Here is a 113,963-nt window from a genome sequence, read left to right as displayed (position 1 = left end):
GTAGGTGGCCACGTTGATGCGCTCGATGCCGTACTGGCGGTGCAGCGGGGCGAGTGCGACCAGCATCTGCATGGTCGAGCAGTTTGGGTTGGCGACGATGCCGCGCGGGCGGTTCTTCAGCGCCTCCGGGTTCACTTCGGAGACGACCAGCGGCACGTCATCGTCGTAACGGAAGGCCGAGGAGTTATCGATCACCACCGCACCAGCGGCGGCGAACTTCGGACCGAACTCCTTGGAGACGCTGCCACCGGCGGAGAACAGCGCGATGTCCACGCCGTTCGGATCGAAGGTGCTCAGGTCCTGGACCTTGATCTTCTCGCCCTGGTACTCGATCTCGCCACCGGCCGAACGCGAGGACGCGAGCAGGCTCAGCGTGGCGATCGGGAAGTTGCGCTCGGCCAGGATGGCCAGCATGGTTTCGCCGACAGCACCGGTGGCACCGACGACGGCGACGTGGAAAAGACGATCTGGATTGCTCATGAGAACCTCTGTTGGGTGTACCGACCCGTGGCCGATACGAAACGTGCGTTGGGGATGTGTACCGACCAACGATCGGTACCTGCCGTGCCTTGGAGATATGTGCCGACCCTCGGTCGGTACCTACCGGTTCGGGAACCTCGCCTGTTGGCCAGCGCGGCTCCCTATCGTTTTGCGTCGTCGATTTTTTTGCCGCCCACGGTCGCGCCGCCGGTTTTCACGGCAGCGACAGCGTCGGCGTTGATCGCGCTCGGCGGGTGGCCGGCATCCGGGCCCTGCCCCAATGCGGCGGTGAGGTTGTCCACGGCCAGCTGCACCATCGCCCGGCGCGTGGCCTGGCTGGCACTGCCGATGTGCGGGGTCAGCACGATGTTGCGCAGGGCCAGCAACTCCGGGCGCACCGTCGGCTCACCTTCGAATACGTCCAGTCCGGCGGCGGCCAGACGGCCGTTGGCCAGTGCATCGGCGAGCGCCAGCTCATCCACGATGCCACCGCGGGCGATGTTGACCAGCGTGGCGGTCGGCTTCATCTTCGCCAGTGCATCCGCATCGATGATGTGGTGCGAGGCGGCGTTGTACGGCAGCACGAGCACGAGGTGATCGGCCTGCGCCAGCAGCGCATCCAGGTCCACATACTGCGCGCCGACCTCGGCCTCGGTGGCCTCGGGCAGCCGCGAACGGTTGTGGTACAGCACGCGCATGCCGAAGCCGTGCGCGCCGCGGCGGGCGATGCCCTGGCCGATGCGGCCCATGCCGAGGATGCCCAGCGTGCTGCCGTGGATGTCCGCACCGAGCATGGTCTGGAACGACCATTGCCCCCACTGGCCGTCACGCAGCCAGCGCTCGGATTCGGTGATGCGGCGCGCGGCAGCCATCAGCAGTGCAAAGCCGAGGTCGGCGGTGGTTTCGGTCAGCACATCCGGGGTGTTGCTGGCCAGGATGCCGGCGGCACTGAGCGCGTCGATATCCAGGTTGTTGTAGCCCACACCGACGTTGGCGATCGCGCGCAACTGCGGCGCGTTGGCGATCTCGGCCGCACCAATGCGTTCGTTGAGGGTGATCAGCGCGCCGTCGACGTGGGCCAGTTGTTCGGCCAGTGTCTGCGGCGTATAGCGGGTGACGTCGCCGGTCATGGTCAAGTCGAAATGCTGCCCGAGCTGTTCGACGACATCGTCGAACAGCGGCTGGCTGACCCAGACCTTGGGGCGCCGATCAGCCATCGATCGTGCCCGGGATGCGCGGGGTGATCTCTCCGACATCGCCGCACTGGGCGCGGTGGCGCAGCGCCTGGTCCATCAGCACCAGGGCCATCATCGCCTCGGCGATCGGGGTGGCGCGGATACCCACGCACGGATCGTGACGGCCGGTGGTGATCACCTCGACCGAGGCGCCGCTGGCGTCCACCGTGGCACCGGGCAGGCGCAGGCTGGAGGTCGGCTTGAGCACGATCGAGGCGGTGACCTGCTGGCCGGTGGAGATGCCACCGAGGATGCCGCCGGCATGGTTGCTGGCAAAGCCCTGCGGGGTCAGCAGGTCACGGTGTTCGGTGCCCTTCTGCGCGGCGCTGGCAAAGCCGTCGCCGATCTCCACGCCCTTCACCGCATTGATGCTCATCAGCGCGGCCGCCAGATCGCCATCGAGCTTGCCGTAAATCGGCTCGCCCCAGCCCGGCGGTACGCCGTCAGCCACCACGTTGACCCGCGCACCGACCGAATCACCGGACTTGCGCAGCGCATCCATGTAGCTCTCCAGCGCGGGCACCTGATCGGCGACCGGCCAGAAGAACGGATTGTCTTCGACCGCCGACCAGTCGAATCCGGTCGGGGTGATCTCGCCCAACTGCGAGAGATAGCCACGCACGGTGACGCCATGCCGCTGCAGCAGCCACTTCTTGGCGATGACGCCGGCGGCGACGCGCATGGTGGTTTCGCGCGCAGAGGAACGACCACCACCGCGCGGGTCGCGGATGCCGTACTTCTGCCAGTAGCTGTAGTCGGCATGGCCCGGACGGAACTGCTGGGCGATGTTGGTGTAATCCTTGCTGCGCTGGTCCGTGTTGCGGATCAGCAGCCCGATCGGGGTGCCGGTGGTACGGCCTTCGTACACCCCGGACAGGATCTCGATCTCATCGGCTTCACGCCGCGCGGAGGTGTGCCGGCTTTTGCCGGTGGCCCGCCGCTGCAGGTCGTGGGCGAATTCGTCGGCGCTGATCTCCAGCCCCGGCGGACAGCCGTCCACCACGCAGCCGATCGCCGGACCGTGCGATTCGCCGAAGGTGGTGACGGTCAGCAGTTTGCCGAAGCTGTTGGAACTCACGGCCGCTGCGCTGCCAGTTCGGTGATGCGGGCGCTGTGCGCGATCAGTTCGCGGCACTCCACGGCGAAGATGCCCATCTGGCCGACCTTGAACTCGACCCAGCGGAAATCCACTTCCGGCAGCAGCTTGTACAGGTGCTGCTCGGACTCACCCACTTCACAGATCAGCAGGCCATCCTCGCTCAGGTGCAGCGGGGCATCGCGCAGGATCTTCAGCACCAGGTCCAGGCCGTCGTCGCCGGCACGCAGGCCCATCTCCGGCTCGTAGGAGTATTCCTGCGGCAGGGCATCGGTCTCGTCGTTGGTGACGTACGGGGGATTGGTGACGATCAGATCGTAATGACGCCCGGTCAGGCCGTTGAACAGGTCGGACTTGAGCAGGGTGACGTTGGACGTCTGCAGGCGTTCCTTGTTTTCTTCGGCCAGCGACAAGGCCTCGTCGCTGAGGTCGACGCCGTCCACTTCCCAGTTAGGGTAGTAGTGGCCCATGGCGATGGCGATGCAGCCCGAGCCGGTGCACAGGTCGAGGGCGCGATGGACATCGCGGCCGGCCAGCCACGGCTCGAAGCCGCACTCGATCAGCTCGGCGATCGGCGAGCGCGGCACCAGGGCGCGCGTGTCGCTCTTGAAGCTCAGGCCGGCGAACCAGGCCTCACCGGTGAGGTAGGCGGCCGGGATGCGCTCGTCGATGCGGCGCTGGAACAGCTCCAGCACGCGGACCTTTTCGTCTTGGAGCAGACGGGCCTGGCCGTAGGCGGGGCCGAGGTCATGCGGGAGGTGCAGGCTGTGCAGGACAAGCTGGGTGGCTTCGTCCAGGGCGTTGTCGTAGCTGTGCCCGAAGGTGAGCCCTGCGGCGTTGAAACGGCTGGTGCCGTAGCGGATCAGGTCGATGATCGTGTGGAGTTCGGCGGCCGTTTCGGCGGTCATGGCGGGGCAACAGGCAATGTGGCCCCCGATTATAGGCGCTGGGGCGGGCCGGGGCATCCGTTGCAGTCGAAACGAGCCGGAGTCAAGGCCAAGGCCACGGCCACGGCCACGGCCAGGATCAAGGCAGAAGCCAATACGGCGGTTGCCAGTCCGTGGGCTGGCGTGGGGGGGGGGGGGGGGGGGGGGCGGCGCCCACCCCCCTACCCCCTCTCGGGGGGGGCTCCCCCCGCGCCTCCCTGGCGGCCTCCCGGCCCCCCCCCCCCCCCCCCCCCACGCCGTTGACAGTGGGTTGGTTCTTTGGGGAACAGCCAAGCCGGGGTGCGCACGCATTACGCATCGAAGGCGGTTTTTGTGGGGCCGAGCCATGCTTGGCATTTCGCCAACAGCGACCAGTGTCCTGCCACCCAGCTGAGGTTTCGACGCCGGGCTGCGCGACTTGCTCTGCTTTCCCATACGCGCCGGCCCACTGTCGAGGTGGCGGCATGGGTGGGTTTCCGGGACCGTTGAGCAGCATGGATGCTGCTCACGAGACTCCAGGGATGGATTCACGGCGGGTCCCGGGAACCCACCCGTGCCGACGCCCCTCCCGACAATCCGGCGTGGCTGCCTCTATCATGGTGGCCACTTCCGGGACGGGGCCCTTATGTTCAATCGCAATGTCGGCATCATCCTGCTGATCGCCTTGGCCGCCGGGCTGGGGCTGGTCGTGGCGCAGAAGGTCTTCGCGCCCAAGCCGGGCGGTGACCGCCCTGCCACCGAGTCGATCACCTTCTATCCGCAGCCGCGCCCGCTGCCCGATTTCAATCTGAGCCAGTCCGATGGCACCCGGCTGATCCCGGGCGAGTTGAAGGGCCATTGGACCTTGGTGTTCCTGGGCTTCACTTTCTGTCCGGATGTGTGCCCGACCACCCTGGCCGATCTGGCCCAGGCCCAGAAACAGTGGGGCACCCTTCCCGAGACGCTGCGCCCACGGCTGGTCTTCATTTCGGTCGATCCCGAGCGCGATACGCCCGCACGGCTGGGCGAGTACGTGCATGCGTTCCACAAGGACACCCTGGCCGCGACGGCCGATGTGCCCTCGCTGGAGCGTTTCGCCACCTCGCTGGGCTTCGTGTTCCAGAAGGTGCCGGGCAAGCACTTCGATGAAAATCCCGAGGATTACACCCTCGAACACTCGGCCAGCCTGGCCGTGCTGGATCCGGAAGGCCGACTGGCCGGCCTGATCCGACCTCCTTTCCAAGCGCAGGCGATCGCCCGCGACCTGCAACTGCTGACCGAGAAATCCGCCCCATGAGTTTGATGACCACGCTGAGCTACGCCCTGCCCCACCGCCTGTTGTCGTCGATGGCGCGCCGACTGGCGTATTCCAGCAACCCGCGGGTCTCGCGCTGGCTGATCGATACGGTGACCGCGAAGTTCGGCGTGAATCTGGCCGAAGCCGCCAATCCGGACCCGCGCAGCTACCCGACTTTCAATCAGTTCTTCACCCGTGCGTTGAAGCCGGGCGCGCGCGTGGCCGATGCGGACCCGCGCACGCTGGTGATGCCGGCCGATGGCCGGATCAGTCAGCTGGGCAAGATCGAGGACGGCCGCATCTTCCAGGCCAAGGGCCAATCCTTCACCGCCGCCGAGCTGCTGGGCGATGCCAAGGATGCCGAGGTCTTCCACCATGGCCTGTTCGCCACGGTGTATCTGTCGCCGAAGGATTACCACCGCGTGCATATGCCGTGGACCGGCACCCTGCGCGAGACCGTGCATGTGCCCGGGCGGTTGTTCAGCGTCGGCCCGGCCGCGGTGAACACGGTGCCGGGGCTGTTCGCCCGCAACGAGCGCCTGGTGTGTCACTTCGATACCGACTTCGGCCCGATGGTCTCGGTGATGGTTGGCGCGCTGCTGGTCTCCGGCGTGGAGACGGTGTGGGGCGGCGAGGAGATTCCGGCCTACGGCGATACGATCACGCGCAAGGATTACCGCGGCAAGGGCATCACCCTTGAGCGCTTCGCGGAGATGGCGCGCTTCAATTACGGCTCGACCGTGATCGTGCTGCTGCCGCCGGGTGTGGCCGAATTCGCGCCGCATCTGGATGCCGAGCATGCGGTGCAGCTGGGGCAGGCACTGGCGACGTTGAAGTAACGGTAGTGCCGGCCGCTGATCCGCACCAATGAAAACGCCCCGGTTTCCCGGGGCGTTTTTCGTTGTGTCCGGTTCGATCGGATCGCGCCGATCAGATCTCGACCGGGCCGACGTCCATGCCGTCGTAGTCTTCCACGCCGTTCGCTTCGGCCAGGGCCTGCAGCTCGTGGTTGCGGGCATCCAGCGAGGCTTCGGTGTGCACCTCGGCGCGCTCCACGTGCAGCACGTGGTAGGGGGCTTCGCCTTCTTCCAGATCTGGTTCGAACACTTCCACCAGGGTGTACCCCAGTTCGACCAGCTTCTCGCCCAGGCCGTGCAGCGGCTCCGGGGTGGTGTTGACGAAGAAGTAGCCCCACAGCATCGGGCCGTTGAGGTCCCAATCGGTGTTTTCACGGATGTTGGCGAACATCTCGTTGATTGCGGTCATATCCATCTTGCTGTCCTGTATGCGTGTTGCGGTGAGCGCCGGCACGTGGCCGACGCTGCGATGGATGTGCTGGGCCGGGCGGCCGCAGGCGTGATGCCGGCGAGCCTACCCGGTTATGGCTTACTTGTCGCAGCCCTGCAGTTTGATGCTCTGGCCCTGCCTGAGCGAATAGGCCGGGGCCTTGAGGCCGTTGGCCCGCGCCAACGTGGGCACGTCGCACTGGAACCTGGCGGCGATCTTGCCCAGGGTCTCGCCCTTGCCGACCTTGTAGCTGCGCGCCGGCCTGGCCTTGGGCTTGGCGGCCGGGACCGCCACCGGGGCGGCCGGGGTCACCGCTGGCATCGCCTGGGCTTGGGCGACCGGCACCACGCTGCCGACCGCCACGTTGCCGGTGTAGCTCACCGCCGTGGGGCGAACGATTGCCGCGTTGAGATCGGCGGTGATCAGGGTGCGGGCCAGATCGGCGCGCGGGCCGCTGACGCAGAAACGGTTGTAGAGGCCAGCGATGCGGGTGGTCGCGTTGATGATGGTGCCGGCCGGAATCCAGCCGTCGGCCTCATACCGTGGGTTGAGGTTGCGCAGCGCGCGCATGTAGCCGTCACGGGTGCCGGTGCTGCCCAGGCAGATGGTCAGCTCGTAGATCGTGGTCGACTTGGCCAGGCGGATGGTCGCCGGCTGCGCGCTGATCTTGGGGAATTCCACGCCGTACTGCTGCGGGTGCAGATAGATCCACGCCGCGGCGATCACCATCGGCACGTAGTCCTTGGTCTCGCCCGGGAACTGGTTGTAGACGCTGTCGGTCCAGAAGCCCTGCCCCGGGTACTGGCGGAACACGCGGATGGCGCGACCTTCGCCGCCGTTGTAACCGGCCAGCGACAGCTCGACGCTGTTGTTGAGCTCGCGCATGCGTTCGTTGAGGTAGGTCGCGCTGGCCTCGGCCGCGCTGCGGGCATCGAAGCGGGTATCAAAGCCGGTACCGTCCGGGCCCAGCCCGAAACGGCGGCCGGTGGCCGGCATGAACTGCATCAGCCCGGCGGCACCGGCGCGCGAGGAGGCGTGGACACGCCCGTTGGATTCCTTGGCCATGATCCCGAACAGCAGCGCCTCGGGCAGGCCGCGCTTTTCCCACTCCGGCCACATCACCGCACGCAGGTTCTGGTAGTTCTCGTAACTGGTGAGCAGCGCCGGACGCATATCGGTCAGCCAGCGGCGGATGCCCGCCTGCACGGCCGGGTTGTACTCGACCATGGTGTCGAAGGCATGCCGCTTGTCGTTGAGCAGCGCTGCGGCGCGGGCGGCTTCAGGCACATCGGCAGCCAGCGGCCCGACATGGTCCGGATCCGCCTCCAGCAGGGTGCCGTCGGCGATGGCGGTGCCGTCTTCGCTGTCCTGCTGGCTGTCAGCGTTGCTCTTGAGCAGGCGCTTGTAGGTCGGCAGCAGATTGCTGACCTGGCAGCCCTTCTGGGCCACGCAGGCACTGATCACATCCTCCATGTCCTCCAGCGCGGCGTCGGCCTCATTGGTGCCCTTGGGGTCGGCGTTGTTCACGAGCACCAGCGCGGCGTTGTAGCGCTTCTCGGCGGCTGTCATGCGCTGGTCGAGCGCTTCCACCTTGGCCTTGTCGCGGGCGGAGACGCGCTGGGCATGGGCCTCGGGGACGATCGACAGCATCGCGGCAACGGCCAACAGCGGCCAACCACGGACAAGCAAGACAGGAACGGGCATTTTTGGCACTGTGTGCGAACGATGGGGCAGAGTAGCCGCGCCGCTTGCATCGGGGCAACCCGTCTGCCGGCCAGCCCATGCCGACGTTTAGAATCCCGCCTATTCACACTGCGAGTTGACCATGGATCCGATTCTGCTCGGCAAAGGCATCACCGACGACATCCCCGTGACCCTGTTGCCGCGGTTGGGCAACCGCCACGGCCTGGTGGCCGGCGCGACCGGCACCGGCAAGACTGTCACCTTGATGACATTGGCCGAGGGCTTCTCGCGGATCGGCGTGCCGGTATTCCTGGCCGATGTGAAGGGTGACGTGTCCGGCCTGGCCGTGGCCGGCGCCGGGAGCGAGGCGCTGCTGCAGCGCGCGACCGATCTCGGCGTGGCCGATTACGCGCCCGCTGCCAGCCCGACCGTTTTCTGGGACCTGTACGGCAAGCTCGGCCACCCGGTACGCACCACGGTGAGCGAGATGGGCCCGACACTGCTGGCCCGCATCCTGGAACTCAACGACACCCAGGCCGGCGTGCTGGACATCGTGTTCAAGCTGGCCGACGACCGCGGCCTGCTGCTGCTCGATCTGGATGATCTGCGTGCACTGCTCGGCCTGGTCGCCGAGGAGCGCAAGGACATCTCCACCGAATACGGGCTGGTCAGCGCGCAGACGGTGGCGGCGATCCAGCGCTCGCTGCTGCGCCTGTCGCAGGACGGCGGCGAAGCCTTCTTCGGCGAACCTGCGCTGGAGCTGGCCGACATCATGCGTGTCAACCACGATGGCCGTGGCGTGATCGGCATCCTCGCAGCCGACCAGCTGGTGCTCAAGCCACGGCTGTATTCGACGTTCCTGCTGTGGCTGCTTTCGGAGCTGTTCGAAACGCTGCCGGAAGTCGGCGATCTGGAAAAGCCCAAGCTGGTCTTCATCTTCGACGAGGCGCACCTGCTGTTCGATGACGCACCGCCGGCACTGGTGCAGCGCATCGAGCAGGTGGTCCGGCTGATCCGTTCCAAGGGCGTGGGCGTGTACTTCTGCTCGCAGTTCCCGGATGACGTGCCGGCCAACATCCTCGGCCAGCTCGGCAACCGCGTGCAGCACGCGCTTCGCGCCTTCACCCCGCGCGACCAGAAAGCGGTGAAGGTCGCCGCCGAAACCTTCGTGCCCAATCCGAAGCTGGATGTGGCCGCCACCCTGGCCAAGCTGGGTACCGGTGAAGCGCTGGTGTCCACGCTGCAGGACAAGGGCATCCCCTCGCCCGTGCAGCAGACCCTGATCGCACCGCCGCGCTGCCGGATGGGTGCCATTACCGAGGCCGAACGTGCGCAGGTGCGCGCCGGCAGCCCGGTGGGCACCCGCTACGACACCGCGATCAACCGCGAATCGGCAGCCGAACTGTTGGCGCAGCGCGCGCAGAAGACCGTAGAGCAGACCGATGCACCGAAAGCCCGTACCCGCCAGCAGGACGAGGCGCAGGAAGGCGGCTTCGGCCAGAGCATCAAGGATGCGATCTTCGGCACCAAGCGCCGCCAGGGCATGATTGAAACCATGGCCAAGCAGACCACGCGTACCGTCGGCACCAAGCTGGGCAACCAGATCGTGCGTGGCCTGCTCGGCGGTATTTTCGGCGGAAAGCGCTGATACTTCGTGTCGCGCCGTGTGGCGCGGCACCTTTTGACGAGCACAAGCAGACCAGATGTCGCGTTGGCGTCCCCCCGCGGAAAAAAGCACGGCCCTGATCACCGCACAGGGCCACCAGCGGCTGAAGACCGAACTGGACGAGCTGTGGCGGCACAAGCGCCCGGAGGTGGTGAAAGCGTTGGCGGCCGCCGCCGCGGAAGGCGACCGCTCCGAGAATGCCGAGTACACCTACCGTAAGAAGCAGCTGGGCGAGATCGACCGGCGCGTGCGCTATCTGACCAAGCGGCTGGAAGCACTGCGCATTGTCGATACCGCGCCGACCGATCCGAATGCCGTGTTCTTCGGCGCGACGGTCGAGTTGGAGAACGTCGATTCGGGCGACATCCATGTGTATCGCATCGTCGGCCCGGACGAGACCGATGCCGGTGCCGGCTGGATCAGCATCGACTCGCCGTTGGCGCGTGCGCTGCTGAAGAAACGCGTCGACGATGAGTTCGAGGTGGAGCTGCCCAGTGGCCGGCACGGGTTTGCGATCCTGTCCGTGGCGTACCTCGGCTGACAGGGTGCATCCACGCATGGCGTGGATCTACACGTGACGCCGGAAACCAGCGGGGGTGGCGCAGCCGCCGCATCAGCCCAGCGCTGCGGGATACACACGGCCCTCGCGCAACGGGCGGAAGTAGTCGGCCCGAGCATACAGGGCCGCGTCCTGCTGCACGTGCCACCCAGGTATCCCGGCCAGCGGCAGCGGCCGCAGTTCCAGGGGATCATTGAGCAGCGCACCATCCGTGATTGCCTGCGCGACTGCCGCCATTGCACTGGCATCGTCATCGCCCTTCACCACCACGCACTTGCCGACCAGCAGACGCTCCGGCACCAAGGCCTGTTCCAGCAACGCATGCCCGATCACCGCTGAGACGGCGATGTCGCCGTGCTGCCACTGCCCTGCCCCGTCCACGAACAGTGCGCTCCAATCGTGCCGGTCCCACGCATGCAGCAGCGTCGTTTCGCGCACACGCACGATCACGCCGCTCTCGTCGAATTGAGTCAACGCGGCCTGTGCGCGGTTGCGCTGACCCGACGCCATTGCCGCGATGTGCCGGCACTGTTGCCGGTTGAGCGCGCGCTTGATGGCGGGGTAGCGTGCCCAGATCAAGGCATTGAACAGGTCGTGCCAGTTGTCCGCACGGGTGGCGATCTGGCCGCGCTCGGCGATGCGGGTTTCATACTGCAGGCCGTCGGCCAGCAGCGTCTCGTTCTGCTCGGCAAGCTGTTTGTCCGGCAGCGCCAGGCGTGCATCGAGCGCTGCGATGGTGGGCCAGTCCGGCGCCACCATCAGGTCCTGCACGTCGCTCAGCCCGGCGTAGATCAGTTGTGCGAAACAGGCCGCATCCACCGCGTCACGCGGCGGGGCGATGAAACGGCGACGACCGCCGATATCGGCAGCCGTCGCCACTGCGATCACAGCACCTGCAGATCGAACGGCTTGCGCGCTTCTGCCGCGATGATCGCGTCACCGAACAGGTCGTGATCGTCGCTCTCGGTGATCTCGACATCCACGAACTGACCGACACGCAGCTTGGCTTCGTCGGCATTCTGGATATGCACCAGGCCATCGATCTCCGGCGCATCGGCCTTCGAACGGGCCACCGCGATACCGTCTTCGATGGCATCGACCAGGCACTGCTGCACGGTGCCGATCTTGGCTTCCAGACGCGCGGCGGAAATCTCCGCCTGGCGCTCCATGAAGCGGGCCAGACGCTCCTGCTTCACTTCTTCGGGCACTGCACCGGGCAGATCGTTGGCGGTGGCGCCAGTGACAGGTGAGTAGGCGAACGCACCGACGCGATCCAGCTGCGCCTCGTCCAGGAAGCTCAGCAGTTCCTCGAACTCGGCATCGGTCTCGCCCGGGAAGCCGACGATGAAGGTCGAGCGCACGGTGATGTCCGGGCAGAGCTGACGCCAGCGCTGCACGCGCTCCAGGGTCTTGTCGACCGCGCCCGGGCGCTTCATCAGCTTGAGGATGCGCGGGCTGGCGTGCTGGAACGGGATGTCCAGGTACGGCAGGATCCGGTTCTCGGCCATCAGCGGCACGATCTCGTCCACATGCGGATACGGGTAGACGTAATGCATGCGGGTCCAGGCATCGAGTTCGGACAGGCCTTCGCACAACGCCTTCAACCGGGTCTGGTAGGCCTTGTCGCGCCACATGCGCTCGGCGTACTTCACATCCACGCCATAGGCCGAGGTGTCCTGGGAAACCACCAGCAGTTCCTTGACGCCACCGCGCACCAGGCGCTCGGCTTCGCGCAGCACCTCATCGACCGGGCGCGAGACCAGCTTGCCGCGCATCGAGGGGATGATGCAGAAGCTGCACTTGTGGTTGCAGCCTTCGGAAATCTTCAGATACGCGTAGTGGCGCGGGGTCAGCTTGATGCCGTAGTCGGGCACCAGATCCACGAACGGATCGTGCTTGGGCGGCAGCGCAGCGTGGACGGCCTCCATCACGCTCATGTAGTCCTGCGGGCCGGAGACCGCCAACACGTTCGGGTAGGCCTCGCGGATCTGCTCCGGGCGCTTGCCCAGGCAGCCGGTGACGATCACCTTGCCGTTGGCGTTCATCGCCTCGCCGATCGCATCCAGCGACTCGGTCACGGCCGAATCGATGAAGCCGCAGGTGTTGACCACCACCACGTCGGCCGAATCGTAGGAGGGAACGATGTCGTAGCCCTCGGACCGCAGCTGGGTGAGGATGCGCTCGGAATCGACAAGGGCCTTCGGGCAGCCAAGGCTGACGAAGCCGACTTTGGGGTTCAGCTGGGACATGGATCGCAAGGACTCTGGGGGCCTGGGCCCATGCCGGAATGGCGTGGGGACCTGGGGCCGGAAACGGCGGCAAGTATACCGGCGTTCAGCCCGCGCCCCTGAACCGGATCGGGCTGATCCCGCCAGATCCGGCATGCCCGCTGACATCGCGCTAACCCGCGCGGGGCCGATAATGAATACCTGAACCAACGGGAGTCTCGCACCATGGGTGAGTGGATCACACTTGATACGCATTACGGACCGGTCCGCGCCTGGCAGGCAACGCCGGAAGGCAAGCCGCGCGGGGGGCTGGTGGTGATCCAGGAGATCTTCGGCGCCAACGCGCACATCCGCGCGGTGGCCGACGATTACGCCGCCAAGGGCTATGCGGTGCTGGCCCCGTCGTTCTTCGATCTGGCCGAATCGACCCCGGACAGCACCGAACCGCCGGAACTGCCTTACGACAGCGATGGCGTGGCCGCCGGCCTGGCCATGGTCGACGAGCTGGGGGTCGAAAAGGCGCTGGAGATCGTGCGGGCCGCCGCCTCGAGATTGGCCCCGGCCGGCAAGGTCGGCACCGTCGGCTACTGCTGGGGCGGCAGCATCGCCCTGCTTTCTGCCCTGCGCCTGGGCCTGCCCTCGGTAAGCTATTACGGCGCCCGCAACGTGAAATACCTGGACGAGACGCCCAAGGCGCCGGTGATGTTCCACTTCGGCGCGCAGGACAAGAGCATCCCGCCGGAGGCGATCAAGGCCCACCGCGAGAAGCTCCCGCAGATGGGCACCTTCGTCTACCCGGCCGATCACGCCTTCAACCGCAGCGTCGGACATGCGTATGATCCAGACAGCGCCCACTTGGCGCTGGAACGCACCCTGGACTTCTTTGCGGAGCATCTTGGATGAGCGAGTTCGAACTGGATTCACGCCTGGCCACCGACAGCGTACTGGTCGCAGAAGGGCCGTTATCGCAAGTGCGATTGATGAACGATGAAAGGTATCCCTGGCTGATCCTGGTCCCGCGCCTGAGTGGCGTGACCGAGTGGATCGAGCTGGACGGTGACCAGCAGGACAAGCTGCGCACCGAATTGAACCGGGCATGCAAGGCGCTCAAAGGCACCGATGGGGTCGAAAAGATCAACATCGGCTCGCTGGGCAACATCGTGCGCCAGCTGCATTTCCATGTGATCGGGCGCCATGTCGGCGATCCGGCATGGCCGGGCCCGGTCTGGGGCCAGGGGCAGGCGCACCGTTTTGATCCGGAGGTGTTGGCCGAGCGTGTCGCACACTGGAAGGAACGGCTAGGATATTCGCCCCAGCCCTAGCGGACCCTGCCCCTGATGCGTTCCAACCTTGTCGCTGCCATCGTCCTGATCCTCGTCGGCCTGTTCCTGCTGGCCAGCAACCTGGGCTGGACCAACATGAACATGGGGAAGCTGATACTCACCTGGTGGCCGGTCGTGCTGGTGGCCGTTGGCATCGGGCTGCTGTTCGGCCGCGGCAAGTAGTGCCGGCCGCTGGCCGGCAACAGGTGAAAAAAAAGCGCGGAGCGATCCGCGCTTTTTTCTTTTGTGCTGCGTGCTGCCGGCCAGCGGCCTGCACTACCGGTAGGCAGGCGCAGGCCCCGCGCCGGAGGTCGGCTCAGGTCCGCGGCAGGGTGACGCCGGTCTGGCCCTGGTACTTGCCGCCGCGATCCTTGTACGAGGTCTCGCAGATATCGTCCTTGTCGGCCTGGAAGAACAGCATCTGCGCCACCCCTTCGTTGGCGTAGATGCGCGCCGGCAGCGGCGTGGTGTTGCTGAATTCCAGGGTGACGTGGCCTTCCCACTCCGGCTCCAGCGGGGTCACGTTGACGATGATGCCGCAGCGCGCATAGGTGCTCTTGCCCAGGCACACCACCAGGGTGTCGCGCGGGATACGGAAGTACTCCACGGTGCGCGCCAGCGCGAAGCTGTTGGGCGGGATGATGCACTCATCACCGACGATATCCACGAAGCTGCCCGGATCGAAGTGCTTGGGGTCCACGATGGTGGAGTTGATGTTGGTGAACACCTTGAACTCGCGCGAGCAACGCACGTCGTAGCCGTAGCTGGAGGTGCCATAGCTGACGATGCGCTGGCCGTTGGCCTGCTTGACCTGACCGGCTTCGAACGGCTCGATCATGCCGTGCTGCTCGGCCATCTGACGGATCCAGCGGTCACTCTTGATGCTCATGTAAGGGGGTCCTGGGCTGCGCCGGTTCGGGCCCGCCATTATGCCGCAGCCCCCCTGCCCCGGCACGCGCAGGCGGGGCCGCTGCGGCGACCGCCCCGGCTCAGAGCAGCGAGGACAGGATGGGAATGCTGGCGCGCGGGCGCTTGCCCACTTCCTCGATCAGGCGCTCTGCAGCGCGCAGATAGGCTTGCGCCGCCAGGGATTCCGGCGCGGCAGCGGTGATCGGCGTTCCAGCATCGCCCTGCTCGCGGATGCCGATTTCCAGCGGAAGCGACCCCAGCAGCGGCACGCCGTACTGTGCGGCCATGCGCTCGCCGCCGCCTTCGCCGAACAGATGCTCGACATGGCCGCAGTTGCTGCAGGTGTGCACGGCCATGTTCTCTACGATGCCCAGCACCGGCACCTCGACCTTCTCGAACATCTTCAGCGCCTTCTTCGCATCCAGCGTGGCGATATCCTGCGGCGTGGTGACGATCACCGCACCGGCCAGCGGAATTTTCTGTGTCAGGGTCAGCTGGATGTCCCCGGTGCCCGGCGGCAGATCGATCAACAGGTAGTCCAGATCGTCCCACAGGGTGTCGTTGAAGAACTGCGTCATCGCCGAGGTCGCCATCGGACCGCGCCAGATCATCGGCGTCTCGTCCTCGATCAGGTAACCGATCGACATGGTCTCCACCCCGAACGCACGCATAGGCTCGATCGACTTGTTGTCCGGGCTCTCCGGACGCCCACTCAGGCCGAGCATGGCCGGCACGCTGGGGCCATAGATATCAGCGTCCAACAGGCCCACGCGTGCGCCGAGCTTGGCCAGCGCGACCGCAAGGTTGACCGCCGTGGTGGACTTGCCGACGCCGCCTTTGCCCGAGCCCACCGCGATCACGTTGCGGACGCGCGGATGCGGTGACAACCCCTTCTGCACTTGGCTGGCGTGGGGACGACGGGGCTGGCTGGTACTCACTGCGGGGGCTCCAGAGAGGGGTGCTGGGAACAGATCACTATACAAGCTACGGACACCCCGTCCTTCAGCACATGCAGCCAGGGCGCCAGAAAGGACAGATGGGTGCCGGATCTCACGCATTTCTGAACAAAGCGGCTATTCATACTCCGCTCAGACGAACAAACTCCGCAAAGCGAACGCTGGGTAAGTGGCTGTAATCAATGAGATGTTGCGCGACAACATGTCTCATTTTCTATGAATGTGTGACGGCAACATGTGAAAATCGTTAACGTTGTGTTACGTTCGAGTGAGAGCAGGGAATGCTCATGAACGTCACCGTAACGGACTCAGGGAAGAGGGACATGCACATTATTCAGTGGGGATCCAATAGATGAATCAACGTTTTGCGCCTTCGCGCCATCCGCTCACCTGCGCCTTGATGGCTGGCCTGATGGCCGTCGGCGCCGCTCCTGTCATGGCACAGGAAGCAGGCAGCGCTCCGACCGAGCTGGATAAAGTCACCGTTACCGGCTCGCGCATCGCGCGTACCGGCTTCGTCACGCCGTCGCCGGTCACCGCGATCACTGCCGAAGAAATCCGCACGACGGGCGCGCTGAACATCGGCGACCTGATGACCAAGATGCCGCAGTTGACCCCGACGTACACGCTCGGCAACTCGACCCGCTTCATCGGCACCGCAGGCCTGGGCCTGCTCGACCTGCGCGGCATGGGTGCCTCGCGCACCCTGGTGCTGGTCAATGGCCGCCGTCACGTCGGCGCAAGCCCGGGCTCGACCTCGGTTGACGTCAACACCATCCCGGTCGAGTGGATCGAACGCGTTGAAGTCATCACCGGTGGCGCCTCCGCCGTCTACGGTGCCGACGCCGTGGCCGGCGTGGTCAACTTCATCATGAAGAAGAAGTTCGACGGCTTCGAGCTGCGCGGCCAGACCGGCATGGCAGACGAGGGCAGCTTCGGCCGCTCGTTCGTCAGCTTCTCCGGCGGCAGCGATTTCGCCGACGGCCGCGGCAGCGCCGCAATCGCCATGGAATACAGCACCCAGGACCGCTTCGGTCGTGGTGACCGCGCCATCGGCCGCGAGTACCAGACCTCGATTCCGAACCCGAACTACGACCGGACCAAGCCGTCCAGCGAAAGCAACCCGCAGACCATCCTGAGCGGCCCGGGCGGCAACCATGCCCTGTCCTATGGCGGTACGTTCACGCTGGGTGCCTTCAACGGCACCAACCGCTACCTGTTCAACCCTGACGGCACGTTCCGCAAGAACCGCTACGACGGCGTCATCGTCAGCGCCAACACGTGTACGGATTGCGACTTCGCTGACCTGAATGCCGTGGCTGACCTGGAGCCGGCGTTCGACCGCTTCAGCTTCAACACCGTGGTCAACTTCGATCTGAACGACAATCATCGTCTGTTCTTCGAAGGCAAGTACAGCAAGACCGAGTCGGAGTTCTTCGGCCAGCCGACCTTCGATCAGGTCGGCACCGCCCGCGCCCTGCGCATCCGTCGTGACAATGCCTACGTGACCCCGGAGCTGGGCGCGCTGATGGATGCCAACGGCCTGACCACGCTGCAGCTGTCGCGCTTCAACGTCGATGCCGGCCGCCGTGGCGAGCAGGTGGAACGTGCGACTGCCCGCGCCGTGATCGGCCTGGAAGGCATGTTCGGTGACGACTGGAGCTACGAGGCCTCGGCCAATTACGGTCAGACCAACATCGACCGTATCAACGTCAACAACCGCATCGAAGAGCGCTGGCAGGCAGGTCTGGATGCCGTGATCGATCCGGCCACCGGCCGCGTCGCTTGCCGCACCACTGTCAACCCGGCGGCGATCAACCCGTACACCGGCCGCCAGTACTCGGCAGCCCTGGTCGGCGGCTGCGTGCCGTTCAACGTGATGGGCAATGGTCAGATCAGCCCGGAAGCGGCGGCATGGTTCAACACCAACTCGCTGAATCAGTCCAAGCTGACGCAGCAGGTGCTGAGCGCGTCGGTCGCCAATGGCTCGCTGTTCTCGCTGCCAGCGGGTGATGTGGGTATCGCTGCCGGCCTGGAATATCGCAAGGAGCAGAGCCAGGAAAACACCGATCCGATGTCGGCTGCCGGCCTGACCTTCCTGAACGCAATTCCGAACCGGGGCGGCGAGTACGACGTCAAGGAAGTGTTCGTGGAAACCACCGTGCCGCTGCTGGCCGACCTGCCGGGCATCAACCGCCTGAGCATGGATCTCGCCGGTCGCTTCTCGGACTACAGCACCATCGGCTCGACCAAAACCTGGAACGTGGGCCTGGATTGGGAAATCCTGTCCTCGCTGCGCTTCCGCGGCACCCTGGCCAAGGCGGTTCGCGCACCGAGCATCGGTGAGCTGTACAACCCGCAGTCCGAGAACTTCGCGACGGTCAACGATCCCTGCAACACGCTGACCACCAACAGCAACCGCCCCAGCACCGCAAAGGACCCGACCCTGCGCGCGGCAAACTGCGCCGCCCTGGGCATTCCGGCGAACTGGATCGACACCTATACGGCAACCCGCCCTGGCGTCAGCGGTGGCAACCCGGACCTGAAGCCGGAGCGCTCCAAGTCGGTGTCGATGGGCTTTGTGTGGCAGCCGGAATTCATCGAAGGCTTCGGCATGTCGGTGGACTACTGGCGCATCACGCTGGAAGACGCGATCGGCTCGGTCACCGCCCAGACCAACGCAACCCGTTGTGTTGACTCCCCCGGCGGCGTCCAGAACAACTCGTTCTGCGACATGATCACCCGCGCCGATGGCAATGCCGGAACCCCGTACAGCATCATCCGCTGGGTGGCATTGGCCGAAAACCTCGCCAAGTCGCGTCGTGTCGGCGTCGATCTGGAGATGGACTACCGCTTCAACCTGCTCGGTGGCCAGACCACCATGCGTCTGGTCGGCACCCGTCTGATCCAGTCGCGTGAGTGGGCCTTCCAGGCCTTCCCGGATGAGTACAGCGAGTACGTGACCTCGTTCACCGATCCGCGCTGGCGCGGTCAGTTCAACACGACCTGGAAGCGTGATGGCTTCCGCGCGTCGTGGGACATGAGCTACGTGGATGGCAACCTGCGCGTCACCCCGGACAGCTACAACTCCAACCCGGGTTCGCAGAGCCCGATCCGCAACCCGTCGTACACCTACCACAACTTCCAGTTCGGCTACACGATTCCGGACACCGGTCTGGACGTTTACGTGGGCTTGAACAACGCGTTCGACAAGGATCCGCCGGTCAACTACTTCGGCGCCGACCTGGGCACCGCGTACTACGACTCGATCGGTCGTTACATGTACATGGGCGTTACCTACAAGTTCTGATCCATCCAGAACGGCAACACCAACAAGCCCGGCTCACGCCGGGCTTGTTTCGTTTCAGGCCCCCGACAGACCCTGCCCGCCCCTGGCCCGACGCAGGTCGCAAAGATCCCTCAACCGGGTGGCAAGACCCCGAAAACAGAAATCGCTTTCACATGTAAGTATTCAGCTTCAGCTCATCGCCCGACCTGTTACACATCGATACAAAAACATACATTATTGATTTAAAAGTGTTTTTTCAGTCGTTACGCGCCTCATTTCTGATCGTCATGTGACTGATCCGTGTAAGCATTGTTAAGGCTGTGTTACGTTCGATGATGAAGCACGGAAAGCTTCACTTATGAATGTAAACGTTCCCACGGACGGCCCCCACCCACGTCGACACTGCACTCGGGGATGCCCATGTCTCGCTATCGCTCCACCCTGTCTCGCCACCCGCTGACCGCTGCCGTTCTGACCGGCATGCTGCTGACCAGCGCCGCCACTGCCTTCGCCCAGGACAGCAGCACCACCAACCTGGACAAGGTCACCGTTACCGGTTCGCTGATCCCGCAGACCGAGATCGAAACCCATACGCCGGTGGTGACCATCACCGCCGAGGACATCCAGACCCGCGGTTTCACCAGCGTGGCCGATGTCCTGCAGCAGTCCTCGCTGACCACCGGTGGCCTGCAGGGCGGCCAGACTTCCGCCTCGTTCACCCAGGGTGCTGAAGCAGCCGGCATGTTCGGCCTGAGCCCGAGCTACACCAAGTACCTGATCAACGGCCGGCCGATGCTGTCCTACCCCGCCCTGTACAACGGCGGCGACACGTTCAACAACATCAGCGGCATTCCGATCGACATCGTCGAGCGCATCGAAATCCTGCCGGGTGGCCAGTCCTCCCTGTACGGCTCGGACGCGATCGCCGGCGTGGTCAACATCATCCTGAAAGAGCGGATGGACGGCAGCGTGCTGAACGTGCGCGGGGGCACCTACACCGAGGGCGGCGGCAGCACGTTCCGCATCAGTGGGGCTACCGGTTTCAACAGTGCCGATGACCGCCTCAACGTACTGGTCAATGCACAGTTCGAATCCAGCAACCCGATCTGGGGCTACCAGCGCGACGTCACCAGGACCACCAACGGCAACGGCTACACCGCCCAGGTGCCAACCAATGATTTCCTGGTGGTCAATCCGGCGGCAGGCAATGCCTACCTGATGATGGACCCGAACCTGTGCGCCAACGTCGCCGGTCAGTTCGGCGGCACCACCGTGCTTGGCACGCGTGCGGCCGGCCAGTCCTGCGGCTCGATCTACAGCCCGGGTTACAAGACCGTCAAGAACGGCAAGGACAGCGCGCAGATCTACAGCTCCTTCACCTTCGACGCCAACGACAGCCTGCAGTTGTTCGGCGATGTGCTCTACAGCTATGAGGACGTGAAGTACGCCACCGGCTCCAACTACACCTGGTGGGGCACCGCCTCCGGCTACGGTCGATTCTGGGATCAGACCAGCGGCCAGTGGATGAACCTGCAGCGCGCGTTCGCGCCGGAAGACATCGGCGCCAACGGCTACAAGGACATTCTCAATACCGACCGCAACAAGGCCTACCAGGTCACCCTCGGTGGCCGCGGCACGCTGGGCAATTGGGATTACAGCGCCAGCTTCACGCGCGGCGAGTACAAGCTGACCGAGCGCAACTTCGTGCGCTGGGCCGATCCGATCAACAACTACTTCGAAGAGCACGTACTGGGCCCGCAGTTGGGCACGCGTAACGGCTATGCCGTGTTCTCGCCGAACTGGGACGCCTTCTACGCACCGATCCCGGCCGGCGATTTCGCTACCTTCACCGGTTACACCGAGAGCCAGAGCCGTACCTGGCAGAACCTGGGCCGCTTCCAGATCACCAATGGCACGCTGTTCTCACTGCCCGGCGGTGATGCTGGTTTCGCCGTGGTTGCTGAAGCCGGCAGCGAAGGCTGGGATTACACCCCGGACGAACGTCTGATGGATGGCAGCGTATGGGGCACCACCGCCGTGGCCGGTGCCGGCCATCGCAGCAATTACGCGGTGACCTCCGAGCTGCGCCTGCCGCTGCTCGACTCGCTGACGGTCACCGGCTCGGGCCGTTATGACGCCTTCAAGATTGGCAGCAGCACCGTGGACAAGGCGACCTACAGCGTCGGCGTCGAGTTCCGCCCGATCGAAAGCCTGTTGTTCCGTGGCAAGTACGGCACCGCATTCCGTGCGCCGAGCCTGTCCGATGCTTTCCAGGGCCTGAGCGGTTACTACGCCAACGGCGCCACCGACTACTACCGCTGCGGTCAGCTGGGCTACGCGCCGACCGACACCACCGGCTGTGCATATGACAGCGTCTCGGTGTTCGGCCAACGTGCCGGCAACCCGGACCTGGAGCCGATCACCGCCGATGTGTGGAATGCGGGTGTGGTCTGGGCACCGCTGAACAACCTGTCCTTCTCGGTCGACTACTACAACTGGAAGATCAAGAACGAAGTCGACACGCTGAGTTCGGATCAGCTGCTGCTGGCCGAGTACTACTGCCGCAACGGCCAGGTCAACAACACCTCGGCCAGCTGCGACAACGTCAACGAGTGGATCACCCGTGATGCCTCCGGCGTTCTGGACGAGATCTACACGCCGAAGATGAACGTGGCCAGCCAGAACCTGCAGGCCATCACCGCCAGCGCCAAGTACGTGCAGGAGCTGGGTCGTTTCGGTGCGCTGCAGTTCTCCACCAACTACACCAACATGATCAAGCGCGAGCTGCAGCCGCAGCCCGGTGATGAGTATCTGGATCTGCTGCGCGATCCGTACAACATGTGGATCTACGATTCCTACGCCAAGGTGCGTGCGGATGGCTCGGTGGGCTGGGCGTTGGACAAGTGGACCACCACGCTGTACTTCAACTATGTCGGCAAAACCCCGAACTACCTGGCCTACGCCGGCAACGGCTATGACTACGTGCATTCCTCGGGCGCCAAGGCGGGCAAGTGGGGCTCCTACACCACCTACAACCTGAGCGTGAACTACCGTGCTGCTGAGAACATGACCTTCTCGGTCATGGTCAACAACGTGTTCAACAAAATGCCCGACAACCAGGCAAGCAACTTCCCGGGCACCTCGGGTACGCCTTACAACAATTACTTCTACAACATCTACGGCCGCGCCGTGTATGTGCAGGCCAAGTATGAGTTTGGCGCGAAGTAATACAGCGCGATGAGGTGATAACGAAGCCCTGCCGAAAGGCGGGGCTTTTTTTGCGCATCACACATCACGATCGAAACGCTCCCGTCGGCGTAAATCCCAGTTGTTAACAACGAACGTGATCATTTTGCAGCGCCCGCGCACAGAGCGACACGATGCGACATTTTCCACACGTCTGTTTTTTCAATACATTTTCAGAAAGTCAGATTTTTCCTACACCGCAGATATGAAAAAGCGGGTCCCTTTACGTGAAGCGTGTGTTACGTTCGCCGCGCACCGGTTCGGACTGAACGCAGACTGAAACTTCCAGGGATGGGCCGCCGAGGCCTGGGACCGGATCAGCGTAGAACGCCATCAAGACGTCCCACGGAAGGGAAAGCCACGACATCACCACTACACGGGGTTGCACATGTCTCGCCAAGGCAATTCGATTTCGCGTCATCCGCTCGCTACTGCTGTCCTCACCGGCCTGCTGTTCACCAGCGCCAGCGTGTTCGCGCAGGACAACACCGCCACCAATCTCGATCGTGTCACCGTCACCGGATCGCTGATCCCCCAGACCGAGATCGAGAACCACACGCCGGTCTTGACCGTCACCGCCGAGGACATCCAGACCCGCGGTTTCACCAGCATTTCCGAAGTCCTGCAGCAGTCCTCGCTCACCACCGGCGGCCTGCAGGGCGGACAGACCGCCGCCTCGTTCACCCAGGGCGCTGAAGCGGCAGGCATGTTCGGTCTGGATCCGGGCTACACCAAGTACCTGATCAACGGCCGCCCGATGCTGCAGTACCCGGCGCTCTACAACGGCAGCGACGCGTTTAACAACCTCAGCGGCATTCCGATCGACATCGTCGAGCGCATTGAGATCCTACCCGGCGGCCAGTCCTCGCTGTACGGATCGGATGCCATCGCCGGTGTGGTCAACATCATCCTCAAGGAACGCATGGAAGGCGGCGTGCTCAACGTGCGCGGCGGCGCCACCACCGAAGGCGGCGGCAACAACATCCGCGTCAGCGGAGCCAAGGGCTTCAACAGCGCAGATGACCGTTTCAATGCACTGGTCAACGTCCAGTACGAAAAGAGCAATCCAATCTGGGGTTACCAGCGCGACCTGACCCGAACCAACAACCGGGTCGGTTACAGCGCGCAGGTGCCGGCCAATGATTTCCTGGTCTATCTGCCGGCAGACAACAACGCATTCGTGATGATGGATCCGACGCGCTGCGCCAGTGTCGCCGGCCAGTTCGGCGGTACCACCGTGCTCGGCACCCGCGCGGCGGGCGAATCCTGCGGCTCGGCCTACGGCGCTGGCTACCGCACGCTGAAGAACGACAAGGAAAGCAGCCAGTTCTACAGCTCGATGACGTTTGATGTGAACGACAACTTCACCCTGTTCGCCGATGCGCTGTACAGCCTGGAAGAGGTTAAATACACGCCGGGTTCGGGCTACACGTTCTGGGGCAGTGACCTGACGTTCGGCGCGTTCTACGACCAGGACACCGATCAGTACATGAACCTGCAGCGCGCCTTCGCACCGGAGGATATCGGGCCGAACGGCTACAAGGACATCCTCAACACCGATCGTAACAAGGCCTACCAGGTCACCCTGGGCGGACGTGGCAAGTTCGGCAACTGGGACTACAGCGCCAGCTTCAGCCGCGGCGAGTACAAGCTGACCGAGCGTGGTTTCGTGCGCTGGGCCGATGACATCGACAGTTACTTCGAAAACCGCGTGCTCGGCCCGGTGCTGGGCACCACCGACGACGGTTACAACATCTACAGCCCGAACTGGGGCGCGTTCTACTCGCAGCTGCCCGCCGGTGATTTCCAGACCTTCACCGGTTACACCTACAACCAGAGCAAGACCTGGCAGAATCTGGGCCGCTTCCAGATCACCAACGGCTCCCTGTTCACGTTGCCCGGTGGCGATGCGGGTTTCGCCATCGTCGCCGAGGCAGGCAGCGAAGGCTGGGACTATCGCCCGGATGAGCGCCTGATGGATGGCAGCGTGTGGGGCACCACCTCGGTGGCCGGCAATGGCCATCGCAGCAATTACGCCATCACCTCCGAGCTGCGTTTGCCGCTGATCGATTCGCTGACCGTCACCGGTTCCGGCCGATATGACGCTTATAAGATCGCCGACAACACCGTGGACAAGGCCACCTACAGCGTCGGTGTCGAGTTCCGTCCAATCGAAAGCCTGCTGTTCCGGGGCAAGTACGGCACGGCGTTCCGTGCCCCGACGCTGCCTGATGCCTTCCAGGGCGAGAGCGGCTACTACGCCAACGGTGCGGTCGATTACTACCGTTGCGGCCAGCTCGGCTACGCGCCTGCCGATACCCTCGCCTGCCCGTATGGCAACGAGTCGGTGTTCGGCGTGCAGGCCGGCAACACCGAACTGGAGCCGATCACTGCCGATGTGTGGAATGCCGGCGTGGTCTGGGCACCGATCAACAACCTGTCCGTCTCGGTGGACTACTACAACTGGAAGATCGACAACGAAGTCGACACCCTGAGCTCGGACCAGCTGCTGCGGGCGGAGTACTACTGCCGCAACGGCCAGGACAACCCGACATCGGCCAGCTGCGACAACGTCGCCGATTGGATCACCCGCGACGCCGCCGGCAACATCGAGCAGATCTTCACACCGAAGCTCAACGTCGCCCGCCAGAACCTGCAGGCACTGACGGCCAGCTTCAAGTACGTGCAGGACATCGGCCGTTTCGGCTCGCTGCAGTTCGCCAGCAACTACACCAACATCCTCAAGCGCGAACTGCAGCCGCAGCCGGGCGATGGTTACCTGGACCTGCTGCGTGACCCGTACGCAATGTGGTACTACGACGCCTACGCCAAAGTCCGTACCGATGGCTCGGTGGGCTGGGCCAAGGACCGCTGGACCACCACGTTGTACTTCAACTACATCGGCAAGACGCCCAACTACATGTCTTACCTGGGCGAGAGCTTCGACTACGTGCATTCGTCCGGTTACAAGGCGGGCAAGTGGGGCTCGTACACCACCTACAACCTGAGCGTGAACTACCGGGCGCTGGACAACCTGACCCTCTCGTTGATGGTCAACAACGTGTTCAACAAGATGCCCGACGGTCAGGCCCACAGCTACGCCGGCAATGTCGCCTCGCCCTATAACAGCAGCATCTACAACCCTTACGGTCGCGCGGTGTACGTGCAGGCCAAGTACGATTTCGGCACCAAGACCAACTAAGCCGCACCAGGGATGACACCCCGGGCCCCGCCGCAAGGCGGGGCTTTTCCTTGGCCGTCATCGGGCCAGCCCCATCGCCAGGGTTGACCGGATCAGGCCTCTTGCCATCAGCCATGACCTTCGACACCCTTGCAGGCCGGGCCAGCGGCGTATCGTCTGGCCCACAGGCCCTTCCGGGCCATTCCTGCATGACTTTCCGGCCTGGAGGCCAATCACGTGATCGCTCGTACACCCAAACTGGTACTGCTGACCCTGGCCGTTTCGGCCGCGCTGGTCGGCTGCGGCAAGAACGAAACCCCGGCCACGGACAGCGCAGCCTCCACCGCCGCGCCGGCGGCGCCGGCCGCCACCGAGTACAAGCTCGACGAGAGCAAGCTGCCGGCCTACAACGCCTTCCACCCGTCCGATCTGGACACCAGCATGGACGCCTGCAATGCGTTCGGCGACTACGTCAACAGCAAGTGGCTGGCCGCCAATGAAATCCCGGCCGACCGCACCAGCTGGGGCGCCTTCACCATCCTGGACGAGCGCTCGGTCGCCGTGCAGCACCAGCTCGCCGAGCAGGTCGCGGCGGTCAAGAACCCCGTGGGCATCGAGAAGATCGTCGGCGACTTCTGGGCCACCGGCATGGACGAGGCCAAGATCAATGCCCAGGGCATCGAGCCGATCAAGGCCGACCTGACCGCCATCGACGGCCTGCAGGACAAGGACGCGATCGCCAACTACCTGCGCACCAGCGCGGCCAAGGGCGAGAACGTGCTGTTCGGCTTCGGTCCGGAAGCGGACTTCAAGAATTCCAGCATGAACCTGGCCTACGCCAGCCAGGGCGGCCTGGGCCTGCCGGATACCACCTATTACACCGACGCCAAGAACGCCGACAAGCTCAAGGCCTACCAGGCCCACGTGGCCAAGGTGCTGGAACTGGCCGGCGTGGCCACGGCCGATGCTGAAAAGCAGGCCGCCGATGTGGTCAAGTTCGAAACCCGCCTGGCCAAGGCCTCCAAGTCCAGCGTCGAGCTCTCGCGCGACGTCTCGCTGTTCTACAACCCGGTCACCGTGGCCGATGCGGACAAGCTGACCCCGAACTTCAGCTGGACCGAGTTCTTCAAGGCCCAGGGCATCGCCGCCCCGGAGAAGTTCTCGCTGGCCATGCCGAGCTTCCACCAGGAAGTGAGCAAGGCGCTGGGCGACACCGATCCGTCGGTGTGGCGCGCCTACCTGCGCTTCCACACCGTGGACGGCGCCTCGCCGTACCTGGCCGATGCCTTCGTCAACGAGAACTACAACTTCTACGGCAAAACCCTGAACGGTCAGAAGGAGCAGAAGCCGCGTTGGAAGCGCGTGCTGGGCACCATCGAAAACGATGCCGGCGATGCGTTCGGCCAGCTGTACGTCAAGGTCGCCTTCTCGCCGGAAGCCAAGGCCAAGATGGAAGAATTGGTCAAGAACCTGGCCGCCTCGCTCAAGGAGCGCATCCAGGGCCTGACCTGGATGAGCGACGAGACCAAGGCCAAGGCGATCGCCAAGTGGGAAACCTTCACTCCGAAGATCGGCTACCCGGACAAGTGGCGTGACTGGAGCGGCCTGACCACCGGTCGTGACAGCTACCTGGGCAACGTGCGCGCGGCGAACGAATTCAACTACAAGTTCGCGCTGTCCAAGATCGGCCAGCCGGTGGACAAGACCGAGTGGGGCATGACCCCGCAGACGGTCAATGCCTACTACAACCCGCTGCAAAACGAGATCGTGTTCCCGGCTGCCATCCTGCAGCCGCCGTTCTTCGATCCGAAGGCCGATGACGCGCTGAACTACGGCGGCATCGGTGCGGTGATCGGCCACGAAATGACGCACGGTTACGATGACCAGGGCAGCCGCTTCGGGCCGACCGGCAACTTCGAGAACTGGTGGACCGAGGCGGACACCAAGAACTTCAGCGGCCTGACCGGCAAGCTGATCAAGCAGTTCGACGGCTACCGGGTGGACGGCCAGCCGGTCAACGGCAAGCTGACCCTGGGCGAGAACATCGCCGACCTGGGTGGCCTGGCCACCGCCTACGACGCCCTGCAGAAGGCTTCGGCCGGCAAGGAAGACCCGAAGGTCGACGGCTTCACCCGCGACCAGCGCTTCTTCTTCAACTGGGCCACCGTGTGGCGCACCAAGTACACCCCGGAGAACATGAAGGTCCGTCTGGCGACCGACCCGCATGCCCCGGCGCAGTTCCGTGCGATGGGTGCCCCGTCGAACCTGCCGACCTTCGCCGCTGCGTTCCAGTGCAAGGCCGGTTCGCCGATGGTGCGCGCCGGCGACCAGCAGGTTGTGATCTGGTAAGCCATCGCGCCCACGCGTGAGGTGATGCATGCAAAGGCCCGGGATCTCCCGGGCCTTTGCTTTTGGGGCGCATGCTGCCCATCACGCTCTTTTCGCTTTGCTTGGTACACTCGCGCGATCCCAATTCCGCTGGATTCGCTTTACATGTCCAACCTCCGTCCGCTTGCCATCGCCCTGGGCATCAGCCTGCTCACCCTGGTCGCTGCTCCCGATGCGCACGCCGCGCCGAAGAAGAAGGCCGCCGCCCGCGCGCCGGCGGTCAGCGCCCAGTGCAGCGACTTCTACGAAGCCACCAACGCCACCTGGTTGAAGGCCAATCCGGTGCCGCAGACCGGCGCCACCACCGCGCTGGGCCAGCTGGCCGACCGCACCCGCCAGCAGCAGCGCGCACTGCTGGATGGCGCGATGACCGCGCCGCAGGGCAACGTGCAGAAGCTGCTGGGCGACTTCTGGGCCAGTGGCCTGGACGAGGCCGCGGTGGAAGCCGACGGCTCCAACCCGATCGCCCCGCTGCTGACCCGCATCAATGCGATCAAGAAGGCCAAGGACGTGCCGGCCTCGATCGCTGCGCTGCACCAGGTCGGCATCCCGGTGGCGTTCAACTTCGCCCCGGACGTGGACCTGAAGGCGCTGGACCGCCACATCGGCTACTTCATGCAGGGCGGCATGGGCCTGCCGGACCCGGCGTTCTACACCCGGACCGATGCCGACACCGTCGCGCTGATGGGTCGCTACCGCAACTACGTCAAGCAGGTGCTGGCGCTGACCGGCACTCCGGCCGACAAGCTCGATGCGGAGTCGCAGTCGGTGATCGCCCTGGAAACCGAACTGGCGCGCAGTGCGCAGTCGCTGGCCGGGATCAACAACCCGTTCAACAACTACGCGCCGATCTCCACCAAGGAGCTCAACAGCCGTTACCGCAACCTGCAGCTGGAGGCCTTCCTGAAGGCGCAGGGCGTCAACGACGACCTGGTCTCGCTGTCCGATCCGGCACTGTTCAAGCAGCTCGATGGCATGGTCACCCGCCTCAAGCCGGAACAGTGGAAGATCTATCTGCGCTGGCGCGTGGGTGATGCGATGGCCCCGTACCTGTCCAAGGCCTACCGCGATGCCGAATTCGAATTCCGCGGCCGTGTGATCCGTGGCCAGACCCTGCCGCCGGCGCGCTGGGAACAGGTGCTGGATGCGATCAACGTCGCTGCCGGCCCGATGGTCGGCCGTGAGTACGCGGCCAAGCACCTGTCGGCCGATGACCGTCGCAAGGCGGCGCTGGTGGTGGACAAGATCCGCGAAGTGCAGATCGATGCGGTCAAGCGCAGCACCTGGATGAGCGATGAAGCCAAGACCGAAGCGCAGGCCAAGCTGGCCGCGCTGAAGATCGAGATCGGCACCCCGTTGCGCGATCTGGACTACACCGTGCAGCCGATGGGCCGCGGCAGCTTCGGCGGCAACATGCTGATCGCCTCCACCTGGCGCCACCGCGAAGAAATGAAGCGCATCGGCAAGGGCAACGCCGACCGCCGCTGGGACGTGCTGCCGCAGCAGCCGGCACTGGCGTATGACATCGCGCAGAACCGCCTGATCGTCACCGCCGCCGTGCTGCAGAGCCCGGTGTTCAACGCCAAGGGCGATACCGCCGAGCTGTTTGGCAGCTACGGTGCGCTGGTCGCCCATGAGCTGACCCGCGCGATCGATGCCAAGGGCGCGCTGGTCGATGCCAAGGGCGAACTGCGCAGCTGGTGGACCCCGGCCGACAAGACCGCCTGGACGCTGTTCGGCAACCGCGTGGCCGCCCAGTACAGCGGCTACGACTACCCGGGCGTGAAGGGTGCCAAGGTCAACGGCGAACTCACCCGCGAAGAGAACCTGGCCGACCTGGCTGGCCTGGAACTGGCGTGGGAGGCTTACAAGGCGGTCGAACCGGCCGCCAAGCCGGCCGCGCAGCAGGGCTTCTTCCGCGGCTGGGCGAGCCTGTGGCCGCAGCAGCTGTCGCCGAACGTCGCCGCCCAGCGCCTGACCTCGGACATCCTTGCCCCGGGCCGCTGGCGCACCAACGGCCCGCTGTCCAACCTGCCGGCCTTCGGTGCCACCTTCACCTGCAAGCCCGGCCAGCCGATGCAGCGCGTGGACAACGACCAGATCAAGGTCTGGCGCTGAGTCCCGCAAGGCAGCAACGAAAAGGGCGCCCATTGGGCGCCCTTTTCATTTAACGGGGACGGAGGTGGTTATTAACTACCTCCGTCCCTGTTATTTGCCTCACTTGATACTGCGCAGATGATTGGGTCGCTTCGGCGGGCCCGGCGGGCGACGGTTGTTGAACGGTGGTTGGCCACGCCAGTAGCGGATCAGCAGCCAGCCGAACAACATGCCGCCCAGATGCGCGAAGTGGGCCACGCCCGGCTGCCAGCCGGTGGCGCCCAGCATCAGCTCCATCGCACCGAACACGATCACGAAGGTACGGGCCTTCATCGGGATCGGCGGGAACAGCAGCATCACCCGCTGGTTCGGGAACAGCATGCCGTAGGCCAGGAGCAGACCGAACACGCCACCCGACGCACCCAGCACTGTGGCCGGATCGGCCAGCATCATGCCGACCAGCAGCTGGCACAGCCCGGCACCGGCGACGCACACCAGGTAATAGATGAGGAAACGTTTTTCGCCCCAGGTCTGCTCCAACGGCGCGCCGAACATGAAGAGCGCGAGCATGTTGAAGAACAGATGGCCGAAGCTGCCATGCAGGAAGCCATAGGTCAGCAGCTGCCACGGCTGGAAGTTGCCGCCCGGCGAGAACGGATCGAAGCCGCCGCCCAACGGCTGCAGCATGAAGGGCTCGAAGGTGCCGTTGCCGAGCAGGAACGGCTGCTGCAGCAGGAACAGCACGGCGTTGGCGATCAACAACGCTTTGGTGACGGTAGGCAGTCGCGGAAACATGGGGGCATCCTTTGGAACTGCGCCCATCATAGCCGCAGCGCCAGGCCGCCATCTGCGCGGCGGCGCCCGCGTTCAACCGGCAGGCAGCGTCAGCCCGGTCCCCACAGGGCGGCATCCAGATCGTTGGCGCCGGTTACCGGCATGCCCTTCACCCGCCCCCGTTCGATCACCACGCCCTCGGCGCGCAGCCGCTGGCTCTGTTCCTTCCACCCTGCCGAGCCTTCGGGCATTGCAATGCGCCCGTCCGAACGCAGCACGCGGTGCCACGGCAGGTCCGGGTCGTCATTCATGCCGAGCACGCGCGCGGTCAGCCGCGCCCTGCCCGGCAGCCCGGCCTTGGCGGCGACCTGGCCGTAGCCCATCACCTGCCCGCGCGGAATCGCATGAATCACCGCCAGGATCCGCGCACGTGCCTGCGCGGCCGGGTCATCGCCCACGGCGGCCGCGTTCACGCGCGGACCCGGCTGACCAGCAGCACGCCGAGCAGGACCAGGGCCGTGCCGAGGATCTGCCACGGCCCCATGGGTTCGTCGAGCAGCCATAGACTCATCACGATGGTGGAGACCGGACCGAGCATACCCACCTGGGCAGCCAGCGACGAGCCGATCCGCTTCACCGCCAGCATGATCGCCATGACCGGCAGCACCGTGCAGACCGTCGCGTTGATCAGCGACAGCCAATACACCGGCGGGGGTGCATGGCCCAGCGCGGACATCGGGTGCAGCACCGCGAAATGCAGCACGCACAACACGCAGGCCACGCAGCTGGCATAGGCGGTCAGGCGGATCGCACCGATCCGCGCCACCACCTGGCCACTGCCGAACAGATACAGCGCGTAGCTCAGCGCGCTGGCGAACACCAATGCGCTGCCCAGCACGATGCGCCCCCCTTCCAGCTGGAGGTCATGGCCGAAGGCCAGCAGTACGCCCAGATAACTGAGCACCAGCGCCGCCACCTGCCAGCGACCGGGGCGCTTTTTCAGCAGGACCAGGCTGATCAGCAGCACCAGCGTCGGGTTCAAATACAGGATCAGCCGTTCCAGGGTGACGCTGATGTACTGCAGGCCCTGGAAGTCCAGCAGGCTGGACAGGTAGTAGCCGGTGAAGCCCAGCCACACCACCCGCCCGCGGTCACCCCATGACAATGCCGGCGCGCGCCGCGCCGACCATACCGCCAGCAACGCGAACAGCGGTAACGCCATCAGCATCCGCAGCGCCAGCAGCGTGGTGGCATCCACCCCATGCCGATACGCGAGTTTGACGATGACCGCCTTGCCCGAGGCCGCGATCGCGCCAATCGCGGCCAGTGCGATGCCGCCGGCGGCGATGCGGCTGGAGGACGTGGGCAGCGAGGAGGCGGGAAAAGACATCAGGACGGCGGACAGCCGCGCAGGGCGGCTGGGCAGCAGGTGGGGCGGCCATTGTCGCATGCGTGGCGGCACTACCGGATCCCTTCTGCGGCTTCGGCGGCTGCACGCCGCTGATGCGCTTTCAGCGCATCAGTACAACTTCTTCTGCGGAGGTTGGATGGATCGCCACCGTGTCGTCGAACTGGGCCTTGGTCACGCCCATCTTCACTGCCAGTGCAAACCCCTGCAGGATTTCATCGGCAGACTCGCCCAGCAGGTGGACACCGACCACACGCTCCTCCTCGCCCACGCAGACCAGCTTGAACAGGCTGCGCTGGGTGCCATCGGCCAAGGCCTGCAGCATCGGGCGGAAGTTGCTGCGGTACACGCGGACGTCGCCGTACTTCGCGCAGGCCTCTTCTTCGCTCAAGCCCACCGCACCAAGCGCCGGGTGTGAAAACACCACGCTGGCCACGTTTTCATAGTCCATCTTCGCCTGCGGCTGGCCACCGAACAGGCGGTCCATCAGCTTGCGCGCCGCGGCGATCGCCACCGGGGTCAGGCCAACCTTGCCGGCAATGTCGCCCACTGCGTGCACGCTGGGTACCGCGGTGGTCTGCCACTGGTCGACCTCGACCTCGCCCTTGTCACCGATCACCACGCCGAGCGCTTCCAACCCCAGATCGGCACTGTTGCCGCGTCGCCCGGTGGCAAAAAACACCGCATCGAAATGACCATCAGCCGGGCCATCATGACCGAACGCAACCACGGCATCGCCCTCACGCTGCAGCTCGCGCAGACGATAGCCAAAATGGACCTGCACACCCTGGTGGCGCAGATTCTCGGCGAGCTGTTCAGTGAGTTCTGCATCGAAGCGCTCCAGCAGCCGTTCACCGCGCACCAGCAACGTCACGCGGCTGCCCAGCGCCTGCAGCAGCCCGGCCAGCTCCACCGCGATATAGCCACCGCCGACGATGGCCACGCGCTCCGGTGCGCCGCACAGGTTGAAGAAATCATCGGAGACCAGGCCCAGTTCGGCCCCGGGAATCTCCGGCCGTTGCGGATACGCACCGGTCGCGATCAGGATGTGAGCGGCACTGATGCGCACGCCATCGCTGCACTCCACGGTGTGCGCATCCACCAGCCGGCCACGGCGCGGTACACGCACCACCTTGTTCTCATTGAGCCGCTTGAGATAACTGGCATGGATGTTGGCGATGTAGGCCTGCCGATGCACCACCAGTTCTTTCCAGTCCAGCGAAGGGCGCACCGGCACATCGAAGCCCATTGCGGCGGCCAGGCCGATACGGCCGGAAAGATCGGCCGCCAGCCACATCGCCTTCTTCGGCACGCAGCCGACATTGACGCAGGTGCCGCCCAGTTCGCCCGGCTCCAGCATCGCCACGCGCTGGCCGTGCTGCGCCGCGCGGAAGGCCGCGGCGAGCCCGCCGGAACCACCGCCCAGCACGATCAGGTCATAGTCGTATTGCGTCGTCATTGGTATCGCTCAACTCGGTAAAGGCCAGCATGCCATGGCCGGCCGCGATCCAGACGTGAGGGTGGCGCGTGGCGCCCACGGATTCAGGCCCGACGCAGCGGCGGCCACTGCAGATAGGTCATTGCACGCCAGAACCATTCCAGTGGCCCGAAGCGGAAGCAGCGGAGCCATACATGGCTGATCGCCACCTGCAGCGTGAACAGCGCCAGCGCGAACGGAATCTGCCACAGCCGCGGCATCGCCTCGAACACGCCAAGTCCGTATCCGTAGAACACCCACGTGCAGACCAGCGACTGGCCGATGTAATGGGTCAGCGCCATCCGCCCCATCGGTGCCAGCACCTGCAGGCGCGCGCGCCAGTGCACGATCCACGCCAGGTAGCCCAGGCACATCAGCAGCCCGGCCAGGGCGCTGATCGCATACGCCACACCGCCGCGCAGATCCAACGTGCCGGGCGCCTGATAGGGGTGCCAGATCGCACTGCCCAGCATCAGCAGCAAACCGACCGGCAACGCGATCCAGCGCAGCCGTGCATACAGCCGCGCAAAACGGTCCGGCTCGGCCAAGGCGCCGCTGCGCGCGAACCAACTGCCGATCAGGAACATGCCCAGCACTTCCGGACCGATCACGAAGATGCCCGACAACATCGCGCCGAGATCCCGCACGCGCTGTCCCACCGCCTGTACCCAGCTGCCATGCGCGTAGGCCTGCCGCTGCAGTTCGATTGTCCGCTGGGCCTGGGCGATGGCCTCGCGCAGGGGTTCCTGCGCATGCTCCATGCTGGCCATCCAGCTCATCAACGCGCCCAGCAGCAGCACCAGGGCTGCCGCGCCCAGGTAACTGATCGCGCCCATCGCCGGCAGCCAGCTGCGCGGCGCCTCGCGGCAGGCAAGCAACAGCATCGAGATCAAGGCGTAGATCACCAGGATGTCGCCGGACCACACCAGCAGCGCGTGGCACAGGCCGATCAGCAGCAGCGCGGCGCTGCGGCGCAGATAGAATGGCGCGAATGCGCGACCGGCCGCTTCGGCGCGCTGCGCCATGACCGAGAACCCCGCGCCGAACAGCAGCGAGAACAGGGTGAAAAACTTGCCCTGGACCAGCACGTAGATGGCCGCGTCGGCCCAGTAATCAGCGCCCTGCCAATGCGGATCGATGCCGGTGAAGGACAGGTCCAGCGGACCGCTGAACGCCTCCATGTTCATCAGCAGGATGCCCAGCAATGCGAAGCCGCGCAGGATGTCGATGACGGCGATGCGCTCGTGGGCGCCCACCGGCTGCAAAGGAGAAGAAGCTGCGTTCACAGGCAATCCGCTGACCAGGGCCGCCATTATGCCGTGCGCACGGGGGCCTGCCGCAGAAACGAAAACGGCCCGCCGAAGCGGGCCGTTGAATCAACGAAGGCTTGCAGCACTCAGTGCTGGTGGCCGCCGTCGCCGTGCACGTGGCCGTGCTCGATCTCTTCCTTGCTGGCTTCACGGACGTCGACGATCTCGACGTTGAAGTGCAGGTCCTTGCCGGCCATCGGGTGATTCAGGTCGACGTCGACCACGCTCATGCCGACCTTCTCGACGGTCACCGCGCGCGGGCCGAAATTGGTCTGCAGCACGACCTGCTGGCCCGGGACCAGCTTGGTGGTGCCGAAGTGCTTCTTGGGCACGCGCTGGGTCAGGCCTTCGCGACGCTCGCCGTAGGCATCGGTCGCCTTCACGTCCACCTCGAAGGTGGCGCCGGCTTCCTTGTCCATCATGGCGTTTTCCAGGCCCGGGATGATGTTGCCGTGGCCGATCAGGATCGCCAGCGGATCACGGTCCCTGGAGCTCTCGATCGGCTCCTGGCCCTGCTCGGCGACGGTGTAATGGAAACGGACGACGCGGTCTTTTTCGATCTTCATGCGCAACTCTGGTCTGGAGACTGCCGAGGGCAGACGGGTGAGGCGGGTTGTGGCCTGCCGGATACGCCGCCATCATGACGGCCTTCTAAGGTCGCGCATTATCCGGACAACATGCACATGACGCCAGTTTCGCGCCTGACCCACCTGCCCGGCCACCTGGCCCTGCTGGCGATCATCGCCCTGCTGAGCGCCTGTGGCGGCGGCAAGACCACCCGTCCGGCCCCGCCGCCCGCCTCCACCCAGGTCTGGCCCAGCGTGACCCCGAACGACCCGCAGGCCGCCAACGCGGTGCTGATGCGTGCGATCGGCCTGGTCGGCACGCCTTACCGCTACGGTGGCAACACGCCCGAATCCGGTTTCGACTGCAGCGGCCTGGTCGCCTACGTCTATCGCGAGATGCTGGATCTTCGCCTGCCACGCACCTCGCGCGATCTGGCCGCCGTGCAGGGACCGAAGATCGATCCCAAGCGGCTGGCGCCCGGCGATCTGGTCTTTTTCGGCAACAAGGGCAATGTCTTCCATGTGGGCATCTATGTGGGCGAAGGCCGCTTCGTGCACGCCCCCAGCACCGGCGGCACGGTCCGGCTGGACTCGCTGGGCGGACCGTACTGGAAAGACCACTACACCGGGGCGAAACGCGTCCTTAACTAAGCTGAACAGGGGTAAGAGCCAAATTTGTGATGCACATCACACAGTTGTAAACGAAAAATTAACGGAATTTGTACCTAATCACCGCGCTTACACGGCATCATCACCCATCGTTTTTATTCAGTGACCGCCGCGTGACGACAGACGACCTGAGTTGCAAAGGCCAGACCGCCGCCCTTCGGCGTCGCGCCCGACCCGCCTTCATCGCCGCAGCGCTCTGCCTGGCCAGCCTTCCGGCATGGGCCCAGTCCGCACCGACGACGAGCCCCGAGGTCGCTGCAACCCCTGTCACTGTCGCCTCCGAGTCACCCGCGCCGGCCAAGCCCAAGGCTGATGCGCCGGCCCGCAGCAAGGCCGATGCCGCTGCCAGCGCCACCCTCGCCGCCCTGCTTCCGCACCTGGCGGCCAATGACACCATTCCCCTCATGGACCGCTCGGCGATGTTTGCCGGCGATCTGAGCCGCCTGCTCGCCAATTACGATGCCAGCACCGGCGCCATTACCGTGGCCGGCGACGCCGCCGAGAACGGCAAGGTCCAGTCCCTGCTGCGCCGTGCGATGACCCTGCTGGGCACCCCGTACCGCTGGGGCGGCACCTCGCCGGACAGCGGTTTCGACTGCAGCGGCCTGGTCGGCTATGTGTTCCGGACCGCGCTGGGCGTCGAACTGCCGCGCGTGTCGCGCGAGATGGCCCATGACGGCGCCGCCGAGCTGATCAATGATCGCAACGCCCTGGCCGCTGGCGATCTGGTGTTCTTCGGCCGCAAGGGCCGGGTCGACCATGTCGGCATCTACGTCGGTGAAGGTCGCTTCCTGCATGCCCCGAGCACCGGCAAGGATGTCCGCGTGGACAGCCTGGTCAGCGGGTACTGGGGCGGCAAGTTCATGCAGGCCCGCCGCGTCGATCTCTGACGCGCCTGCTGGAACCCACAGATGGAAGGCCGCTGCCCTGCAGCGGCCTTTTTCTTTGGGCCGCCCGGCGATGGCCGCTGCCCGGCCCAATCCGCGTTCCTTTCTCTGTCACCGCCGTTTTCCCGGCGGGCGACGCGCCCAGCGCACACGCGCCGTGGCGGGGGAGGACCCGGACGTGGGGCGGCACGTCCGTGGCAACCGATCAGCAGCAGACACCGCCCGCGATTCTCGTCGACAAGGTGACGCATGGCGGCTGTCCCCGATTTTCCTGCCCGGTGTGTGATCTGGTTTGGGCAACCCCTCGCGCTTGAGCGGGCGACACTGGCTGCGGCCGGCTGGCAGGTCCGAGGCGTGGCCCCGGAACAATGCGCGGGCATCGGCATGCGCGGCAGCGATCAGGTTGTGGGCCTGCTGGACCTGCGCACCGTGGTCCCGGCCAACCTGGCCCATCTGCAGCAGTTGCTGGTGGACCATCGTCATATGAGCCTGCTGGCCTTGCTGCCGGCCGCCCCACTTCGCCCCTCGCCGGTGCTCGATGCACTGCTCACCGCGTGCGTGGACACCTATACCGCTCCGATCGACCTGCCGCGCGTCGTCCAGCGACTGCAGCAGCTCGCCGGCGCCGAACCCCTGCCCGCCAGCCACGGCCCGCAGTCCCTGATCGGCGACAGCGCCGTCCTGCAGGTGACCCGTGCGGCGATCCGCAAGTACGCGCCGGTGGATCTGCCGGTGTTGATCACCGGCGAAACCGGCACCGGCAAAGAGCTCGCTGCCCAGGCGCTGCATGCACTGTCTGCACGTCATGCGCGTCCGTTCCTGGCGGTGAACTGCGGCGCGATCCCGGCAGCGCTGGTCCAGTCCGAGCTGTTCGGCCATGAGCGCGGCGCCTTCACCGGTGCGGCCACCCGTCGGCTGGGCCTGTTCGAATCGGCCAGTGGCGGCACCGTCTTCCTGGACGAGATCGGCGATCTGCCGCTCGATGCACAGACCAATCTGCTGCGCGTGCTGCAGGAAGGCACGGTGGAACGGGTCGGCAGCAACCGGCCGCTGGAGGTCGATGTGCGCGTGCTCGCCGCCACCCACGTGGATCTGGAGAAAGCGGTCGAGCAGGGTCACTTCCGTCGCGACCTCTTCTATCGCCTCAACGTACTGCGGCTGCCACTGCCGCCGCTGCGCGAGCGCGGCAGCGACATCGCGCTGCTGGCGCACCACTTCCTCACCAGCTTCCGCCACCGCCATGTCACCCGAGCGCGCGGTTTCACCGCCGATGCGGTCCAGGCGCTGGAACGCTTCGGCTGGCCTGGCAATGTGCGCGAACTGCTCAACCGGGTGCAGCGTGCGGCGATCGTCAGCGATGCCGAGCTGATCACCGCGGCGGATCTGGAGCTGACCCAACCGCTGCAGGCGACGGTCGATCGTGGCCTGCAGGGTGCAAAGCAGGTGGCCGAACGCGAGACGCTGCTACATGCGCTGCGCCAGGCCGATTTCAACATCACCGCCTGCGCGCGCCACATGCAGGTTTCGCGTGTGACTGTCTATCGGCTCTGCCGCAAGCACCAACTGGCACTGCCCGACCTGCGCTGACCCGGCGACCGTCGTGCAGGACCAGGGGAATGGGCGACCGTACAGCGTGCTTACAAGCTGTACGGCACCTTGAAGGCCAGGGTGAAGTCCGGGGCGTCCGGCGTCAGGCCGATGCCCAGCAGGCTGACCAGCGTGGTCTTCTGGTTCAGCGCGTAGGTGATCCCCAGGTTGAGCGTGGCGGCGTTGGCATCACTGCCGATCACCTTGAGCCACTGGCCGTTCTTGTACCGCGTGGACGCGCGCGCGCTCAGCTTGTCGCTGAAGGAGATGCTCAGGCTGGTGCGCTCGTTGAACGCGAACGCCACGCCGGCACCGAAGTAATACGAGCCGCCGAGCTTCACGTCCCCCGGGTTGGTGGTGTCCGGGTTGGCGTCGATGTCATCGAAGCTGCGCGGGAAGGAATGGATGTAGCCGATGTTGGCGAACAGGATCGCCGGATCGGCCGTCTTTACCGCCGACAGGCCGACATTGGCCTGCCAGACGCCATTGCCGGTGGGCTGCTGTTCGGGCACGGCGAAACGGATGAAGTCATCGTCATCGCGTTCGAGCACCTTCCAGTCCAGCCCATACGGCGCACGCCCGGTCGGCGCGGTCGCGCCCACGGTCAGCACGGTTTCGGGCAGCCGCCCACGCTCGGCAAACAGCCGGTAGTTGGCGCTCACGCCAACGTCGCCGATGCCATTGCCGGTCGTTTCCTCCTGCGCGATGGCCGCGGCAGAACCGCCGGCACCGCCCTTCTGGAACACGGTCTTGCGAGCCAGATAGGGCACATCCAGGTTCAAGGTCAGGCGCGGGCTGACACCCCAGCGCGCGGCCAGGTTGTAGGTCAGCGTGTCCGACTCGACATTCTCGATGGCGATGTTGCCCAGGAAGATCGCGTCCAGCGCCAGGAAGCCGTTGAGGCTGAGCTGCTTGCGGTCATAGCGCGCGTAGGACAGGCTGTTTTCGATCGTAAAGCGGCGGCTGAACAGCGCGGCCTGCTGCTGTTTGACGTCATCCACGCTGCGCCGCGATTCCTGTTTGGCCTGCTGCGCTTCGGCCGCCGAGCTGGCGTAACCGTCAGCGCTGGCCGGCGCTGCAGGCGTGCCAGCCGGCAAGGCCTGTTGAGGGGGAGGCGCGGCACCGGCGACCGGCGCGGTCTTGCCGGTCAGCCTTGCCTGCATCGCCTGCACCTGCATGTCCAGCTCGCGCAGGCGTCGCACTTCCTGCGCATAGTTGGCCTTGAGGCTTTCCAGCTGCGCCATCAGTGCCCTGACATCGGCCTCGTCATTGGGCGCAGGCTGTTGCGCCTGTGCCTGGGCGGACGCAGCCGCCATCAGTGCCAGCGCCGCCAGCGCCAGCGGTGTTGCGCGGATCATCGTGTGCATTGCCTTGGCCCACTGTTGTGTTGACGCTCCCCCTGCCGGGCCGATGGATCACTGGCCCGGCCCCATGCCTACGCCGCGTACCAGCGTCATCGCCTGCGCCACGTTCTGGTTGAGCGGAACGTTGTTGGCCAGCGATTGCCTCACGAGGTCGATCTGCAGCCGGTTGGTGACCGACTGTCCATCACTGCCCAGCGCGATGCTCTGGCCGACGCTGCCATTGCGGATCCATTGCTGAACCGCACCGACACCCTCGATCTGCAACTGCACCTTGGCCGTGTTGCCTTCCAGCTGGGCGAGCGCACTGACACCGCCCTGCTGCACGCTGGCCAGGTTCACGCCCTCGCCGGTGGGCGTGGGTGCCACGCCATCGCGCACGGTCAGCTGGGTAGCGTTGCTGGCGAGGTTGCCGTCGCCGGCCACCTGGATGCTCTGGCTGAGGCCGGCCACGTTCTGCAGGCCACTGGAGTCCACACTGCGCCCCGGTGTCACCGGCAGCGGCGCGTCGGCGGCGGTCACGCTCACGCTCGGCGCGAAGCTGATCTTCGGTGTGCTGCCACCGTGGCTGAAGTCCATGCCCAGCTTCAGCGCGCTCTGTGCGGACTGCCCGCCGGCGGTCTGCCATTGCGAGACCATGGTGACGCCGAACCACGCCACGGTGTTGCCACCGACGGTGTAACGCCCCCGCATGAGATTCAATTCCGGATCGGGGATTTCGCTCAATCCCTTGCCGGGCCGGCTGTCGTCGGCATGTGCCGGCGCGATGCCCAGCAACGCAAGCAATACGATGCCGGGCGTCCAGGTTGCGATGTTCATGGTGCCTCCTTAAAACAGATCGGCATGGGTGAATCCGAAATCGACCAGTTCTGCATCGGTGATCGGTCCCTGCCTGGCGTACAGCGAACGGGCACTCGGCCGTTCACCGGGCTGCAGCAACGCCGTGTTGCGATCGAAGTCACTGCCGATCACGACAAACACGGCGCGCGACGGCCACGCTTGGAGAAATTCGCTGACGGGAATGCTGCGGTTGCCCAGAATCGGGTCGGCCACATCCACCAGATCGCCACGGACCTGTTTGAGGACCACGAAGTGGCGGAAGCCCCGCACATCCATCAGCACCAGCCCGGGCACGCGCAGTGAGCGCAGGCGCTCTTCGTTGACGCGGTAGCCGCGTCCGCGCATGCCCATCGATTCGACGTAACGCTTGATGTCCAGCAGCGAAAAACCACGCTGGTGGACCAGTTGTGGATCCGAGACCCCCATCATCCCTTCGATCACCGTGCTCTCATCCGCCTCCAGGTGGTAGGCGTAACGCAGGATCGTGGCAAGGGCAGCTGCGCCACAGCTGTAATCGGTGTGTTGCCGTACCACGTTGCGGAAGCGCCGTTCCTGCATGCTTTCCACGCGCTGGGTGAGCACCGCCCCGTTGGGCAGTACGCCACTGAAGCCGACATCGCCGGCGCGTACGATGCCCATCGGCATCATCAGCATCGACAGTGTCCACACCAGCATCCACGTGCGTATACGACTTGACATGTAGTACTCCGGCTCAGGAAGGAGCCCCTGCCCCAAGGGGGAGAAGGGACAGGGGCTCCCGGGGAGCCCGGTCATTGGCGGATGACCGGGTTTGTTGCGCTCAACGCGTACTGCTTGCGAAAACGGACAGACTTACTGTTCCGGACCGCCGCCGCCACCGCCGGTGGAGGGCTGCGCAACCGCCAGGGCCAGACTGTTGGCCTGCAGGTTGCCGGTACCGGAGGCCACGTTCACCCCGATGTTGCCGGAGGCGCCGGAGAACGCACTGCCGGACAATGCCGCGGTGTTGGTGGCGTCCACGTTCACCCAGCGGGTGGTGGACACGGTGCCGCTCAGGCTCGCGTAGAGGTCGGCGATGCCCAGTTCCACGAACTGGCTGGTGCCGCGCTCTTCGGTGTCGAACGCAATGCCGCCCACGCCCGGACGATTCGGGTTGGCCGTGGCATTCTGGATATCGCTATCCATGTCGATATGGCCCGTTGCGCTGCCGCTCGGGTGATCCAGCGCACCATTCCAGGTATCGAGGTAGTAGTTGTCTTTCTGGTAGGCACTACCCGAACCGCTGTAACGGCCTGCACCCACGGCCAACGTGCCACCGGCAACGCGGCCACTCAGGCTCACGTCCACGGTGTCGGTCATCGACTGCAGGTAGCCGGCGTTGCTGACCGTGTTGCCGGAGGACACCTGGTTGGAGCTGATGCTCGAGGTCGCATAGGCGCTGGTGGCGACCGAGGCGGCGAGCGCGTTCTTCTGCTCGTTGTTGTTGCCCGAGGCGACGTTGGCGCCGATGTTGCCGGACGCACCGCTGAAGGCATTGCCACCCAGGCCCGCGGCGTTGGTCACGCCCGAGTTGATGGTGGTGTTGCCACCGCCGTACTGGTTGACGAAGACTTCCGCATCGGCCATGCCGAAGCTGAAGGACGCATCGGCCGCGGACAGCGACGCGGCGTTGTCCTGTGCGTTGTTGTCACCGGCGGCGACGTTGAAGCCCAGGTTGCCGGAGGCATCGGCACCGACGTCGTCGGCGATCGAGGCGCTGTTGGTCACCAGGGTGTTGCCGGCCAGATTGTTGGTGACGGACTGGCGGTTGTCGATGACGGCGATGGCGGCCGAATCGATGTCGATCGAGCCGGTGATTTCCGGATCACCCGAGAAGCTGATGTCCGAGCTCAGGCGCAGGTCTTTTTCGATGTTCACGTCAACGCCGTGATTGTTCTTTTCCTGGCGTTCGTCGGCCTGGATGTTGCTGGTCTTGTTGACGTTCTCGGTGACGTTGCGGTTGCTGGTCACGTTGCGGTTGCTGGTGACGTTGGTGTTGCTCGTCACGTTGTCGTTGATGGTGGTGTTGGTGGTGCTGTTGTTGTTGCGGGTGTTGTTCCAGGTCCGGTTCCAGGTGCGCGAATCGGTATCGGTGTTGGTGGTGGTATTGGTTTCGGTGTTGGTATCGGTATTGGTGTTGGTGCGCGTTTCAGCCACGTTGTGCAGGTGGTTGATGTTGGCGCTCTGGTTCTGGTTGTCGCGGTCATTGCCCCAGCCATTGGCGCCGGCGGAGGCGGATGCAGCGGCAACGGCGATGGCCAGTACGGTCCGTTTCATGTTGGTGTTCATGGTGCCCTCTCTCTCATCACAGACAATCGGGTGGATGTGACTACTCACGGGGTGGACTGCACCGAAATGCTCAGCTGGTTTGCGGTGGCGTTGCCGGATCCCGCGATCTGATTGAGTTGCAGGACGCCGTCGAATCCCTGCAGCGCGGAGGCTTCGACCGCCACCCTGCGAGTTCCGGCCGACCGACCGCTGTTGACGGCCCCCTGCCCCCCTGCTGACGCGAGTGCGCCCGACGCGGCCAAAGCCTCGTCGTTCGTTTCGCGTATGCCCTGTTGCGCCAGCGTGGCGGTCACGACGTTGAGCGTCGCGTTGCCGTTGCCGCTGGCCTGGTTGATCGATGCCACGCCTCGCGCGCCGTTCAGTGCCTGGCCGCCGAGCGTGGCGCTGGCGTCCATGGCGGTATCGCTGAGGCTGAGGTTGTTGGACTGCTGCTGGCGCGCATCCACAGTGATGTGGGCGTTGCGGCCGTTGGCGATGCCCATCAGGTTGGCTTGCTGGTTGAGATCACCGGCAGCCATGTTGACGGTGATGGCACCGTCGGCGCCGGCCAGGGTGCGGCCGTCGATGCGGCTCTGATTGAGGTACGAGAGCATCGCCGCATAGTCGTTGCTCTGCTGGGCGTGCGCGCCCAGTGGTGCGAGCAGCAGACTGGTGAGCACCATGTTGCGCAGGGCGATGTTCATTTGCCGGGCCCACCTGCAGGCTGCCCGAGCGGGAACTGCGCGAGTGCGCCGCGCACCTGGTCGCCGATGCCGCGGGTGGCGTTGCCAACCGCGCCCATGGGGCCCCCGATGGTGTTGCTGAGCTGCCCGCTGGAGAGCATGCCGCTGTCGGTGACCTTGCCGAGGGTGCCGTTGACGGTATGGCCGGTGACACGCTCGATGGTGGTGGCGCTGCGCGGGATGCCGGCACCGGTGTTGGAGCCGAGCGAGGCGTAGTCGTCGTCGCTGAGTTCATCCATGCCGGTCGAGGTGCCGAGCGCCTGGCCGACTTCGCGTTTTGGCGACGGATCGGCGATCAGCGCCACGCCGGGCGGTGCCGGGCGGTAAGCGGGCCGCGCGGAGACGTCGCGCAGCAGCACCATCTCGCCGGGCTGCGCCTTGACGCCCTGGCGTGCGCCGGAGGCGTGGGCGGCGACCGGCACGAGGAGTGCGGCGGCGAGCAGCCAGAGTGTGGTGTGTCGTGTGCGGTGTGCGGCAACGCTGTCCATGGCGACCTCCGATTACATGCGGAGGGGTGGAGCAGCATTCGTGCCAAGTTCCGGATGCCCGTGTTTGCTGGGCTTTCGTGCGGCTGGGGTTAATCGCACGCAACATTGCTGTTACAGCGACGTTAGCGGTTGGGTGGATGAATAGGTTGGGCGGTGGATGGGGTTGCGCTGAGAGGCAGGCGTGGTGCGGGTGTATCACAGGTGTTACACCGGGTGATACACGCGGTTACGGTGCGGGTTCAGGGTGGTTTGCTGACGAGCGTAGCGCTTCACTATTTACTGGCGGAGGCGGCGGGTTCGCCGAGCGATGGGCCACGCCACGCTTGCCGGCGAATGTCCCCCGGCGCCGGCCTGCGGCCGTCCCCTCCTCCTTGATTTCGCCCACAAGCGCAGCGCGGCCCATCGTGTCCAGCCACTGGCGCCTCACGGCAAGCACCGGTTTGCAGTACACCTACCACCGCGCACGAGCCCCGAAGCGGCCGGCAGGCTCCTGGGCAAAATCAAGGAGGAGGCCGTCGCCGCCAGGCGTCGGCCGGGGGACATTTGCCGAGGGGCCTGCCGGTCGCTTCGGGGCGTAACGCTCGCGACGACCCCAAGCGGAAAAAAAAGACCGGCTTTCGCCGGTCTCTTTGTTCCGATCTGGTGCCTGCATCAGGACGTTCGTTCTTCGCCTTCATCCACGCCGAGGTTGGTGGATGGGTTGTCGTACACCTCTCGATCGAGCAGGCCGGTTTCCTTGGCGACGATCACCGGGACCAGCATCTGGCCGGTGACGTTGGTCATGGTGCGCATCATGTCCAGGATGCGATCGATGGCGTAGAGGTAGCCGATGGTTTCCAGCGGGAGATTGGCGGCACTGAGCACGACGGTGGCCATGACCACGGCGGTGCCGGGAACGCCGGCGGTGCCGAAGCTGCCCAGGACCGAGGCGATCAGGACGACGATGTATTGCTCGGGAGTGAGCGGAACGCCTGTGTACTGGGCGATGAAGACGGCGCACAGGGCGGGATAGATCGCGCCGCAGCCGTCCATCTTGATGCTGGCGCCGAGTGGCACAGCGAAGGAGGCATAGTCCTTGTTGACGCCGAGATTGTGGGTGATCGAGCGCATCGCCGCGGGCATGGCCGCGAAGCTGGAAGAGCTGACGAAGGCGACCTGCATGCCGGGGGCGGCGCCGCGGAAGAATTTCAACGGGTTCAGGCCGTGCATGAGCAGCAGGCTGCCGTAGACCACGACGATGTGCACGGCGCAGGCGATGTACAGGGCGAGGACGAAGTTGCCGAGCGGCAGCAGCTTTTCGAAGCCGTAGCTGCCGACCAGGCCGGCGATCAGGCCGAAGGTGCCCAGCGGGGTGATCTCCAGCACGAAGCGGGTCACCTGGATCATGATCTCGCTCATCTGGCCGGTCAGCTTGCGTGCTTCGCTCACCTTGTCGCCCAGCTTGACCATGGCAAAACCGAGCAGACCGGCGAAGAAGATCACCGGCAGGATCGAGCCGCGCCCGGCGGCCAGGACGGTTTCACCGGCGCTGTTGATGCGGGTACCGATGCCGGTCAACGCGTAGAACACGTTGGAGGGCACGACATCCATCAGCACCTTGATCACGCTGGGCACTTCGCGCGGGGTGTAGCCGTGGTCCATGCTGAGGCTGAGCGCGCCGGTGCCGGGTTGCATGATCGTGCCGACCGACAGGCCCACGCAGACCGCCAGGGCGGCGGTGATGATGAACCACAGGAAGGTGCGCCCGCCCAGAGCCGCCACGGACTTCTGCCCGTGCAGCGAGGAGATGGCGTTGATCACGGCGAAGAACACCAGCGGCACCGCGATCATCTTGATCAGGGTGACGTAGAGATCGCCCAGCGGGCCGAACCAGGTTTCAGCGGCGGGCCCGAGCAGCCAGCCGGCCAGGGCACCCAGCACGAAGCCGCCCAGGACCCGTTGCCAGAAGGGGATCCGCAGCCAGGCAGAGACCAGCTTCATGCGCGTTCCAGAGATGATTTGACAGCTAGGCACCTTAGCCCAAGCGGGGCGCTGGCACGAGACGTACACAGAAAATCAGCGTGTCATCGGCGTGCCTTGCAGCGTTCTGCATAATGAACGCCCGTTTCACATGTGAGATTTGCCCGTCCATGTCCCGTTTCACGCCTCTGGTGGCCGCCGTCACCACCCTGCTGCTCGGCGCCTGCGCCAGTACCGCTCCCTCCTCCAGCGCCGCTGCCGGCGCGGTCCAGGTCGATGTGCCGGCCATTGCCCATCCCGCCGGGGAAACCCCGCAGTGGTGGTACCGCAGCGGCGCGGCGCGTGCAGCCAGCACCGGGGCGATGGACGGCAAGGCCAAGAACGTCATCCTGTTCCTGGGCGATGGCATGAGCCTGACCACGGTGGCGGCGGCGCGCATCTTCGAGGGCCAGCGCAATGGCCGCCCGGGCGAGGAAAACCTGCTGTCCTGGGAGCGCTTCCCGGCCACGGCGTTCAGCAAGACCTACAACACCGATTCGCAGACGCCGGATTCGGCCGGCACGATGACGGCGATCACCACCGGCGTGAAGACCCACATGGGCGCGATCGGTGTGAGCGCGGGCACCCGCAATGACTGCGCCGACAGCCTGAACAAGGGGCTGCTGACCTGGCTGCAACTGGCCGACAGCGCCGGCATGGCCACCGGCGTGGTCTCCACCGCGCGCCTGACCCATGCCACCCCGGCGGCCACCTACGCGCACTCCCCGGAGCGCAACTGGGAAAACGATACCGACGTGCCGGAAGAGGCGAAGGCCGCCGGCTGCCGCGATATCGCCCAGCAGCTGTTGTCGACCTCGCGCTTCGGGCGCGGCCCGCTGGTCGCCCTCGGCGGTGGTCGTGGTGAGTTCACCACGGTCGAAGAACGCGATCCGGAATACGACGACAAGGTCGGCCAACGCCTGGACGGGCGCAGCCTGGTGACTGAGTGGCAGCAGGCGCACCCGCAGGGTGCCTACGTGTGGAATGCCAAACAGTTGCAGGCCGCGTCGAAGGCACCGGCGATCCTGGGCCTGTTCGAACCGGACCACATGCGTTACGAGGCCGAGCGCAAGGACGATCCGGCCGGTGAGCCGAGCCTGGCCGAGCTGACCCAGGCGGCAATCGCCAACCTGTCGCGCCACCAGGAAGGCTATGTGCTGATGGTGGAAGGCGCACGCATCGATCACGCCAACCACAGCGGCAACGCCTACCGCGCACTGACCGATACGGTCGCGATGTCCGATGCCGTGCGCGCTGCGGTCGAGGCAACCTCCGACCAGGACACCCTGATCATCGTCACCGCCGATCATTCGCACACGCTGAACTTCGTCGGTTACCCGGCGCGTGGCAATCCGATCCTGGGCAAGGTCAAGGACAAGGGCGGCGAAGACGGTGCCGGCAAGCTGGACCTGGCCCGCGATGGCCTGGGCCTGCCCTACACCACCCTGACCTACGCCAACGGCCCGGGCTACACCGGTGCCACCAACCAGCAGCCGGTCGGCCCGAAGCGGTACCCGCACAACCCGAGCAGCTTCGACCCGACCACCGGCCGGCCGGACCTCACCGCGGTGGATACCGAGCATCCCGATTACATGCAGGAAGCGCTGGTGCCGGCCAAGAGCGAATCGCATGGCGGCGAAGACGTCGGCATCTGGGCACGTGGCCCGGGCAGCAAGGCCGTGCGCGGCACGATGGAACAGAACGCGATCTATCACATGATCGTGCAGGCTACGCCGCGCCTGCGTCAGCGCCTGTGCGATGCCGGCACCTGCGATGCGAAGGGCGTGCCGGTCGAGCTGCCCAAGCCGACCGCGTTCGAGCGCCAGGCCGGCGATAGCAAGTAATGCGTGTGCTGCTTCGCCACGCAACCAACAGGGGCCGCCTCGCGCGGTCCCTGTTGCTGGTGGCCGGTCTGCTCATCTCCGGCATGGCCTGGGGCGCGGGTAGCGAGTGCACCGCCTTCACCGAGGAAGACGGCCTGCAGCCCTTGGCCGGGTGCCAGTGGCTCGACGGGCGTCTTGCGCTCGAGCCCAAGGCGCTGTCATCGCTGCGCTATGACCAGGACGGACTGGCGGCGGTCCATGCCGGTGGCGGATTCCACTACGTCCGCGCCGACGGCCGGCAGCTCCCGGTGATCACGTTCGACAACGGCCCGGACTACGTCGTGGACGGGTTGGTGCGCGGCCGCGTCGGGCAACGCATTGGCTATTTCGATACGCAACTGCGCCAGGCGTTCCCGGCCACGTTCGATTTCGGCTGGGCCTTCGAAGACGGCGTGGCCCGCGTCTGCGAGGGCTGCCGCCCGGGTACGCCGGACGATCATGGCCACATCGCGATGGTCGGCGGCACCTGGTATCGCATTGATCGGCAGGGGCGCCCGGCGATGGATGCCGACACGCCGTGATCCCCGCGCGTGGCATCCTCGCCACGCAGCACTGATACTGCCGGCCTGCCTGAGATCGCACTGCCCATGACGTCCCTGCTGCCGCCACCGCCCTCTGTGGTCCACCCTGTGCTGGTGGGCTTCAGCGGTGGGCTCGATTCCACCGTGCTGCTGCATTGGCTGGCCACCTCAGCCGCCCAGCGCACCGCTGGCCTGCGCGCCGTGCATATCCACCATGGCCTGCAGGAGCAGGCCGATGCGTGGACCGTGCACTGCACGCAGCTCTGCGCACGCTGGAATATTCCGCTGCGGGTGATCCGCGTGCAGGTGCCCCGTCACCAGGGGCAGGGGCTGGAAGCTGCCGCGCGGCATGCCCGTCGTGAGGCGTTCGCCTCGCAGCTGCTGCCTGGTGAACAGTTGGCACTGGCACATCACCGCGATGACCAGGCCGAGACCTTCCTGCTGCGGGCGCTGCGTGGCTCCGGCGTGGATGGGCTGGCCTCCATGCAGGTCACCAGTGCATTCGGCGCCGGCACCGTGTGGCGGCCGTTGCTGGAGGTTCCGCGCAGCACCCTGCGTGCGCATGCCCAGGCCGAAGGCTTGGAATGGATCGAAGACCCCAGCAACGCGAGCGATGACGCCGACCGTAATTTCCTGCGCCTGCACGTGCTGCCGCAACTGCGTCAGCGCTGGCCACAGGCCGACGCTGCATTCGCACGCAGTGCAGCGTTGTCTGCGCAGTCCCAGCATCTGCTTGACAGTGCCGACCGCGACGCGCTGGAACGCTGCAGTATCGGCCCGGGCGTGATCGACTGCGCGCGCCTTGTGCGTCAACCGGTCGAGCGGCGTGCGCGGTTACTGCGGCATTGGGTGCGTGGCAGTGGCCTGCCGCCGCTGCCCGCAGCCGGCGTGGAAGCGGTTGAACGCGAACTGCTCCCGGCCGCGCACCATGCCGACGCGCAGTTTGCCTGGCAGGGCGCCCGCATCCGCCGCTGGCGCGGGCAGCTGCACCTGCTCTCGGCCAGCCTGGCGCTGCCGGCCGATTGGAGCGTGCACTGGGATGGCCGTGCGCCGATGGCCCTGCCCGATGGCGGCGAGCTGCGGCTGCTCGGCACCACCGACGGTTTCGATACGCCCGTGCAGATCCGCGCGCGGCGCGGCGGCGAGCGCATCCAGCTGCCGGGGCGCACGCATTCCCATGCACTCAAGGATCTGCTGCAGCAGCAGGGCCTGCCGCCGTGGCAGCGCCGCCAGCTTCCGCTGCTGTTCGATGAAGACACGCTGCTGGCCGCGGGCGACCGCGTGATCGGTGCGGCCCTGCAGCCGTGGCTGCAGGCCCATGATGCGCAGTTGCAGTGGACCCCGGGCGCGGCGTGAATTGACCCCGCCGGGCCAGCGGCCCACACTTGTCGCATGGCAAAAAAGTCCCCCAATGAAACCTCCCCCGTCGCCCACTTCGAGCAATCGCTGGAAGAGCTGGAGCAGCTGGTGGAGAAGATGGAAACCGGCGAAATGAGCCTGGAGCAATCGCTCAGCGCTTACGAACGTGGCGTCGGTCTGTATCGCCAGTGCCAGCAGGCGCTGGAACAGGCCGAGCTGCGCGTGCGCCTGCTCAGCGATCCGGCCCAGCCCGACGCCGCCGAACCTTTCGACCCGCCCAGCCATGACGGTTGAGGCCACGTTCGCGCGTTGGCGCGACCGGATCGAACACCAGCTCGACGCCAGCCTGCCCTCACCCGCCGACGCGCCGCGTGGCCTGCACCAGGCAATGCGCTATGCCGTGCTCGGGGGTGGCAAGCGCATGCGACCGCTGCTGGTGTATGCCAGCGGCCGGATCTTCGGTGCCGAGGAACACGCCCTGGATGCCCCTGCGATGGCGGTGGAACTGATCCATGCGTATTCGCTGGTGCACGACGATCTGCCGGCGATGGACGATGACGCCTTGCGGCGCGGCCGCCCGACCACGCATATCGCCTTCGATGAAGCTACCGCGATCCTCGCCGGGGATGCCCTGCAGACCCGTGCGTTCGGCCTGCTGGCCGATGCGGCGCTGCCGGCGCAGCTGCGCGTGGACTGCCTGCAGACCCTGGCGCACGCCTCCGGTGCGGCCGGCATGTGCGGCGGCCAGGCATTGGATATCGACGCCACTGGCCATCAGCAGCCGTTGCAGGCTCTTGAACGCATGCATGCGCTCAAGACCGGCGCGCTGATCCGCGCTGCGGTGCGCATGGGCGCGCTGTGTGGGCACGCGCCGGCCGCCGATCTGGCGACGCTGGATACGGTTGCCTCCGCGCTGGGCCTGGCTTTCCAGGTGCGCGATGACATCCTCGATGTCGAGGCCAGTTCCGAACAGCTCGGCAAGACCGCCGGCAAGGACGAGGCGCAGGCCAAGTCGACCTTCCCGGCGCTGCTGGGCATGGACGGCGCCAAGGCGCATCTGCGTACGTTAAGCGAGCAGCTGTTCGATGGTATGGCCGGGTATGGCGAGACGGCCGATGCCCTGCGTGCGCTGGCCAAGCTGGCCGTTGAGCGGGATCACTGAGCGATAGTGCAGTCAGCCACGCATGGCGTGGCTCTACAGCGCCAGGACACAAAAAAACGCCCGGGAATCCCGGGCGTTCTGCGTTCCAGCACTGCGGATCGATTACTTGATCAGGCGCAGGGCGAACGGGTAACGGTAGGCTTCGCCATTGTTGGCCTTGACCGCTGCAATGATGCAGAAGATCACGTTGAGCAGGCCGACGATCGGGGCCAGCAGGCCGCCGATGATGACGATGGTCAGCACGATGCAGATCAGCATCGCGATGGTGATGGTGATCTGGAAGTTCAGCGCTTCCTTGGCCTGGTCGGTGACGAAGCTCTTGCTGCTGTCGTCCTTGTTGATCAGCCAGATGATCAGCGGGCCGAGGAACCAGGTGAAGATGCCCAGCAGGTGGGCCACCAGGGCCATGGTGCGCTGTTCGGCCGGGGCCGGTGCGCTCACCGGCGGCGGCGGGGTGGTTACGTTGTCGAAATCGCTCACGTGAAACTCCTTGTTCGAGGTAATGGGTATTGCACGCGGCAGGCTCCCCGCCTGCCAGGGCAGCCCCCATAGAATACGTCAATCGTTACCAGCTACGGTCATTCGTCCTACAACGATCGAACCGGTGTGCACGTGCGAGCGCGTATCGATGTCCGTGCCCACTGCTTCGATGCTGGCGAACATGTCCTTGAGGTTGCCGGCGATGGTGATGCCATCCACCGGGTAGCTGATCTCGCCGTTCTCCACACGGAAGCCGCCGGCGCCGCGCGAGTAATCACCGGTCACGCTGTTGACGCCCTGCCCCATCAGTTCGGTGACCAGCAGGCCATTGCCCATCTGCCGGGCAATGGAGACCAGATCGCCCGCGTTGGCAGTGACCTTGAGGTTGTGCACGCCACCGGCGTTGGCGGTGGTCGGCAGGCCGAGCTTGCGCGCCGAGTAACTGCCCAGGATGTAACGCTCCAGCACGCCATCGCCGATCAGCGCCGAATTGCGCGTGGCCACGCCATCGCCATCGAAGGCGGCCGAACGCAGCCCGCGGCGCAGCAGCGGCAGCTCGTCGATGCCGAACCAGTCCGGGAACAGGCGCGTGCCGACGCTGTCCAGCAGGAAGCTGGCGCGGCGGTACAGGGCACCGCCCGACACCGCGCCAAGCAGATGGCCGATCAGCGAACGGGCCACTTCGGGGGCGTACAGCACCGGCATCTGCGCGGTGGTCATCGAGCGCGGCTCCAGGCGGGCGACGGTGCGCTCGGCGGCGCGGCGCCCGATCGAGGCGGCGTCGTCCAGATCCTCGCGGGCCAGCGCGCTGCTGTACCAGCCGTCGCGCTGCATGCCATCGCCCTGCCCGGCGATCAGCGCACAGCCGATCGAGTGATGGCTGCTGCGCTCGCGGCCGATGAAGCCGTGCGAGTTGGCATATACCGACAGGCTCTGCGCGGTCGCGGCCGAGGCACCGTCGGAATTGCTGATGCGGGAGTCGGCCTCACGACCCGCTGCTTCGCAGGCCAGGGCCAGATCCAGCGCCGCATCGGCGCTGAGCTCCCAGGGGTGCCAGCCGTCCAGATCCGGAAACTCACGGGCCATCAGGGCCGCCTCGGCCAGCCCGGCCGCCTCGTCGTCCTCGGTGTGGCGGGCGATCGCGCAGGCCTGGGCCACGGTCGACTCCAGGCTGCTCTCGCGCAGGTCGGCGGTGCTGGCGCTGCCCTTGCGCTGGCCGAAGTAGACGGTCACGGCGATGCCGCGATCCCGGGTGGACTCGACCGTTTCGACCTCGCCCAGGCGCACGTTCACATCCAGGCCGCGCTCATCGCTGCAGCTGACCTCGGCCTGGGTGGCGCCCAGGGCTTTGGCGCGCTCCAGCAGACGCTGGGAGATGTCGGCCAGCTGCTCCAGGCGCTGCAGGCTGTCGTCGGCCGGGGAGACTTCAGGGGAGATCACGTTCAATGCTTTATCCTGTACAGGTGAGTGCCCGGCGCGACGCCGGCACAGTTTACGGATGTGGAAATAAGACGATGCGCGGACGCGACGAAGAAACCGGTGAATTCCTTGATATCAGCCGTAGCCAGAACCGCCGGGCTGCGCTGGACGTGCTGGCCCTCGGCGAGAAGCTGGTGTCGCTGACCCCGGCCCAGCTGGCGCGCCTGCCGGTGCCTGAAGACCTGCTGCCGCACATCGCCGAGGCCAAGCGCATCACCGCGCATATCGCCCACAAGCGCCAGCTGGCGTTCCTGGCCAAGCACATGCGCCGCGAAGACGACGCCGTGCTGGATGCGATCCGCAACGCGCTCGATGCAAACAGCGAGACCTCGCGCCGTGAAGTGGCAACGATGCACCGCGTGGAAGACTGGCGCGAGCGCCTGCTCAAGGACGGCGACAAGGCGCTGGGCGCGCTGCTGGACGAGTACCCGCATGCCGACCGCCAGGAACTGCGTACGCTGGTGCGCAATGCCCAGGCCGAGAAGGCCAAGAACAAGCCGCCGCGCGCCTACCGCGAGATCTTCCAGGTGCTGCGCACCCTGCTGCTGCCGGCCGCGCTCGGCCTGGAAGGCGTGAATGCCGCATCCGAGGACGCGCTGGACGACGCGGTCGACACGGACAGCGACAGCGACGAGAACGCCGAGGACTGAGTCCCGGCGCTCACACCGCGGCGCCAGCACTCCGTTGGCGGCCGCGTGATCAGGCAGCGCAGGCAAATGCATCCCGGCTCAGGCCTGGGTGCCGCCCACGGTGATGCCATCGATCAGCAGCGACGGCTGACCCACGCCGACCGGCACACTCTGGCCATCCTTGCCGCAGATGCCCACGCCCTCGTCCAGGGCCAGATCGTTGCCGATCATGCGCACCTTCTGCATGGTTTCCGGCCCGTTGCCGATCAGGGTGGCGCCCTTCACCGGCGCAGTGATCCTGCCGTCTTCGATCAGGTAGGCCTCGGTAGCCGAGAACACGTACTTGCCGCTGGTGATGTCGACCTGACCACCACCGAAGTTGACGGCGTACAGGCCGCGCTTCACCGAGCGGATCATCTCTTCCGGATCGTGCTGGCCGGCGCGCATGTAGGTGTTGGTCATGCGCGGCATGGTCATGTGCGCGAACGACTCGCGGCGGCCGTTGCCGGTCGGGGCCACGCCCATCAGGCGCGCATTGAGCGAATCCTGCATGTAGCCGACCAGGATGCCGTCCTCGATCAGCGTGGTGCACTGGGTCGGATGGCCTTCGTCATCGATGTTCAACGAGCCGCGGCGTCCGTCCAGGGTGCCGTCATCGACGATGGTCACGCCCGGTGCGGCGACGCGCTCGCCGATGCGGCCAGCGTAGACGCTGGTGCCCTTGCGGTTGAAGTCGCCTTCCAGGCCGTGACCGACCGCTTCGTGCAGCAGCACGCCGGGCCAGCCCGGGCCGAGCACCACGGTCATCACCCCGGCCGGGGCCGGGATCGCCTCCAGGTTCACCAGCGCCTGGCGCAGGGCCTCGCGGGCGAAGCCTTCCGGGCGCCCATCGGCGAACAGGTCTTCATAGCTGTAACGGCCGCCGCCACCGGAGTAGCCGGACTCACGACGCCCGTGCTGCTCGACGATCACCTGCACGTTCAAGCGCACCAGCGGGCGGATATCCGCGGCGAGCACGCCATCGCTGCGCGCGATCAGGACCGTATCCACACCGCCGGACAGGCTGACCATCACCTGCTGCACGCGCGGGTCGGCGGCGCGCAGGTAGCGGTCCAGCCGCTTGAGCATCTCCACCTTGGCCTCGTTGCCCATGCCGTCGATGGGGTCCAGCGCCGGGTACAGCGCGCGGCCACTGCCACGCACCAGCGAGCGGGCCGACTGCGCCCCACCCTCGCGGGAGATGGCGCGGGCCGAGTTGGCCGCGGCCAGCAGTGCGTCGCTGTGGATGTCATCGGAGTAGGCGAAGCCGGTCTTCTCACCGGCGATGGCGCGCACGCCCACGCCCTGCTCGATCGAATGCGCACCGTCCTTGACGATGCCGTCCTCCACGCTCCAGCTCTCGCGGCGCGCGTGCTGGAAATACAGATCCCCGAAATCGATGCCCGGCCCCAACAGGGTGCCGAAGGTACGTTCCAGACCGTTCGCATCCAGCCCGGCGGGCAGCAGCAGACGGTCGGTGGCCAGCGAAAGTGCGTTGTTGTTCATGCTCTTTGATCTGTGGGCGCCGGGCGCAATCGCAACCCGGGCGCAGGAAAGGGGTCAGCGCGCCGGCGGTGCGGCCGGGGCCTGCCGGGGCGCTGCGTCACGGTCGATCACGTCGACCTTGGGTTCGGCCCAGGGGCCGGTCACGCGGTAAGTCTTGGCGCCGATCTCGCCCAGCGGCTTGGACAGCACCGCATTGGCGGCCGCGCCGACCGCTGCCCCGACCGGGCCGCCGGCCACCGCACCGACCACGGTCAGCAGGTTGCCCGCGCGCGGGTTGACGTCGATGGTCTGATCGAAACGCTGCTGGCGCAGATCGGTCTGGCCGCGAATGGTGATGTTCGCTGCCGGGCCTTCAATGAGCACCTTGTCGGTGGTGGCCATGCCATTGCCGAACGCCACGCTGCCCTCCACCTGGTTGAAGGCAAAGCCCTTGGAGAAGAAATCGCGGAAATCGAACATCAGCCGGCGCGGCAGCTGGGTCACGCTGAGCAGCCCGAGCACGCGGCCGGCACCGGGCTCAAGCTCCAGCAGCTGACCATTGCGGGCCTGCACATCGAGCTGGCCCTGCAGGGCACCGAGCTGGAAATCGGACGGCCCACCCTGCCAACCGGCCGACATCGTCAGCTGACCCTGGCCGCCACGCAGCTGGCCGCCGTAATCGAGGTTCTGCATCAGCCCGCCCAGGTCCTCGCTCTTGACCTGCACGTTGAACTGGCTGCGCGCCGCCTCGCCCATGCCCATCCAGCGGCCATTGACGTCGATCTCCTGCTTGGGCGCGCGGAACTGCAGCTGATCCACACTCAGGCCGTTGGCCATCGGCCGCGTACGCAGGACGGCCTGGCCCAGCTTGGCCTTGCCGAACTGCAGGTCCGCGATATCCAGCGCCAACGGCGGCACCTTGGCCGGGTTGGTGTCGTTGGCACTGGCCTGGACCCGCGCTGGCAGGGCTACGTCCGGCGGCAGCAGGATCGGGGCGCCATCGCTGGGCGGCTTCACCGGCGTCGGCAGCGATTGCCAGTGCACGCGGCTGAGCTTGCCGACGATGGTGCCGCCTTCGGCGTTGGGCACGCTCAGGCTGCCTGCCAGCGAGGGGCCATCCATGCGCACGTCCACGCTGTTGCCGGTCGGCCGCAGCTGCAGCCGGGTCTGCGGGAACATGCCACCGGCCAGCAGCAACTGGCCGACCTGCACGTCCACATGCCGCAGCGGCATCGGATCCTTGTCATCGCCGCCCTCCGGCGAGCGGGCCAGCGCGATCCATTCCAGCGCATCCAGCGAGCCGCTGCGACCGTTCACCACCAGCCCGCTGGCCGGCGGATCGCGATCCACGTGGTCGCTGCCGAGAGTGACCTGCACGCCGGTCTGGTTGTCATGCGTGCGCGCGGCCAAGGCCAGGCGCTGGCCGAAGGCGACATCGACGCGGCCGCTGCCCATCGGGAGCTGCGCCGTCACATCCGTCGCCAGCGGTGTCGCCGCCGGCTTGTCTAGCGGCGCAGGAAGTTCCAGCGTGGTGCCGACCAGATCCGAATGCAGCTTGAGCACCGTGGGCGGTTCGACCTTGCTGCCGGCGGCCACCTTGGGCAGGGTCACCCCGATGGTCCAGCGCGAGGTGCCCTGGATGTAAGGCTTGAGCCAGTTCAGTTCCGGCGCGCGGTCCAGCAGCGCGCCTGCTTCCAGCGAAGCGCTCAGTTCGGATTCGAACGCCTGTTGCGGATCGCGCACGAACTCGCCCGCGCGCAGGCTGAGCAGCCCGTCCTGGCCCTGGTGGCGCACCGCGAGGTTCTCCGCATCGAAGCCGCCATGGCCATACCGGGCCTTGCCGCGCATGTTCTCGAAGACCAGGTCGAAGCGCTTCTCGGTGAGGGTTGCGCCATTGAGATCGACCGTGCCCTGCAGGTGACCGCCGCCCTCGTCGTGATGCAGCGGCTGCAGCAGATCGAAGGTGACCGCGGCGGGCCCTTTCGCGGTGAGGCTGTTCAAGGTCTCGCCATAGGTGGCCTGCAGCGGGCTTTGTTTGAGCATGGCCAGCAGGGCACCGGCATCGCTGCGGCTGGTCGCCTTGACGTACAGCGCGGTCACGCCAAAATCCGGAATGCCGGCGTCGAAGTGGTCCACCGCGACGCCCGCGAGATCGCCTTTACCGTGCAGCTCGAAGCCCGGCCCGATGAACGCGATGTCCGCATCCACCTTGTCCATCGTCGGCCAGTCGTGCTGGAAGCGGATGCTGCCGGTATCGATGTGCCCGGTCGCTTCGAAGCGGCCGTTGTTCTTGTCGAAGGGCCAGTCCTCCAGATCACCGGTGACCAGGCCCACGCCGTCGCGCACCTGGCCGGAGACCAGTGCGGCATCCAGCCAGTCGGTGGCGGCCTTGCTCATCTTGGAATGGATCCAGAAACGCTTGGCGGCGGTCATCGGCACATCGTCGATCTTGGCCGCCAGCTCCAGCCACGGGCGGGTACCGTTGTTCTGGAACCAGATGCCACCGCGCACATCGGCGGCGTAATCGGTGCCCTGCACGCGCAGCGCCGGGGTGCCGATCCGCCAGCCGCCGGCCTCGTCGCGCCAGCCGACCAGCTGCCCCGCCAGGCGCACATCGTGGCGCTCGCCGAATCCGCTCGGCCAATCGAAGTGCATCACCCGCTGCGGCTGCAGGTCCAGGGTGAAGCCATCGGCATCGCCGGTGAATCGGCCGCCCACGCCGCTGAGCCCGGGCGAATGACCGACCGCCGCGAAGCGGATGTCTTCCAGATCGCCGTCGATGGAAAGCGGACCGCCCTGCTCGCCGGCCACGCGCACGCGCGTCATCCGCACCTTCGGCGCGGCGTCATGCAGCCACTCACGCAGCCCCGGATCGATCCGGTCGGTCAGTGCCAGCCCGCGCAGCAGCGCGGTGGCATCGATGTTGTCGCCGGCCAGCGCGAAGTGCTGGCCGCCCGCCAGCAGCAGGCCATCCAGCTGCTGGGTGCTGCCTTCCAGACCGATCCGCAGCCGCGGCGCATCGGCGCGCCAGCCGCCCTTTACCCAGCGCCAGCGCGCACGCAGTTCCAGCGTATTCAGCGCAAGCTGCGGATGTGTGCCGTCGGCAAGCTTCACCCCGCGCACCTGGACGTTCTGCAGGTCCGCATCGGTGGTGACCATCACCACGCGGTGATCGCGCAGGTCCACCCACGCATTGAATTCACCCGTGCCCTGCTGCAGGCCGATGCCGCCAACCTGCAGCAGCGAGGACCACGCACGGAAATCGGCCGGGTCGGCCGACAGCCACGCCTGCCCGTCACCCCGCTTGCGCTCGAACTCCAGCACCGCCGTCAGCGGCTGTGCGGCCGGGTCGGCCCAGGCGCGCGCGCCGACGCGCAGGCGCTGGCCGTTGACGCGCAGGCGCAGGTCGATCCGCGGCAGTTCGGCCTGCACACCCAGCGACGGTGCATCGACGCGCAAACGCCCGCCGATCACCTGCAGTTCGCCCAGCCGACGCAGGGTTTCCAGCGGGTCGCCCGCACTGGACTGCGGCAGGCCCTGAACAGACCAGCGACCGTCGTCGGCCCGCTGCAGTACCAACGCCACACCACGCAGCCTCAGCTCGGTCAGCGAGTGGCCCGGCAGCAGGCCGGCATACATCGAGACCAGTACCTCGGCCTCGCCGATGCGCAGGCCCTGTCCTTCACCGATGTGCAGCCCCTTGAGCTGCAACAGCGGCCCCCGTCGGGTCCAGGCAGTATCCAGCGCGTCGAAGCGCACCGGCTGGCCCGCGCGCGCGCTCAGCCACGCCGCCACCTTCTCTGGGTGACGCTCGGCCAAGGGCAACAGCTGGCTGGCGGTGCCGACCAACAGGGCCACGCCCACGAGCACGATCGCCACCGCATACACAGCATGGCGGCGGATCCGGCGCAGGCGCAGGCGCAGCGGTGTGCTCATCGGAACGTGGGAACGCCGGACCGGCCGTGATCAGAGCAGCACGACATCAAACTGCTCCTGCAGGTACTGCTCGTCAGCCTGGAAGCGGATGCTCTTGCCGAGGAACTCCTCCAGTTCGGCCACGGCCGAGGATTCCTCGTCGGTGATGCGTGCGACCACCTTGGAGGACGCGATCACCAGCAGGCGCGCCGCATCGAACTGACGCACGGCCCGGGTGATTTCACGGAAGATTTCATAGGTCACCGTTTCGGCTGTCTTGATCGAGCCACGGCCACTGCACTCCGGGCACGGCTCGGACAGCTGGCGCTCCAGGCTTTCCACCGTGCGCTTGCGGGTCATCTCGACCAGGCCCAGCGGCGAGAAGTCGTAGACGGTGGTCTTGGCATGGTCGCGGGCCAATGCCTTCTCCAGCGTGCGCAGCACCTGGCGGCGATGCTCGGCATCGTCCATGTCGATGAAGTCGATGATGATGATGCCGCCCAGGTTGCGCAGCCGCAGCTGGCGCGCCACCGCCTGCGCAGCCTCCAGATTGGTGCGGAACACCGTCTCTTCGAGATTGCGCTGGCCCAGGAAGGAACCGGTGTTCACATCGATCGTGGTCATCGCCTCGGTCTGGTCGATCACCAGATAGCCACCGGACTTCAGCGGTACCTGCTTGTCCAGCGCGCGGCCGATCTCATCCTCGACCCCAAACATGTCGAAGATCGGACGATCACCGCTGTACAGCTCGATTTTCTCGGCCAGCACCGGCATGTACTTGGCCACGAAGGCCTGCAACTGCGTGAAGGTCTCCTTGGAATCGACCTTGACCTTGTCCACGTCCTTGCGGATCAGGTCACGCACCGAGCGCAGCGGCAGGCTCAGGTCTTCGTAGATCACGCTGCACGGGGCAGCATCGCGGCCACGACGCTCGACCACGTTCCAGACCCGCGACAGATACGCGACATCCTCGGCGATCGCCTCGGCCGGCTGGCCTTCGGCATTGGTGCGCACGATATAGCCGTAGCCGCCGTGCTGGGCCGACAGCTCGGTCACCAGCGTTTTCAGGCGGGCGCGCTCGGCCTCGTCCTCGATCCGGGCCGACACGCCCACCACCTTGGACTGCGGCAGCAGCACCATGTAGCGTGAGGGAATGCTGATCTGGGTGGTCAGGCGGGCGCCCTTGGTGCCGATCGGGTCCTTGACCACCTGCACCACGATGTCCTGGCCGTCACGCAGCAGCTCCACGATCGGCACCGAGGACGGCGGCGGCAGGGTGGTGCCTTCGGTATCGGCGCTGGCCACCGGGGCCGGGCGGATGACATCGTTGGCGTGCAGGAACGCGGCGCGCTCCAGCCCGACCTCGACGAAGGCCGCCTGCATGCCCGGCATCACCCGCTGCACCTTGCCCTTGTAGATGTTGCCGACCACGCCACGGCGCCAGCCGCGTTCGATATGCAGTTCCTGCAGCATGCCGTTCTCGATGACGGCGACGCGGGTTTCCCGCGGGGTGACATTGACCAGGATTTCTTCAGACACGGGCGACTCCCTTCAGTTCAAACGCCTGCAGCAACTGCTCGGTCTGTTGCAGGGGCAAACCCATCACACCCGAATAGCTTCCCGCCAGATGGCGGATATATCGTTCAGCGCCGCCTTGGATCGCGTAGGCGCCGGCTTTGTCCATCGGCTCGCCACTGGCCACATAGGCCGCGATCCGTTCCTCATCGATCGCCGCGAACGTCACCTCCGAGACCACCAGCACGCCCTGCTCCCGGCCCGCAGCGACCAGCGCCACGGCGGTCATCACCTGGTGGGTGCGCCCGGCCAGGGTGCGCAGCATCGCGCAGGCATCGGCGGCGTCCACCGGCTTGCCGAACACGCGGCCATCGAGCACCACTTCGGTATCCGAGCCCAGTACGACCGCCTCCGGATCCTCGGCGACCAGAGCCAGCCCCGCGCGCGCTTTGTCGGCGGCCACCCGCTGGACGTAATCGGCAGCGGACTCGTGGGGGGCACGGACTTCAGGAACGTCAAGGTCGAGCGCCCGGAACGGCCGGTCCAGGCGCGCAAGCAGTTCGTTTCGTCGGGGGGATCGAGAGGCGAGATAAAGCATCGAGGAAGCATAACCTGTGCCTACTGTCTGAATCGCGAGCAACACGCTCGAATCGTGATCAACCCCGCCAAACCTCACGACGCGTTCATCGCCCCGACACCAACCTCAACCCCTTCACAAGGAGATGTACATGCGCCGCCCGTCCCTGTCCCCGTTGCTGCTCGCCCTGTCCCTTGCCCTGGGAGCTTCGATGACCGCCCACGCCCAGTCCCAGCCCACCATCGCTGTGCCGGCCGACGGCACCCTGCTCAATGTTTCGGCCAATGCCGAGGCCAAGCGCGTGCCGGACGTCGCCACGCTGTCGGCCGGTGTGGTGACCCAGGCCGTGGATGGCAACAGCGCCATGCGTGAGAACGCCACGCAGATGACCAAGGTGCTCGCCGCGATCAAGGCGGCCGGCATCGCCGAGCGGGATGTGCAGACCAGCGGCGTCAATCTGAGCCCGCAGTATCGCTACGCCGATAATGAAGCGCCGAAGATCACCGGCTACCAGGCCAGCAACACGGTCAGCCTGAAGGTGCGTGACATCGCCAAGCTCGGCAAAGTGCTCGATGCACTGGCCGCGCAGGGCGCCAACCAGATCAACGGCCCGCAGTTCGAGATCGACCAGCCCGAGCCGGTGTATGACGAGGCTCGCCTGGCCGCGCTGAAGAAAGCCCAGTCGCGTGCCGAGACCTACGCCAAGGCACTGGGTCTGCGCGTGCGCCGGATCGTGAGCATCTCCGAGGGCAGCGGCGGCAACGTGCGCCCGATGATGATGATGCGCGCGGCCGCCGCGCCGATGTCGGCCGACGAGTCCACCCCGGTATCGCCGGGCGAATCGACCGTCTCGGTCAACCTGGACGTGGTGTTCGATCTGGGCCGCTGATCCGCGCCCCGGTCAGTCCTCCATGACGGCGCCGAACGGCGCCGTCATGCTGTGCACGGCCTGATTCTGACTGCCAGCAAAACCTCCCCCCTGCCCCTGACTTCCGGCCCGCGCCGGGCTCGCGTATTGCTGTCAGTGCGCGGCCCCCGCCTGACCCCATGCGCCGCGCAGGCACGTTGATGTTCCCGCACATCTGGCAAGGAGAGTGGAGCATGGTCCGTACCCCGTCCCCGGTTGTCCCGCTGCAGATCGACGCCTCCCGCGTGCTCGGGTGGAGCACCGCCATCGCGGTCCACGCGCTGGCCTTGATGCTGTTGTTGATTCCTGCCACCCAGCCGCTCATCAAGGCCCCGCGCGAACGCCTTCAGGTGACCTGGGTGCTTCCGCCACCTCCGCCGATGGATCTGACCCCTCGCCATCCGGACCCTGTGCCGCCCCGGACCGTTCGGGTGAACACGCATCGCGCGCCAACCCCCTTGCCGACCCCCACGGCCACCCTTGATGACGCGCTGGCCACGGCCCCGCTTCCGGCCAGCGACGCGACCGCACCGTCACTGGAAGCGGCCCCCGCCGCGGCTGCACCGGGCGGGGGTGCCCAGCTCCAGTACCGCAGCGCACCCCCACCGCCGTATCCGGTTGCAGCGATCCGCCTCGGCCAGCAGGGCACGGTCCTGCTGCGCATCCGGGTCGATGTCGAGGGCAACCCGGTGGCGGTAAGCATCGAGAAGAGCAGCGGCTCGCGCGTGCTTGACCAGGCGGCCCGCCAGCAGGTCCTGCGCCACTGGCGTTTCGTGCCGGCCATCGTCGATGGTCAGGCCATCGCCGCCGCTGGCCTGGTGCCCATCGATTTTACGTTGCCGCGCTGAGTGATCCGGGAGCCCCACGACGGGGCTCCCCATTCACAAAATGAGACGCACTGCATCTTTCCCCAATTAAGCATTTTTTCACTCCTGCGTCACAGGACGTAAACCTAGATTGGCGCCGTTGCCACCGTCCTGGTGTCGACTTATTGACATCTAGGTTTTCCCAGTCAGGAGAGATGCTGTGAAACACCCGATCCAACGCCGCGACGACAGCCGCCGCACCAGCCTGGCCACCTCCATTTCCACGATCCTGACCGGCGGCGCCCTGCTGCTGGTGGGTGCCATGGCGTCGTCCTCCGCGTTCGCGCAGGAGCAGGCGACCAACCTTGACCGGATCACCGTCACCGGATCGAACATCCCCCGCACCAACACCGAAACGCCCTCCCCCGTCCAGGTGGTCACCCGCCAGGAGATCGACCGTACCGGCAAGACCACCGTCGCCGAGTACCTGCAGACCCTGACCGCGGACGGCTCGGGCTCCATTCCCAAGACCTTCGGCAACGGCTTTGCCGGCGGTGGCGCAGGCATCTCGCTGCGCGGCCTGGGCGCCGGCTCCACGCTGGTGCTGTTGAACGGCCGCCGCATGGCGACCTACGGCCTGGCCGATGACGGCCAGAAGGTGTTCACCGATCTGAGCACCATTCCGCTGGATGCGGTCGAGCGCATTGAAGTCCTCAAGGACGGCGCTTCTGCGATCTACGGTTCGGACGCGATCGCCGGCGTGGTCAACATCATCCTGCGCAGCGACTTCAACGGCGCCATTCTGCGCGCCTCCTACGGCCTGTCCGGCGACAGCGACGGCGATGCCAAGAAGGCCACCCTGACCGCCGGCACCGGCGATCTGGCCACCGATGGCTGGAATGCGTTCTTCAGCCTGGACGTGGGCAAGACCGACGCGATCAAGATCAGCGACCGCAAGGATCGCAAGTGGATCGGCACCGGTGACATCCGTCGCTATGGCTACGGCAACAATGCGCAGTTCCTGGGTGGCGCGTTCCTCAATGGTGGCACGAGCGGTGGCGTGGGCCCCAACGGCTCGGTGTTCGACGACCGCGCCGTGACCGATGACAATCCCGCCTTCCTCGTTGCGCTGCCGGGGTGTGCTGGCCTGACCACCATCCCCGGACAGAACGATATCACCGCGCAGCAACAGGGCTGCCTCTGGGATCCCGCCCAGCTGTACCGTGACCTGACCCCGGAAGAGAAGTACGTCAACGTGTTCGGCCGCGCCAGCTTCGCCTTCGGCGAGGGCGGTGAAATCTATACCGAGATCGGCTACTCGAAGAAGGAAACCACCTTCAGCAACACGCCCTCCGGCGTGTCCGGTGGCTGGGGCTATCCCGAGGGTCCAGTCAACGCCAACAGCGGCCCCGGGGCCACTGTCCTCAGCCCGACCCATCCGGATAATCCCATCCCGGGCCAGGCCTCTCGCCTGCGCTACTCGGCCTGGGACGTGGGTCCGCGCGTGACCGAGAACACCAACGAGTTCAATCGCTTCCTGGTCGGGGTCAAGGGCAATTGGGGCGAGTGGAGCTACGACACCGCCTACCTGCATTCGGGCACCGACCTGGTCAACAAGCGCACCGGTTTCCTGAATTACGACGCGGTCCGTTGCGTGCTCGGCAACCCAGCCTGCCCGGCAGGTGTGTGGCGCATCGGCGACAACGCAGGCCTGAACTCGCAGGCGCTGTATGACTACATCTCGCCGGACATCAGTGCCCGCGCCAAGTCCAGCCTGGACATGTTCGACTTCACCGTCTCGCGCAGTCTGGCCGACCTGAAGGGCGGCCCGCTGGGCCTGGCACTGGGTACCGAATGGCGCAAGACCAGCAACAGCCTGACCCCGCAGACGTTCACCGACCAGGGCCAGATCATCGGCCTGGGCTACTCGGCCTACGACGGCACCCAGAATGTATATGCCGGGTATGTCGAACTGTCCGCCCCGGTGCTGGAACAGTTGGAGCTGTCCGGCGCGGTCCGCTACGACAAGTATGAAAGTGGTGAAGGCAAGGCAACGCCGAAGCTCGGTGTGAAGTGGACGCCGGCCGATTGGATCGCGGTCCGCGGCAGCTATGCCGAAGGCTTCCGTGCACCGAACCCGGCCGAAAACGGTGACGGCGGCCTGGCCGCCTTCTCCAATGCCCGCGACGCCCTTCGCTGCGACCTTCAGCCGAACGGGACCAACTGCAGTTCGCGACCGGTGGCGATCATCACCCGCCCCAATCCCGACCTGAAGCCGGAAGAATCCAAGAGCTACTCGTTCGGCGTGGTGCTGCAGCCCACCTCCAGCACCTCGATGACCGTCGATGCGTGGCAGATCAAACGCACCAATGAAATCGCGCAGGGCTCCACCGCCGACGCGATCGCAGCGGGCAACGTGCTGCGTGACAGCGATCTGATCAATGGCATTCCCGGTACCGGCACCATCCTGGCCGTCAACACCGCGTACATCAATGCCGCGTCGACCCGCGTGCGCGGTATCGATACCGACATCCGCCAGACCTTTGACATCGGTCCGGGCCAGCTGGAAATGGACCTGCAGTGGAGCCACGTGCTCAAGTTCGAGCGTACCGATTCGGATGTGACCGTCGACTATGCCGGCACGCATGGCAACTGCGACGTGACCAACTGCATCGGCACGCCGAAGGACCGCATCAACTTCGGCACCACCTGGAAGCAGGGCCCGTGGAGCGTGAGCGGCGTGGCCAACTACATCTCCAAGATGGAGAACACCGACTTCCGCGGTCCGGACGGCTCGTACCAGTTCTCCTATGCCGACGGCACGGACGTCACCAAGATTTCCTCGTTCACCACCTTCGACCTGTCCGGTCGCTGGAACATCACCGAGGCCTTCGAGTTGAACGCATCGGTGCAGAACCTGTTCGACCGCATCGCTCCGCTGGATCCGACCACCTACGGTGGCGTGAACTACAACCCGCTGCACTTCAGCGGCGCGATCGGCCGCTACTTCACCGTCGGTGCCAAGTACACCTTCGAATGAGGTAGCCGCACTTGGGGAACAAGGAGCCCGGGCAGTGCCCGGGCTTTTTGTTGGCCGGTCATGCGAAGCACGCGGATCGCGGACAAAAAAAAAGCCTCGCATCGCTGCGAGGCTTTTTCTCAGATCTTGGCGCCCGAAGTTGGACTCGAACCAACGACCCCCTGATTAACAGTCAAGTGCTCTAACCGGCTGAGCTATTCGGGCGGGGTGCGCATTGTAGCCCGTTTTTCGCGAGATGTAACCCGTCTGGCGACAACTATTTCACGCGCGATGATACGGATGGTTGGCCAGCATCGCCGCGGCGCGGTACAACTGCTCGGCCACCACCAGACGCACCAGCATGTGCGGCAGCGTCAGCGGGCCGATCGACCATTTCTCGTCCGCCATGGCCGACACTTCCGCCGAATGGCCTTCCGGCCCGCCGATCAGGAAGGCCAGATCCCTGCCCTGCCCGCGCCAATGTTCCAGACGCTGCGCCAGCTGCTCGGAGCTGAGCTGGCGCCCCGGCACATCGAGTGCGACCACGTAGGCATTCTTCGGCAGCGCAGCGATCACCCGCTTGCCCTCGTCATCGGTCGCGCGGCGCGCATCGCGGCCCTTGCCGCGCAGGCCGGGCTCGATCTCGACCAGCTCGAACGGCAGCCAGTGCGAGAGCCGCTTCTGGTACTCGGCAAATCCCTGCGCCACCCAGGACGGTGCGCGTTCGCCGGTGGCGATCAACTTGGCTTTCATCTCCATCCTCCGCGGACACCCTGCGTGGCGCCGCAAAAGACAACGGCGCCATCGGCGCCGTTGTCGTGACCGTACGTGCGGGGATTACCGCGCGTCGTAGTCGTCGTCCGCATCGTCGAGCAGTTCGATCGGCGGCTGGTCGCCCACGGTCCACAGACGCTCGAGCGCATAGAACTCACGCACGCGCGGCAGCATCACGTGAACGATCACGTCGCCCAGGTCGACCAACACCCATTCGGCTTCGCGCTCGCCTTCCACACCCAGCGGCATCACACCCAGCTTCTTGGCGAACTTCACCACTTCGTCGGCGATCGACTTCACGTGACGGCTGGAGGTGCCCGACGCGATCACCATGTAATCGGCAACGCTGGAGCGGCCGATGACGTCGATCTCAACGAGATCCTTGGCCTTCAGTTCTTCGGTGGCCCCGCGCACGCACTCGAGCAGCTGCAGAACGGAGGGCGCCGGATTCGGCAGTTGGACCTTGATGGTCTGGGGCTGGGCTTGGTTGCTCAAAGCGGGTCAACTCGATAAATGTGGGATCGATTATACGGGGCGGCGCGCCCGCGCGTATTCACCACGGTGTCGCCCCGTACAGGCGGTGATCCAGGATGTAGCCCGCCACCGGCCCGGGCAGCAGCGACTGCCAGGGGCCGTCCGCCGCGATCTGTGCGCGCACGGCGGTCGCCGATTCCTCGCGCAGCGGGGCCTGCAGGCGCAGCAAGCGGCCGGCCGGCGCGTTGAACAGCTCGCGCTCGTGGCTGGCCCAGCGCCCTTCCAGGGCCTGCGCGAGCACCGGGTCAAGGGTGTCGGCCAGGGGACTGCCCGGGCGGTCGGCGACGATGAAATGCGCCAGATCGAACAACGACGCCCACTGGTGCCAACTGGGCAGGGCCAGCAGGCTGTCCGCCCCGACCAGCCAGGCGACCGGATGGCGCGGGCCCAGCTCGGCGCGTAGCTCGCGCAGGGTATCGACGGTATAGGACGGCACGCCCGGGGTGCGCTCGGCCCGGTCCAGCTCGCGCCGGTCCAGCAGCAGGCCGGGTTCGTCACCGATGGCCAGGGCCAGCATCGCCAGGCGCTGCGCGGCATCGGCGCCGGGGGCGGCACGGTGCGGCGGATCGGCGGCCGGCAGCAGCCGCACCGCGACCTGCAGCTGGTCGCGTGCGGCGCGGGCAATGGCCAGATGGCCCAGATGGACGGGATCGAAGGTCCCGCCGTAATAGATGCGCAGCCCCATGGGCTCAGGCCCGGGCGAGCAGGCGCACGGCGCGGGCTTCGGAAACGGCGATCAGCAGCCGTTCCAGCGCCAGCCAGGCATCGCCATCGGCGCGCCCCTTGGCGATGCGGTCCACCAGCCCCGCTTCGGCCACGAAACGCTCCCAGCGCTTGACCTCGGGGTGACGCTGCAGCGCGCGCTTGAACGGTGCCTGCCGCGATTCCCAGATGCCGCGGCTTTTCATTTCCGCCGCCAGGTTGCCGCCGCGCGCCTGCACCCGCGCCAGACCGGCCGTGGACAGCAGCTCGCGGATCACGATCGGGGTCAGTGCGGCCACCGCTTCACCCTCGGCACGCAGGCCGGCGATCATCCGCAGGACGGCGGCGGGCTGGCCGGAGAAAGTCGCTTCAACCAGGCGGAACACGTCATAGCGGGCGGCATCGGCCACCAGCGACTCCATCGTGTCCACGTCCAGCGTCTGGCCGTCGGCCAACAGGGCCAGCTTGTCGATCTCCTGCGCGGCGGCAAGCAGATTGCCCTCCACCCGCTCGGCCAGGCGCTGTACGGCCTGGGGATCGGCGCGCAGGCCCTTGCCACGCAGGCGGCGCTCGATCCATTCGGTGAGTTCATGCGGCTTGATCGCCCAGGCCACCGAGATCACCCCGGCGCGGCCCACCGCATCGGCCCATTTGGTCTGGTGGGCCTTGCTCCATTCGTTGCAGGTGATCAGCAGGATCACGTCGGGCGCCGGGTTGGCACAGAACTGGCTGATCACCTCGGCGCCTTCCTTGCCCGGCTTGCCGCTGGGCAGGCGCAGTTCCATCAGGCGTCGGGCACTGAACAGGCTGGGCGCATTGAAGCTGGCATCGAGCTGGTTCCAGTCGAAGTCACGCCCATCGGCATCGAAGACTTCGCGCTCGTTGACGCCATCGGCGCGCGCACGTGCACGCACGGCATCGGCGGCTTCAAGCACGCGCAGCGTTTCCGGACCGGCAATCAGATACACCGGGGCCAACGGCTGGCTGGCCGGTTGGCTGGCGAGCTGTTCGGGGCGCAGTTCCATCCGGGCAGGCCGATCCGCAGGCGGACCGGGCTCAGCGCCCCTGCGGAACGACGGCGGGGACCGCCGGCGTCGGGGTCGTCGGGGTCGAGCTGGCCGGGGTTGCGGCCGGGATCTCAACCGGCGTTTCGACCGGCGCCGTACCGGGCTTGGCCGGGGCACGGCCGTGCTCCAGCTCGGCACGGACCACGCTGTCGATGCGGCGCATGATCGAGGCCGACATCTCACGACGCAGTTCGTCGGCGAGGATTTCGCGTTCGGTGGTGGTACCGGTGGCGTCGGTCGGCGGCGACACGTAATCGCGCGAGAGTTCGATCACCTGCTGCGGCACCAGCTCGCTGCCATCTTCGCGGCGGAAGACGAAGATCACCGCGTAGCGCAGGCTGTATTCCTGGGCACGGCCCTGGGCATCGATCGCGATGGGCAGATCGCCCCAACGCTCGGACACCACCTGCAGCTGCGAGGCCGGACCGGTGCTGTCCGGATCGGCCAGCTGTGCCCCCGAGGACTGCAGACCACGGCGCAGCAGCTTCACCAGCTCGCTGTAGGGCGCGGTGGACACCACCTGGACTGCGGCGGTATCGGCCGGCAGCATCAGCTTGTTGCGCAGATGGAAGCCGCACCCGGCAAGGGTCGCGGTCAGGACAAGGGCAAGCAGGAATCGGGTCATGGACACAGTCTGTAGGAGCCGGGCGGTCGCGGCAACAAGCAGTGATCGTGCCGGATGCCGCGTGAACAGGACTTGATACCGGACCGGGTGCACAGGCACCCGGTCGGCACGACAGGATCAGCCCTGCGGGGCCGCCACGATGTTCACGATCTTGCCGGGCACGATGATGATCTTGCGCACCACCAACCCTTCCAGGAACTTGGCCGCGTTCGGCTCGGCCAGACCCAGTGCTTCGATCTGATCCCGCGGGGCATCGGCCGCGACATCGATGGTGCCACGCAGCTTGCCGTTGACCTGCACGGCCAGCGTCACTGCATCGCGCACCAGCGCGGCCGGATCGGCTTCCGGGAATGCCTGGTCTTCCAGCAGCTCCTCGCCGTGGCCCAGCACCTGCCACAGCGCATGGCTGGCGTGCGGGGTGATCGGGTTGAGCAGCAGCACGGTGGCGCGCAGCGCTTCCTGGCGCACCGCACGGCCCTGCTCGCTGACGTCATCGAACTTGGCCAGCGCGTTCATCAGTTCCATCACCGCCGCGATGGCGGTGTTGAAGCTGTGGCGGCGGCCGTAGTCGTCGCCGACCTTGCCGATGGTTTCGTGGGTCTTGCGGCGCAGCGCCTTCTGCTCGGCGTTGAGCGCGGCCACGTCCAGCGCCGGGGCGGCACCGTCGGCGGCATGCTTCTGCACCTGCGCCCACAAGCGACGCAGGAAGCGCGCCATGCCGTCCACACCGGCCTCGTTCCACTCCAGCGACTGCTCCGGCGGCGCGGCGAACATCGAGAACAGACGCACGGTATCGGCGCCGTACTTGCTCACCATCACCTGCGGGTCCACGCCGTTGTTCTTGGACTTGGACATCTTCTCGGTGCCACCGATCACCACCGGCTGGCCGTCGGCGATCAGGGTCGCGCCGACGATGCGGCCGCGCTCGTCGCGCTGCACATCGACATCGGCCGGGTTGATCCAGTCCTTGGAGCCGTCCGGATTCGGGCGGTAGTAGGTTTCGGCGATCACCATGCCCTGGCACAGCAGGTTCTGCGCAGGTTCGTTGCTGTCCACCATGCGCGCATCACGCAGCAGTTTGTGGAAGAAACGGAAGTACATCAGGTGCAGGATCGCGTGCTCGATGCCGCCGATGTACTGATCGACCGGCAGCCAGTAGTTGCCACGCTTGTCGACCGCGTCACGGGCGCCCGGCGAGGTGTAACGCGCGTAGTACCAGCTCGACTCCATGAAGGTATCGAAGGTGTCTGTCTCGCGCTCGGCCGCGCCGCCGCAGTCCGGGCAGGTGGTCTTGCGCCATTCCGGATCGGCCTTGATCGGCGAACCGGTGCCGACGAAGTTGACGTTCTCCGGCAGGATCACCGGCAACTGCTCTTCCGGCACCGGCAAGGCGCCGCACTTGGGGCAGTAGATCACCGGGATCGGGCAGCCCCAGTAGCGCTGGCGGCTCACGCCCCAGTCGCGCAGACGGTAGTTCACCCGGCGCTGGCCCTGGGCCTTGCGCTCGAAACGCTCGGCCAGTGCCTCGAAGGCGCCCTGGAAATCCAGCCCGTCGAACTCTTCGGAGTTGACCAGCTCGGTCTCGCGGGTCTTGTCACCGTACCAGTCCTGCCAGCGCGTGGCGTCGTAGGCGCTCTCTTCCTTGCGCAGCGACTTCAACGCGATGACCTGGCGGATCGGCAGGCCGTACTTGTTGGCGAATTCATTGTCGCGCTGATCGTGGCCCGGGACGGCCATCACCGCACCGGTGCCATAGCCCATCAGCACGAAGTTGGCGACCCACACCGGCACCTGGGCGCCGGTGACCGGATGGATGGCGCGCAGGCCGGTATCCATGCCGCGCTTTTCCTGGGTTTCCAGCTCGGCCTCGGAGACGCCGCCCTGCTTCATCTCGGCCAGCAGCGCGGCCAGCGCCGGGTTGGACTTGGCCGCGTGCTGGGCCAGCGGATGTTCGCCGGCGATCGACACAAAGGTGACGCCCATCACGGTGTCCGGACGGGTGGTGAACACGCGCAGCGGATCCAGCGTGCTGCCGTCGGCATCACGCACGTCGAACTGGATCTCCAGCCCTTCCGAGCGGCCGATCCAGTTGCGCTGCATGGTCTTGACCGAATCGGGCCAGCCCGGCAGTTCGTCCAGGCCGTCCAGCAGTTCCTGGGCGTAATCGGTGATGCGCAGGAACCACTGCGGAATCTCGCGCTTTTCCACCAGCGCGCCGGAACGCCAGCCGCGGCCGTCGATGACCTGCTCGTTGGCCAGCACGGTCTGATCGATCGGGTCCCAGTTCACCACCGCGTTGCGGCGGTAGGCCAGGCCCTTGCGCATCAGGCGGGTGAACATGCGCTGCTCGTGCACGTAGTACTCGGGCGTGCAGGTGGCGAACTCGCGCGACCAGTCGATCGCATAGCCCATGGCCTTGAACTGGCCACGCATGTGCTCGATGTTGGCGTAGGTCCACTTGGCCGGCGCGGTCTTGTTCTTGATCGCCGCATTTTCAGCCGGCAGGCCGAAGGCATCCCAGCCCATCGGCTGGAGCACGTTGTGGCCGGTCATCCGCTTGTAGCGGCTGATCACGTCACCGATCGTGTAGTTGCGCACGTGGCCCATGTGCAACGCACCGGACGGATACGGCAGCATCGAAAGGCAGTAGAACTTCGGCTTGTCCGAGGTCTCGGTGACCTCGAAGGCACGGGTGGCATCCCAATACTGCTGGGCGGCGGATTCAACCTGCTGCGGATCGTAAACGTTGGGTTCGACGCTGGTCATAAAAACGCTAGTGCGGCGGCAAAGCGGCACAGGGTACCGCAGTGCGGCAAAGGGCTCCAATCGACGTTGCCCACCGCCCCGGCCAAACCCCTCATCTCATTGAATTGACAGGAGATTGGGCAAAAACGTCAATCGCGCCCTTCGGTCCAGCCGCGTAGCCGGGCGCAGCAGAGGCCACGCCCGCGCTCAGGACCGCCGCGCAGCCGGGGCCAACGGCAGTACCGCCACCAGCCAGACCAGCCACACACCGAACGCCACGCGCTGTGCAAGCGGGGCCGGCAGCAGTGCCTGCAGCGCGAACGCGGCCAGCAGCACGCCCACCCCGCACGCCAGATGCAGGCCGCCGACGGCACGCCAGGCCGGTACGCGCAACGCACCGATGCCGGACATCACCGCACCCGGCACGAAGGCCAGCACCCAGACCATCCACGCACTGGCGTGGTACTGGCTGGCTGGGTTGTCCAGATCGCTGGTATCCAACGGCAGCACCCCCATCGCGGTGAACCCGACGCCGGCCAGCATCAACAACTGCGCCCCCACCCGCATCGACCAGGGTGCCGTACGCGGCACCCGCAGCAGCAGGCGCAGCGAGACCGCGCTGGCAAGCAGCCCGGGCAGCGCGAAGCCGAGGAGGTTGAAGGCCAGCGCATGCGGCACGCCCATCGCACCCAGCAGCGCGACCGGGTGGCTGATCGGATCGAACAGCGGCAGCGCCGCGCCGAATCCAATCACCGCCCCCACGAACAACACGGCGGCGGCGATGCCTAGCGCACGTTCCCAACGATGGAGTCCCAGCATGTTGCACCCGGCGAGTTCACAAGGCCTGCATTGTGGCCGTTCCGGGCGGATTCCGCCCGCTGGGGTTGCGTCCGGCCGCGGCCGGCACCATACACTTCCTCTCCAGTTTCCCGTTGATTTGAAACCATGAGCGATCTGCCCCACGTGTTTGACGCCACCACCGAGACCTTCGAGACCGAGGTGCTGCAGAAATCCCTGCAGACCCCCGTGCTGGTCGATTTCTGGGCCACCTGGTGCGGCCCCTGCAAGACCCTGGGCCCGATGCTGGAAAAGCTGGCCGGCGAATACCACGGCGCCTTCGAGCTGGCCAAGGTCGATGTCGACAAGGAGCAGCAGATCGCGGCCGCCTTCCAGATCCGCTCGGTGCCGACCGTCTTCCTGGTCAAGGGCGGGCAGATCGTGGATGGCTTCCCCGGCGCGGTGCCGGAGGGGCAACTGCGCGAGTTCCTGACCCAGCATGGCGTGGTCCCGCTGGAGGCGGCCCCGGACGAGGAAGAAGCCGTCGAGGCGCCGCCGCTGGACCCGCAGGCCCAGGTCGATGTGCTGCGCGCAGCCATCGCCGCCGAGCCGGACAAGGAAGAACTCAAACTCGATCTGGCCCTGGCGCTGCTGCAGACCGGCGCCACCGCCGAAGCCACGGCCCTGATCGATGCGCTGCCGGCCAATCTCTCAACGGATGATCGCGCCGTGCGCGCCCGCGCCCGCCTGGAGTTCGCCAGTGCGCTGCAGGATGCCCCGGCCGCCGAGGTGCTGGAAGCGCGCATCGCGGCCAATGGCGATGACCTGCAGGCCCGCCACCTGCGTGGCGTGCAGTTGCTGCTGTCCGGGCAGGATGCCGCCGCACTCGAGCAGTTCCTGGACATGCTGCGCCGCGATCGCAGCTACGACGACGGCCGCCCGCGCAAACTGCTGATCGATGCGTTCAAAGTGATCGAGGACGAAGACCTCGTCGGCCAGTACCGTCGCCGGATGGCCTCGCTGCTGTTCTGATCGGCCAGCGCTGATCGGCATGTTCTCGATCTGGGCCAGAGCCTTGCCGGGCTCTGGCCGAACGTGAACCGCGTTCAGAAACCCTGCACAGCCGCCGGGCAATAATGCCGCCGCGGCACACTGGAGGTCGCGATCCATCGGAGAGGATGAGGTCTGGGCCATGCCGGCCCCGTGGCTGCGCCCCGCCTTGCAGGGCCGTAATGACCGTGAGAGTGACCCGTCTGCTTCGTTTCCCCCTGGCCGTCCGCGTGCTCGCGCTGGTGGTGCTGCTGCTGTCCGCCGCGCCGGTGCTGGCCCAGGACTGGACCTACCGGGTTCGCCCCGGCGACACGATCTGGGACCTCAGCGCCCGCTATCTGAAGCCATCCATCGCCTGGGAGCAGCTGCAGTCGCACAACGGTATCGCCGATCCCTACCGCCTGCCGCCCGGCAGCCAATTGCGCTTCCCCGTCGCCTGGCTGCAGGTCCAGCCTGCGCCGGCCCGCGTGATCGCGGTGCGTGGCCCCGTACATAGCCAGGCCGAGGGTCAACCCCGTCGCAATGTCGCCGAAGGTGATCTGCTGCGGATCGGGCAGGAACTGGTCACCGGCGACGATGCCAGCGTCACCGTGGCCTTTGCCGATGACTCGCGCCTGCAGCTGCGCGAGCAGTCCCGGCTGCGCTTCGACCAGCTCAGCCGCTACGGTCGTACCGGCATGGTCGATACGCGCCTGCGGCTGGAACAGGGCCGTGCCAGCAACCGCGTGACGCCGGCCAATGGCCCGGCCTGGCGCTACATCATCGATGCGCCCACCGCGACCAGCAGCGTGCGCGGCACCGTCTTCCGGGTCAGCGCCGGCCAGGCCGGTCGTGGCGCGGCCACCGAAGTGCTGGAAGGCCGCGTGCAGGTCGGCAACCGCCGCGGCCAGCGTCTGGTCACCCACGGCCAGGCCACGCGCAGCCCATCGCTGGATGCACGACCGGCCGAGCTGGAAGCCCTGTTGCCGCCGCCCGTGTTGGCGACCGATCCCCAGCGGTTGGCCACACTGCCCGCTGCGCTGGCTTGGCAACCGGTGACTGACGCGGTGGGTTACCGGGTCGAGGTGGTCCGCGCTGACCAACCCGAGGTGCTGCTGTTCGCACGTGACACCGACGCTACCGCGCTCACCCTGCCCGACCTGCCGCCGGGCGATCTGCGCCTGCTGGTGCGGGCGGTCAGTGCGGAGGACGTTGAAGGCCTGGATGCTGAACAGGATTTCCAGGTGCGTGACCAGCCACCCGCCCCGCTGACCGTACGCCCGCTGCATGGCCAGACGGTCAACAGCGCGCGCCCGCGGTTTGAATGGACACGGGTCGCCGATGCCGAGCGGACCGTGCTGCAGATCGCCCGCGACCCGCAGTTCCTCGATCCGCTGGTTGAGCAGGACACCCGCGCCACCCATCTGCGTCCCGGCCAGGACCTGGCGCCCGGCGACTACGTCTGGCGCGTGGCCTCGGTGGACCGCAACGGGCACCGCGGCCGTTTCGGGCAGCCGCTGCCGTTGACCATCACCGACGAACCGGTCGATCCCGCGCTGCAGCCGCCCGAGGCGGCCAAAGGGCAGTTGACGCTGCGCTGGCAGGCCGGCGAACCGGGGCAGGGCTATCGCGTACAGCTGGATCGGCGCGGTGACTTTGCGACCCCGCTGCTCGACCGCGAGCTCGATCAACCCGAGGTGACACTCAAGCGGCCCTGGCGAGGCACGCTGCACGTCCGCGTGCAGTACATCGACGAGGACGGCTACGCCGGTCCCTTCTCGCCGACACAGCAGATCGCCCTGCCATGCCGCACGTGTTACGGCGCCGGCGGCGGCGCACTGCTGCTGTGGCTGCTGCTGTGACGCCGCTGCACCTGCCCTGGCCGCAACGCATCGTGCTGGCGGCAGTGGTCGGCGCCCTGGCCGTGGCGGCCAGCCACTGGCAGTGGTTCTGGAAGCAGGACGAAGCGGTGTACGACGCCTACGTCGGCGGCTGGGAGTACACCCCCGATGCGCGTCTGCTGATCGTGGCGATCGACGACAACAGCCTGCAGCAGCTGGGCCAATGGCCCTGGCCACGCGGCACCCATGCGCGCCTGCTGGATCGGCTCACCGATGCCCGGGCCGAGCGCGTGGTGCTGGACCTGATGCTGTCCGAAGCCGATCGCCAGGACAGTACCCAGGATGCCGAGCTGGCCGCAGCGATCCGTCGCAACGGCCACGTCGTGCTGCCGGTGGTGGCCGCGCCGGCCAGCGGCCCGCGCATGGCCGAGGAACTGCTGCCCATCCCGCTGATCGCCGCCAATGCGGCGAGCCTGGGCCACAGCGATATCGAGGTCGACAGCGATGGCGTCGCTCGCGGTCTGTTCCTTACCGCGGGCATCGGCTCGCCTCATTGGCCTGCACTCGGCCTGGCGCTGGCCAATCCCCCCGGCCCACTGCCCGGTCTGCGCGATGATCGCCCCGGCCTGGAGTCGCCCTATCAGTGGCGGCGCGACCACTATGTCCGCGTGCGCTATGCCGGCCCACCCGAACGCTTCCCGCAGCTGTCCTACGTGGATGTGCTCAACGGCGAGGTGGACCCGGCGCTGCTGCGTGGCCGCCTGGTCCTGGTCGGCATGACCGCCAGTGGGATCGCGCCGCGCCAGCTCACCCCGACCACGCGCGACCGCTGGATGAGCGGCAGCGAGTACCAGGCCAATGTCGCCTCGATGCTGCTGGCCGAGAAGGTCATCGTGCCGTTGGTGCCCCTCGCGCAGAGCGCGCTTACGGGGGTGCTGGTGGCGCTGTGCTGCCTGCTGCTGACGCTGCCGCGCGCCTGGCTGAGCGGCGTCCTCGCCCTGCCATCGACGCTGTTGGTGAGCTTCGTGCTGTTGCGCGCCGGCAACCTGTGGTTCGCCCCGGCCGCCGCCTTGATCGGCATGCTGGCGGTGATCCTGGCGTGGGCGCTGTGGCGCGTCAGTGCCTGGCGGCGCCAGGCCAACAGCGACGCCCTCACCGGGCTGGGCAACCGACTGCGCTTCGAGCAGACCCTGCAGGCCGAGCACGATGCCGGCCGGCGCACCGGGCGGCCATTGAGCCTGGTGCTGATCGATGTGGACCATTTCAAACGCCACAACGATGAGTTCGGCCATCAGGCCGGCGACAACGTGCTGCGCCGGATCGCGCAGGAAATCCGCGCGCATGCCCGTCGCCCACGCGACATGGCCGCGCGCTTCGGCGGCGACGAATTCGCGCTGATCCTGCCCGATACCACGCCGGAAGGCGCGGTCCAGGTGGTGCAGGACCTGGTCGCACGTGCGCAGGCGCTGGAGATTCCGGCCGGACGGGGTTCGACCACGCACATCACCGTGACCGTCGGCGTATTCACCCGCGTGCCCACCCTCGGCACCGAGCCGCGGCACTTCTTCGAAGGCGCCGATGCCGCGCTGTACCAGGCCAAGGCGGCTGGCCGGAATGGGTACGCCGTGGATGACGGCGGCCTGGACTGACCCATGGGGCACCCCATACGCAGGCGAATGGTAGACTCGAATCACCTTTCCAACGTGACGCGATCCGAATGAAGGCCTCCGTCTTCCGCCTTGGCCTCAATCTCTGGCCGCCGTTCCTGTTCACGGGCATCCATGTGACCGAGGTCAGCCCGGACTACCGCCATGTGCGCGTCGAGCTGCGCATGCGCCCCTGGAACCGCAATTACGTGGGCACCCATTTCGGTGGCAGCCTGTTCGCGATGACCGATCCGTTCTGGATGCTCACCGTGATGCAGAACCTGGGGCGCGATTACTACGTGTGGGACCGCGCCGGTGAAATCGAATTCCTCAAGCCTGGGCGCGGCACGGTGGCCGCCGAGTTCCGGCTGGACGAGGCGCTGCTGGATAAACTGCGTGCCGCCACCGCCAGCGGGGAAAAATACCTGCACTGGTTCAGCAATGACATCGTCGATGCCAAGGGCGAGGTGATCGCACGCGTGCGCAAGCAGGTGTACCTGCGGCTCAAGCCCGAAGCACGCCAGCGCGCAGGGTGAATCATGGCGCGCTGCTATGCTCGCGCGCCGGATTCACACCACGGAAGACCATGCGCCTGCGCCTGCTGCTGACCCCATTGCTGTTCGTCGTCCTGCCCGCCGCCGCACAGGAACTGCGGATCCCGCCGGTCGACTATCCGGTCCTGCCGCCCCACGCGGCCAAAGCCGAAGGCTTCGTGCCGTCCGGCTGGCGCATCGAGCAGCAGCTGCGTGGCGATCTCAACGGCGACAAACGCGATGACCTCGTGCTGGTGCTGCGTCAGCAGGACCCGCGCAACATCGTCGAACACGATGGCTTCGGCGTCAGCCCGCTGGACAGCAATCCACGCATGCTCGCCATCGCCTGGTCCACGCCGGACGGCTACACGCTCGCTGCGCAGAACCACACGCTGATCACCCGCCACGAGGCGCCGAACCTGTCCGATGTATTCGAAGACGGCGATGGCGTCTCGATCGCGCGCGGCACGCTGCGCACCACGCTGTTCTTCTTCTCCAATGCCGGCAGCTGGTCGACCGGCTCGGCCAGCTACACGTTCCGCTGGCAGGACGGGGCCTTCGCGTTGATCGGCTATGACCGCAGCTCGATGATGCGCAACTCGGGCCAGACCGAAAGCCTGAGCATCAATTACTCGACCCGCCGCGTGCGCCGTGCCGAGGGCAGCATCGAATCGGACCAGGAACGCGTGCGCTGGGAGACGCTCGCCTCGCCACGCCGCTGGACACTGGAGACCGTCGGCGACGGCAGCGCGTTCGAACCGCTGGCATCAGCGCAGGACCGCTGAGGCGCTGCGCCCCCGTGCGCTCTTCAGTGCGCCGGCGCGCGCATGGGTACCTGCGGCGTCGGTTCGATATCGCTCGTCACCGCGCGCCGCTCCACCTGCAGCCAATGGTCCTCTTCGCTGAGCACCGGGATGCGGGTGGGCGACCGCAGCGCTTCCGGCAGGCTCTGCAGCGCCACGGAGGCAGCGCTGGGCTGCTGCCGCAACCAGCGCTGAGCTGATACCAGCCGCAGCATCGCCGCCGCATCCTGCGGGCGGCCGGCGTACTGCCGCATGTCCGGCCCGGTGATGTTGGCCAGGGCGCAGCCCAGCGGATTGGCGATGCAGGCAAAGCGATCCTGTGCGGGCCCGGGAATCGGGGTGGGCGCATCCCGGGCCGCCACCAGTTCGGCACTGGCGGCGCACGCCCACGCGTAGCGCGGCGCCATGCGCGCCTGGGTGCGCGGCACATCCAACAGCAGGTGCTGCGCCGCCGGGTTCCCGCTCGTCAGGCGCAATCCCGCCCCGGCCAGCCCGAACTCACCGCGCATCGCCGTGCACAGGCTCTGCTCGTCGGCCGTCATCGGCGCCAATGCGGCGTCGCAGACCGCAGGCAGCGCCGTATCAGCAGGCAGTTCAACCAGGATGTCGGCCAGCAGCCGCGCGTTGCTCTCCACCATCGCCGCGCCGATCATGCTGGTGATCAGCGTATCGCCCTGCCCCGTCATCGCCCGACCACTGAGGATGTCCGCGCAGGCACCCGCAACTGCGGTTCCACTGTCGCCCCGTACATGCGCGAGCGCGTGGGCTGACAACGGATCAAGCACCGGCTGAAAGACCGGCAGCGGCACCATCGGATCCGTGTCGAACGGTTTGAACGGCGAGGTGAAGTGACCGTACCCGGCAAGCGCGGCCACGCGCTGGTGGAGCGCCTCGTGGCCGGCATGCGCGGCCTCGACACCGTCCGGGTCGGCGCGCACCGCCGCAAGGCAGCCGATGCCGCGCCGGCCGCAGCCCGCGAAAGCAGACAGCGGCGCTGCGGGGTAGCGCCCTTCCGCGCTGGACGATACGGGCCGCTGGCCGGGCGTACCGGTGCGCCAGCGTTGGACATCCTGCGCCAAGACGGCCTCGCGGCCCGCATCCTCCAGCCCGTCGTAGCGCAGCGTCCACAACGCGGTGAAGCCGTTCTCGCCGCGCATGGGCAATGGTGCCTGCAGCAGCCGCATCGCCTCACGCTGCTCCGCCGGCAGCGGCCAGAACCGCGAGGCGGCCCAGAGCACCGCGACCGCCACCACCAGACTCAGGATCGAGATGCCCACCCATTTCAGTCCATTCCTCAACACAGCATTCTCCCCAGCGCCCGCGTCCTGCGGGGACGGGCAGCGTAAACCGGGCATCGCCACCGCTACAATGCGCGGATGTCGCCCGAAGCCCCCCAACTCGTTCCGCGTCCCTCCCTGCAGCGCCTGTTCCTGACCGGCCTGCTGACCCTGCTGCCGATCTGGCTGACCTGGGTGGTGGTCAAATTCGTGTTCGTGCTGCTGTCGGGCATTTCCAGCCCGCTGGTGGTGCCGTTGTCCGAGCAGATTGCTGCCTCGTTCCCGCATTACCTGGGCTGGATCAAGGTGGAGTGGATGCAGGACATCATCGCCCTGGCCGCCACCCTGCTGGTGATCCTCTCGGTGGGCGTGCTGAGCCGCCGCGTGATCGGCCAGCGCCTGCTGCGTTGGTTCGGCGCGGTGATCAAGCGCATTCCTCTGGCCAGCATCATCTATGACAGCGCCAAGAAACTGCTGGACATGCTGCAGACCGAGCCGGGCAGCACCCAGCGCGTGGTGCTGATCGACTTCCCGCACCGGGACATGAAGTCGGTCGGCCTGGTCACGCGGGTGATCAAGGAACAGGGCACCGGCCGCGAGCTGGCGGCGGTGTATGTACCGACGACACCCAACCCGACCTCGGGCTACCTGGAAATCGTGCCGGTGGAACTGCTCACGCCCACCGACTGGACCGTGGATCAGGCAATGAGCTTCATCATCTCCGGCGGCGCGGTGGCGCCTGAAAGCGTGCCGTTCACCCGCGCCGGCGATCGCTGAACCTCGCGGCGGCCCCGCGCCGCCGCAGCTGACTGAGCGCCGTACGTGACAAAGCTGACAGGGGACCGGTGCTGGCCGTACGCAGGCGAATCGGGCAAGCTCCCGTGTCTGTGCGTTTACGGAAACAGCCGATGCCCCACCCCGCCCGCGCCCTGGCGCTTGCCATCGCCGTACTGATGGCCTTCAGCGCCGCCGCCCCGGCCGAAGCTGCCAAGAAAAAGGCCACCCGGCCCGCCGCAGCGCAGACCCGGCCTGCAGCCAAGCCCAAAGCCAAGCCGCGTGCACGCCCGGCCGCCGCCCCTGCCCGCCAGCCGCTGGTGCGCCAGCAGAGCAAGGCCGCGCAGCTGGACCGGATCTACGATGAGTACTGGGATGCCTCGATGCGGCTCAATCCGCTGCAGGCCACCTTCCAGGGCGACAGCCGCCACAACGATCAGCTCCCGAACATCCTCTCCGCCGCCTACCGCCAGCAGTCGCATGACTTCACGGTGGAATGGCTCGGCAAGGTCGAGAAGATCGGCTCGGATGGCCTGACCGGCCAGGACCTGCTCAGCTATGAGATCTTCGTGCGCGATGCGCGCATGTCGCTGGCCGCCGAGCAGTTCCCCGGCTGGATGCTGCCGGTGAGCCAGTACTACAACCTTGGCAGCATCATGGCCATTCTCGGCTCCGGCTCCGGTGCGCAGCCCTTCAACACGGTGCAGGATTACGATGGCTGGTCACGCCGTTCGCTGGGCATTCCTGCCCTGTTCGAGCAGGCCATCGCCAACATGCGCCAAGGCATGGCTGCCGGTGTGGTACAGCCGCGCGACCTGATGGAAAAGGTGCTACCGCAGCTGGATGCGGTGATCAAGCCGACCGCCGAAGAGAGCATCTTCTGGGCGCCGATACGCAACCTGCCGGAGGATTTCCCGGCCGCCGACAAGGCGCGCATCACCGCCGAATACAAGCGCATGATCGAGTTGCGCATCATGCCGTCCTACCGCGCCCTGCGCGGCTTCATCGCCACCGAGTACCTGCCCGCCGCACGCAGCACCGATGGCCTGGCCGGTCTGCCCGGCGGCAAGGCCTGGTATGCGCAGACCATCGTGCAGAGCACGGCGTCCACGCTGACACCCGAACAGATCCATGCGCTGGCCGAACAACGCGTGGCCACCCTGCAGGCGCAGATCGCCGCGATCATGAAAGAGAACAAGATCCGCGGCTCGCAGCAGAAGCTGCTGCGCACCATGCGCACCGACCGCGATTTCCAGTACGCCAACGCCGACGCGCTGCTCAACCGCTACAAGCAGCTGCAGAGCCAGGTCAACGCACGCCTGCCCACGCTGCTCGGCACGCTTCCCAAGGCGCCGATGGAAATCCGCGCGGTCGAACCCGAACGGGCGGCCACCGCCGGCGCGGTGAGCTATCAGCAACCGCTGCCGGACGGCATGCGCCCGGGCGTGCTGTACATCAACACCGGCGATCTGCCGAGCCGCCGCCGCTGGTCCGCACCGATGCAGTTCCTGCACGAAGGCATCCCGGGCCATCACGTGCAGCTGGGCCTGCAGCAGGAGCTGGACAAGCTGCCGCGCTTCCGTCGCTTGGGTGGCGATATCGCCTTCGTGGAAGGCTGGGGGCTGTACGCCGAGTCGCTGGGCGAGGAACTGGGCGTCTACCAGGATCCGTATGAGCGGATCGGCTACCTGCAGGCCGCGCTGACCCGTGCCGCGCGCATGTCCGCCGACACCGGCGTGCACGCGCAGGGCTGGAGCAAGCGCCAGGCCGTGGACTATCTGGTCAAGACCGCGGACATGAGCGCCAGCGATGCCACCGCCGAGGTGGAACGCTTCATGGCCCTGCCCGGGCAGACCCTGGCCAATGGCCTGGGCGAGCTGAAGATGATGGAGCTGCGCGACAAAGCCAAGGCTGCGCTGGGGCCGCGTTTCGACGCACGCCGCTTCCACGAGGAAGTGCTGCGCGATGGTTCGATGCCGCTGGACATCCTGGATGCCAAGATCGCCCGCTGGATCGCCAGCCAGGGTGGCGCGGCAGCGCCCGCGCCCTGAGCCCTGAAGGAACCGAGCATGCACATCGTGCGGCATCTGCGTGTGTGGATCAGCGCGATGTGCATCGCCGGCAGCGGCACCGCCATCGCAGCGCCGGTACTGACGCCGCCGGATCCGGGCATCGATGCGTTGATGCAACGCTACGATGGTCAGGTGCCCGGCGCCGCGGTGCTGGTCCTGCACGACGGCGAGCCGGTGTTCCGGCGCGGCTACGGGCTGGCGGTGCTGGAAGATCGCACCGCGGTGACCGCGCAGACCAATTTCCGCCTGGCCTCGATCAGCAAGCAGTTCACCGCCGCGGCGATCCTGCTGCTGGCCGAAGATGGCGCGTTGACCCTGGATGACCCGGTGAAGCGCTGGCTGCCCTCGCTGCCAGCGGCCGCCGATGCGATCACCCTGCGCCAGCTGCTCAGCCACACCAGCGGCCTGCTCGACTACGAAGCGCTGATGCCCGCCGACGCGACCGTGCAGGTCCATGACCAGGACGTGCTGCACCTGCTGGAGAATCAGGACCGGACCTACTTCGCGCCGGGCTCGGCCTACCGTTACAGCAACAGCGGCTATGCGCTGCTGGCACTGGTGGTCGGCAAGGCCTCGGGCACCGATTTTGCCGCCTTCCTTCGCCAACGTATTTTCCTGCCGCTCGGCATGCGAGACACCGTGGCGCACCAGGACGGCGTGGATGATATCGCTCGTCGCGCCTATGGCTACACCGAGATCGAGGGCCGCTGGCAGCGCACTGACCAGAGCCCGACCAGCGCGGTGCTCGGCGACGGTGGGGTGTATTCCTCGCTGGATGATCTGGCGCGCTGGGATGCGGCGTTGTATGACCAGCGCCTGTTGAAGGCAACATCGTTGAAGCAGATGTTTTCCCCCGCCACACCCACCACCGAACCGGATGTACCGTTCTATGGCTTCGGCTGGCGGCTCAACGGTGGCGCGCAGTGGCACAGCGGCGAAAGCATCGGCTTCCGCAACGTGATCCTGCGCTACCCCACGCAGCGCCTCACCGTGATCGTGCTCAGCAACCGCAACGCCCCCGAACCCTATCCGCTGGCGTTGCAGATCGCCCGGCGCTGGCTGGACACCCTGCAATGAACGTTTCCGACTCCCCTCTCATCGGCGTCCACCACGTGGCCCTGATCGCCTCGGACTACGCCCGCTCGAAGGCGTTCTACACGCGCGTGCTCGGCCTGAAGGTGATCGCCGAGAACTACCGGCAGGCGCGCGACTCCTGGAAACTCGACCTGGCCCTGCCCGATGGGAGCCAGCTGGAACTGTTCTCGTTCCCGGGCGCGCCGGCGCGGCCAAGCCGCCCCGAGGCGCAGGGCCTGCGCCACCTGGCCTTCCGCGTGCATCTGCTGGAGCCGATGATCGAGCGGTTGACCGCGGCCGGCGTGGCCTGCGAACCGATCCGGGTGGACGAGTACACCGGCCGCCGCTTCACCTTCTTCGCCGACCCGGACGACCTGCCGCTGGAGCTGTACGAGATCCCGGCCGACGCCGGCTGAATCGTGCGCCGGGCACGTTCCGTACCGGAGCGAATGGGTATACAGTCGGCCCTGTACCGGCCGTCTGCGCCGGCGTTCACGGACATCCCTGGGAGGGGAACATGCGCAAGACCTTCAAGACCCTGTTGCTGGCGCTGCCGCTGATGATGGCTGCGATGTCGGCCAGCGCCGCCGACGGCGCCGTCGGCCGCTGGAAGACCATCGATGACAAGACCGGCAAGGTGAAGTCGATCGTGGAGATCACCCAGGCCACCAACGGCACCCTGACCGGCAAGGTCGTGGACATCCTGCACTCGGACAAGGGCCCCAATCCGGTCTGCGACGGCTGTGAGGGCGCCAACAAGAACAAGCCGGTCAAGGGCATGACCATCCTCTGGAACCTCAAGGCCGATGGCGCCAACGCCTGGTCCGGCGGCACCATCCTGGATCCGGGCAACGGCAAGACCTACAAGTCCAAGATGAAGCTGCAGACCGGCGGCGCCAAGCTGGACGTGTCCGGCTGCGTGGCCTTCATCTGCCGCGCCCAGACCTGGGTGCGCGAGTAAGCCCCGCGAAGGTTTCAGCCCCTGTAACCCGGCTTCGGCCGGGTTACTGCGTTTTGGCGTGCGATAATCCCCGGTTCCCCTGGCAACAGCGCTCATCATGACCCGCACCGCTCTCGTCACCACCGCCCTGCCCTACGCCAACGGCCCGCTGCACCTGGGCCACCTGGTCGGCTACATCCAGGCTGACATCTGGGTGCGCGCGCGTCGAATGAGCGGCGGCAAGACCTGGTTCGTCTGCGCCGATGACACCCATGGCACCCCGATCATGCTCGCAGCCGAAAAGGCCGGCGTGACCCCGGAAGCCTTCATCGCCAACATCCAGGCCAGCCATGAGCGCGATTTCGCCGCCTTCGGCGTGGCGTTCGATCATTACGACTCGACCAACTCGGCGGCCAACAAGGCGCTGACCGAAGCCTTCTACCTCAAGCTCGAGGCCGAAGGGCACATCGCGCGTCGCTCCGTGGCCCAGTTCTACGACCCGGCCAAGGGCATGTTCCTGCCGGACCGCTACATCAAGGGCATCTGCCCGAACTGCGGTACCCCGGACCAGTACGGCGACAACTGCGAAGTCTGCGGCGCCACCTACAGCCCGACCGACCTGAAGGATCCCAAGTCGGTGATCTCCGGCGCCACGCCGGAAATCCGCGATTCGGAGCATTTCTTCTTCGAGGTCGGCCGCTTCGAAGGTTTCCTGCGCGAGTGGCTGGCCGGCGACGTCGCCCTGCCGGGCGTGAAGGCCAAGCTGGGTGAGTGGCTCAATGCCGAGGGTGGCCTGCGCGCGTGGGACATCTCGCGCGATGCGCCGTACTTCGGCTTCCAGATCCCGGGCCACCCGGGCAAGTACTTCTACGTGTGGCTGGATGCGCCGATCGGCTATCTCTCCAGCTTCCAGACGCTGTGCGAGAAGACCGGCGAAGATTTCGATGCGCACCTGCGCGCCGGCACCAGCACCGAGCTGCACCACTTCATCGGCAAGGACATCGTGAACTTCCACGGCCTGTTTTGGCCGGCGGTGCTGCACGGCACCGGCCACCGCGCGCCGACCCGCCTGCACGTCAACGGCTACCTGACCGTGGATGGCGCGAAGATGTCCAAGTCGCGCGGCACCTTCGTGATGGCCCGCACCTTCCTGGATGCCGGGCTGGAACCAGAAGCGCTGCGCTATTACTTCGCGGCCAAGTCCTCCGGCGGCGTGGACGATCTCGACCTGAACCTGGGTGACTTCATCGCGCGCGTCAACGCGGATCTGGTCGGCAAGTTCGTCAATCTGGCCAGCCGTTGCGCCGGCTTCATCAGCAAGCGCTTCGAAGGCCGCCTGGCCGCTGCGCTGCCCGATGCCGCCCAGTACGACCGCTTCGTCGCCGCACTCGCGCCGATCCGCGAGGCGTACGAGCGCAACGATCCGGCTGCCGCGTTGCGCCTGACCATGACCCTGGCCGACGAAGCCAATCGCTACATCGACGACCAGAAGCCGTGGGTGATCGCCAAGCAGGACGGCGCCGACGCGCAGCTGCAATCGGTCTGCACCCAGGGCCTGAACCTGTTCCGCGTGCTGGTCACCGCGCTCAAGCCGGTGCTGCCAGCCACCGCCGCGCAGGCCGAGGCGTTCCTGGCCGCGCCGGTGCAGGCCTGGACTGACATCGTCGCCCCGCTGACCGCGCACACCATCGCGGTGTACGAACCCCTGTTCACCCGTATCGACCCGAAAAAAATCGACGCCATGACCGACGCATCCAAGGACACCCTGCAGGCCGCCACCCCGGCCCCCGCCGCTCCGGCCAAACCGGCCAAGCCCGCTGCCGCACCGGCACCGGTTGCTGCGGCTGATGGCGAGGCCGCGCCGGCCTACATCGGCATCGACGACTTCGCCAAGCTGGACCTGCGCATCGGCAAGGTGCTGGTCTGCGAGTTCGTGGAAGGCTCGGACAAGCTGCTGCGCTTTGAACTGGACGCCGGTGACCTGGGCAAGCGCCAGATCTTCTCCGGCATCCGCGCCAGCTACGGCGAGCCGGAACAGCTGGTCGGCCGCAGCGTGGTCTTCATCGCCAACCTGGCCCCGCGCAAGATGCGCTTCGGCCTGAGCGAAGGCATGATCCTGTCGGCCGGTTTCGACGGCGGCGCGCTGGCCCTGCTGGACGCCGACAGCGCCGCGCTGCCGGGCATGCCGGTCCGCTGATCGCTGCGGCGGGGCGGCCACCGGGTCGCCCTGCCACGCTCGTCTGCCTGGAGGTGTGGGTTGGAACTGGCGCTGTTCGATTTCGACCACACGGTCACCACCTGCGATACCTACGGGCGGTTCCTGCGCCGCGTGGCCACACCGGAGCAGCACGCGCAGGCGTGGTGGAAGGTAGGTCCGTGGCTGCTGGCCTATCGCCTGAAGCTGATCTCCGCGCAACGCCTGCGCGCCCGCGTCACCCGGCTGACCTTCACCGGCCGCCATCTCGAGGACATCACCGCCCAGGCCGCCGGCTACGCACGTGAAGTGCTGCCGGAGGTAATGCGGCCGGAGATGCTCGAGCAGATCCATTGGCACCTCAAACAGCAGCACACGGTGGTGATCGTGTCCGGCTCGCTGGACCTGTACCTGCGCCCGTGGTGCGAGGCGATGGGGCTGGATCTGATCTGCAACCGGTTGGAGAGCGGCGACGGGCGCCTCACCGGGCGCTATGCCGAGGGCGACTGCGGGCCGCACAAGGTGATGCACATCCGCCGGCGTTATGACCTCTCGCGCTACCTGCGCATCCACGCTTACGGCGACAGCCGCGAAGACCGCCCGATGCTCGCGCTCGCCCACGAGCGCTGGTATCGAGCCAAGCTCATGAAGCCGCGTCGGGATCCACCGGCGCCCCCATCACCGGCCCGGGACAGCCGGGCCTGATGCCCCACCGCGCAGCCACCGCCACGCCATGAGCCTTCCCATCGATACCCTCACCGAACGCCTCGACCGCCTCCTGCCACAGACCCAATGCGGACAGTGCGGCTACGACGGCTGCCGCCCGTATGCCGAGGCGATGGCACGCGGCGAGGCGGGCATCGATCACTGCCCGCCGGGCGGTGATGCCGGTGCGCGTGCTCTGGCGAATGTCCTGGGCGTGGCGGCGGCGCCGTTCGACCGCACGCGCGGTGCACACAAGGCACCGCAGGTCGCGGTGGTGATCGAAGCCGATTGCATCGGCTGCACCAAGTGCATCCAGGCCTGCCCGGTGGATGCGATCGTCGGCGGCGCCAAGTACATGCACACCGTCATCGCCGATCTGTGCACGGGCTGCGAGCTGTGCATCCCGCCGTGCCCGGTGGACTGCATCGAACTGGTCAGCGCGCGCTGACCCTGGCGCCGGCCGCTATGCGCCTCGCGGCGGCAGGGTCTGGGCGCACGGCGATGCGTCGATCACCATGGCGCCCAGCGGTTGGGCGGTGCGCTTACGGCAATGCCGCCGTCACCACGATCTCCACTTTCCAGCTCGCGTCCGCCAGCTTGGCTTCCACCGTGGCGCGCGCCGGGGTCATGCCGGCCACCACCCACTCATCCCACGCGGCATTCATGCCGGCGAAATCGTTGATGTCGGCCAGGAAGATCTCCGCACGCAGGATGTGCTGCTTGTCACTGGCCACCAGCGCCAACAGCTTGTCGATCTCTTCCAGCACCTGCCGGGTCTGGCCGGTGATGTCCTGGCTGGTGTCTTCGGGGATCTGCCCGGACAGATAGGCGACCTTGTTGTGCACGGTCATTTCGGACATGCGCGGGCCGACATCGAAACGTTCCAACATGGCGATTGCTCCTCTGGATGAAATCGCATTGTCACCGATGCGGCGCGCGTGTGCCCGCCGCCGCGGATCAAGCAGCCACAGCACGCACATCCCAGCCGCTTGGCAAGCGTCGGCATCAGGCGCACGATTCGCCGGTCAGGCGGCTTCGCCTGTGTTGACTCTTTCATCGCCCATCCCGGAGCACGCTGTACCGATGACCGACACCGCCCCTGCTCCCACCCCGGTCCGCGCGCCCTGGCGCCGCGCCGCAACCGTCGTCATCCCGCTGGTGATCCTGGCCCTGGCCCTGCGCGGGCTGGCCAACGAATTCGACGAACACGGCTACCGCGCGATCCGCGAGGCGTTCCGGCATCTCGGCGCCGGCCAGATCGCGCTGACCGTGCTGCTGGGCTTGGCCAGCTACGGCTGCCTGATCGGCTTCGATGCGATCGGCCTGCGCCGCAGCGGCAAGCGCCTGCACCCGGCGCGGGTCGGCATTACCGCCTTCCTTGCGCATACCTTGGGGCAGACGCTGGGCTTTGCCGCGCTCACCGGCGGTGCGGTGCGCCTGCGCGGCTACGGCCGTGCCGGACTGACCCTGGGCGAGATCGGCCAGGTGGTGTTGATGAGCACGCTGGGCTTCGTGTTCGGTGCGTGGCTGCTGCTGGCGCTGGCCTTCCTGCTGGAGCCTGGCGCGGCGGCGCTGGCCCTGCCGATCCCGGTGCAGGCAGTGCGGATCATCGGCGTTCTCGGCCTGTTGGCCTATGTCGGTACGGTGCTGCTGGTGGGACGTCAGGGCCGCAGCTTCCAGATCCGCGGGCATGCCTTGTGGCTGCCGGATCGCCGTACCATGCTCGGTGTCACCGCATTGAGTGTGGTCGAGCTGGTGCTGGCCAGTGCGGCGTTCTACGTGCTGCTGCCGATGGATACGCCGACCGGGTTGCCCGGTTTCGTCGGGCTGTATCTGGTCGCGGTGCTGGCCGGCCTGATCTCCAGCGTGCCGGCTGGCCTGGGCGTGTTCGAATGGAGCTTGTTGAAGCTGCTGCCGCAGGTCGCCCCGGCCGCGGTGCTGGCCGCCGCACTGATCTACCGCGTCACCTACTACGTGCTGCCGCTGCTGCTGGCCACGGTGCTCGCTGTCGCGCCGGCCCTGCGCCGCCCGCTGCGTGCCGGTGCGGGTGCGACCCGCGTCGGCTGGACCGCGCTGCGGCCGTGGCTGCCGCAGATCATCGCGTTGGCGGTGTTCAGCGTCGGCGCCGCGCTGGTGATCGATGGCACCTTGCCGACACCACGCCGGCACCTGATCACCGCTTCGCTGCCGATCCTGGAAACCTCGCATCTGCTGGGCAGTCTGGCCGGTGTTGCGCTGCTGTTGATCGGTCAGGGCCTGCAGCGCCGCAGCCATGCCGCGTGGATGCTCGCACTCGGCATCTGCGTGCTGTCCCCGCTGCCGATCTGGCTGCGCGGCGGGCAGGTGTTGATCGCGCTGTCGGCGTTGCTGGTGGCGGCCGCGCTGTGGGCCTCACGCCGCGAGTTCTATCGTCAGGGCGCGCTGCTGGATGAGGCCTGGTCGTGGCCGTGGATCCGCAACCTCGGGCTGGTGCTGGTCGCTGTGATCTGGCTGTTGTTCTTCGTCTACAGCCACGTGGAGTACCAGAACGAGCTGTGGTGGCAGTTCGCGCTGCAGGGCAACGCACCGCGTGCACTGCGCGCCTTGTTGCTGGTGGCGATCGCGCTGACCATCTTCGGGTTGGCGCGGTTGCTGCACAGCACGCGCAGCCCGCTGCCGGCCGCCGATGCCGCCACCCTGGATGCGCTCGCCCCGATCCTCGCCGCGGCCGAAGACACCCAGGCCTGCCTGGTGCTTACCGCGGACAAGGCGGTGCTGCGTGATGAGGCGCAGCGGGGCTTCGTGATGATGCAGCGCTACGGCGGCTCGCTGATCGCGATGGGCGATCCGGTCGGCCCGCCCGAGGTGGTGCGTGCGCTGATCTGGCGCTTCCGCGAAGAGGCTGATCGGCTCGGCCTGCGCCCGGTGTTCTACCAGGTCGGCGAAGCGCATTGGCAGACCTACCTCGATCTGGGCCTGACCCTGGTCAAGCTCGGCGAAGAGGCCATGGTGCCGCTGCAGGACTTCACGCTGGAAGGCCGCGATCGCGCGGATCTGCGCCAAGCCTGGAACCGCGGCAAGCGCGGTGGCTTGAGCTTCCGGGTTGCACCGCCCGAGGAAGTACCGGCACTGCTGCCGGCATTGTCGGTGGTCTCGCAGCAGTGGCTGGATGACAAGGCCGGCGATGAAAAGGGCTTCTCGCTGGGCAGTTTCGATCCTACCTACCTGTCCCGCTTCCCGGTGGCGCTGGTCGAAGCCGAGGGCCGCATCGTGGCCTTCGCCAATCTGTGGCAGGCACCGGCCGGCAATGAACTGTCGGTCGACCTGATGCGGCATGTCGATGACGCCCCCAAGGGCACCATGGATTTCCTGTTCATCGAGCTGTTCCTGTGGGGCCGCGAGCAGGGTTTCCACCGGTTCTCGCTGGGCATGGCACCGCTGTCCGGGCTGGCCCAGCATCGCCTGGCCGGGCGCTGGAACCGCTTCGCCAACGTGGTCGCGCGGCATGGCGAGCGCTTCTACGGCTTCAGTGGCCTGCGCCGCTTCAAATCGAAGTTCGCCCCGGTCTGGCGCGCCCGTTACCTGGCCGCGCCGGGCGGTGTGCACCTGCCCGCCGCCCTGCTGGATGCGACCCGGCTGATCTCACTAGACCCGCGCCGGCACGATTGAGCCCGCGCCAGCATGTATCGCCGGCGCTCAGCGCGCCGGCAGGTGCTGCACGATGGTGTCGGCGAGGCGATCATAATCGCCCTTGAAGTGATGGTCGCCGGGGAGCTTGATGATCTGCGCATTGCCAGCCGCCGGGAGCGACGGGCATAGCGCGTCACCATCGTCCTCGCCGTACACGCACAGCGTTTTGCCGGCCGGCAGCCTGGCCACTTCCGGTGCGATCGGCAGGCCATCACCACCGCCGCCGAGCCAGTTGCTGACATGGAATTCGTAGTCGGCGGTCTTGCCGACCGACAGCAGCGCGATCATCGAGACTGCATCGCGGGTGGCCGGTGACAGTTGATTGATCGCCGCCGGCAGTACATCGGCGCCCTGCGAGAAACCGACCAGCACCACGTTGCGGCGCTGCCACTGGCGGCTGTAGTGACTGGCGATGCGTTCCAGATCCCGGGCGAAGCCTTCCGGCGTGCGTGCGGTCCAGAAGTAGCGCAGCGAATCCACGCCCACCACCGGTACCCCGGCCTCGCTCAGCGAGGCGGCGACTTCCTTGTCCAATCCTGCCCAGCCGCCGTCGCCGGAGACAAAGATGGCGAAGGTGTCGCCCGGCTTGTTCGACGGCACATCGACCACCGGCAGGCCCTTGAGATCATCCGGCGGTGGCGCCAGGCTGACGCCCTTCTGCGCGCCGATCACCTTTGCCGCGGCCAGCAGACCGGGCAACGCATCGCCGCGCGCAGTGCGCTCGAACTGGCGCCCCATGCCGACCTTGCGCACGAAGGCGGCCGACTCGCCGGCCGGGCAATGCACATCGCCAGCAGCGTTCAACCAGGGGAAATTCAGCTCAGCCGGCTGCAGGCGGCCGTGACTGCTGCCGGCGCCGCAGACCTTGCGCTCGCGCACGCCGCTCGGGCAGAAGCCGGTGGTGAGCAGGCCGGCGAACACCTGGGTATCGGCCTGGGCGGCCACCGCATACGCCAGCGCCGCGCCTTCGCCATCGCCGCCGATCAGCGGCAGGTGATAGCCCGGCACATGCAGATAAGCCTGGAACCAGCGCGAGAAATTCTCCACATCGCCAGCACCGAAGGCGCAATCACCGCTCTTCTCGCGGGCCAGCACCTGGCGCAGATGCGCGACATCGACCTGGGCGACCAAGGCGCCCTCGGCACGCAATGCATCGATACGCTGCTGGCTGTCAGCATGGCTGGCGGCACCCTCAAACCACACCACCACCCGTTGCGGGCGGCCGTCCGGAAGGTACACCGGCACGTTCTCGAAACGCCCGTGACTGAGCTGCGGCGGCGGCGCAGCCAGCGCCTGTCCGGACATTCCCGCCAGCACTACACCCAGCATCATCCCCCAACCGGCTCGCCGCATCGTCGCGCATCCCATGACTAGTGCGCCAACGATACGCCCCTGCCCTGCCAACGGCATGTACACAGCGTGGCCGGACGCTCAGCGCGCGTCGCGACGCGCCTGCCGCCACAGCTGCCAGGCCACCGAAACCAACCACACCAGTACCACGGCGATCACCAGCTTCTGCCCGGCGCCACGCGGCGGGCCGCGCCACAACACGTGCAGCCACAGCAGCACGAAGCACAGCCAGGCCCACCACCAGGCCGGCCCGGCCCACGTGCGCCAGCGCGGATCGGCACGTAGATACCAACTCTGCAGCAGCATCGCCACGCTGACGCACAGGAATGCGGTATTGGCCGACAGCCCGTGCACCAGCGGTGCCAGCAGCGGCGCGCGCTCGGGCAGCCAGCTGTCGCCGATCGCCACCCCCATCAACCCCAGCGCGGCCACCCAGAACAGCAGCGGCGCGGCCGCACTGCGGCGGGGTGATCGGCTGTTGGCATGCAACGACACTGCCAGCAGCATGATCGCCAGCGCCAGTACGCAGTAGGCGGTGCGCAGGGCCAGCCCCCACGGGCCATGCAGGTACAGGCTCAGCGTGGCCTGCACCCAGTCCAGATCATCGCGCGCCCATTGCGTCCACAACGCGGTGGCCACGAACAGCGCCAGCGCTACCAGCGTGAGCAGGGCAACGCGTCCGTGATGCTGCGCGGGCCAGCGGGAAGGGCGTGGCAGGGGAAGCGACATCGCGGCTCCTGGGGTCAGTCAGTGGCCTCGGGGTGACGCTGCTTCCAGGCGGCCAGCGCCGCGCGGTAGCGCTGCAGCTCATCGCTGTACAGATCCAGCACGCACAGCGGGCAGCCGCTGCCGCAGCACTCGTTGGGGCCGGGTTCTTCCGGCGGCTGCGGACGTGGATCGGACTCTGGAACGGACACGGACATGGCCACACACGTAGGGAAAACAGCGCGCACAGTGTAGCGGGCGTGGCTCATGGCCGCCGTGGTTCAGCGCTCGACCCGGCGACGCAGGTTGTCGCGTGCGGCGGCATCCAGGCGCTGATGGAAGAAGTCGCTCAGGAAGATCCGCGGTTGCCCCAGCACCTGCTTGAGGAAGCGCCGGCGGTTGAGCCGGAACAGGAAGCCCGGCACGTGCCCGGCGTACTCCTCGGCGATGCCGCGGTCGTAGGCATCAAACACCGCCGCCGGTGCGCCCAGGATCGCCATGTCGCAGTCCAGGAACAGGGCAGCCTCTGGATCCACGTCGCCAGGCCCGAGCTTGCTGTGGCGGGCCGTCAGCTCGATCAGCTCGACCACCCGCGCCGCATCGATCCCGGCACCCGGCAGCCAGCGCCCGATGGCCTCACGTGCCATGTCCGCCGAGCGCGCTTCGTTGTCGTTGCGGCCGGCCTCATAGATGGCATCGTGATACAGCGCGGCCAGCTGCACCTCGCGCGGCTGGCGCCAGCCCGGGCCAGGCGCGGCGACCGTGCCGCAGTGCTGCAGAACGGCCTGCACATGTGACCAGTTGTGGTACGCCCGCGGCGGCAGGGCGTAGGCGGTCTCCAGCTCGGCAAGCTGCCCGGCGGGCAGTGACATCGGTTCAAAGCGCATCTCCGCATGATTGGCCGTCCCGGCTGCGCTGGCAAGACAGCGGTGCGGCACTTTTTTCACCACGTTCGTTGCATCCTTGCAGCGCAAGGCGTCGCCATGGTTATCCACATGTTTGTCGACCGCTGGTCCACATCCTCTGTGGATGGCGCAGACAGCCGATGAACGGCATGCCGGCGCGCAGCGACGCGCCTAGACTGGAGGCGTCGATTCCCAGCGCTCGGCGAGGTGAGGCGATGAGTAGGTGCAACCCCCTGCTGCTGTGGATGGTGCTGGTGGCCGCGCCGGTCTGGGCGGCGCAGACACCCAGCCCGCCGGTTGCGGCCGCACCGACCGTCACCGACGTGCCCACGCCGGCCCAGATCCTGGACGTGCCCGCCCCGTTGCTGGCCCTGCTGCACGAACGGGTGATCGACCCGGGTTACTCGCGCGAACGGCGCCTGCAACGTCTGGTCGACATGATCTTCGACGCGCAGGGGCTGAATCTGGCCTACGACCCCGACGCGACCCATACCCTGGCCGAAACCTGGCAGACGCGCCGCGCCAATTGCCTGTCCTTCACGCTGCTGTTCGTGACGCTGGCCAACCGCGCCGGGATCGACGCACATGTGCAGGAAGTAGCCCAGGTGGTGACCTGGTATCAAACTTCGGGCGTGATCTACAGCGTCGGCCACGTCAACGCGGGTGTAGCGCTGGATGGCCGCAGCGGCACTGTGGATCTGGACCACAACGTGCTCTATGACCGGTTCGGTCCGCAGCGGGTCAACCAGGCCCGGGCTCTGGCCCACTTCTACAACAACCGGGGCGCCGACCGCATGGCCGCCGGCGATACCGCCGGTGCACGCCTCTACTTCCGTGCCGCACTTGCCCAGGCACCGGACTTTGTCGGCAGTTGGAACAATCTGGGGGTGCTGGATGCGCGCGTGGGTGCGCTGGCCCAGGCCCGGCGCGATTACGAGACTGCGCTTCGCCTGCAGCCGCGACATGGCGCCAGCCTGAGCAACGCCAGCGCGCTGTACCGGCGCCTGGGCGATACCCGCCAGGCGCAACGGCTGGCCGGCCGTCTGGCGCGGGTGCAGCGCACCGATCCCTTTGCGCAGTACATGCTCGGCGCGCGGGCGGAGCAGCGTCGCGACTACGCCGGTGCGGTGACCTTCTATCGCCGCGCCATACGCCTGTACGGCACCGCCCACCCGTTCCACTTCGCGCTGGCCCGCGCCTACTTCCTGTCCGGCGACCCCCGTCGCGCCTCGCAGGAGATGCAGCGCGCGCGGGACCTGGCCGCGGAAAACGGCGATGCGGTCCAATCCCGCTACCAGGCCAAGCTGGACAGCCTGCAGCGTTGGCGCCAGCGCGGTGCCGACGCCAATTGAGTGGGCTCAGGCCTTCTTGAGGAAGCAGGTCTTCAGGACCAGGCCCTTGATCTTTTCCGAGTTGCCTTCGATGTGCTCGGCATCGTCCTCGACCAGGCGGATGTTGCGGATCACCGTGCCCTGCTTGAGCGGAATCGAGGATCCCTTGACCTTCAGGTCCTTGATCACGGTCACGGTGTCGCCGGCGGCCAGCACGTTGCCGTTGCTGTCGCGCACCACCAGGGCATCGCCGCCACCGTCACCGGCCGCCCACTCGTGGCCGCAGTCCGCGCAGATGAACAGCGCGCCATCGGCATAGGTGTTTTCCAGGGTGCACTGCGGGCAGGCGGGAATGGCGGACATCGACAGCTCTTCGGTTACGAAACGGTCGTTATTGTAACCGCCCGTTACCGTCTGCCCTTGCGTCGGCGGACGCGTTGCCGCAAAGTGCGCGCCCCCTGACCACCGGCCCGGCCCGCGCATGAAACTCGGCATCGACTTTGGCACCAGCAACTCCGCCGCCGCCGTGGTGATCGACGGCAAGGTCGTGCCGATCCAGTTCGGCCAGGCCGAACAGTTCCGCACCACGGTGTATTTCCCCGAGGTGATGCGCGACCCGAACGACTTCGAACTGACCCCGGCCCTGGAGCATGACCTGGCCCGGCTGGTCGACGCGGCCGCGCGCGATGCCCGTGCCGCCGGCCAGGAGCGCACCCCCGATGCACTGCGCCGCGAGGCCCTGCGCGTGGTGCGCCGGCAGTGGATGGAAGAGCAGATGCGTGCCCCGCTCAGCTCCACCACCCTGCTGCAGAACGCGGTCTACGGCGATGACGCGCTGGAAGCCTACTTCGAAGAGAACGAAGGCAACCTGGTGCAGAGCCCGAAGTCGATGCTCGGCTACAACCTGCACCCGCGCGCGCGCCAGACCATCGCCGGCATCGCCACGCACATCCTCGAGCACATCCGCCTGACCGCCTCGCGTCAGCTGGATACACCGATCCGCACCGCCACCTTGGGCCGCCCGGTCCAGTTCCGCAGCTCGATCGGCGAGGCCGGCAACGCCCAGGCGCTGGAGATCCTGCATGGCGCGGCGATCGCGGCGGGCTTTGACAGCATCGATTTCCTCGAAGAACCGGCGGCTGCAGCGATGCATTACCACGCCGAGAGCCCGCAGGAGCACGACGCGGTGGTGGTGGATATCGGCGGTGGTACCACCGACGTCGCCCACGCGCGCGTAGGCGGCGGCCAGGCCCCGACCATCCACCGTGCCTGGGGTATCGCCCGTGGCGGTACCGACATCGATCTGGCGCTGAGCCTGGGCGGCTACATGCCGTTGTTCGGCCGCGGCATCACCCGCGTGCCGGCGCACCACTACGTGGAAGCAGCGATGGTGCAGGACATGACCCGCCAGCGTGATTTCCGCCAGCACACCTACCGCGATGTGGACGCGCCGTTCGGTCCCCGCCTGACCGCGCTGCAGGACACCGGCAATACCGCGCGCCTGTACCGTGAAGTCGAGCGCTGCAAGATCGCCCTGAGCAGCATGTCCCACCACGACAGCGCGTTGGATTTCATCGAACGCGGGTTGCAGGTGCAGATCGATGCCGCGCGCCTGGAAACCGCCGCTGGCGGGTATCTGGGCGAGCTGACCGCCCTGCTGGAGCAGGTGCGCAGCGACATCGGCCACGACCCGGCAGCGGTGTTCCTGACCGGCGGCATGTCGCGCGCCGGCTACCTGCAGCAGGCCGTGGCCAACGCGTTCCCGGGCTCGACGCTGGTGCGCGGCAACCCGTCCTTCGGTGTGGTCCACGGGCTGGCACTGGCCGCCGCCAACTGATTCGTCTGATGCACCAGGCCTTGTCCCACAAGGCCTGAAGAGGCGTGAACGGCCTTATTAACAAAACGTTACGCCGGAAGCGCTATCATCTTTCGGCTTCAGAGCGCAATGCGCTTGACGCAACAAGCACCACTCTCCTGGCCTTGCTGGCCACCGTCCTCTTCGATGCTGCCACCGTCCGGACCTGTCCGCGGTGCCGGGATCGCTCATCGCTGTGATCCGGCTCGTTCACAGCCTGCTGCACCCCGAGCCGCCAAGAGACACTCAGATTGGGCGAACGCCTGGCTGCACTCCTTACATCGTCCGAGCCCGACCCCATCGATTGCCGTCGTTGCGACGCGGTGTGTTGTCGGCTCACCGTCACCGTCATGCCTGACGACAACGTGCCCGGCCACCTGCTGGACACCGATGCGCGTGGCGGCACGGTGATGGCACGCAACGAAGAAGGCTGGTGCGCTGCGATCGACCCGTATCACCTGCGCTGCACGATCTATTCGCAGCGACCCGCGATCTGCCGCCAGTTCGATATGGGCGGCGATGATTGCCGCCTCGTGCGGCAGGACTACCGTCGACAACAGCAGGATCTGTCGACGTTTTCTTCCACGCTTCATCCATAGCAGGAGCATCCATGGCTCGTACGCCAAAGACCTCCCCCAAGGCAAGCAACACCGTTCGCGTCGACCGCAAGCAAGGGTCCAACTCCGCCGTCAGCAGCCAGAGCATCGCTGCGGATCTGGCTGCCTTCCGTAAAGGTGGCGGCAAGATCGAAGTGCTGGGCAATACCCTGGCGCTGAAGAAAGCCGGCTGACGTTGCTGCCGACCGCACCGGCATTGGCCGGTGCGGTGGCCGCACTCAGCGGCCCAGGCTGACCCGCACGCTCCCGGAATGGGCGTTGATCGAAATATCCCCATCGCCCGATCCCAGACGCGCATCCAGGCTGCGGCCCGGACCATAGCGCGGCTTTTCCACCTGCCCGGCGTCGGACTGGATGCCACCGCTGAACGTCTTGACGTTCAACTGCGCCGAGACATTGGCTGGCAGCTTCAGCGCGACCGAACCGCTGACCGTCTGCATCGTCACCTTGCCGCCCGGCGCCATGCCGGTCGCGCTCACATCCAGGCTGCCCGAGACGGTTTCCACCGCCAGCCGCTGGATACGCCCCGCATTGACGCTGACCCGACCGGAGACCGATTCGGCCGCTACCTCTCCGGATGCCCCGCCGCCGGCCAGCAACTGGCCGCTGACCGTGCGCGCATCCAGGCGCGCGGTCTGCAGCTGCGAGCGGATGCCACCGCTGACCGTGTTCAAGGCGGTCTCGGCGCTGCGCCCGGCTGCGGTGATGCTGCCGCTGACACTGTTGGCCTGCAGCCGGCGCACGTCGATGTCGGCCACATCGATGTCTGCACTGACGGTGCCCAGCTGCACTTCCACCGAACGTGGCACGCGCAGTTCCAGGGTCGCCCCGCCGTTGCTGCGGCCGCGCGGGTACTCCACTTCCCAGCGCACACGGTTGCTGCTCTTGTCCTGCTTGAGGGTGAGCCCGTCGGCCATCGAACCGGTCAACGCCACGTCGCTGCGATCCCAGCCGCGCACGGTGACTTTGCCCGCGATGTTGCTGATCTCCACGCGGCCGCCGGCGCCCAGTGGATGGCGTTCATTGACGTTGGTGGCAGCCTGGGCGACGAGCGGCAGGCACAGGGCCAGGGCGGCGATCAAGGACAGAGGAATGCGCATGGGGTTCTCCTTCAAGTGGGCAGGCCGGCGGACAGCACCGCCTGCTGGGTGAGTTCCAGCCGCAGCGCGTAGGTACGCTGCAGTTGCCCGAGCAGATAGCGCGAGCGGGGGTTTTCAGCGATGGCCGCGCGGATGTTGTCCGCGCTGGCATCGAGTTCATGCAGAGCCGGGCGCCACTCATCGGTGACATCGGCACTGGGCAAGGCGGCGATGGCCTGCTGGTACTCGCCGGCCATCGCATCGGCCTGGCGCTGCAGCAGCGACGGTGCCGGCGTGTGCGGAACCGGCGTGGGCACCACCATCAGCACGGCCAGTGCGGCGGCCAGGCCCAGCCCGACCCGCAAAGGCCAGCGGTCGCGATGCGGCCACCGCGCGGCCAGGCTACGCGTGGCAACCGTCGGGGCTGGCGCCTGGGCTGGCAGCTGCGCGGCAATGCCCTGCCATACCCGTGCCGGCGGGACGCGCTCGGTCGGCAGGGCGCGCAGGCGTGCACTCAGCGCGTCGTGAGCGGGCAGTTCGTCGTGATCGGAATCATGGGGGGTCATGCGGTTTCTCCCAGGCGTGCACGCAGCAGCCCGCGCGCACGATGCAATTGTGCTTTGGAACTGCCGACCGCCATCTGCAGCTGGTCGGCGATTTCCTGGTGTTTCCACCCTTCGATGTCATGCAGAACCAGCACCGCGCGGGCCCGCGGCGGCAGCGTTTCCAGCGCGCGCTCCAGGTCCATGGAGGTGCCGGCGCAGCGGTCCTGGGCCGGCAGCATCGCCAGCGATTCCCAGCCTTCCTCACCGGCATCGCGTGCATCGCCGGTGGCGTTGGCGCGCAGTTCCATGAGCGCTGCGTTGACCCCCAGGCGGTGCAGCCAGGTGCCCAGGCTGCTTTCAAAACGGAAGCCAGGCAGTGCGCGCCATGCCTGCAGGAAGGCCTCCTGCAGGGCATCCTCGGCGCGGGCCGCGTGGCCACCGCACAGGCGCCACAGCACGGCATACACACGCGGCGAATGCCGCCGGTAGATGCGTTCGTATGCGGTCACGTCTCCGGCCGCCGCGGCACGCACGAGGGCGTGGTCATCGGCGGCATCGGCCTGGGTCGTGGCGCTGGAGGCGGGCATGGTCGTGTCGAGCATATCCGTTGGATGCGGGGGGCACGGAAAAGGTTTAAGCCCAGGCTGACTTTCTTTTCTGCGCGGCCTTTTAAACCTTTTCAGCGGGCGCGGCATCCAATCCTGTGTCACTACCGGCCCCCGCCAAGGAGTATTCCCATGCCTTCCAGTTGCCTGGCCATGCTGCTCTCGCTGGCCACCGGATGCACGCTGCCGTGGAGCCCGCTGCAGATCCAGGTCACGTTGAGGCCCGAAGCGCCCGATGTCTGTGTGCAGTACGCGCAGAACACGCCGCTGTGTGCGTCGGCGATGATCGCTGCATTCGATGTGTACGGCAGGAACCCGGAGTAAGCCGGCACCACGATGCGGTGACGCGCATCGGCATTACCATGGCGGGATCGGCACTATCGCTGCAAAGGAATTCCGCCCCATGAAAGACCATCTGCCCGCCTGGACCCACGAGTGGCTGCATTACGGGGTCCCTGCCCTGCAGATTCTGGTGACCCTGCTGGTGGCGTGGCTGCTGCGGCTGGTTGCCCGGCGGCTGATCCGTCGCGTCGGTGAGCACTACACGCTGCCGCCGGAAATGATCATGGGCGCGCGCCGGGTGTTCACCTTCGTGGTCTATTTCACCGTGCTGCTGATCGTGCTCAACATCGTGGGCGTCTCGGCGACGGTGCTGTGGACTGCATTCACCGGGTTTGCCGCGGTCGGTGCGGTGGCATTCTTCGCCGCGTGGAGCGTGTTGTCCAACATCTTCTGCACGCTGCTGATCTTCACCACGCGCCCGTTCCGCCTGCACGATTACATCGAGCTGCTGGAAAACGGCGAGAAACCCGGGCTCAAGGGCCGGGTGATCGACATCAATCTGATCTACACCACGTTGCAGGAAACCGGCAGCGGGCATGAGGGCACGGTGCTGCAGATGCCCAACAACATGTTCTTCCAGCGCACCGTGCGCCGCTGGCGTGATCCGTCGCAGGCGCCGGGTGGGATTCAAGGGGACGGTTGAGTCCCGAGGCCGTCGGCCAGTGGATGCCCGGCGCAGGATTGAGACCTACCGCAGCTGGCTGTCCTTGCTGCCACGGCGGTTGTAGCCACTGCCCTCGTGCTGGGCGGCGTCTTCCTCTTCCTGGCAGCGCACGCACAGGCGCACGCCGGGCACGGCCTTGCGCCGCGCCTCGGGAATGGGCGCCTCGCAGTGTTCGCAGTGGGTCAGTCCGGGGCCATCGCGCAGCTGCGCGCGGGCCCGCTGAATGGCTTCATCGACAGTGGCGTCGATCTGATCCTGGACGGCGCCATCGCCTGCCCAACCTGTCGCCATGATGTGTCTCCCATGCCGGTGTCAGAGCACCAGCATAGACCCGCCCCACCCTGCCCAGCCAACGTGGGGCTGAATGCCTGCGGCGCCGGGTGAACGCTTCAGACGCGGCTTACCAGACCAGGTCGTCCGGCACCTGGAACTGGGCGTAGTACGCATCGTCCTCGGCGTTGCCGGTGCTCGGCTCGCTGCCCGGCTGGCTGTTGTCCAGCACGATCACGCTGGCGTCGCGTTCACGCACCTTTTCAGCGGCCGCCCGCGGCAGCAGTTCGAAACCGTCGCCATGGCGGACGATCACCAGGCTGCCCGAGGCCAGCTGCCGGCGCAGCACGTTGTTGACCAGCATCGTGCGGATCAGCGTGCCGTCGTTGAAGCGGTACTCGCTTTCGCCTTCGCGCTTGACCTTGTGCGCCTCAACGATCTGGCGCACCTGGGCCTGCAGTTCCTGGGCGTGGGCCTTGGCCTTGCGCTCGGCTTCCAGCGCGCGATCGCGCTCGGCCTTTTCCGCGCGCAGGCGATCGGCCTCGCGCTGGCTTTCGCTGGGCGCGACCGGGGCCTTGCCGTGACGGGCTTTCACCTGTTCACGGGCGGCCTGGGAGACCTGGGATTTCTTGACCAGCCCAGCCTTGAGCAGCTGCTCCTGCAGGGGATTTGCCTTCGCCATACGCCTAGCATCTGTTGTTGCGGGATTCCGGGGGCCATCATACTGGTCTGCCCGCCCCTCCCCAACCGCCCGCATGACCGCCCTGAAATACCTCGCCGGCTATCCCGACGCCCTGCAGCAGCAGGTGCGCGAGCTGATCGCGGGCGACCGGCTGGGGCCGTGGCTGGAGCGGCGCTATGCCGAACTGCATACGGTGCGCAACGACCGCCAGCTCTACGACTACACCCAGGGCCTGAAAGAGCGCTACCTGCGCCAGTCCGCGCCGCTGTCCAAGGTGATCTACGACAGCCGGCTGCAGGTACTCAAGCACGCGCTGGGCACCCACACCACGGTGTCGCGGGTGCAGGGCAGCCGGCTCAAGGCCAGCCGCGAGATCCGCATCGCCACGGTGTTCCGCGAGGCGCCGGCGCCGTTCCTGAAGATGATCGTGGTGCATGAACTGGCCCATCTGAAGGAATCGGACCACAACAAGGCGTTCTACCAGTTGTGCACCCACATGGAAGCGGATTACCACCAGCTGGAGTTCGATCTGCGCCTGTATCTGACCCATCTGGAACGCACGCCGGCCTGAGCCGCAGCGGCCATCATCGCGCAGCACCGGGCCCCAGCCAGTACACTCCCCGCCCGCTTCCCGTTTTATGTTGCCTGCCCGATGACCGACCCGATCCGACTCGACAAACGCCTGACCAGCCTGATCGGCTGCTCCCGTGGCGACGCCCAGCGCTATATCGAGGGCGGCTGGGTGACCGTCAACGGCCAGGTGGTCGAGCAGCCGCAGACGATGGTCACCGACGAGGAAATCGTGCTGCGCGAGAACGCCGAGGCGACCCGCACCGAGACCGTGAGCATGCTGCTGCACAAGCCGGCCGGCATGCGCTCGGACGAACTGTGCGCCCTGGTGACCCCGGAAAGCCGCAGTGAACTCGATGCCACCGGTGTGACGCTGCTGCAGCGGCATTTCCACGCCCTGCAGCTGGTGATGCCGCTGTCCGATGACGAGAGCGGCCTGGTCGTGGTCAGCCAGGACGGTCGCGTGATCTCGCACCTGAAGGATCGCGGTGCAACGCTGGAGCAGGAATACCTGGTGGAAGTCAGTGGCGAGCTGGCGCCCTACGGCATGAAGCGCCTCGCGCACGGCCTGAGCTTCCGCAGCTGGCCGTTGCCACCGTGCAAGGTGAGCTGGCAGAACGAAACCCGCCTGCGCTTTGCGATCAAGCCGGTGCATCCGGGCCAGCTGCGCGACATGTGCGCCCAGGTCGGGCTGGAGGTCATCAGCATCCGCCGCCTGCGCATCGGCCGCGTGGCGATGGGCAAGCTGGTCCCGGGCCAATGGCGTTACCTGGCGCCGGACGAGCGCTTCTGAACCGCGCCAGCGCTCGCGCTGCACGCCCCCGCCGCTTACGATCGGGGCATGACCGATAAAAAACCGTTCTGGCGCCGGCTGCTGCGCTGGCTGGGGATCGTCTTCGCCCTGCTGATCCTGCTGGTCCTGAGCGGCTTGCTGCTGGCCGACCACCTCACCCCGCAGGCCCTGGGCGAGCGCTCCATGGTGCTGCCCACGCAGGCCGACCAGACCGCGATCGATCGCGAGCTGGCCCGCCTGCAGGCCGAGCACCCTGGCCAGACCGGCGTGGCCTTCCTGTCCGATGGGCTGGATGCGTACGCCGCGCGCGCGGTGATCACCCAGCACGCCGGGCGCAGCCTGGACCTGCAGTACTACATCTGGCACGACGATCTGATCGGCCATCTCATGGCCAACGAGCTGTACCGCGCGGCCGAGCGCGGCGTGCGGGTCCGCATCCTGCTCGATGACATGAACGCACAGGACAAGGACGCGCTGATGATGGCGCTCGATGCGCACCCCAACATCGAGATCCGCCTGTACAACCCGTTCCGCAACCGCAGCGGGCTCTGGCGCCTGGTCGAGATGGTGCAGCGCGTTTTCAGCGTGAATCACCGCATGCACAACAAGTCATGGATCGCCGACGGGCGCGTGGCGATTGTCGGTGGCCGCAACATCGGCGAGGAGTATTTCAGCGCGCGTCCGGATGTGAACTTCCGCGACCTGGACCTGCTGGTGGCCGGCGAAGCGGTGAAGCAGGCCAATACGATTTTCGACGATTACTGGAACAGTGATACCGCCGTGCCGATCCGTGCGCTGGCGTTCTACACCGAACCGCAGCTGCGCCTGCTGATCCGCGAAAGCGAGCACGAAGCGCGGCTGGACAGTGCCAAGCCCTACCTCGAACGCGTGGCGCGCTCGCAGGCGGAGAAATCGTACTACCGCGATACGCTGGGTCTGCACTGGACGAACCGCGTGGAAATCGCCTCGGACCCGCCGATGAAGCACCGCCGCGACGATCAGGCCGGTTGGCTGGTCACGCGCCTGGTGCAGGAACTGGAAAGCGCGCGGCATAAAGCCCTGCTGATCTCGCCCTACTTCGTTCCTGGCGAGGACGGCACCGAAGGGCTGGGTGCGATGGTCGCGCGCGGGGCCCAGGTTGCGGTCATCACCAACTCCCTGGCCGCCAATGACGTGGCTGCCGTGCACAGCGGTTACATGCATTACCGCGCCCCGCTGCTGCGCAGTGGCGTGCAGCTGTACGAGCTCAAGTCACGTGGCAACGTCGATGGCGGCGGCCTGTTCGGCAGCAGTGGCGCCAGCCTGCACACCAAGGCGTTCATGATCGACGACCGGCGCGGCTTCGTCGGCTCGTTCAATCTGGACCCCCGCTCGGCCTATCTGAACACCGAGATGGGCGTGCTCTTCGACGATCCCGTGCTGGCGGGCCAGCTGCGCGAGGAGTACCTGCACCTGGCCGACCCGCGCCAGAGCTATTGGGTGGCGCTGGGGCCGGATGACAAGGTGCGTTGGCTGGAGCGTGATGCGCAGCCGCCACATTGGCTGTACACCGAACCGGACGCCGGCGTCTGGCTGCGGGCCAGCGCGCGCGCGATCAGCTGGCTGCCGCTGGAGTCGCAGCTCTAGCTCAGCCGGCCTGCGCCACCGCCAAGCCGGGCTCGTCACCCTCCAGCGTCTCCACCGCCCGCCCGTGCACGCGCCGCCAGATCCACTGCAGAACATGGGGCGGCGTGTCGTCCAGCTGCTCCAGCAGAGCCAGCGCCTGGACCTGCCCGATCCGGCCATGGCGGCACAGCAGGCTGGCCGCCGCCACCGCCCGCGCGAAGCGCAGGCTGGCGGCCAGGCCACTGCCACTCTGGCGGATCAGGGCGTCATGCACCGCCTTGGGCAACTCCCACGCCGCAGCGATGCGGCTGGCGACCGGGAGGGTCCAACCCTCCAGCAGATCGGCCGCCAACAGGCGCGGTGGTGCGGGCACCTGGTGTTGCGCGCAGGCATCAAGCAGGTGGCGCATCACCAGCGCCGCACCCAGCCCCTGGGTCAGGCCCAGCCACTGCGCAGCGAAGCCGTCCTCATGGGTCACGGTCCGCGCGTGGTCGGCCGCGACGCGCGAGGCCAGCAGCGCATGCTCCCAGATCACCGCGCTGAACTGCGGAAACGCATCGCACTGCAGCTGCATCACCGGCTGCACCAGCACCGCGCTGATGATCTGGCGGATGCCGTCGGTGCCGACCAGGGTGACAGCGCGCTGCAGGGTTTCCACCGGCTTGGCCTGCACCCGGTAGACGGGGCTGTTGGCAATCCGCAGCAGGTTGCCGGTCAGCACCGGATCCTGGCCGATGATCCCGGCCATCGCGCGTGCCGATGCGTCGCTGTCGTTGACCGTCTGGATCAGCTGCGGCAGCAGCTGCGGGCGACGCGGCAGATGCCTGGCCGACCAGTCCCGGGCCAGCAGCGAGGCGGTGACCGCATCACGCAGCTCGACGGTGTGCCGCACGGCGGCATCGGCGGCATCGCCACTGCGCGGCACCAGGGCAAGCGCGTGCAGACCAGCCTGCAGGGCAGCCACCGGATCGTCCTCGTGGCACAGGGGCGCAACAGCGGCCGTGGCTGCCGGGGAGTGACCACTGACGGGGCCGGCGGCCGATGGCGCCAGCGCGGCACGTCGCCGGCGCAGCAGCACCGCCCCACCCAGCAGGGCGGCGATCAGGACCGCGATAAGAACCGCGCCCGTCACGCCGAGGCTCCAGGCCATGTGGGGTACCGCACTTGCCTTGTTGCGACTGCGCCCACGTGATCCGTCCTGCGATTACCGGTGATGCCCACCCTTGCGACGGCATCGGCCTGCAGGTCGGCAACTTTAATGGCCCACCCTGACAACACCCTCCGGCGGAATGCTCTAGAATGGCGCCGCGCGACCCGTCCGAGACCCGACGACGTCGCTTTTTTTGTTTTACACCCCACCTTTTGCTGGTGCGTTCGCCGCTGTTCGCCACCGTTCGCACCATCGGAGCCACCATGTTATTTGAAACCCTCGAATCCACCGGTCACGAACAAGTGGTGTTCTGCCACAACCGCGATGCCGGCCTGAGGGCGATCATCGCCATCCACAACACCACGCTGGGCCCCGCCCTGGGCGGTGTGCGCATGCGTCCCTACGCCAGCACCGACGAGGCCCTGGAAGATGCGCTGCGGCTGAGCCGCACCATGACCTACAAGAACGCCTTGGCGGGCCTCAACGTAGGCGGTGGCAAGGCCGTGATCATCGGCGAGCCCAAGCGTGACAAGACCGAAGTGCTGTTCCGCGCGTTCGGTCGTTACGTGGATTCGCTGGGTGGCCGTTACATCACGGCCGAAGATGTCGGCACCGATGTCAACGACATGGAGAACATCTACCTGGAAAGCGAGTACGTCACCGGCGTGCACCAGGTCCACGGTGGCTCCGGCGATCCAGCACCGTTCACCGCCTATGGCGCGCTGCAGGCGCTGATGGCCTCGATGCAGCACAAGCTGGGGCATGAGGAAGTCGGCAAGGCCAGCATCGCGGTGCAGGGCCTGGGCCACATCGGCATGGAACTGGTGAAGCTGCTGCGCGACCGTGGCGCCAAGCTGTACGTCAGCGATCTGGACAGCGCGCGGGTCGAGCGTGCGGTGACCGAATACGGTGCCGAAGCCGTCAAGCCTGAGGACATCTACGACGTCAATGCCGACGTCTTCGCGCCGTGTGCGCTGGAAGGTGCGATCAATCCGGACACGCTGCCACGCCTGAAGTGCAAGATCGTCTGTGGCACCGCCAACAACCAGCTCTCCAGCCTGGACGTGGGTGACGAGCTGCATGCACGCGGCATCCTCTACGCGCCCGATTACGCGGTCAACGCCGGCGGCGTGATGAACGTCTCGCTTGAGATCGACGGTTACAACCGCGAGCGTGCGATGCGCCTGATCCGCAGCATTTACCACAACCTCGGCCGCATCTTCGCGCTGTCGCAGAGCGAGGGCATCGCGCCGCAACGCGCCGCCGATCAGATCGCAGAATCACGCATCCTGTCGATCGGCAAGTTGAAGATGCCGCTGGGCCGCGCCACGCCGCGGCTGGGAACGCTGCGCGGCAACTGATCTGCCAGGGCGACAAACGAAACGGGCGCGATCATCGATCGCGCCCGTTTTTGTTGCGGTTCTCCGCCTGGACGGCTGCCAGCCGGCGTCAGAAACCGGCCGAGTAGCGCAACTGCACCTGGCGCAGATCGCCGCGCGGGCCGAAACGCTGGTCATAGCCGAACGCCAGGCGGGTGTTGCGGCTCAACCACGATTCCACCGACAGCCCGAACAAGCCGCCCGAGCGGACCGGCTGCAGGCCGGACAACGGCGCCCAGGCCTCCACGCCCACGAAGCTGGCCTCCAGCGCCTGGCCTGTGCTGGCCAGGTGCTGCTGCCACTCGGCATAGCCGCGCAGCGACCACCCGCCCCAGCGACGCTCGGCGCGCAGGCCGGCCAAGGCCTGGGTCCGCGTACTGACCGCATCGAGCGTACGCAGGCCAAAGCCCATGCCCCCCTGCTCACTGAAGCCGTCGCTGTCCACGCGGGCATACTCGGCGCCCAGATAGGGCGTCAGCGACGCGATGGCATTGCCGAAGCGATACCCGGATTCCACGCTGGCCGCACTGAAGCTGCCGCCATAGCGTGCGTTGACGCCGTACTGACCCGCGCCGAGCAGCAGCTGGCGGTCGATCTCGCGGGTGAACTGGCCTGCCCCGAGCTGCCCCATCGCATAGGCGCGACCGGTGCCCCAGCCCGCATACAGCTGCGCTTGCGACTGGCGGTCGCGACCGCGGTCGCTGCCCCAGTCACGGCCGCCGAAGCTGCGCGTTTCACCGAAGGCGAACCCCAGCATGCCGTGGCTGCCCAGCGCCATGTCCTGGCCCATCATCCAGCCCCGGGTGGCCACGCCGTTGCCGGCGAAGCTGCCTTGCCCGGCCTCGCCCAGCGCGCTTTGCCAGGTCCCGCGCACACGCGGTGCGGCCTGTACCTCACCAACACGTGCCGACAGCGCACGGCGGTTCATGTCGATGCTGTCGAAGGTGGATGCGGCCGCCAGCGCATGTGCCTTGCCGGACAGGCTGTCCAGGCTTGCCTGCAACGCACCGGCACCCTCCACACGCTGCAGCTCACCGGCCGCTCCCGCGAAGCCGGTGAGCGCGCCACCGCTGCCATCGAGGACCTCGAACGCCGATTCCACCCGCGCCGCCGAGGCCAGCGTGATACCGCCCAGGCCGGCCTGCTGGGCCGCGCTGGTGACGTTGATCCGGTTGGTGACCAGACTGACATCGTTGCTCGCGTGGATCAGGCTGGTCTGGATCAGCGTTCCCGTCGCCAGCGCATTGGTCACCCCGGCAAATGTGCCGCTCACGCCACCATCGGCATGCAGCAGCGCCTGCGTGCGCCCATCCGCGGCCACGTAACCACTGAGGATGCTGTCCACGTGCACGTTGCCGGCCAGCGACGCCGTACCGTTGATCTTGAGCGCATTGGCACCCAGCGCCACCACCAGCTGCGCACCGGCGCGCTGCACGTAATTGCCCTCGATGGTGGCGTCGATGTTGGCGCTGCGCAGGATCACGCTCGCGCCGTTGTCCACGTTGCCCCCGACCCGCGTCGTTCCGTTCATGAACTGCAGGGCCGCATTGCCGGGGCTGCCGGCCTGCGGCGCGATGAGCACATTGGAACGGATCGAGGCGCCACCGCGCAGCGCGAGCGTGCCGCGTTCGATGCGGGTGTCACCACTGTAGGTGCTGACACCGGCCAGGGTCAGTGATCCAGCGCCCTGCTTGATCAATCCGCCATCGCCGCTGATGTCGTTGGCCCAGACCGAGTCCAGGCCGAGCGTGCCGACGGTGGCGGTGGTGTCGCCCCAGTCGAACCGGGCCGGCCCGTTGATCGCCTTGGCGATGTTGAGCAGGCCATAACCGAAGGTGCTGTCCACGCCCCCTGCACCGAGATCGGTCGCCGTGCCGAGCAGGGTCTGACGCACCAGGTCGTTGGTGAAGTATGGGTACTTCTGCCACACCAGCGCGGCCGCGCCGGAGACCAGTGGCGCTGCGTAGGACGTGCCCGAGCCGTAGTAGTACGTGGGCGTGCCGCCGGTGTTGGCCGGATCCACGTACGCCGCGGTGCCCGGGGCGGCAAGGCAATAGCGCGCCGCCACGCCGCACGCGTTGGCATAGGAGGCCAGCTTGCCCGGGTCCGCGGTATCGACCGCGGTCACGCTGAGCCAGCCACGCTCCAGATCCGCTGCCGGCAGACTGCCGCCGGTACCCTGCTGGCTGGGCAGTGCCGCCATGCTGGAGGGATTGGGCTTGCTCTCGTTGCCGGTCGCGAACACCACCAGGCCGCCATTGCCGATGATGAAGGGTCGGTACTCCTGGGCAATCGGCGCGGTGGCGGCCGGGTTGGTCCAATACAGGCCGCCCCACGAATTGTTCATGATCTTGACGCCGGCGTTGATCAGATCCTGGTGCACGGGCGCCAGGCCCAGCGCACCGCTGACCTGGTTGCCGCTGCCGGAACCGTCATCGACCGGGCTTTTGTCGGCGATGATCCTGGCCGACACGATCTGCGCATCTGTCGCCACGCCACCGGGCCAGGAACCGACCCTGCGACCGGCAGCCAGCTGGGACACCACCGTGCCATGGCCGACCACGTCGTCCACGTTGAGGTTGTTCACCCGCGGGTCGACGTAGTTGTAGCTGGCCACGACGCGCCCGTTGAGGGCGGGATGACTGCGGTTGACGCCCGAATCGACCACGCCGATGCGCACGCCCGCGCCAGTCCAGCCGGCTGCCTGCGCGGGCCCGGCCTGGATGATGCTCAGGTGCGCGTCGAAGGCCGGCTGTGGCGTCGTGGTGGTCGGCGGCGGCGTCGGTGGTGTGGTGGGGGGCGGCGACGGCGGGGTGGTCGGTGGGGGCGACGGCTCCAGGTCCCCGCGGACATTGCTGCCGCCGCCTCCGCAGGCGCTCAACGCCAATGCCAATGCCGCGGCCAGGGCCGACCTGCCGATCACAACCTGTTTCATCCCCGCTCCCCTTGTGAATGGACCTTCCCCACCTGTCGGCCTCCCGGGCAGACACCGGCGGTCAATGCCGACCCTCTATACTGGACCGACCCCCACGCAGTCTGCCGGGAAATGCGTCGGCTTCCAACGCCCGCGTTCCCATTCCGCTCTTCGCTCACGCACCAAAGAGATTGCACATGTCCAACATCGTCATCGCCGCCGCCAAGCGCACCGCCATCGGCTCCTTCCTGGGCCAGTTCAATGGCGTGCCGACCCCGACCCTCGGGTCCACCGCGATCGCCGCGGCCCTGGCGCAGTCCGGGGTACCGGCTGCAGACGTTTCCGAAGTGATCATGGGCTGCGTGCTGCCGGCCAATCTCGGCCAGGCGCCGGCCCGCCAGGCCGCGATCGCCGCCGGGATTCCGGTTTCCACCGGCGCCACCACCCTCAACAAGGTGTGCGGCTCGGGCATGAAGGCCATCATGCTGGGGCATGACCTGATCAAGGCCGGCTCGGCCAGCATCGTGGTTGCCGGCGGCATGGAGTCGATGTCCAACGCCCCGCACATGCTCCCCAACTCGCGTACCGGCAACCGCTTCGGCAATTTCCAGGCGGTCGACCACATGGCCCACGACGGCCTGGTCAACGCCTATGACGGCAAAGCAATGGGCGAGTTCGCCGAGTGCACCGTCGACAAGTTCCAGGTCAGCCGCGAGGAGCAGGATGCCTTCGCCATTGAATCGGTGCGCCGCGCACTGGCTGCGCAGGCCAGTGGCGCCTTCGATGACGAAATCGTGCCGGTGAAGGTGAGCACCCGCAAGGGCGAGGTCGAGTTCGCGCAGGACGAGCAGCCGGGCCGTTCGGACATCACCAAGATCCCGACCCTGCGCCCGGCCTTCAAGAAGGACGGCACGGTCACCGCGGCCAGTTCCTCGAGCATTTCCGATGGCGCTGCTGCCGTGGTGCTGCTGACCGAAGAGGACGCCGCCGCCCGCGGGTTGCAGCCGCTGGCCCGCATCGTCGGCCATGCCACCCACTCGCAGGCGCCGGAGTGGTTCACCACCGCCCCGATCGGTGCGATCCAGAAGCTGCTCGAAAAAACCGGCTGGACGCTGGACCAGGTGGACCTGTTCGAGATCAACGAAGCGTTCGCCGTCGTGGCGATGGCGCCGATCCGCGAACTGGGCATCCCGCATGACAAGGTCAACGTCAACGGGGGCGCCTGCGCACTGGGCCATCCTATCGGTGCCTCGGGTGCGCGCTTGGTGGTCACACTGGTGAACGCATTGCGCAAGCGTGACGCCAAGCGCGGAATTGCTACCCTGTGCATCGGCGGCGGCGAAGCAACCGCCATCGCTATCGAATTGATTTGATTTGATTTAACGCGCATTTCTCAAAACTGAATGCGCGACCGCTTGACAGCCAATCTTGGCTTGTCATCATGTTGCCGGGCGCGCAATAGCGCGTTGCCTAATCTAACGACGAGGATTCACAACAATGAGCATCAACAAGCTGCTGATCGCAATGGCCCTGGGCCTGGCTCTGACCGCCTGCTCGAAGCAGGAGCAGGCTGCTGACGCCGCCGCTTCGGCCAACGAAGCCGCCGCTGACGCCCAGGCCGCTGCTGACCAGGCCGCTGCTGCTGGCGCCCCGGCTGCTGACGCTGCCCAGGCTGCTGCCGACACCGCCACCACCGCTGCTGACGCTTCGGCTGATGCCGCTGCCCAGGCTGCTGGCGCTGCCACCGACGCTGCTGCCGACCAGGCTGCCGACGCTGCCAAGGCTGCCGAAGGCACCGCCGAGAAGGCCAAGGACGCTGCTGAAGAAGCCAAGAAGTAATAACTTCTTTCTTCAAGCAAGTCTGAAGAAGCCGCTGGTTCGCCAGCGGCTTTTTCTTTGGGCGCGTTTTGAGCAGGCCCCGCCACCCACCGGTTCTTCACAGACGCATGAATAGGCTGGCCTCCCATCCATCGCCTTACCGGAGCGCCACATGAAGATCCGTCCGTTGACCACCTCCCTGCTGGCCGCTTCCCTGCTGCTCGGCCTGGCCGCGTGCAAGGGCCCGGAGGCCGAACAGGCCCGTCGCGATGCCGCCCAGGCAGCCGACAGCACCAACGCCGCCGCGCGCGAAGCCGTCGACAAGGCTGCCGCAGCGACCCGCAATGCCGCCGATGACGCGGCTGCCGCCTCCGAGCGCGCCGCCGCCGATACCCAGCAGGCACTCGACCGTGCCGCTGCCGCCACCTCCGAAGCGGCGGGCGAAGCCAAGGTCGCCGCCAAGGATGCCGCGGCCCACGCCAGCGACTCCACCGCCGATGCCGCGCAGAAGGTGGCCGACAAGGCGCGTGATGTTGCCGACGACGCGCAGAAGAACGCCAACGAAGCCAAGCGCTGAGCCAGGCACGCTGTCCGAACCGTGGTTGTCGCAACGCCCCCTCCCCGGAGGGGGCGTTTGCGTTACGGCAGTGCGCGGCTCAGGACGGCGCCGAAGTCCACATCGGTCGGCAGCGTCCCGAACGCCATCCCATGCTCGGCCCCCAGCCGTGAGCGGATGAAGGTGGAGGCGGCCGGGCTCTGCGCGCGCAGCAGCACGGCCGCCTGCAACAACAACGCCAGCCGTTCGGTGATGCGACGCGCCTGCGCCTGCTCAGGCGTTGCCGCGAGCTGGGCACGCAGCGCGCGCGATGCAGCGTCATAGATCGCATCCACACCGGCCACGGTGTCCAGCTCCGCCTCCAGCGCATGCAGCACCTGCGGTTCGCGCGACAGCGCACGCAGCACATCCAGGCATTGGATGTTGCCGCTGCCTTCCCAGATCGAATTCAAT

102 protein-coding genes and 1 tRNA gene (2 of these 103 cut by a window edge) are annotated in these 113,963 nt (G+C 66.8%); 51 read left to right on the top strand and 52 right to left on the bottom strand.

Going from position 1 to position 113,963, the window contains the following annotated elements; genetic code table 11:
• The 4 genes from ABE464_RS10360 to prmB form a co-directional block, all read right to left on the bottom strand.
• Positions 1-480 carry the 5' portion of an aspartate-semialdehyde dehydrogenase gene (locus tag ABE464_RS10360; RefSeq protein ID WP_346471873.1) on the bottom strand. The gene continues 546 nt to the left of window position 1, outside the view, so only the first 480 of its 1,026 coding nucleotides appear in the window; it begins with the start codon at positions 478-480; its stop codon lies beyond the left edge, outside the window.
• A gap of 161 nt (positions 481-641) precedes the next feature.
• Positions 642-1,697: a D-glycerate dehydrogenase gene (locus tag ABE464_RS10355; RefSeq protein ID WP_346471872.1), complete on the bottom strand. Its 1,056-nt coding sequence runs from the start codon at positions 1,695-1,697 to the stop codon at positions 642-644.
• A complete protein-coding gene (gene aroC / locus ABE464_RS10350; RefSeq protein ID WP_070425600.1) occupies positions 1,690-2,793 on the bottom strand; it encodes a chorismate synthase in 1,104 nt (367 codons plus the stop codon). Before aroC ends, ABE464_RS10355 begins: the two co-directional genes overlap by 8 nt.
• Positions 2,790-3,719: a 50S ribosomal protein L3 N(5)-glutamine methyltransferase gene (prmB, locus tag ABE464_RS10345; RefSeq protein ID WP_346471871.1), complete on the bottom strand. Its 930-nt coding sequence runs from the start codon at positions 3,717-3,719 to the stop codon at positions 2,790-2,792. The genes aroC and prmB overlap by 4 nt, the downstream gene beginning before the upstream one ends.
• Before the next feature lie 643 nt (positions 3,720-4,362).
• Between prmB and ABE464_RS10340 the strand changes: the two genes are divergently transcribed.
• Both ABE464_RS10340 and asd read left to right on the top strand, forming a co-directional pair.
• A complete protein-coding gene (locus ABE464_RS10340) occupies positions 4,363-5,013 on the top strand; it encodes an SCO family protein (RefSeq protein ID WP_346471870.1) in 651 nt (216 codons plus the stop codon).
• Positions 5,010-5,852, top strand: a complete 843-nt coding sequence (gene asd, locus ABE464_RS10335) for an archaetidylserine decarboxylase (protein WP_346471869.1) — start codon at positions 5,010-5,012, stop codon at positions 5,850-5,852. The genes ABE464_RS10340 and asd overlap by 4 nt, the downstream gene beginning before the upstream one ends.
• 91 nt (positions 5,853-5,943) lie before the next feature.
• Here asd and ABE464_RS10330 read toward each other — a convergent pair whose 3' ends face one another.
• Positions 5,944-6,285, bottom strand: coding sequence for a ribonuclease E inhibitor RraB (locus ABE464_RS10330; protein WP_346471868.1), 342 nt, complete (start codon positions 6,283-6,285; stop codon positions 5,944-5,946).
• Positions 6,286-6,399: 114 nt separating this feature from the next.
• Positions 6,400-8,004, bottom strand: a complete 1,605-nt coding sequence (locus ABE464_RS10325) for a transglycosylase SLT domain-containing protein (protein WP_346471867.1) — start codon at positions 8,002-8,004, stop codon at positions 6,400-6,402.
• 121 nt (positions 8,005-8,125) lie between these two features.
• On the opposite strand from ABE464_RS10325, the gene ABE464_RS10320 reads away from it, so the two are divergent.
• Together ABE464_RS10320 and greB are read left to right on the top strand one after the other, a co-directional pair.
• A complete protein-coding gene (locus tag ABE464_RS10320) occupies positions 8,126-9,631 on the top strand; it encodes a helicase HerA-like domain-containing protein (RefSeq protein ID WP_346471866.1) in 1,506 nt (501 codons plus the stop codon).
• A 55-nt stretch (positions 9,632-9,686) separates the two neighbouring features.
• Positions 9,687-10,190 carry a transcription elongation factor GreB gene (greB, locus tag ABE464_RS10315; RefSeq protein WP_346471865.1) on the top strand — a complete coding sequence of 168 codons (504 nt, stop codon included), beginning with the start codon at positions 9,687-9,689 and terminating at the stop codon, positions 10,188-10,190.
• A gap of 72 nt (positions 10,191-10,262) precedes the next feature.
• Here the strand turns inward: greB and ABE464_RS10310 are convergent, their stop codons facing one another.
• Positions 10,263-11,096: a DUF3025 domain-containing protein gene (locus ABE464_RS10310; protein WP_346471864.1), complete on the bottom strand. Its 834-nt coding sequence runs from the start codon at positions 11,094-11,096 to the stop codon at positions 10,263-10,265.
• Complete coding sequence (gene rimO / locus ABE464_RS10305; RefSeq protein ID WP_176989272.1) at positions 11,093-12,457, bottom strand: 30S ribosomal protein S12 methylthiotransferase RimO; 1,365 nt, start codon at positions 12,455-12,457, stop codon at positions 11,093-11,095. The genes ABE464_RS10310 and rimO overlap by 4 nt, the downstream gene beginning before the upstream one ends.
• Positions 12,458-12,661: 204 nt before the next feature.
• Between rimO and ABE464_RS10300 the strand changes: the two genes are divergently transcribed.
• The 3 genes from ABE464_RS10300 to ABE464_RS10290 are packed head-to-tail and all read left to right on the top strand — an operon-like array spanning position 12,662 to position 13,941.
• Positions 12,662-13,339: a dienelactone hydrolase family protein gene (locus ABE464_RS10300; RefSeq protein WP_346471863.1), complete on the top strand. Its 678-nt coding sequence runs from the start codon at positions 12,662-12,664 to the stop codon at positions 13,337-13,339.
• Positions 13,336-13,758: an HIT family protein gene (locus tag ABE464_RS10295; RefSeq protein WP_346468199.1), complete on the top strand. Its 423-nt coding sequence runs from the start codon at positions 13,336-13,338 to the stop codon at positions 13,756-13,758. The genes ABE464_RS10300 and ABE464_RS10295 overlap by 4 nt, the downstream gene beginning before the upstream one ends.
• 15 nt (positions 13,759-13,773) lie before the next feature.
• Entirely contained in the window at positions 13,774-13,941 is a 168-nt protein-coding gene (locus ABE464_RS10290) for a DUF5668 domain-containing protein (protein WP_019182647.1), read from the top strand.
• A 133-nt stretch (positions 13,942-14,074) separates the two neighbouring features.
• On the opposite strand, the gene dcd is transcribed toward ABE464_RS10290, so the two are convergent.
• Both dcd and apbC read right to left on the bottom strand, forming a co-directional pair.
• Positions 14,075-14,647 (bottom strand): dCTP deaminase, encoded by a 573-nt coding sequence (gene dcd, locus ABE464_RS10285; RefSeq protein WP_019182646.1) that lies wholly within the window; start codon positions 14,645-14,647, stop codon positions 14,075-14,077.
• A 100-nt stretch (positions 14,648-14,747) separates the two neighbouring features.
• A complete protein-coding gene (gene apbC / locus ABE464_RS10280; protein ID WP_346471862.1) occupies positions 14,748-15,605 on the bottom strand; it encodes an iron-sulfur cluster carrier protein ApbC in 858 nt (285 codons plus the stop codon).
• Positions 15,606-15,975: 370 nt separating this feature from the next.
• Here apbC and ABE464_RS10275 point away from each other — a divergent pair, with 370 nt between their 5' ends.
• The 5 genes from ABE464_RS10275 (at position 15,976) to ABE464_RS10255 (ending at position 29,845) form a co-directional block, all read left to right on the top strand.
• Entirely contained in the window at positions 15,976-18,933 is a 2,958-nt protein-coding gene (locus ABE464_RS10275; RefSeq protein WP_346471861.1) for a TonB-dependent receptor, read from the top strand.
• 399 nt (positions 18,934-19,332) lie between these two features.
• Positions 19,333-22,140 (top strand): TonB-dependent receptor, encoded by a 2,808-nt coding sequence (locus tag ABE464_RS10270; RefSeq protein WP_346471860.1) that lies wholly within the window; start codon positions 19,333-19,335, stop codon positions 22,138-22,140.
• A 406-nt stretch (positions 22,141-22,546) separates the two neighbouring features.
• Positions 22,547-25,360 (top strand): TonB-dependent receptor, encoded by a 2,814-nt coding sequence (locus ABE464_RS10265; RefSeq protein WP_346471859.1) that lies wholly within the window; start codon positions 22,547-22,549, stop codon positions 25,358-25,360.
• Between the two features lie 219 nt (positions 25,361-25,579).
• On the top strand, positions 25,580-27,688 hold the full coding sequence (locus tag ABE464_RS10260; RefSeq protein WP_346472016.1) for a M13-type metalloendopeptidase: 2,109 nt from the start codon (positions 25,580-25,582) through the stop codon (positions 27,686-27,688).
• 144 nt (positions 27,689-27,832) lie between these two features.
• A complete protein-coding gene (locus tag ABE464_RS10255; RefSeq protein WP_346471858.1) occupies positions 27,833-29,845 on the top strand; it encodes a M13 family metallopeptidase in 2,013 nt (670 codons plus the stop codon).
• Between the two features lie 99 nt (positions 29,846-29,944).
• Here ABE464_RS10255 and ABE464_RS10250 read toward each other — a convergent pair whose 3' ends face one another.
• The 6 genes from ABE464_RS10250 to ABE464_RS10225 all read right to left on the bottom strand — a co-directional run bounded on the left by ABE464_RS10250 (position 29,945) and on the right by ABE464_RS10225 (position 35,359).
• Complete coding sequence (locus ABE464_RS10250; RefSeq protein ID WP_070470961.1) at positions 29,945-30,619, bottom strand: rhomboid family intramembrane serine protease; 675 nt, start codon at positions 30,617-30,619, stop codon at positions 29,945-29,947.
• A gap of 89 nt (positions 30,620-30,708) precedes the next feature.
• A complete protein-coding gene (locus tag ABE464_RS10245; RefSeq protein ID WP_346471857.1) occupies positions 30,709-31,071 on the bottom strand; it encodes an MGMT family protein in 363 nt (120 codons plus the stop codon).
• Entirely contained in the window at positions 31,068-31,988 is a 921-nt protein-coding gene (locus tag ABE464_RS10240) for a DMT family transporter (protein ID WP_346471856.1), read from the bottom strand. The genes ABE464_RS10245 and ABE464_RS10240 overlap by 4 nt, the downstream gene beginning before the upstream one ends.
• A 121-nt stretch (positions 31,989-32,109) precedes the next feature.
• Positions 32,110-33,465 (bottom strand): glutathione-disulfide reductase, encoded by a 1,356-nt coding sequence (gene gorA, locus ABE464_RS10235; protein ID WP_346471855.1) that lies wholly within the window; start codon positions 33,463-33,465, stop codon positions 32,110-32,112.
• 83 nt (positions 33,466-33,548) lie between these two features.
• Positions 33,549-34,796, bottom strand: a complete 1,248-nt coding sequence (locus tag ABE464_RS10230; RefSeq protein WP_346471854.1) for a DUF418 domain-containing protein — start codon at positions 34,794-34,796, stop codon at positions 33,549-33,551.
• Positions 34,797-34,879: 83 nt separating this feature from the next.
• Positions 34,880-35,359: a peptidylprolyl isomerase gene (locus tag ABE464_RS10225; protein WP_346471853.1), complete on the bottom strand. Its 480-nt coding sequence runs from the start codon at positions 35,357-35,359 to the stop codon at positions 34,880-34,882.
• Positions 35,360-35,470: 111 nt separating this feature from the next.
• On the opposite strand from ABE464_RS10225, the gene ABE464_RS10220 reads away from it, so the two are divergent.
• From ABE464_RS10220 to ABE464_RS10210, 3 genes are all read left to right on the top strand, one after another.
• On the top strand, positions 35,471-36,010 hold the full coding sequence (locus tag ABE464_RS10220) for a C40 family peptidase (protein WP_346471852.1): 540 nt from the start codon (positions 35,471-35,473) through the stop codon (positions 36,008-36,010).
• Positions 36,011-36,156: 146 nt separating this feature from the next.
• Positions 36,157-36,918 (top strand): NlpC/P60 family protein, encoded by a 762-nt coding sequence (locus tag ABE464_RS10215; RefSeq protein WP_346472015.1) that lies wholly within the window; start codon positions 36,157-36,159, stop codon positions 36,916-36,918.
• A 246-nt stretch (positions 36,919-37,164) separates the two neighbouring features.
• Complete coding sequence (locus ABE464_RS10210; protein ID WP_346471851.1) at positions 37,165-38,502, top strand: sigma-54 dependent transcriptional regulator; 1,338 nt, start codon at positions 37,165-37,167, stop codon at positions 38,500-38,502.
• A gap of 50 nt (positions 38,503-38,552) precedes the next feature.
• Here ABE464_RS10210 and ABE464_RS10205 read toward each other — a convergent pair whose 3' ends face one another.
• The 7 genes from ABE464_RS10205 to ABE464_RS10175 form a co-directional block, all read right to left on the bottom strand.
• Complete coding sequence (locus ABE464_RS10205) at positions 38,553-39,869, bottom strand: hypothetical protein (RefSeq protein ID WP_123730598.1); 1,317 nt, start codon at positions 39,867-39,869, stop codon at positions 38,553-38,555.
• A gap of 48 nt (positions 39,870-39,917) precedes the next feature.
• On the bottom strand, positions 39,918-40,682 hold the full coding sequence (locus ABE464_RS10200; protein WP_346471850.1) for a hypothetical protein: 765 nt from the start codon (positions 40,680-40,682) through the stop codon (positions 39,918-39,920).
• A 9-nt stretch (positions 40,683-40,691) separates the two neighbouring features.
• Positions 40,692-41,378, bottom strand: a complete 687-nt coding sequence (locus ABE464_RS10195; protein WP_346472014.1) for a C39 family peptidase — start codon at positions 41,376-41,378, stop codon at positions 40,692-40,694.
• A 156-nt stretch (positions 41,379-41,534) separates the two neighbouring features.
• Entirely contained in the window at positions 41,535-42,998 is a 1,464-nt protein-coding gene (locus ABE464_RS10190) for an adhesin (RefSeq protein WP_346471849.1), read from the bottom strand.
• 56 nt (positions 42,999-43,054) lie between these two features.
• Positions 43,055-43,672 (bottom strand): hypothetical protein, encoded by a 618-nt coding sequence (locus tag ABE464_RS10185; RefSeq protein ID WP_346472013.1) that lies wholly within the window; start codon positions 43,670-43,672, stop codon positions 43,055-43,057.
• Between the two features lie 17 nt (positions 43,673-43,689).
• Entirely contained in the window at positions 43,690-44,220 is a 531-nt protein-coding gene (locus ABE464_RS10180; RefSeq protein ID WP_346471848.1) for a hypothetical protein, read from the bottom strand.
• A gap of 651 nt (positions 44,221-44,871) precedes the next feature.
• Positions 44,872-46,200, bottom strand: a complete 1,329-nt coding sequence (locus ABE464_RS10175; protein ID WP_346471847.1) for a dicarboxylate/amino acid:cation symporter — start codon at positions 46,198-46,200, stop codon at positions 44,872-44,874.
• 149 nt (positions 46,201-46,349) lie between these two features.
• Between ABE464_RS10175 and ABE464_RS10170 the strand changes: the two genes are divergently transcribed.
• The 5 genes from ABE464_RS10170 (at position 46,350) to ABE464_RS10150 (ending at position 51,143) form a co-directional block, all read left to right on the top strand.
• Positions 46,350-48,062 carry an alkaline phosphatase gene (locus ABE464_RS10170; RefSeq protein ID WP_346471846.1) on the top strand — a complete coding sequence of 571 codons (1,713 nt, stop codon included), beginning with the start codon at positions 46,350-46,352 and terminating at the stop codon, positions 48,060-48,062.
• On the top strand, positions 48,062-48,622 hold the full coding sequence (locus ABE464_RS10165) for a WG repeat-containing protein (protein WP_346471845.1): 561 nt from the start codon (positions 48,062-48,064) through the stop codon (positions 48,620-48,622). The genes ABE464_RS10170 and ABE464_RS10165 overlap by 1 nt, the downstream gene beginning before the upstream one ends.
• A 66-nt stretch (positions 48,623-48,688) precedes the next feature.
• Positions 48,689-49,978: a tRNA lysidine(34) synthetase TilS gene (tilS, locus tag ABE464_RS10160; RefSeq protein ID WP_346471844.1), complete on the top strand. Its 1,290-nt coding sequence runs from the start codon at positions 48,689-48,691 to the stop codon at positions 49,976-49,978.
• A 36-nt stretch (positions 49,979-50,014) separates the two neighbouring features.
• Entirely contained in the window at positions 50,015-50,275 is a 261-nt protein-coding gene (locus ABE464_RS10155) for an exodeoxyribonuclease VII small subunit (protein ID WP_346471843.1), read from the top strand.
• Entirely contained in the window at positions 50,265-51,143 is an 879-nt protein-coding gene (locus ABE464_RS10150) for a farnesyl diphosphate synthase (protein ID WP_346471842.1), read from the top strand. The genes ABE464_RS10155 and ABE464_RS10150 overlap by 11 nt, the downstream gene beginning before the upstream one ends.
• Before the next feature lie 102 nt (positions 51,144-51,245).
• Here the strand turns inward: ABE464_RS10150 and ABE464_RS10145 are convergent, their stop codons facing one another.
• Positions 51,246-51,623 carry a DUF4870 domain-containing protein gene (locus tag ABE464_RS10145; protein WP_088434456.1) on the bottom strand — a complete coding sequence of 126 codons (378 nt, stop codon included), beginning with the start codon at positions 51,621-51,623 and terminating at the stop codon, positions 51,246-51,248.
• 78 nt (positions 51,624-51,701) lie between these two features.
• Positions 51,702-53,069: a metalloprotease PmbA gene (pmbA, locus tag ABE464_RS10140; RefSeq protein ID WP_346471841.1), complete on the bottom strand. Its 1,368-nt coding sequence runs from the start codon at positions 53,067-53,069 to the stop codon at positions 51,702-51,704.
• A 68-nt stretch (positions 53,070-53,137) separates the two neighbouring features.
• Here pmbA and yjgA point away from each other — a divergent pair, with 68 nt between their 5' ends.
• Positions 53,138-53,752 carry a ribosome biogenesis factor YjgA gene (gene yjgA / locus ABE464_RS10135; protein WP_346471840.1) on the top strand — a complete coding sequence of 205 codons (615 nt, stop codon included), beginning with the start codon at positions 53,138-53,140 and terminating at the stop codon, positions 53,750-53,752.
• 78 nt (positions 53,753-53,830) lie between these two features.
• Here the strand turns inward: yjgA and tldD are convergent, their stop codons facing one another.
• From tldD to ABE464_RS10115, 4 genes are read right to left on the bottom strand one after another with little or no spacing between them, the layout of a single operon-like run.
• Complete coding sequence (gene tldD, locus ABE464_RS10130) at positions 53,831-55,276, bottom strand: metalloprotease TldD (protein WP_346471839.1); 1,446 nt, start codon at positions 55,274-55,276, stop codon at positions 53,831-53,833.
• A 54-nt stretch (positions 55,277-55,330) separates the two neighbouring features.
• The gene (locus tag ABE464_RS10125; RefSeq protein WP_346471838.1) at positions 55,331-59,191 is read right to left on the bottom strand and encodes a YhdP family protein; all 3,861 of its coding nucleotides are present in this window, start codon (positions 59,189-59,191) and stop codon (positions 55,331-55,333) included.
• Between the two features lie 30 nt (positions 59,192-59,221).
• Positions 59,222-60,709 (bottom strand): ribonuclease G, encoded by a 1,488-nt coding sequence (gene rng, locus ABE464_RS10120; RefSeq protein WP_346471837.1) that lies wholly within the window; start codon positions 60,707-60,709, stop codon positions 59,222-59,224.
• A complete protein-coding gene (locus ABE464_RS10115; RefSeq protein WP_346471836.1) occupies positions 60,702-61,283 on the bottom strand; it encodes a Maf-like protein in 582 nt (193 codons plus the stop codon). Before ABE464_RS10115 ends, rng begins: the two co-directional genes overlap by 8 nt.
• Before the next feature lie 130 nt (positions 61,284-61,413).
• Here ABE464_RS10115 and ABE464_RS10110 point away from each other — a divergent pair, with 130 nt between their 5' ends.
• The 3 genes from ABE464_RS10110 (at position 61,414) to ABE464_RS10100 (ending at position 66,015) form a co-directional block, all read left to right on the top strand.
• Complete coding sequence (locus tag ABE464_RS10110; protein ID WP_346471835.1) at positions 61,414-62,151, top strand: SIMPL domain-containing protein; 738 nt, start codon at positions 61,414-61,416, stop codon at positions 62,149-62,151.
• Positions 62,152-62,363: 212 nt separating this feature from the next.
• A complete protein-coding gene (locus tag ABE464_RS10105) occupies positions 62,364-63,017 on the top strand; it encodes a TonB family protein (protein ID WP_346471834.1) in 654 nt (217 codons plus the stop codon).
• 178 nt (positions 63,018-63,195) lie between these two features.
• On the top strand, positions 63,196-66,015 hold the full coding sequence (locus ABE464_RS10100) for a TonB-dependent receptor (protein WP_346471833.1): 2,820 nt from the start codon (positions 63,196-63,198) through the stop codon (positions 66,013-66,015).
• 127 nt (positions 66,016-66,142) lie between these two features.
• Here ABE464_RS10100 and ABE464_RS10095 read toward each other — a convergent pair.
• The 8 genes from ABE464_RS10095 to ABE464_RS10060 all read right to left on the bottom strand — a co-directional run bounded on the left by ABE464_RS10095 (position 66,143) and on the right by ABE464_RS10060 (position 73,260).
• A tRNA-Asn gene (locus ABE464_RS10095) sits at positions 66,143-66,219 on the bottom strand.
• Between the two features lie 57 nt (positions 66,220-66,276).
• A complete protein-coding gene (gene rlmH / locus ABE464_RS10090; RefSeq protein WP_259259584.1) occupies positions 66,277-66,747 on the bottom strand; it encodes a 23S rRNA (pseudouridine(1915)-N(3))-methyltransferase RlmH in 471 nt (156 codons plus the stop codon).
• 84 nt (positions 66,748-66,831) lie between these two features.
• Positions 66,832-67,263 (bottom strand): ribosome silencing factor, encoded by a 432-nt coding sequence (rsfS, locus tag ABE464_RS10085; protein WP_121038588.1) that lies wholly within the window; start codon positions 67,261-67,263, stop codon positions 66,832-66,834.
• 58 nt (positions 67,264-67,321) lie between these two features.
• Positions 67,322-67,987: a nicotinate-nucleotide adenylyltransferase gene (nadD, locus tag ABE464_RS10080; RefSeq protein WP_346471832.1), complete on the bottom strand. Its 666-nt coding sequence runs from the start codon at positions 67,985-67,987 to the stop codon at positions 67,322-67,324.
• A 4-nt stretch (positions 67,988-67,991) separates the two neighbouring features.
• Positions 67,992-69,029 carry a DNA polymerase III subunit delta gene (gene holA / locus ABE464_RS10075; RefSeq protein WP_070425626.1) on the bottom strand — a complete coding sequence of 346 codons (1,038 nt, stop codon included), beginning with the start codon at positions 69,027-69,029 and terminating at the stop codon, positions 67,992-67,994.
• Between the two features lie 31 nt (positions 69,030-69,060).
• A complete protein-coding gene (lptE, locus tag ABE464_RS10070) occupies positions 69,061-69,696 on the bottom strand; it encodes an LPS assembly lipoprotein LptE (RefSeq protein ID WP_346471831.1) in 636 nt (211 codons plus the stop codon).
• Positions 69,697-69,813: 117 nt separating this feature from the next.
• A complete protein-coding gene (gene leuS, locus ABE464_RS10065) occupies positions 69,814-72,462 on the bottom strand; it encodes a leucine--tRNA ligase (protein ID WP_346471830.1) in 2,649 nt (882 codons plus the stop codon).
• Positions 72,463-72,648: 186 nt separating this feature from the next.
• Positions 72,649-73,260, bottom strand: coding sequence for a DUF998 domain-containing protein (locus ABE464_RS10060; RefSeq protein ID WP_346471829.1), 612 nt, complete (start codon positions 73,258-73,260; stop codon positions 72,649-72,651).
• 126 nt (positions 73,261-73,386) lie between these two features.
• Between ABE464_RS10060 and trxA the strand changes: the two genes are divergently transcribed.
• The 5 genes from trxA to ABE464_RS10035 all read left to right on the top strand — a co-directional run bounded on the left by trxA (position 73,387) and on the right by ABE464_RS10035 (position 79,052).
• A complete protein-coding gene (trxA, locus tag ABE464_RS10055; RefSeq protein WP_346471828.1) occupies positions 73,387-74,250 on the top strand; it encodes a thioredoxin in 864 nt (287 codons plus the stop codon).
• A gap of 200 nt (positions 74,251-74,450) precedes the next feature.
• Complete coding sequence (locus ABE464_RS10050; RefSeq protein WP_346471827.1) at positions 74,451-76,109, top strand: FecR domain-containing protein; 1,659 nt, start codon at positions 74,451-74,453, stop codon at positions 76,107-76,109.
• A complete protein-coding gene (locus ABE464_RS10045) occupies positions 76,106-77,737 on the top strand; it encodes a CHASE2 domain-containing protein (protein ID WP_346472012.1) in 1,632 nt (543 codons plus the stop codon). The genes ABE464_RS10050 and ABE464_RS10045 overlap by 4 nt, the downstream gene beginning before the upstream one ends.
• A 68-nt stretch (positions 77,738-77,805) precedes the next feature.
• Positions 77,806-78,270, top strand: a complete 465-nt coding sequence (locus ABE464_RS10040) for a DUF4442 domain-containing protein (RefSeq protein WP_346471826.1) — start codon at positions 77,806-77,808, stop codon at positions 78,268-78,270.
• 50 nt (positions 78,271-78,320) lie between these two features.
• The gene (locus ABE464_RS10035; protein ID WP_346471825.1) at positions 78,321-79,052 is read left to right on the top strand and encodes a hypothetical protein; all 732 of its coding nucleotides are present in this window, start codon (positions 78,321-78,323) and stop codon (positions 79,050-79,052) included.
• A gap of 23 nt (positions 79,053-79,075) precedes the next feature.
• On the opposite strand, the gene ABE464_RS10030 is transcribed toward ABE464_RS10035, so the two are convergent.
• Positions 79,076-80,431: a hypothetical protein gene (locus ABE464_RS10030; RefSeq protein ID WP_346471824.1), complete on the bottom strand. Its 1,356-nt coding sequence runs from the start codon at positions 80,429-80,431 to the stop codon at positions 79,076-79,078.
• A gap of 15 nt (positions 80,432-80,446) precedes the next feature.
• On the opposite strand from ABE464_RS10030, the gene ABE464_RS10025 reads away from it, so the two are divergent.
• The 8 genes from ABE464_RS10025 to rnfB all read left to right on the top strand — a co-directional run bounded on the left by ABE464_RS10025 (position 80,447) and on the right by rnfB (position 88,554).
• On the top strand, positions 80,447-81,124 hold the full coding sequence (locus ABE464_RS10025) for a DUF502 domain-containing protein (protein WP_123730567.1): 678 nt from the start codon (positions 80,447-80,449) through the stop codon (positions 81,122-81,124).
• Between the two features lie 131 nt (positions 81,125-81,255).
• Positions 81,256-83,172 carry a DUF885 family protein gene (locus ABE464_RS10020; protein WP_346471823.1) on the top strand — a complete coding sequence of 639 codons (1,917 nt, stop codon included), beginning with the start codon at positions 81,256-81,258 and terminating at the stop codon, positions 83,170-83,172.
• A gap of 18 nt (positions 83,173-83,190) precedes the next feature.
• Entirely contained in the window at positions 83,191-84,270 is a 1,080-nt protein-coding gene (locus ABE464_RS10015) for a serine hydrolase domain-containing protein (RefSeq protein WP_346471822.1), read from the top strand.
• Positions 84,267-84,683 carry a VOC family protein gene (locus ABE464_RS10010; RefSeq protein ID WP_346471821.1) on the top strand — a complete coding sequence of 139 codons (417 nt, stop codon included), beginning with the start codon at positions 84,267-84,269 and terminating at the stop codon, positions 84,681-84,683. The genes ABE464_RS10015 and ABE464_RS10010 overlap by 4 nt, the downstream gene beginning before the upstream one ends.
• Positions 84,684-84,784: 101 nt before the next feature.
• The gene (locus tag ABE464_RS10005; RefSeq protein WP_070425636.1) at positions 84,785-85,228 is read left to right on the top strand and encodes a DUF2147 domain-containing protein; all 444 of its coding nucleotides are present in this window, start codon (positions 84,785-84,787) and stop codon (positions 85,226-85,228) included.
• A gap of 97 nt (positions 85,229-85,325) precedes the next feature.
• Positions 85,326-87,404, top strand: coding sequence for a methionine--tRNA ligase (gene metG, locus ABE464_RS10000; RefSeq protein WP_346471820.1), 2,079 nt, complete (start codon positions 85,326-85,328; stop codon positions 87,402-87,404).
• A 60-nt stretch (positions 87,405-87,464) separates the two neighbouring features.
• A complete protein-coding gene (locus ABE464_RS09995; RefSeq protein ID WP_346471819.1) occupies positions 87,465-88,106 on the top strand; it encodes an HAD family hydrolase in 642 nt (213 codons plus the stop codon).
• A 28-nt stretch (positions 88,107-88,134) separates the two neighbouring features.
• Positions 88,135-88,554 (top strand): Rnf electron transport complex subunit RnfB, encoded by a 420-nt coding sequence (rnfB, locus tag ABE464_RS09990; protein WP_346471818.1) that lies wholly within the window; start codon positions 88,135-88,137, stop codon positions 88,552-88,554.
• A 94-nt stretch (positions 88,555-88,648) separates the two neighbouring features.
• Here rnfB and ABE464_RS09985 read toward each other — a convergent pair whose 3' ends face one another.
• Positions 88,649-88,996, bottom strand: coding sequence for a RidA family protein (locus ABE464_RS09985; protein WP_121038644.1), 348 nt, complete (start codon positions 88,994-88,996; stop codon positions 88,649-88,651).
• Positions 88,997-89,189: 193 nt separating this feature from the next.
• Between ABE464_RS09985 and mprF the strand changes: the two genes are divergently transcribed.
• A complete protein-coding gene (gene mprF / locus ABE464_RS09980) occupies positions 89,190-91,754 on the top strand; it encodes a bifunctional lysylphosphatidylglycerol flippase/synthetase MprF (protein ID WP_346471817.1) in 2,565 nt (854 codons plus the stop codon).
• 27 nt (positions 91,755-91,781) lie between these two features.
• Here mprF and ABE464_RS09975 read toward each other — a convergent pair whose 3' ends face one another.
• From ABE464_RS09975 to ABE464_RS09960, 4 genes are all read right to left on the bottom strand, one after another.
• Positions 91,782-93,128 carry an AcvB/VirJ family lysyl-phosphatidylglycerol hydrolase gene (locus tag ABE464_RS09975; protein ID WP_346471816.1) on the bottom strand — a complete coding sequence of 449 codons (1,347 nt, stop codon included), beginning with the start codon at positions 93,126-93,128 and terminating at the stop codon, positions 91,782-91,784.
• Positions 93,129-93,206: 78 nt separating this feature from the next.
• Positions 93,207-93,854 carry a DUF998 domain-containing protein gene (locus ABE464_RS09970; protein WP_346471815.1) on the bottom strand — a complete coding sequence of 216 codons (648 nt, stop codon included), beginning with the start codon at positions 93,852-93,854 and terminating at the stop codon, positions 93,207-93,209.
• Between the two features lie 14 nt (positions 93,855-93,868).
• On the bottom strand, positions 93,869-94,048 hold the full coding sequence (locus ABE464_RS09965; protein WP_088434487.1) for an oxidoreductase-like domain-containing protein: 180 nt from the start codon (positions 94,046-94,048) through the stop codon (positions 93,869-93,871).
• Positions 94,049-94,111: 63 nt separating this feature from the next.
• Positions 94,112-94,717 carry a hypothetical protein gene (locus ABE464_RS09960; protein WP_346471814.1) on the bottom strand — a complete coding sequence of 202 codons (606 nt, stop codon included), beginning with the start codon at positions 94,715-94,717 and terminating at the stop codon, positions 94,112-94,114.
• A gap of 233 nt (positions 94,718-94,950) precedes the next feature.
• Between ABE464_RS09960 and ABE464_RS09955 the strand changes: the two genes are divergently transcribed.
• Positions 94,951-96,087 carry a tetratricopeptide repeat protein gene (locus tag ABE464_RS09955; protein ID WP_346471813.1) on the top strand — a complete coding sequence of 379 codons (1,137 nt, stop codon included), beginning with the start codon at positions 94,951-94,953 and terminating at the stop codon, positions 96,085-96,087.
• A 6-nt stretch (positions 96,088-96,093) separates the two neighbouring features.
• On the opposite strand, the gene ABE464_RS09950 is transcribed toward ABE464_RS09955, so the two are convergent.
• On the bottom strand, positions 96,094-96,429 hold the full coding sequence (locus tag ABE464_RS09950) for a zinc ribbon domain-containing protein YjdM (RefSeq protein WP_346471812.1): 336 nt from the start codon (positions 96,427-96,429) through the stop codon (positions 96,094-96,096).
• A gap of 118 nt (positions 96,430-96,547) precedes the next feature.
• On the opposite strand from ABE464_RS09950, the gene ABE464_RS09945 reads away from it, so the two are divergent.
• The 3 genes from ABE464_RS09945 to ABE464_RS09935 all read left to right on the top strand — a co-directional run bounded on the left by ABE464_RS09945 (position 96,548) and on the right by ABE464_RS09935 (position 98,711).
• Entirely contained in the window at positions 96,548-97,903 is a 1,356-nt protein-coding gene (locus tag ABE464_RS09945; protein ID WP_346471811.1) for an Hsp70 family protein, read from the top strand.
• Between the two features lie 317 nt (positions 97,904-98,220).
• On the top strand, positions 98,221-98,520 hold the full coding sequence (locus ABE464_RS09940; RefSeq protein WP_346472011.1) for a YkgJ family cysteine cluster protein: 300 nt from the start codon (positions 98,221-98,223) through the stop codon (positions 98,518-98,520).
• Between the two features lie 11 nt (positions 98,521-98,531).
• Positions 98,532-98,711, top strand: a complete 180-nt coding sequence (locus ABE464_RS09935) for a hypothetical protein (protein ID WP_019183415.1) — start codon at positions 98,532-98,534, stop codon at positions 98,709-98,711.
• Positions 98,712-98,756: 45 nt separating this feature from the next.
• Here ABE464_RS09935 and ABE464_RS09930 read toward each other — a convergent pair whose 3' ends face one another.
• Genes ABE464_RS09930 through ABE464_RS09920 form a run of 3 tightly spaced genes read right to left on the bottom strand, consistent with a single transcriptional unit; the run spans position 98,757 to position 100,764 of the window.
• The gene (locus tag ABE464_RS09930) at positions 98,757-99,638 is read right to left on the bottom strand and encodes a DUF4097 family beta strand repeat-containing protein (RefSeq protein WP_346471810.1); all 882 of its coding nucleotides are present in this window, start codon (positions 99,636-99,638) and stop codon (positions 98,757-98,759) included.
• 11 nt (positions 99,639-99,649) lie between these two features.
• The gene (locus ABE464_RS09925) at positions 99,650-100,183 is read right to left on the bottom strand and encodes a hypothetical protein (protein ID WP_346471809.1); all 534 of its coding nucleotides are present in this window, start codon (positions 100,181-100,183) and stop codon (positions 99,650-99,652) included.
• Positions 100,180-100,764 (bottom strand): sigma-70 family RNA polymerase sigma factor, encoded by a 585-nt coding sequence (locus ABE464_RS09920; RefSeq protein ID WP_121038673.1) that lies wholly within the window; start codon positions 100,762-100,764, stop codon positions 100,180-100,182. The genes ABE464_RS09925 and ABE464_RS09920 overlap by 4 nt, the downstream gene beginning before the upstream one ends.
• A 135-nt stretch (positions 100,765-100,899) precedes the next feature.
• Between ABE464_RS09920 and ABE464_RS09915 the strand changes: the two genes are divergently transcribed.
• The gene (locus ABE464_RS09915; protein ID WP_346471808.1) at positions 100,900-101,091 is read left to right on the top strand and encodes a hypothetical protein; all 192 of its coding nucleotides are present in this window, start codon (positions 100,900-100,902) and stop codon (positions 101,089-101,091) included.
• Between the two features lie 79 nt (positions 101,092-101,170).
• On the top strand, positions 101,171-101,752 hold the full coding sequence (locus tag ABE464_RS09910) for a mechanosensitive ion channel family protein (protein WP_121038679.1): 582 nt from the start codon (positions 101,171-101,173) through the stop codon (positions 101,750-101,752).
• A gap of 45 nt (positions 101,753-101,797) precedes the next feature.
• Here the strand turns inward: ABE464_RS09910 and ABE464_RS09905 are convergent, their stop codons facing one another.
• On the bottom strand, positions 101,798-102,064 hold the full coding sequence (locus tag ABE464_RS09905) for a DksA/TraR family C4-type zinc finger protein (protein WP_346471807.1): 267 nt from the start codon (positions 102,062-102,064) through the stop codon (positions 101,798-101,800).
• A 109-nt stretch (positions 102,065-102,173) separates the two neighbouring features.
• The gene (locus ABE464_RS09900; protein ID WP_346471806.1) at positions 102,174-102,725 is read right to left on the bottom strand and encodes a DUF2058 domain-containing protein; all 552 of its coding nucleotides are present in this window, start codon (positions 102,723-102,725) and stop codon (positions 102,174-102,176) included.
• A gap of 73 nt (positions 102,726-102,798) precedes the next feature.
• On the opposite strand from ABE464_RS09900, the gene ABE464_RS09895 reads away from it, so the two are divergent.
• From ABE464_RS09895 to ABE464_RS09885, 3 genes are all read left to right on the top strand, one after another.
• Entirely contained in the window at positions 102,799-103,296 is a 498-nt protein-coding gene (locus ABE464_RS09895; protein ID WP_121038688.1) for a M48 family metallopeptidase, read from the top strand.
• A gap of 81 nt (positions 103,297-103,377) precedes the next feature.
• Positions 103,378-104,088, top strand: a complete 711-nt coding sequence (locus ABE464_RS09890) for an rRNA pseudouridine synthase (protein WP_346471805.1) — start codon at positions 103,378-103,380, stop codon at positions 104,086-104,088.
• A gap of 48 nt (positions 104,089-104,136) precedes the next feature.
• Complete coding sequence (locus ABE464_RS09885; protein WP_346471804.1) at positions 104,137-105,714, top strand: phospholipase D family protein; 1,578 nt, start codon at positions 104,137-104,139, stop codon at positions 105,712-105,714.
• A gap of 1 nt (position 105,715) precedes the next feature.
• Here the strand turns inward: ABE464_RS09885 and ABE464_RS09880 are convergent, their stop codons facing one another.
• The gene (locus ABE464_RS09880; protein ID WP_346471803.1) at positions 105,716-106,843 is read right to left on the bottom strand and encodes an HDOD domain-containing protein; all 1,128 of its coding nucleotides are present in this window, start codon (positions 106,841-106,843) and stop codon (positions 105,716-105,718) included.
• A 263-nt stretch (positions 106,844-107,106) separates the two neighbouring features.
• Here ABE464_RS09880 and ABE464_RS09875 point away from each other — a divergent pair, with 263 nt between their 5' ends.
• Positions 107,107-108,204 (top strand): Glu/Leu/Phe/Val dehydrogenase dimerization domain-containing protein, encoded by a 1,098-nt coding sequence (locus tag ABE464_RS09875; protein ID WP_346471802.1) that lies wholly within the window; start codon positions 107,107-107,109, stop codon positions 108,202-108,204.
• A gap of 88 nt (positions 108,205-108,292) precedes the next feature.
• Here the strand turns inward: ABE464_RS09875 and ABE464_RS09870 are convergent, their stop codons facing one another.
• The gene (locus tag ABE464_RS09870; RefSeq protein ID WP_346471801.1) at positions 108,293-111,157 is read right to left on the bottom strand and encodes a S8 family serine peptidase; all 2,865 of its coding nucleotides are present in this window, start codon (positions 111,155-111,157) and stop codon (positions 108,293-108,295) included.
• Between the two features lie 176 nt (positions 111,158-111,333).
• Here ABE464_RS09870 and ABE464_RS09865 point away from each other — a divergent pair, with 176 nt between their 5' ends.
• From ABE464_RS09865 to ABE464_RS09855, 3 genes are all read left to right on the top strand, one after another.
• Positions 111,334-112,509 (top strand): thiolase family protein, encoded by a 1,176-nt coding sequence (locus ABE464_RS09865; protein ID WP_346471800.1) that lies wholly within the window; start codon positions 111,334-111,336, stop codon positions 112,507-112,509.
• Between the two features lie 124 nt (positions 112,510-112,633).
• Positions 112,634-112,975, top strand: a complete 342-nt coding sequence (locus ABE464_RS09860; RefSeq protein WP_088434503.1) for a hypothetical protein — start codon at positions 112,634-112,636, stop codon at positions 112,973-112,975.
• A gap of 151 nt (positions 112,976-113,126) precedes the next feature.
• Positions 113,127-113,531 (top strand): hypothetical protein, encoded by a 405-nt coding sequence (locus ABE464_RS09855; RefSeq protein ID WP_346468254.1) that lies wholly within the window; start codon positions 113,127-113,129, stop codon positions 113,529-113,531.
• Between the two features lie 62 nt (positions 113,532-113,593).
• Here ABE464_RS09855 and ABE464_RS09850 read toward each other — a convergent pair whose 3' ends face one another.
• Positions 113,594-113,963, bottom strand: the 3' end of a protein-coding gene (locus tag ABE464_RS09850; protein WP_346471799.1) for an isovaleryl-CoA dehydrogenase. It continues 1,262 nt past the right edge of the window; only the last 370 of its 1,632 coding nucleotides appear in the window; the start codon falls outside the window, past its right edge; it ends in the stop codon at positions 113,594-113,596.

Origin of the sequence: Stenotrophomonas sp. TWI587, from assembly GCF_039674145.1 — a bacterium.
Taxonomy (GTDB): domain Bacteria; phylum Pseudomonadota; class Gammaproteobacteria; order Xanthomonadales; family Xanthomonadaceae; genus Stenotrophomonas; species Stenotrophomonas maltophilia_AY.
This window is presented reverse-complemented; position numbering and strand designations above follow the sequence as displayed.

What these genes read in the sequence shown, in the direction of transcription:
- ABE464_RS10355 (WP_346471872.1), bottom strand. Translation starts at nt 1,697, where the DNA reads ATGGCTGATCGGCGCCCCAAGGTCTGGGTCAGCCAGCCGCTGTTCGAC.
- prmB (WP_346471871.1), bottom strand. Translation starts at nt 3,719, where the DNA reads ATGACCGCCGAAACGGCCGCCGAACTCCACACGATCATCGACCTGATC.
- ABE464_RS10340 (WP_346471870.1), top strand. Translation starts at nt 4,363, where the DNA reads ATGTTCAATCGCAATGTCGGCATCATCCTGCTGATCGCCTTGGCCGCC.
- asd (WP_346471869.1), top strand. Translation starts at nt 5,010, where the DNA reads ATGAGTTTGATGACCACGCTGAGCTACGCCCTGCCCCACCGCCTGTTG.
- ABE464_RS10330 (WP_346471868.1), bottom strand. Translation starts at nt 6,285, where the DNA reads ATGGATATGACCGCAATCAACGAGATGTTCGCCAACATCCGTGAAAAC.
- ABE464_RS10325 (WP_346471867.1), bottom strand. Translation starts at nt 8,004, where the DNA reads ATGCCCGTTCCTGTCTTGCTTGTCCGTGGTTGGCCGCTGTTGGCCGTT.
- ABE464_RS10320 (WP_346471866.1), top strand. Translation starts at nt 8,126, where the DNA reads ATGGATCCGATTCTGCTCGGCAAAGGCATCACCGACGACATCCCCGTG.
- greB (WP_346471865.1), top strand. Translation starts at nt 9,687, where the DNA reads ATGTCGCGTTGGCGTCCCCCCGCGGAAAAAAGCACGGCCCTGATCACC.
- rimO (WP_176989272.1), bottom strand. Translation starts at nt 12,457, where the DNA reads ATGTCCCAGCTGAACCCCAAAGTCGGCTTCGTCAGCCTTGGCTGCCCG.
- ABE464_RS10300 (WP_346471863.1), top strand. Translation starts at nt 12,662, where the DNA reads ATGGGTGAGTGGATCACACTTGATACGCATTACGGACCGGTCCGCGCC.
- ABE464_RS10295 (WP_346468199.1), top strand. Translation starts at nt 13,336, where the DNA reads ATGAGCGAGTTCGAACTGGATTCACGCCTGGCCACCGACAGCGTACTG.
- ABE464_RS10290 (WP_019182647.1), top strand. Translation starts at nt 13,774, where the DNA reads ATGCGTTCCAACCTTGTCGCTGCCATCGTCCTGATCCTCGTCGGCCTG.
- dcd (WP_019182646.1), bottom strand. Translation starts at nt 14,647, where the DNA reads ATGAGCATCAAGAGTGACCGCTGGATCCGTCAGATGGCCGAGCAGCAC.
- ABE464_RS10275 (WP_346471861.1), top strand. Translation starts at nt 15,976, where the DNA reads ATGAATCAACGTTTTGCGCCTTCGCGCCATCCGCTCACCTGCGCCTTG.
- ABE464_RS10270 (WP_346471860.1), top strand. Translation starts at nt 19,333, where the DNA reads ATGTCTCGCTATCGCTCCACCCTGTCTCGCCACCCGCTGACCGCTGCC.
- ABE464_RS10265 (WP_346471859.1), top strand. Translation starts at nt 22,547, where the DNA reads ATGTCTCGCCAAGGCAATTCGATTTCGCGTCATCCGCTCGCTACTGCT.
- ABE464_RS10255 (WP_346471858.1), top strand. Translation starts at nt 27,833, where the DNA reads ATGTCCAACCTCCGTCCGCTTGCCATCGCCCTGGGCATCAGCCTGCTC.
- ABE464_RS10250 (WP_070470961.1), bottom strand. Translation starts at nt 30,619, where the DNA reads ATGTTTCCGCGACTGCCTACCGTCACCAAAGCGTTGTTGATCGCCAAC.
- ABE464_RS10240 (WP_346471856.1), bottom strand. Translation starts at nt 31,988, where the DNA reads ATGTCTTTTCCCGCCTCCTCGCTGCCCACGTCCTCCAGCCGCATCGCC.
- gorA (WP_346471855.1), bottom strand. Translation starts at nt 33,465, where the DNA reads ATGACGACGCAATACGACTATGACCTGATCGTGCTGGGCGGTGGTTCC.
- ABE464_RS10230 (WP_346471854.1), bottom strand. Translation starts at nt 34,796, where the DNA reads ATGGCGGCCCTGGTCAGCGGATTGCCTGTGAACGCAGCTTCTTCTCCT.
- ABE464_RS10225 (WP_346471853.1), bottom strand. Translation starts at nt 35,359, where the DNA reads ATGAAGATCGAAAAAGACCGCGTCGTCCGTTTCCATTACACCGTCGCC.
- ABE464_RS10220 (WP_346471852.1), top strand. Translation starts at nt 35,471, where the DNA reads ATGCACATGACGCCAGTTTCGCGCCTGACCCACCTGCCCGGCCACCTG.
- ABE464_RS10210 (WP_346471851.1), top strand. Translation starts at nt 37,165, where the DNA reads ATGGCGGCTGTCCCCGATTTTCCTGCCCGGTGTGTGATCTGGTTTGGG.
- ABE464_RS10205 (WP_123730598.1), bottom strand. Translation starts at nt 39,869, where the DNA reads ATGCACACGATGATCCGCGCAACACCGCTGGCGCTGGCGGCGCTGGCA.
- ABE464_RS10200 (WP_346471850.1), bottom strand. Translation starts at nt 40,682, where the DNA reads ATGAACATCGCAACCTGGACGCCCGGCATCGTATTGCTTGCGTTGCTG.
- ABE464_RS10195 (WP_346472014.1), bottom strand. Translation starts at nt 41,378, where the DNA reads ATGCTGGTGTGGACACTGTCGATGCTGATGATGCCGATGGGCATCGTA.
- ABE464_RS10190 (WP_346471849.1), bottom strand. Translation starts at nt 42,998, where the DNA reads ATGAAACGGACCGTACTGGCCATCGCCGTTGCCGCTGCATCCGCCTCC.
- ABE464_RS10185 (WP_346472013.1), bottom strand. Translation starts at nt 43,672, where the DNA reads ATGGTGCTCACCAGTCTGCTGCTCGCACCACTGGGCGCGCACGCCCAG.
- ABE464_RS10180 (WP_346471848.1), bottom strand. Translation starts at nt 44,220, where the DNA reads ATGGACAGCGTTGCCGCACACCGCACACGACACACCACACTCTGGCTG.
- ABE464_RS10175 (WP_346471847.1), bottom strand. Translation starts at nt 46,200, where the DNA reads ATGAAGCTGGTCTCTGCCTGGCTGCGGATCCCCTTCTGGCAACGGGTC.
- ABE464_RS10170 (WP_346471846.1), top strand. Translation starts at nt 46,350, where the DNA reads ATGTCCCGTTTCACGCCTCTGGTGGCCGCCGTCACCACCCTGCTGCTC.
- ABE464_RS10165 (WP_346471845.1), top strand. Translation starts at nt 48,062, where the DNA reads ATGCGTGTGCTGCTTCGCCACGCAACCAACAGGGGCCGCCTCGCGCGG.
- tilS (WP_346471844.1), top strand. Translation starts at nt 48,689, where the DNA reads ATGACGTCCCTGCTGCCGCCACCGCCCTCTGTGGTCCACCCTGTGCTG.
- ABE464_RS10155 (WP_346471843.1), top strand. Translation starts at nt 50,015, where the DNA reads ATGGCAAAAAAGTCCCCCAATGAAACCTCCCCCGTCGCCCACTTCGAG.
- ABE464_RS10150 (WP_346471842.1), top strand. Translation starts at nt 50,265, where the DNA reads ATGACGGTTGAGGCCACGTTCGCGCGTTGGCGCGACCGGATCGAACAC.
- yjgA (WP_346471840.1), top strand. Translation starts at nt 53,138, where the DNA reads ATGCGCGGACGCGACGAAGAAACCGGTGAATTCCTTGATATCAGCCGT.
- tldD (WP_346471839.1), bottom strand. Translation starts at nt 55,276, where the DNA reads ATGAACAACAACGCACTTTCGCTGGCCACCGACCGTCTGCTGCTGCCC.
- ABE464_RS10125 (WP_346471838.1), bottom strand. Translation starts at nt 59,191, where the DNA reads ATGAGCACACCGCTGCGCCTGCGCCTGCGCCGGATCCGCCGCCATGCT.
- ABE464_RS10115 (WP_346471836.1), bottom strand. Translation starts at nt 61,283, where the DNA reads ATGCTTTATCTCGCCTCTCGATCCCCCCGACGAAACGAACTGCTTGCG.
- ABE464_RS10110 (WP_346471835.1), top strand. Translation starts at nt 61,414, where the DNA reads ATGCGCCGCCCGTCCCTGTCCCCGTTGCTGCTCGCCCTGTCCCTTGCC.
- ABE464_RS10105 (WP_346471834.1), top strand. Translation starts at nt 62,364, where the DNA reads ATGGTCCGTACCCCGTCCCCGGTTGTCCCGCTGCAGATCGACGCCTCC.
- rlmH (WP_259259584.1), bottom strand. Translation starts at nt 66,747, where the DNA reads ATGAAAGCCAAGTTGATCGCCACCGGCGAACGCGCACCGTCCTGGGTG.
- nadD (WP_346471832.1), bottom strand. Translation starts at nt 67,987, where the DNA reads ATGGGGCTGCGCATCTATTACGGCGGGACCTTCGATCCCGTCCATCTG.
- holA (WP_070425626.1), bottom strand. Translation starts at nt 69,029, where the DNA reads ATGGAACTGCGCCCCGAACAGCTCGCCAGCCAACCGGCCAGCCAGCCG.
- lptE (WP_346471831.1), bottom strand. Translation starts at nt 69,696, where the DNA reads ATGACCCGATTCCTGCTTGCCCTTGTCCTGACCGCGACCCTTGCCGGG.
- leuS (WP_346471830.1), bottom strand. Translation starts at nt 72,462, where the DNA reads ATGACCAGCGTCGAACCCAACGTTTACGATCCGCAGCAGGTTGAATCC.
- ABE464_RS10060 (WP_346471829.1), bottom strand. Translation starts at nt 73,260, where the DNA reads ATGCTGGGACTCCATCGTTGGGAACGTGCGCTAGGCATCGCCGCCGCC.
- trxA (WP_346471828.1), top strand. Translation starts at nt 73,387, where the DNA reads ATGAGCGATCTGCCCCACGTGTTTGACGCCACCACCGAGACCTTCGAG.
- ABE464_RS10050 (WP_346471827.1), top strand. Translation starts at nt 74,451, where the DNA reads ATGACCGTGAGAGTGACCCGTCTGCTTCGTTTCCCCCTGGCCGTCCGC.
- ABE464_RS10040 (WP_346471826.1), top strand. Translation starts at nt 77,806, where the DNA reads ATGAAGGCCTCCGTCTTCCGCCTTGGCCTCAATCTCTGGCCGCCGTTC.
- ABE464_RS10035 (WP_346471825.1), top strand. Translation starts at nt 78,321, where the DNA reads ATGCGCCTGCGCCTGCTGCTGACCCCATTGCTGTTCGTCGTCCTGCCC.
- ABE464_RS10025 (WP_123730567.1), top strand. Translation starts at nt 80,447, where the DNA reads ATGTCGCCCGAAGCCCCCCAACTCGTTCCGCGTCCCTCCCTGCAGCGC.
- ABE464_RS10020 (WP_346471823.1), top strand. Translation starts at nt 81,256, where the DNA reads ATGCCCCACCCCGCCCGCGCCCTGGCGCTTGCCATCGCCGTACTGATG.
- ABE464_RS10015 (WP_346471822.1), top strand. Translation starts at nt 83,191, where the DNA reads ATGCACATCGTGCGGCATCTGCGTGTGTGGATCAGCGCGATGTGCATC.
- ABE464_RS10010 (WP_346471821.1), top strand. Translation starts at nt 84,267, where the DNA reads ATGAACGTTTCCGACTCCCCTCTCATCGGCGTCCACCACGTGGCCCTG.
- ABE464_RS10005 (WP_070425636.1), top strand. Translation starts at nt 84,785, where the DNA reads ATGCGCAAGACCTTCAAGACCCTGTTGCTGGCGCTGCCGCTGATGATG.
- metG (WP_346471820.1), top strand. Translation starts at nt 85,326, where the DNA reads ATGACCCGCACCGCTCTCGTCACCACCGCCCTGCCCTACGCCAACGGC.
- rnfB (WP_346471818.1), top strand. Translation starts at nt 88,135, where the DNA reads ATGAGCCTTCCCATCGATACCCTCACCGAACGCCTCGACCGCCTCCTG.
- ABE464_RS09985 (WP_121038644.1), bottom strand. Translation starts at nt 88,996, where the DNA reads ATGTTGGAACGTTTCGATGTCGGCCCGCGCATGTCCGAAATGACCGTG.
- mprF (WP_346471817.1), top strand. Translation starts at nt 89,190, where the DNA reads ATGACCGACACCGCCCCTGCTCCCACCCCGGTCCGCGCGCCCTGGCGC.
- ABE464_RS09975 (WP_346471816.1), bottom strand. Translation starts at nt 93,128, where the DNA reads ATGCGGCGAGCCGGTTGGGGGATGATGCTGGGTGTAGTGCTGGCGGGA.
- ABE464_RS09970 (WP_346471815.1), bottom strand. Translation starts at nt 93,854, where the DNA reads ATGTCGCTTCCCCTGCCACGCCCTTCCCGCTGGCCCGCGCAGCATCAC.
- ABE464_RS09965 (WP_088434487.1), bottom strand. Translation starts at nt 94,048, where the DNA reads ATGTCCGTGTCCGTTCCAGAGTCCGATCCACGTCCGCAGCCGCCGGAA.
- ABE464_RS09960 (WP_346471814.1), bottom strand. Translation starts at nt 94,717, where the DNA reads ATGCGCTTTGAACCGATGTCACTGCCCGCCGGGCAGCTTGCCGAGCTG.
- ABE464_RS09955 (WP_346471813.1), top strand. Translation starts at nt 94,951, where the DNA reads ATGAGTAGGTGCAACCCCCTGCTGCTGTGGATGGTGCTGGTGGCCGCG.
- ABE464_RS09950 (WP_346471812.1), bottom strand. Translation starts at nt 96,429, where the DNA reads ATGTCCGCCATTCCCGCCTGCCCGCAGTGCACCCTGGAAAACACCTAT.
- ABE464_RS09945 (WP_346471811.1), top strand. Translation starts at nt 96,548, where the DNA reads ATGAAACTCGGCATCGACTTTGGCACCAGCAACTCCGCCGCCGCCGTG.
- ABE464_RS09935 (WP_019183415.1), top strand. Translation starts at nt 98,532, where the DNA reads ATGGCTCGTACGCCAAAGACCTCCCCCAAGGCAAGCAACACCGTTCGC.
- ABE464_RS09930 (WP_346471810.1), bottom strand. Translation starts at nt 99,638, where the DNA reads ATGCGCATTCCTCTGTCCTTGATCGCCGCCCTGGCCCTGTGCCTGCCG.
- ABE464_RS09925 (WP_346471809.1), bottom strand. Translation starts at nt 100,183, where the DNA reads ATGACCCCCCATGATTCCGATCACGACGAACTGCCCGCTCACGACGCG.
- ABE464_RS09920 (WP_121038673.1), bottom strand. Translation starts at nt 100,764, where the DNA reads ATGCTCGACACGACCATGCCCGCCTCCAGCGCCACGACCCAGGCCGAT.
- ABE464_RS09915 (WP_346471808.1), top strand. Translation starts at nt 100,900, where the DNA reads ATGCCTTCCAGTTGCCTGGCCATGCTGCTCTCGCTGGCCACCGGATGC.
- ABE464_RS09910 (WP_121038679.1), top strand. Translation starts at nt 101,171, where the DNA reads ATGAAAGACCATCTGCCCGCCTGGACCCACGAGTGGCTGCATTACGGG.
- ABE464_RS09905 (WP_346471807.1), bottom strand. Translation starts at nt 102,064, where the DNA reads ATGGCGACAGGTTGGGCAGGCGATGGCGCCGTCCAGGATCAGATCGAC.
- ABE464_RS09900 (WP_346471806.1), bottom strand. Translation starts at nt 102,725, where the DNA reads ATGGCGAAGGCAAATCCCCTGCAGGAGCAGCTGCTCAAGGCTGGGCTG.
- ABE464_RS09895 (WP_121038688.1), top strand. Translation starts at nt 102,799, where the DNA reads ATGACCGCCCTGAAATACCTCGCCGGCTATCCCGACGCCCTGCAGCAG.
- ABE464_RS09890 (WP_346471805.1), top strand. Translation starts at nt 103,378, where the DNA reads ATGACCGACCCGATCCGACTCGACAAACGCCTGACCAGCCTGATCGGC.
- ABE464_RS09885 (WP_346471804.1), top strand. Translation starts at nt 104,137, where the DNA reads ATGACCGATAAAAAACCGTTCTGGCGCCGGCTGCTGCGCTGGCTGGGG.
- ABE464_RS09880 (WP_346471803.1), bottom strand. Translation starts at nt 106,843, where the DNA reads ATGGCCTGGAGCCTCGGCGTGACGGGCGCGGTTCTTATCGCGGTCCTG.
- ABE464_RS09875 (WP_346471802.1), top strand. Translation starts at nt 107,107, where the DNA reads ATGTTATTTGAAACCCTCGAATCCACCGGTCACGAACAAGTGGTGTTC.
- ABE464_RS09870 (WP_346471801.1), bottom strand. Translation starts at nt 111,157, where the DNA reads ATGAAACAGGTTGTGATCGGCAGGTCGGCCCTGGCCGCGGCATTGGCA.
- ABE464_RS09865 (WP_346471800.1), top strand. Translation starts at nt 111,334, where the DNA reads ATGTCCAACATCGTCATCGCCGCCGCCAAGCGCACCGCCATCGGCTCC.
- ABE464_RS09860 (WP_088434503.1), top strand. Translation starts at nt 112,634, where the DNA reads ATGAGCATCAACAAGCTGCTGATCGCAATGGCCCTGGGCCTGGCTCTG.
- ABE464_RS09855 (WP_346468254.1), top strand. Translation starts at nt 113,127, where the DNA reads ATGAAGATCCGTCCGTTGACCACCTCCCTGCTGGCCGCTTCCCTGCTG.